General features: G+C 52.3%; 83 protein-coding genes, 1 tRNA gene and 1 pseudogene (2 of these 85 running past the window's edge). 58 read left to right on the top strand and 27 right to left on the bottom strand.

Going from position 1 to position 115343, the window contains the following annotated elements:
- The 5 genes from ACYVHB_RS05360 to ACYVHB_RS05340 all read right to left on the bottom strand — a co-directional run.
- On the bottom strand, positions 1-1216 hold the start of the coding sequence (locus tag ACYVHB_RS05360) for a VCBS repeat-containing protein (protein ID WP_461051019.1). The gene continues 2171 nt to the left of window position 1, outside the view; the window shows 1216 of its 3387 coding nt (coding positions 1-1216); its start codon is at positions 1214-1216; its stop codon lies beyond the left edge, outside the window.
- Positions 1216-4575, bottom strand: coding sequence for a VCBS repeat-containing protein (locus ACYVHB_RS05355; RefSeq protein ID WP_461051017.1), 3360 nt, complete (start codon positions 4573-4575; stop codon positions 1216-1218). The genes ACYVHB_RS05360 and ACYVHB_RS05355 overlap by 1 nt, the downstream gene beginning before the upstream one ends.
- A 45-nt stretch (positions 4576-4620) precedes the next feature.
- On the bottom strand, positions 4621-7842 hold the full coding sequence (locus ACYVHB_RS05350) for a VCBS repeat-containing protein (RefSeq protein ID WP_461050341.1): 3222 nt from the start codon (positions 7840-7842) through the stop codon (positions 4621-4623).
- Between the two features lie 185 nt (positions 7843-8027).
- Positions 8028-9581 (bottom strand): RagB/SusD family nutrient uptake outer membrane protein, encoded by a 1554-nt coding sequence (locus tag ACYVHB_RS05345; RefSeq protein ID WP_461050339.1) that lies wholly within the window; start codon positions 9579-9581, stop codon positions 8028-8030.
- A 111-nt stretch (positions 9582-9692) separates the two neighbouring features.
- A complete protein-coding gene (locus tag ACYVHB_RS05340) occupies positions 9693-12791 on the bottom strand; it encodes a SusC/RagA family TonB-linked outer membrane protein (protein WP_461050337.1) in 3099 nt (1032 codons plus the stop codon).
- A gap of 485 nt (positions 12792-13276) precedes the next feature.
- On the opposite strand from ACYVHB_RS05340, the gene ACYVHB_RS05335 reads away from it, so the two are divergent.
- Positions 13277-16246 carry an FAD-binding and (Fe-S)-binding domain-containing protein gene (locus tag ACYVHB_RS05335; protein WP_461050335.1) on the top strand — a complete coding sequence of 990 codons (2970 nt, stop codon included), beginning with the start codon at positions 13277-13279 and terminating at the stop codon, positions 16244-16246.
- Between the two features lie 320 nt (positions 16247-16566).
- Here the strand turns inward: ACYVHB_RS05335 and ACYVHB_RS05330 are convergent, their stop codons facing one another.
- From ACYVHB_RS05330 to ACYVHB_RS05315, 4 genes are all read right to left on the bottom strand, one after another.
- Positions 16567-17304, bottom strand: coding sequence for an SDR family oxidoreductase (locus ACYVHB_RS05330; RefSeq protein ID WP_461050333.1), 738 nt, complete (start codon positions 17302-17304; stop codon positions 16567-16569).
- A gap of 64 nt (positions 17305-17368) precedes the next feature.
- Entirely contained in the window at positions 17369-18340 is a 972-nt protein-coding gene (locus ACYVHB_RS05325; protein WP_461050331.1) for an alpha/beta hydrolase family protein, read from the bottom strand.
- 190 nt (positions 18341-18530) lie between these two features.
- A complete protein-coding gene (locus ACYVHB_RS05320) occupies positions 18531-19412 on the bottom strand; it encodes a helix-turn-helix domain-containing protein (RefSeq protein WP_461050330.1) in 882 nt (293 codons plus the stop codon).
- Between the two features lie 165 nt (positions 19413-19577).
- A complete protein-coding gene (locus tag ACYVHB_RS05315; RefSeq protein ID WP_461050328.1) occupies positions 19578-20696 on the bottom strand; it encodes an NADH:flavin oxidoreductase in 1119 nt (372 codons plus the stop codon).
- 102 nt (positions 20697-20798) lie between these two features.
- Here ACYVHB_RS05315 and ACYVHB_RS05310 point away from each other — a divergent pair, with 102 nt between their 5' ends.
- From ACYVHB_RS05310 to ACYVHB_RS05295, 4 genes are all read left to right on the top strand, one after another.
- On the top strand, positions 20799-21143 hold the full coding sequence (locus ACYVHB_RS05310) for a winged helix-turn-helix transcriptional regulator (protein WP_461050326.1): 345 nt from the start codon (positions 20799-20801) through the stop codon (positions 21141-21143).
- A gap of 29 nt (positions 21144-21172) precedes the next feature.
- On the top strand, positions 21173-21739 hold the full coding sequence (locus ACYVHB_RS05305) for a Crp/Fnr family transcriptional regulator (protein WP_461050324.1): 567 nt from the start codon (positions 21173-21175) through the stop codon (positions 21737-21739).
- 125 nt (positions 21740-21864) lie between these two features.
- The gene (locus ACYVHB_RS05300; RefSeq protein ID WP_461050322.1) at positions 21865-22254 is read left to right on the top strand and encodes a RidA family protein; all 390 of its coding nucleotides are present in this window, start codon (positions 21865-21867) and stop codon (positions 22252-22254) included.
- 163 nt (positions 22255-22417) lie between these two features.
- Complete coding sequence (locus tag ACYVHB_RS05295; protein WP_461050320.1) at positions 22418-22735, top strand: transposase family protein; 318 nt, start codon at positions 22418-22420, stop codon at positions 22733-22735.
- Between the two features lie 450 nt (positions 22736-23185).
- Here the strand turns inward: ACYVHB_RS05295 and ACYVHB_RS05290 are convergent, their stop codons facing one another.
- The 3 genes from ACYVHB_RS05290 to ACYVHB_RS05280 form a co-directional block, all read right to left on the bottom strand.
- Positions 23186-24358 (bottom strand): efflux RND transporter periplasmic adaptor subunit, encoded by a 1173-nt coding sequence (locus ACYVHB_RS05290; protein WP_461050318.1) that lies wholly within the window; start codon positions 24356-24358, stop codon positions 23186-23188.
- Between the two features lie 46 nt (positions 24359-24404).
- Positions 24405-28796: a CusA/CzcA family heavy metal efflux RND transporter gene (locus ACYVHB_RS05285; RefSeq protein ID WP_461050316.1), complete on the bottom strand. Its 4392-nt coding sequence runs from the start codon at positions 28794-28796 to the stop codon at positions 24405-24407.
- Positions 28797-28950: 154 nt separating this feature from the next.
- Positions 28951-29313 carry a hypothetical protein gene (locus ACYVHB_RS05280; RefSeq protein WP_461050314.1) on the bottom strand — a complete coding sequence of 121 codons (363 nt, stop codon included), beginning with the start codon at positions 29311-29313 and terminating at the stop codon, positions 28951-28953.
- Positions 29314-29521: 208 nt separating this feature from the next.
- On the opposite strand from ACYVHB_RS05280, the gene ACYVHB_RS05275 reads away from it, so the two are divergent.
- Positions 29522-32086: a GEVED domain-containing protein gene (locus ACYVHB_RS05275; RefSeq protein ID WP_461050313.1), complete on the top strand. Its 2565-nt coding sequence runs from the start codon at positions 29522-29524 to the stop codon at positions 32084-32086.
- 9 nt (positions 32087-32095) lie between these two features.
- Here ACYVHB_RS05275 and ACYVHB_RS05270 read toward each other — a convergent pair whose 3' ends face one another.
- Positions 32096-33457 (bottom strand): APC family permease, encoded by a 1362-nt coding sequence (locus ACYVHB_RS05270; protein ID WP_461050311.1) that lies wholly within the window; start codon positions 33455-33457, stop codon positions 32096-32098.
- 266 nt (positions 33458-33723) lie between these two features.
- Here ACYVHB_RS05270 and ACYVHB_RS05265 point away from each other — a divergent pair, with 266 nt between their 5' ends.
- On the top strand, positions 33724-34347 hold the full coding sequence (locus ACYVHB_RS05265) for a hypothetical protein (protein WP_461050309.1): 624 nt from the start codon (positions 33724-33726) through the stop codon (positions 34345-34347).
- An 82-nt stretch (positions 34348-34429) separates the two neighbouring features.
- Here ACYVHB_RS05265 and ACYVHB_RS05260 read toward each other — a convergent pair whose 3' ends face one another.
- Complete coding sequence (locus tag ACYVHB_RS05260; RefSeq protein WP_461050307.1) at positions 34430-37447, bottom strand: TonB-dependent receptor; 3018 nt, start codon at positions 37445-37447, stop codon at positions 34430-34432.
- Positions 37448-37826: 379 nt separating this feature from the next.
- Between ACYVHB_RS05260 and ACYVHB_RS05255 the strand changes: the two genes are divergently transcribed.
- The gene (locus ACYVHB_RS05255; protein ID WP_461050305.1) at positions 37827-39182 is read left to right on the top strand and encodes a Gfo/Idh/MocA family protein; all 1356 of its coding nucleotides are present in this window, start codon (positions 37827-37829) and stop codon (positions 39180-39182) included.
- Between the two features lie 73 nt (positions 39183-39255).
- Here ACYVHB_RS05255 and ACYVHB_RS05250 read toward each other — a convergent pair whose 3' ends face one another.
- Positions 39256-40215 carry an FAD:protein FMN transferase gene (locus ACYVHB_RS05250; protein ID WP_461050303.1) on the bottom strand — a complete coding sequence of 320 codons (960 nt, stop codon included), beginning with the start codon at positions 40213-40215 and terminating at the stop codon, positions 39256-39258.
- A gap of 52 nt (positions 40216-40267) precedes the next feature.
- Here ACYVHB_RS05250 and ACYVHB_RS05245 point away from each other — a divergent pair, with 52 nt between their 5' ends.
- Positions 40268-40477, top strand: coding sequence for a hypothetical protein (locus ACYVHB_RS05245; protein ID WP_461050301.1), 210 nt, complete (start codon positions 40268-40270; stop codon positions 40475-40477).
- Positions 40478-40502: 25 nt separating this feature from the next.
- Here the strand turns inward: ACYVHB_RS05245 and ACYVHB_RS05240 are convergent, their stop codons facing one another.
- From ACYVHB_RS05240 to ACYVHB_RS05230, 3 genes are all read right to left on the bottom strand, one after another.
- The gene (locus ACYVHB_RS05240; RefSeq protein WP_461050299.1) at positions 40503-40883 is read right to left on the bottom strand and encodes a DUF6713 family protein; all 381 of its coding nucleotides are present in this window, start codon (positions 40881-40883) and stop codon (positions 40503-40505) included.
- 29 nt (positions 40884-40912) lie between these two features.
- The gene (gene aroC / locus ACYVHB_RS05235) at positions 40913-41992 is read right to left on the bottom strand and encodes a chorismate synthase (protein WP_461050297.1); all 1080 of its coding nucleotides are present in this window, start codon (positions 41990-41992) and stop codon (positions 40913-40915) included.
- Positions 41993-42063: 71 nt separating this feature from the next.
- Entirely contained in the window at positions 42064-43449 is a 1386-nt protein-coding gene (locus ACYVHB_RS05230; RefSeq protein WP_461050295.1) for a BatD family protein, read from the bottom strand.
- Between the two features lie 188 nt (positions 43450-43637).
- Here ACYVHB_RS05230 and ACYVHB_RS05225 point away from each other — a divergent pair, with 188 nt between their 5' ends.
- Complete coding sequence (locus ACYVHB_RS05225) at positions 43638-43841, top strand: hypothetical protein (protein WP_461050293.1); 204 nt, start codon at positions 43638-43640, stop codon at positions 43839-43841.
- A 71-nt stretch (positions 43842-43912) separates the two neighbouring features.
- Here the strand turns inward: ACYVHB_RS05225 and ACYVHB_RS05220 are convergent, their stop codons facing one another.
- Positions 43913-45307, bottom strand: coding sequence for an MBL fold metallo-hydrolase RNA specificity domain-containing protein (locus tag ACYVHB_RS05220; RefSeq protein WP_461050291.1), 1395 nt, complete (start codon positions 45305-45307; stop codon positions 43913-43915).
- A 102-nt stretch (positions 45308-45409) separates the two neighbouring features.
- On the opposite strand from ACYVHB_RS05220, the gene pbpC reads away from it, so the two are divergent.
- From pbpC to ACYVHB_RS05185, 7 genes are all read left to right on the top strand, one after another.
- Positions 45410-47785 (top strand): penicillin-binding protein 1C, encoded by a 2376-nt coding sequence (gene pbpC / locus ACYVHB_RS05215; protein ID WP_461050290.1) that lies wholly within the window; start codon positions 45410-45412, stop codon positions 47783-47785.
- Positions 47786-47861: 76 nt separating this feature from the next.
- The gene (locus ACYVHB_RS05210) at positions 47862-48305 is read left to right on the top strand and encodes a nuclear transport factor 2 family protein (protein ID WP_461050288.1); all 444 of its coding nucleotides are present in this window, start codon (positions 47862-47864) and stop codon (positions 48303-48305) included.
- Positions 48306-48418: 113 nt separating this feature from the next.
- Positions 48419-53971 (top strand): alpha-2-macroglobulin family protein, encoded by a 5553-nt coding sequence (locus tag ACYVHB_RS05205; RefSeq protein ID WP_461050286.1) that lies wholly within the window; start codon positions 48419-48421, stop codon positions 53969-53971.
- 142 nt (positions 53972-54113) lie between these two features.
- A complete protein-coding gene (locus ACYVHB_RS05200; protein ID WP_461050284.1) occupies positions 54114-55421 on the top strand; it encodes a hypothetical protein in 1308 nt (435 codons plus the stop codon).
- Between the two features lie 92 nt (positions 55422-55513).
- Positions 55514-56026 (top strand): gamma carbonic anhydrase family protein, encoded by a 513-nt coding sequence (locus tag ACYVHB_RS05195; RefSeq protein ID WP_461050282.1) that lies wholly within the window; start codon positions 55514-55516, stop codon positions 56024-56026.
- Positions 56023-56616 carry a HupE/UreJ family protein gene (locus tag ACYVHB_RS05190; RefSeq protein WP_461050280.1) on the top strand — a complete coding sequence of 198 codons (594 nt, stop codon included), beginning with the start codon at positions 56023-56025 and terminating at the stop codon, positions 56614-56616. The genes ACYVHB_RS05195 and ACYVHB_RS05190 overlap by 4 nt, the downstream gene beginning before the upstream one ends.
- Positions 56617-56881: 265 nt before the next feature.
- Positions 56882-59677: a TonB-dependent receptor gene (locus tag ACYVHB_RS05185; protein ID WP_461050278.1), complete on the top strand. Its 2796-nt coding sequence runs from the start codon at positions 56882-56884 to the stop codon at positions 59675-59677.
- Positions 59678-59727: 50 nt separating this feature from the next.
- Here ACYVHB_RS05185 and ACYVHB_RS05180 read toward each other — a convergent pair whose 3' ends face one another.
- Entirely contained in the window at positions 59728-60468 is a 741-nt protein-coding gene (locus ACYVHB_RS05180; RefSeq protein ID WP_461050276.1) for a class I SAM-dependent DNA methyltransferase, read from the bottom strand.
- A gap of 159 nt (positions 60469-60627) precedes the next feature.
- Between ACYVHB_RS05180 and ACYVHB_RS05175 the strand changes: the two genes are divergently transcribed.
- From ACYVHB_RS05175 to ACYVHB_RS05165, 3 genes are all read left to right on the top strand, one after another.
- The gene (locus ACYVHB_RS05175; protein ID WP_461050274.1) at positions 60628-63015 is read left to right on the top strand and encodes a M1 family metallopeptidase; all 2388 of its coding nucleotides are present in this window, start codon (positions 60628-60630) and stop codon (positions 63013-63015) included.
- Between the two features lie 26 nt (positions 63016-63041).
- A complete protein-coding gene (locus tag ACYVHB_RS05170) occupies positions 63042-65447 on the top strand; it encodes a M1 family metallopeptidase (RefSeq protein WP_461050272.1) in 2406 nt (801 codons plus the stop codon).
- 132 nt (positions 65448-65579) lie between these two features.
- Positions 65580-65653, top strand: a tRNA-Pro gene (locus ACYVHB_RS05165).
- Positions 65654-65741: 88 nt separating this feature from the next.
- Here the strand turns inward: ACYVHB_RS05165 and ACYVHB_RS05160 are convergent.
- Positions 65742-68939: a TonB-dependent receptor gene (locus ACYVHB_RS05160; RefSeq protein ID WP_461050270.1), complete on the bottom strand. Its 3198-nt coding sequence runs from the start codon at positions 68937-68939 to the stop codon at positions 65742-65744.
- Between the two features lie 644 nt (positions 68940-69583).
- On the opposite strand from ACYVHB_RS05160, the gene ACYVHB_RS05155 reads away from it, so the two are divergent.
- The 26 genes from ACYVHB_RS05155 (at position 69584) to ACYVHB_RS05030 (ending at position 96096) form a co-directional block, all read left to right on the top strand.
- The gene (locus tag ACYVHB_RS05155; protein ID WP_461050268.1) at positions 69584-70420 is read left to right on the top strand and encodes a MotA/TolQ/ExbB proton channel family protein; all 837 of its coding nucleotides are present in this window, start codon (positions 69584-69586) and stop codon (positions 70418-70420) included.
- Between the two features lie 81 nt (positions 70421-70501).
- Positions 70502-71128, top strand: coding sequence for an ExbD/TolR family protein (locus ACYVHB_RS05150; protein ID WP_461050266.1), 627 nt, complete (start codon positions 70502-70504; stop codon positions 71126-71128).
- 72 nt (positions 71129-71200) lie between these two features.
- Positions 71201-71734: an ExbD/TolR family protein gene (locus ACYVHB_RS05145; RefSeq protein WP_461050264.1), complete on the top strand. Its 534-nt coding sequence runs from the start codon at positions 71201-71203 to the stop codon at positions 71732-71734.
- A 4-nt stretch (positions 71735-71738) separates the two neighbouring features.
- Positions 71739-72563 (top strand): energy transducer TonB, encoded by an 825-nt coding sequence (locus tag ACYVHB_RS05140; RefSeq protein WP_461050262.1) that lies wholly within the window; start codon positions 71739-71741, stop codon positions 72561-72563.
- Between the two features lie 6 nt (positions 72564-72569).
- Entirely contained in the window at positions 72570-72791 is a 222-nt protein-coding gene (locus ACYVHB_RS05135; RefSeq protein WP_461050261.1) for a hypothetical protein, read from the top strand.
- Positions 72784-73728: a PstS family phosphate ABC transporter substrate-binding protein gene (locus ACYVHB_RS05130; protein WP_461050259.1), complete on the top strand. Its 945-nt coding sequence runs from the start codon at positions 72784-72786 to the stop codon at positions 73726-73728. The genes ACYVHB_RS05135 and ACYVHB_RS05130 overlap by 8 nt, the downstream gene beginning before the upstream one ends.
- A gap of 89 nt (positions 73729-73817) precedes the next feature.
- Positions 73818-75587 (top strand): tetratricopeptide repeat protein, encoded by a 1770-nt coding sequence (locus tag ACYVHB_RS05125; RefSeq protein ID WP_461050257.1) that lies wholly within the window; start codon positions 73818-73820, stop codon positions 75585-75587.
- Between the two features lie 191 nt (positions 75588-75778).
- Positions 75779-76420, top strand: a complete 642-nt coding sequence (locus ACYVHB_RS05120; protein WP_461050255.1) for an adenylate kinase — start codon at positions 75779-75781, stop codon at positions 76418-76420.
- A gap of 54 nt (positions 76421-76474) precedes the next feature.
- Positions 76475-77482, top strand: a complete 1008-nt coding sequence (obgE, locus tag ACYVHB_RS05115; RefSeq protein ID WP_461050253.1) for a GTPase ObgE — start codon at positions 76475-76477, stop codon at positions 77480-77482.
- 71 nt (positions 77483-77553) lie between these two features.
- Complete coding sequence (locus ACYVHB_RS05110; protein ID WP_461050251.1) at positions 77554-80529, top strand: T9SS type A sorting domain-containing protein; 2976 nt, start codon at positions 77554-77556, stop codon at positions 80527-80529.
- A gap of 181 nt (positions 80530-80710) precedes the next feature.
- Positions 80711-82849, top strand: a complete 2139-nt coding sequence (locus ACYVHB_RS05105; protein WP_461050249.1) for a T9SS type A sorting domain-containing protein — start codon at positions 80711-80713, stop codon at positions 82847-82849.
- Between the two features lie 220 nt (positions 82850-83069).
- Positions 83070-83441: an NADH-quinone oxidoreductase subunit A gene (locus ACYVHB_RS05100; protein ID WP_461050247.1), complete on the top strand. Its 372-nt coding sequence runs from the start codon at positions 83070-83072 to the stop codon at positions 83439-83441.
- A gap of 64 nt (positions 83442-83505) precedes the next feature.
- The gene (locus tag ACYVHB_RS05095; protein ID WP_461050245.1) at positions 83506-84051 is read left to right on the top strand and encodes an NADH-quinone oxidoreductase subunit B; all 546 of its coding nucleotides are present in this window, start codon (positions 83506-83508) and stop codon (positions 84049-84051) included.
- Between the two features lie 15 nt (positions 84052-84066).
- Positions 84067-84489 (top strand): DUF29 family protein, encoded by a 423-nt coding sequence (locus tag ACYVHB_RS05090; protein WP_461050243.1) that lies wholly within the window; start codon positions 84067-84069, stop codon positions 84487-84489.
- Positions 84490-84498: 9 nt separating this feature from the next.
- Entirely contained in the window at positions 84499-84999 is a 501-nt protein-coding gene (locus ACYVHB_RS05085; RefSeq protein ID WP_461050241.1) for an NADH-quinone oxidoreductase subunit C, read from the top strand.
- 99 nt (positions 85000-85098) lie between these two features.
- Positions 85099-86337 (top strand): NADH dehydrogenase (quinone) subunit D, encoded by a 1239-nt coding sequence (nuoD, locus tag ACYVHB_RS05080; RefSeq protein ID WP_461050239.1) that lies wholly within the window; start codon positions 85099-85101, stop codon positions 86335-86337.
- Between the two features lie 21 nt (positions 86338-86358).
- Entirely contained in the window at positions 86359-86802 is a 444-nt protein-coding gene (locus tag ACYVHB_RS05075; protein ID WP_461050237.1) for a DUF29 domain-containing protein, read from the top strand.
- Between the two features lie 3 nt (positions 86803-86805).
- Positions 86806-87306: an NADH-quinone oxidoreductase subunit NuoE gene (gene nuoE, locus ACYVHB_RS05070; RefSeq protein ID WP_461050235.1), complete on the top strand. Its 501-nt coding sequence runs from the start codon at positions 86806-86808 to the stop codon at positions 87304-87306.
- Positions 87307-87313: 7 nt separating this feature from the next.
- Positions 87314-88654 (top strand): NADH-quinone oxidoreductase subunit NuoF, encoded by a 1341-nt coding sequence (gene nuoF / locus ACYVHB_RS05065; protein WP_461050233.1) that lies wholly within the window; start codon positions 87314-87316, stop codon positions 88652-88654.
- 23 nt (positions 88655-88677) lie between these two features.
- Entirely contained in the window at positions 88678-89109 is a 432-nt protein-coding gene (locus tag ACYVHB_RS05060; protein ID WP_461050231.1) for a DUF29 family protein, read from the top strand.
- Between the two features lie 13 nt (positions 89110-89122).
- On the top strand, positions 89123-90208 hold the full coding sequence (locus ACYVHB_RS05055) for an NADH-quinone oxidoreductase subunit G (RefSeq protein ID WP_461050229.1): 1086 nt from the start codon (positions 89123-89125) through the stop codon (positions 90206-90208).
- 20 nt (positions 90209-90228) lie between these two features.
- Complete coding sequence (gene nuoH / locus ACYVHB_RS05050; RefSeq protein ID WP_461050227.1) at positions 90229-91413, top strand: NADH-quinone oxidoreductase subunit NuoH; 1185 nt, start codon at positions 90229-90231, stop codon at positions 91411-91413.
- An 83-nt stretch (positions 91414-91496) separates the two neighbouring features.
- On the top strand, positions 91497-92063 hold the full coding sequence (locus tag ACYVHB_RS05045; protein ID WP_461051015.1) for a NuoI/complex I 23 kDa subunit family protein: 567 nt from the start codon (positions 91497-91499) through the stop codon (positions 92061-92063).
- 43 nt (positions 92064-92106) lie between these two features.
- Positions 92107-92661: an NADH-quinone oxidoreductase subunit J family protein gene (locus ACYVHB_RS05040; protein ID WP_461051013.1), complete on the top strand. Its 555-nt coding sequence runs from the start codon at positions 92107-92109 to the stop codon at positions 92659-92661.
- 194 nt (positions 92662-92855) lie between these two features.
- Positions 92856-94034, top strand: a complete 1179-nt coding sequence (locus ACYVHB_RS05035; RefSeq protein WP_461050226.1) for an acetyl-CoA C-acyltransferase — start codon at positions 92856-92858, stop codon at positions 94032-94034.
- A gap of 370 nt (positions 94035-94404) precedes the next feature.
- Positions 94405-96096 (top strand): TlpA family protein disulfide reductase, encoded by a 1692-nt coding sequence (locus tag ACYVHB_RS05030; RefSeq protein ID WP_461050224.1) that lies wholly within the window; start codon positions 94405-94407, stop codon positions 96094-96096.
- A 179-nt stretch (positions 96097-96275) separates the two neighbouring features.
- On the opposite strand, the gene ACYVHB_RS05025 is transcribed toward ACYVHB_RS05030, so the two are convergent.
- Positions 96276-98213: a LysM peptidoglycan-binding domain-containing protein gene (locus tag ACYVHB_RS05025; protein WP_461050222.1), complete on the bottom strand. Its 1938-nt coding sequence runs from the start codon at positions 98211-98213 to the stop codon at positions 96276-96278.
- Between the two features lie 281 nt (positions 98214-98494).
- Between ACYVHB_RS05025 and ACYVHB_RS05020 the strand changes: the two genes are divergently transcribed.
- Positions 98495-100306 carry an acyl-CoA dehydrogenase family protein gene (locus ACYVHB_RS05020; RefSeq protein ID WP_461050220.1) on the top strand — a complete coding sequence of 604 codons (1812 nt, stop codon included), beginning with the start codon at positions 98495-98497 and terminating at the stop codon, positions 100304-100306.
- A gap of 57 nt (positions 100307-100363) precedes the next feature.
- Here ACYVHB_RS05020 and ACYVHB_RS05015 read toward each other — a convergent pair whose 3' ends face one another.
- Positions 100364-100636, bottom strand: coding sequence for an acylphosphatase (locus tag ACYVHB_RS05015; protein ID WP_461050218.1), 273 nt, complete (start codon positions 100634-100636; stop codon positions 100364-100366).
- 123 nt (positions 100637-100759) lie between these two features.
- Between ACYVHB_RS05015 and ACYVHB_RS05010 the strand changes: the two genes are divergently transcribed.
- Complete coding sequence (locus ACYVHB_RS05010; RefSeq protein WP_461050216.1) at positions 100760-101242, top strand: GyrI-like domain-containing protein; 483 nt, start codon at positions 100760-100762, stop codon at positions 101240-101242.
- Positions 101243-101356: 114 nt separating this feature from the next.
- Positions 101357-102484 (top strand): Gfo/Idh/MocA family protein, encoded by a 1128-nt coding sequence (locus ACYVHB_RS05005; RefSeq protein ID WP_461050214.1) that lies wholly within the window; start codon positions 101357-101359, stop codon positions 102482-102484.
- A gap of 57 nt (positions 102485-102541) precedes the next feature.
- On the opposite strand, the gene ACYVHB_RS05000 is transcribed toward ACYVHB_RS05005, so the two are convergent.
- Together ACYVHB_RS05000 and ACYVHB_RS04995 are read right to left on the bottom strand one after the other, a co-directional pair.
- On the bottom strand, positions 102542-103261 hold the full coding sequence (locus ACYVHB_RS05000; RefSeq protein ID WP_461050212.1) for an ABC transporter ATP-binding protein: 720 nt from the start codon (positions 103259-103261) through the stop codon (positions 102542-102544).
- A gap of 38 nt (positions 103262-103299) precedes the next feature.
- The gene (locus ACYVHB_RS04995; protein WP_461050210.1) at positions 103300-106320 is read right to left on the bottom strand and encodes a tetratricopeptide repeat protein; all 3021 of its coding nucleotides are present in this window, start codon (positions 106318-106320) and stop codon (positions 103300-103302) included.
- A 302-nt stretch (positions 106321-106622) separates the two neighbouring features.
- On the opposite strand from ACYVHB_RS04995, the gene atpD reads away from it, so the two are divergent.
- The 4 genes from atpD (at position 106623) to udk (ending at position 109967) form a co-directional block, all read left to right on the top strand.
- Positions 106623-108149 carry a F0F1 ATP synthase subunit beta gene (atpD, locus tag ACYVHB_RS04990; protein ID WP_461050208.1) on the top strand — a complete coding sequence of 509 codons (1527 nt, stop codon included), beginning with the start codon at positions 106623-106625 and terminating at the stop codon, positions 108147-108149.
- Between the two features lie 53 nt (positions 108150-108202).
- The gene (locus ACYVHB_RS04985; protein ID WP_461050206.1) at positions 108203-108937 is read left to right on the top strand and encodes a hypothetical protein; all 735 of its coding nucleotides are present in this window, start codon (positions 108203-108205) and stop codon (positions 108935-108937) included.
- 80 nt (positions 108938-109017) lie between these two features.
- Positions 109018-109263, top strand: a complete 246-nt coding sequence (gene atpC / locus ACYVHB_RS04980; protein ID WP_461050204.1) for an ATP synthase F1 subunit epsilon — start codon at positions 109018-109020, stop codon at positions 109261-109263.
- 86 nt (positions 109264-109349) lie between these two features.
- Complete coding sequence (gene udk / locus ACYVHB_RS04975; protein ID WP_461050202.1) at positions 109350-109967, top strand: uridine kinase; 618 nt, start codon at positions 109350-109352, stop codon at positions 109965-109967.
- 17 nt (positions 109968-109984) lie between these two features.
- Here the strand turns inward: udk and ACYVHB_RS04970 are convergent.
- Positions 109985-110344, bottom strand: a pseudogene (locus ACYVHB_RS04970) (class I SAM-dependent methyltransferase); the annotation flags it as partial.
- A 55-nt stretch (positions 110345-110399) separates the two neighbouring features.
- Between ACYVHB_RS04970 and ACYVHB_RS04965 the strand changes: the two are divergent.
- The 5 genes from ACYVHB_RS04965 to nadB all read left to right on the top strand — a co-directional run bounded on the left by ACYVHB_RS04965 (position 110400) and on the right by nadB (position 114046).
- On the top strand, positions 110400-110705 hold the full coding sequence (locus ACYVHB_RS04965) for a hypothetical protein (RefSeq protein ID WP_461050201.1): 306 nt from the start codon (positions 110400-110402) through the stop codon (positions 110703-110705).
- 122 nt (positions 110706-110827) lie between these two features.
- Positions 110828-111817, top strand: coding sequence for a quinolinate synthase NadA (gene nadA, locus ACYVHB_RS04960; protein WP_461050199.1), 990 nt, complete (start codon positions 110828-110830; stop codon positions 111815-111817).
- A gap of 12 nt (positions 111818-111829) precedes the next feature.
- On the top strand, positions 111830-112060 hold the full coding sequence (locus tag ACYVHB_RS04955) for a DUF433 domain-containing protein (protein WP_461050197.1): 231 nt from the start codon (positions 111830-111832) through the stop codon (positions 112058-112060).
- Positions 112044-112415 (top strand): DUF5615 family PIN-like protein, encoded by a 372-nt coding sequence (locus ACYVHB_RS04950; protein ID WP_461050195.1) that lies wholly within the window; start codon positions 112044-112046, stop codon positions 112413-112415. Before ACYVHB_RS04955 ends, ACYVHB_RS04950 begins: the two co-directional genes overlap by 17 nt.
- Positions 112416-112423: 8 nt before the next feature.
- Positions 112424-114046: an L-aspartate oxidase gene (gene nadB / locus ACYVHB_RS04945; protein ID WP_461050194.1), complete on the top strand. Its 1623-nt coding sequence runs from the start codon at positions 112424-112426 to the stop codon at positions 114044-114046.
- Between the two features lie 12 nt (positions 114047-114058).
- Here the strand turns inward: nadB and ACYVHB_RS04940 are convergent, their stop codons facing one another.
- Positions 114059-115343, bottom strand: partial view of an alpha-galactosidase gene (locus ACYVHB_RS04940; RefSeq protein ID WP_461050192.1) — the 3' portion only. Its footprint extends 911 nt past the window's final position; only the last 1285 of its 2196 coding nucleotides appear in the window; its start codon lies beyond the right edge, outside the window; its stop codon occupies positions 114059-114061.

The raw sequence follows: 115343 nt of genomic DNA, 5'->3' as shown, positions 1-115343 counted from the left end.
GGCGCACAATTCCGTTCGCAATAAACAGGTCTTTGATTCCGTCGTTATCGTAGTCGGCCAGCAATGGCGACCAGCTCCAGTCGGTGGCCGCTACGCCCGCCAGCAAACCAACATCCATGAATTTCTTTCCCGACTGGCTGATCTGCAAACAGTTACGGCTGTACTGATCCATGTAGCCATACGTGAGCTTATAGCGGTAAATATCGAGCGGATCTTCGCCCTGCGACGACTTTTCGACAGCTTCGTCGGCCGGGTACATATCGAGCGTCATCACGTCGGGATAACCGTCGTTGTTCACATCGGCTACGTCGTTGCCCATCGAAAAGCGACTCGTATGACCGAACGCCTGCCGGATGCTTTCCGTAAAACCACCTTTGTGGTTATTGACGTAGTAATAATCGTCCTCGTGGAAATCGTTCGACACGTAGAGGTCCTCCCAGCCATCGTTGTTCAGGTCAGCAACCGACAGCCCCAAGCCGTAGCCCATCGCAGCCCCGTAGATACCGGCCCCTTCAGAAACGTCGACGTAACGGCCCTTATCATTGCGAAACAGGTAATCGCCCGACTCCCGGTTGCGGTTGGTACGGGTCGATACCTTATCGAAACTGCGGGACGTATGCACAGCGTGGTTGAGCAGGAAACAGTCCAGATCGCCGTCGTGGTCATAGTCGAAGAACGCGGCCTGGGTTGAGAATCCCGAAAATGCCAGCCCGTACTCGGCCGCCCGCTCGGTAAACGTCGGTACCTTGTCCGGGCCGGGGCCATTGTTAACGTATAGTTCGTTCCGGCCCCGCAAGCCCTTGAACTTGCCCACCGCACAGACGTAGATATCCAGCAGCCCGTCGCCGTTAACATCGGCCATTGTCACCCCCGTTTGCCAGTCGGCACGGCCTGCAACGCCCGCTTTTGCGGTTGCATCGGTAAAGGTGAAGTTGCCCCGGTTAATGTACAGTTTATTGGGTCCCTGATTCGAGACGAAATACAGATCAGTCAGGCCGTCGTTGTTGAGATCCCCGGCCGCTACGCCCCCACCGTTATAAAAATAGAGGTATGATAGAATGGACAGACTATCGGTATTTTTTAGCCGATTGCGAAAGCCCACGCCCGTCTGCGCCGAATCCAACCGCTGGAACAGCGGCTTCTCCGCCGGGACCGAATCACCCGAACAGCCGGTGAACAGCCCAGCGCTAATCACCAGAAACGCGAGCCATTTCATCATGGCTTCGTTCGGTTGCCGACTGAGAAGACCTGCGCCCGGTCGTTGTTTTTGGCCAGCACAATGAACTGACCACCATTGGCTCCCCGTACCGGCTGCATCCGGCGCACCTGACCACGCACGAAAAAGCCCGTTTGCTCCGGTTTCGTCGCTGTAAAATTCAGTTTGTCATCGCCCAGCAGCAGTAAGCCGTAGTTAGCGTCGTAACGGCCAACCTCCGTCAGTACGTCGAAGAAGTTACCCGTCAGCAAAATGTCCGTTTTGCCATCGCCGTTGTAATCACCCGTCAGAATACCGTGAATCGGCGAGGTTTGCGCCTGAAGCGGTAAGGCTTTTACCGAAAATGTACCGTTGCCCTCGTTGACAAGAATCGACGTTTCAGCGGTCTGTACGGTCCTGACAGTCATGCCTTCGCGCTGCTGCGCCGAGAAGATATCCTCGAAACTGGCGGTTGCGTAGTCGGTGTGTTTGATGTATTTAGTCCTGATGGACGGGATGCGCTTCTGCAAATCGGGTTTCAGCGCCATCACGCACTCGCGCCGTTCGCCATCCGTGCCCACGGGCCGAAAACAGGTGATGATTTGTTCATAGGACCCATTCCGGTCGAAGTCGTTGCCATACAGGTGCGCCGGTTCGTTTACCGACGCTACCATCCGGCTGTTCAGGCCGAGATTACCAACGACAAAGTCCGTATCGCCGTCGTTGTCGAGGTCGGCCGCCCGAACCGAGTTCCACCAGCCACCCGTTTTGTCAAGCGTTTCGCTTTCCATCCGCTCGAAACCTTTGCCCGCTTTATTCTTCAGAATCGTGATCGGCATCCAGTCGCCCACCAGCACTAAGTCGGGATAATTGTCTTTGTCCACATCGGCCCAAACGGCGTCTTTCACCATCCCAATTTCTTTCGAGAACGGCATCAGTTCGGCAGTGGCTTTGCGGAACGTTCCTTTGTCGTTGACCAACAGTAACTGGTCTGGGTTTTCGCCGTAGCGGCCCGATACCATGCGTCCGCCAACGAACAAATCCTGATCGCCATCGCGGTCAAAGTCAGCGGCCACTACACAGGAATTGTTTTCGCCACTGCGGGGTAAGGCCTTATCCCAGACAAAGTTACCCCGACCGTCATTGCGGTAAAGACGGTCAGCGAGGTACGAAGGGTCGTTGAATTCGTTGCCCCCCGTTGCCACATACAGGTCGAGGTCTTTGTCGCCGTCGGCATCGAAGAATGTGGCTGCCACATCTTCCGAGTACAGCGCGTCGAGCAGAAACGGCTGTTTCTGAGCGGCAAACGTTCCATTGGTCTCCTGCATGTACAGCGACCGGGGCATATTGGCAGCCCCGCCCAGAAATACGTCGTCCAAGCCGTCGCTGTTCACATCGCCCACCGCCAGCGCCGGACCTTCGCGCGAGACCATCTGTTTCATCAGGCCATCGCGGTTGTAGTCGACGAAGTCATTTTCTTTATGCACGTAATCCAATTTAACCGGCCCCGTCACATCGGTAAACAATCGGGTGGCGGGCGTAACAATGGGCGCGAACGTCGCCCTCTGGTTCGCGTTTTTCTCCAACAGCGTCAGCGTCGTGTTGGCTTTCGGTGCTCGGATGACCTGCTTTTTGTCGGTGGGCCAGATTACCGTCAGCGAGTCGATGGCGGGGTCATTGCCTAACCCAAACACCATCGTCAGATCGACCGACGACTCGAAGCCCCGGTTAGGCATCTGCTGTAGGTACTGGGTTTGTGGCTGGCCGTTGGCTCCTTTCTGATGCACGTACACCTTGGCCCCGATGGCATTTATGTTTCGACCCGAGCCGCTCAAACGTACCCGCAGAAAATTGGTTTTATACCTCTCAACCGAGGTGTTCTTAAAGACTGAAACCGGCGCATTGTTGTTGTTAACCACTAAATCCAGGTCCCCATCGTTGTCCAGATCGCCGTAAGCCGAGCCATTCGAGAAATTAGGTTCACCCAATCCCCACTCGGTTGCTTTGTTTTCATACTGCATTCCATTGCCCGTGTTCCGAAACGCGTAATTGGGGAGCGGGCTGGACCCCATTTTATTAACATACTCCTTATAATCGAACTTCTTGGTGCCCTCAATCATCGACTGTAGATCGGGATTATCGGCCAGAAACGCCACGTAATCCTGATCGGTCAGATCCTTCAGAATACCGTTGGCTACGAACACGTCTTTCCGGCCGTCCATGTCCATGTCGAATAGCAGCGCCCCCCAACTCCAGTCGGTAGCGCTGGTGCCCGCCATGCGGCCAATCTCCGAGAACGTGCCGTTGCCGTTGTTCAGGTGCAGCATATTCCGTGAGTCCTGATAAAAGAAATCCCGCGACTCCCTCAACTGATTGGTCTCGTAGCTCTCGAACGATGTCGTGGTTTTGAGCCGGTAGTCGTCGTCGGGAAGCATGTCGGTCACGAAAATATCGAGGTTGCCATCGTTGTTCACATCGGCAATATCGGCTCCCATCGACGCCAGACTGACGTGGCCCATCTGGTTCTCGATATCTTCTTTAAATGTGCCGTTCTTTTGATTAATGTACAGGTAGTCGCGCTCGTAGAAATCGTTGGAGATGTAAATGTCCGGCCAATTGTCGTTGTTCACGTCGCCGATGGTAATGCCCAGGCCAAAGCCAATCAAGCTACCGTAAACACCCGCTTTGGCGCTGACATCGGCGAAAGGTTTCCCAGGTCCCTCGTTTCTGAACAGCTTATCGCCCCCCAGTTTATCGCGGGTTTCGCGCAGATTGGCGTAGCCCAGCCGGTCCATTGGCGTGAAGCTATTGTTGAGCAAGTACACATCCAGATCACCGTCGCGGTCGTAGTCGAAGAAAGCCGCGTGAGTCGAAAAACCGCCATCAACCAGCCCGTATTCAGTCGCCTTCTCCGTAAAAATCGGCAAACCAGCTTTAACACCCTGATTGATGTACAATTGATTGCCCCGTTCGTCGCGGCTCCCGGAGTTACAGACGTAAATGTCGAGCAGGCCGTCGCCGTTAACATCGGCCATTGTCACGCCCGTCGACCAGAATTTTTTGCCGAGGATGCCCGCTTTCGCCGTTATATCCTCAAATTTCATATTGCCCCGATTTAAATACAGCTTGTTGGCCTCAAAATTAGAGGTCAGAAACAGATCGGGCAGACCGTCGTTGTTCACGTCGCCGATGGCCACACCCCCGCCGTTATAGAAGTTGCGGTAGTTGAAAATATTGAAGTTTTTCTTGTCGAGACTCCGGTTTACAAAGTCGATACCCGTCTCGGTCGCGGGCAGCGTCTCGAATAATTTATCGGCATCGCTGTTGCATGACCACGTGCTCCACAAGCTGATGATCAACAGGCTCCATTTCTTTACCATTTCTTTTAATTGCTCAATCACAGTCCGCTACGGTATTCATCTGAATTATTTCGTCTTTCTAAGCGTCAGCACCTTCTGGCCGTTTACCCCGACAAGTAGTTGTTGACCCACTTTCTTAACATCGCACACATCGCCCCGGATAAACAGGCCTGTCCTGGACGACGGTATCTCATCGAACTGCCAGTTGCCCCGATTGCTCAGCACGACGCCGTGGTTAGCATCAACTTTGCCAATGCGCAGCCGCATCCGGGAGTTATTACCCATTAGCAGCAGGTCAATTGTGCCGTTGCGGTCAATATCGTCTGTCAGAATCGCGTAGACGGGCGCGTACTGAGCCGACAGCGGCAAAGCATGGGGCACAAACGTACCGGCCTTGTTTTCTAAAACGAGCGTTCGCAGTTCGGTAATGTGTCTGGTTTTGGCCTGGCGTAGTTGCTGCTCATCGAAACAAGCTTCGAGCGACGCATCGGCGTAGGCTTTGTAGGTCGTAAACCGCTTCCGTAACGACGGCAACTGCTCGCAGATTTCGTCGCGTGAATAGGCGGGGTACATTTTCCCCTGAACGGCGTAACTCATAAAAAAGTCGAGCGTACCGTTCTGATCGAAATCGTCGTAGGTAAGCGTAGCGGGCTGTTCCTCACTGGCTTTAACGGGCGTGTTCTGCCCCATGTTTCCCAGCACCAGATCCGTGTCACCGTCACCGTCTAAATCGGCTTTTTCAATGCGGTTCCACCAGCCCGACAGGTTTTGGTACGCCGTTTGGTGATCGACTAAGAGCCGCCCTTTCTGGTTGAGCAGCACCGTCACGGGCATCCACTCACCCACAATTACCACGTCTGACCAACCGTCTTTATCCACGTCAAGCACGGACGCATCCGACACTAATCCCAACCGGCCCAGCGACTGTTTAGTAAAATTGGCCCGCCCGTCGTTAACCAACAGAAAACTTTCGTCGGCAGCCGGAAACCGGTACGGCTTCACAAATCCACCAACGAAGAGATCCAGATCCCCGTCGCGGTCGACATCGAGCGTTTTCACACAACTGCCGTTTTCCGACTCCAGCGGCAGGGATTTAGTGGAAAACCCCTTCTCGGCACTCAGCCAAAGCTGATCCTGTCGTTTGGCCGCGTCATTCACCGCGTAACCGCCATTGACCACGTACAAATCGGGCCGTTTATCGCCGTCGAAATCGGCCAGTACTGCATCCGTATTAGCCGCACCAACAAAGCCAGGCAACGTCTGCGGACTGAACAGACCACTCGTTTGCCCGAGAAAAAGCCTACCGGTTTGCTGAGCACTGCCGCAGATAAACACATCCTCCTGCCCGTCGCCGTTAACGTCGCCCACGGCCATGCGCGGCCCAATGGCTGCGTATTGCATCGGTAACAACACCTGCCGATCAAAACTATTCGTTGAATCAATCCGATGCACGAAGTCGACACCGGCAACCGGTTGAAACATAGCGTTTTCTGTACTCAGTTTTGCCGAAGCGCCGGGAACGGACTGACGGTAGTCGAGCACCAGCATCTGATTAGGCGCAACCCGATTGAGGGTCTGCGTACGGCCATCGGGCCAGTCGATCAGGACACGTACGGCCGGTGACTCACTGCCCAGTCCGAAAATTAAATTACTGTGGCTGCACGATTCAAATCCCCGTGTGGGGTAAAATTCCTGCGTCTGTCGCTGCCCGTTTGTTTCTACCGTCACCGTTGCTCCAATGCCAAATGGATTAGTAGCTGACCCTTTCAACCGAACACTCAGGTACGATGCATCCGTTGTTTCGCGGCTGGTGTTTCGGTAAACACGGGCGGTCTCGTTCAGGTTGTTTGTGATAATATCCAGATCACCATCATTGTCCAGGTCAGCGTAAGCACATCCGTTGGAAACAGTTGGCTCGTCGAAACCCCACGCGTCCTGCTCATTGGTGAACGTTAGGTCTTTGTTGTTGCGAAAGGCGTAGTTTTTGGTTGGCGTCGAGGGCATTTGCCGAATTTGTTCCAGCACCGGCACGCCCGTTTGTCCGGCATCATCGGAAAACCTGATAAAATCGGCGTTGGTGAAATCGCGCAGAATGCCGTTACTGACGAACATATCCTTATAACCATCCAGGTCAAAATCGGCCAACAGAACGCCCCAACTCCAATCCGTACCCGACACACCCGCCAATTGCCCCACTTCGGCGAACTGGCCATTTGGCTGCTGAATCTGAAGCATGTTGCGCATGTTCTGGTGCCAGAATCCGTTTTGGAGTTGCGCCTGATACACGTTCCAGTTGTCGGGCCAAGGCAGGGTTTTCTGCCGGGCGTTGCTTTCCGGCAGCATGTCGAGCGTCATGATATCAGGCCGGGCATCGTTGTTCAGATCGGCTACGTCCGCGCCCATTGCCGAGTAGGACGTATGCTCGACGCGCTCGCGTAGCTCGTCCCGGAATACGCCGTTCCGCTGATTGATGTAGCAGTAATCGTCCTCCACGTAATCGTTGGTGACGTAAATGTCGGGCCAGCCGTCGCGGTTTATGTCCGAAATGGCGCAGCTCAAACCGAAACCCAGCGCGTTCCCTTTGATACCGGCCTGCTCCGACACATCAGTGAAGTATCGGCCTTCGTTTTGAAACAGTTTGTCGCCCGCGTTTGGGTCACGCTCAGCCCGCATCACGGCCGCTTCTTTACGCTGGTAATTTTTGAGGTTGTGATTGATAAGGAAGCAGTCCAGATCTCCGTCGCGGTCATAATCGAAGAAGGTTGCCTGCACGGAGTAGCCCACGTCAGCAAGCCCAAATTCCGTTGCCCGGTCAGTAAATGTTAAGTCTTTGTTGTTGATAAAGAGCTGATTCCGGCGCAACGAGTCGGGGCGTAAGCCCGAGTAGCATACGTACACGTCAAGCCAGCCATCAGCATTAACGTCGGCCAGCGTAACACCCGTTTTCCAGGCACCCGTACGGCCGCTAATACCCGCTTTCGCCGAAACGTCGCTAAATCGTAGCGACGAACTGGTTACGTTCCCCTTATTGATATATAGTTTATTAGTCGACTGGTTGCCAGTAAAAAACAGGTCGACAAGACCGTCATTATTCAGATCACCAGCCGCTACACCCCCACCGTTGTAGAAATACTCGAATGCCAGTACATTCTCCTGTTCGGTTTCCTGAAGCTGATTAATAAACGTAACGCCAGTCGCCTGCGGATTTGTACGCTCAAAGAGAGGAGTTTTCTTCTGGCAGGCAGTGCTGATTACAAGCAGAGAGAGCGAAATAAACCACGTTTTCATTACCATTAGAAACGAATAAAAACGTGTATAAGTGCCGACGCTTTCTGTTCCCCAACGCTAAAGCGGTGAGCTAATACCGGTATCGGATAAACAGTATTAGCTCACCGCTTTAGCGTTGGGGAACAGAAATACAAACGGCAGCCCGTTGGGGCTGCCGTTTGCAATTACAACTCGACGGAACCAGCTTAGTAACCGGGGTTTTGCTTCAGGTTCGGATTGGAGTCGATAGCCCGTTGGGGAATTGGGTACACGGCCCGTGTTTCGGGCGATGCCTGTGCCCGCTGATCAACTGGTGCGTTGAACGTACCAAAACGAATCTGATCCGTCCGACGGTGTCCTTCCCAATACAGTTCAAAACCACGCTCCGCCAAAATAGCCTTATCATCGATTGGCGTTTTAGCAGCCACACCGCGAGCAGCCCGCAGATTATTCACAATTGTAGCAGCCGTAGCACCCATTGGGTCTGTACCACCACGCAGGATGGCCTCAGCTTTCATCAGCAATGCATCGGCATACCGGAAGAAAACGTAGTCCGTACCGATATTATCAAAGTTACCCGGCTGTGGCAAGTACTTGATCACGCGAATACCCTTCGCTTCAGTCGCGTAGTTAATGTTGATCTCCGGCGTGAAAACAAGCGGAGCACCACCACGCTCTTTCAGCGCTGCACCAGTTGCATCGGTCTGCTGACCAACCAGAAATCCAGCTCTTACACCAATTTTGTCGGTCAAGCCTGGAATCGCACCACCCAACCGCTCATCAGCTTTGTCGAAGCTGTTATAAAAATCAGCCAGAGTAGTGAAGCCATTCCAGCCACTCGGTGGCTGACTGTAGTGCAGGGTCATGTAATACCGGTTGCGAACGCTCCCAACGTCATTACCCTGTGGCTTATTGATGGTGAAGATCAACTCTTTCGAGCGTGTCCGGTTCTCCCAGTGGAAGTTATCAAAATAGGTACCCTTCGCCTGCAAGCTATAACGCCCCGCAGCCTGAATAGCGTTAATGTACTGAATCGCCTTGTCCATATCGGCCTTAGCAAACGTAAATGGTCCGGCTGGTTTGGTAGGGTCATTCGTGTAAACTGCCTTGTTCAGGTACATTTTCGCCAGCAAGAACTGAGCGGCTCCTTTCGTAGCAACCGTAGCAGCGCCGTAGGGTAGAACAGCTTCGGCCGCTTCCAGATCTTTGATGATGAAGTCGGTCGCTTCCGTACGGGTGAGTACTCTTGGATTGGCCTCTAAACCGTCTGTAGTCTCCCGGAATGGCACTTGACCATACAAATCAACCACATAGTGCATGAAGAACGCCCGCAGAAACTGAGCTTCCGCCTTGATCTGGGGCGTAGCATTGGCTGCTGATGCCACCTGATTCGCCCGGAAAACGGCTGAGTTCATCTGATCCCAGGCGTTAGATACTTGATCGTGCGAAGGGTCCCAAGTGTGCTGGTGTAATTTCCGCCATGTACCAAAGTCGTCCCAGTCAGTACCGCGCGTTGGTCCCATCATCTCGTCTGATGAGTGCTCTTCCATCGCGTAAACGCCCCCTTGATCCGCTAAGACGTTCAGCGATGTATAAACACCGCGCAGAGCAGCCGTCGGGTCAATCGCCACATCAGATGCCGCACCGGATTCCGACGAAATACCATCGAGCACCTTGTCTTCAAGATCGGTGCAACTTGCGGTTGCCAGCAATATTACAGCAAGTGGCAAACCAAGTGACCTAAACTTTATAGTTGTCATTTTTAAACGTGTTAAGTAAGTTGTCAAACTGTTACATCATTTGGTGACTTTCCTCAAACTGAATAGTATACGATCTGTAGCACCATTCAGTTTGAAGAATTTCAAGAAACTTTAGAAACCAACGTTTAAACCCAGCGTGAAGGTTCGGGGCGTTGGAAACGCCGTGTAGTCAAGGCCACGCGAAGGAACCTCATCGAGCGTTTTGTTCGTATTCACTTCTGGGTCCAGACCCGTGTAGCCCGTGAAGAGCAACAGATTTTGACCCGTCAACGAGACGCGCAGGCTTTTGGCAAAACCGCCCTGCGGCAAATCGAACGTGTAGCCGATGTTTGCATTCGACAGACGTACAAAGTCAATTTTCTCTAAGAAACGCGTCGAAGGCGAACCAACGTTCAGCGCATTTTCTGAGCTGGCAGCTACGTCTTTCGTTACGTTCCGGCCGTTTCTGAGGATACCTTTCAGGAACAGCGCGTTGGCCGTATTGTTGTAGATGTATGCCCCGAATTGACCATTGAAGAAAATGCTGGCTGATAGTTTGCCAAACGTGAAGTTGTTGGTCAAACCGAGGTTATACTTCGGAATTGGATTACCCACGATTGACGCAACACCGTTGTTCGCGTACTGAGCTACGTTTTCGATACCGTCTGATGTAGTACCGAAGCCCGTGAACGTAGGCAGGTTGAACGAGAAAATCGAGTACCCATCGCGAAAGGTCTGCGCGTATGCTCCTGACAGTCCCTGACCACTAACGGTGCCGGTGTTGATGTTCGTACTACCGAAGTTCCTGATAGTGTTCGTCAGATACGTAGCATTGGCCAGAACCTCCCAGCCGAATTTTTCTTTCTGCACGGCCTGGAACACTAATCCCAACTCAACACCACTGTTTATCACGTTACCCGGCAGGTTGATGAACCGGAACTGAACGGCGGCAGGTTGCGCGTACCGAATGCGGAACAGCAGATCAGTGGTCGATTTGTTGAAGTAGTCAACAGTACCCGATAAACGACCCTTCAGGATTGTGAAGTCAAGACCAGCGCCGTATTGTGTCGTCTGCTCCCATTTCAAGTCCGGGTTTGGGTTGTTATTCTGCGTCAGCGAACCATCGGTGTTAGCGGTGAAGAGCACCCTCGATGCACCTCCGTTGAAATCCTGACTACCCGTGATGCCAAAGTTGAGCCGCAGTTTCAGATCATCAAATACATTCTTTGGAATAAAATTCTCGTTCGACAAACGCCAGGCGGCACCTACCGACGGAAAATAGCCATACTTGTTATTTGCACCAAACCGGGACGAACCATCGACCCGCAACGTACCTGTCAGAATGTACTTTTCGCCAATGTTGTAGTTGACCCGGCCGAAGTACGACTGTAGCTCATTTTGGCTGCGGTCTGAACCACCCAAAAACGCTTTGTTGTCACTGTTGTTAACGCCATCGATGTTGTCAACGAGCGGAATTAGGCTGGTGGTGAAGAATTCAGCCCGAACAAAATCGCCCCGGTTTTCAAACTTCTGGTAGGAGAATCCGACTACAGCGTCCAAGACACCTGCTCCAATCGTCTTACCGTAGTTCAACGTGTATTCGATCAACTGAGAGCCCCGGTGACGATTCTGAATGTAAGCCCGGCCCCGGTTAAACGTATCATTGAAACCACCCAGGTTTGGATCAATGGCCGTCCGGCGAACGGCATTTGACGCGTCCAGACCGAAGTTGATCTTTGCAGACAAGCCATCAATGATGCGCCACGTGGCCGACACGCTGGCCAGCGTCCGGTTTGTATTGCCCGTGTCGTCAATCTGATCCAAAATAGCAGCTGGATTTCGATAATCACCACTGTTGCGGGGGTACGTAACGTTGCCAGCACTGTCCGTAACCGCAGGAGCGTAGAAGAACGATCCATCGGGATTCCGAACGGGGTTGCTGGGGTTCGCCTGAATCATGGCCCCAATTAGATTGCCCTGCGCACCGGCGTTGTCCGTGTTCAGCACGTAGGTGTCTTTGATGCCCGAGGTTGTCAGCGAAAGGTCTAGCACAACTTTATCGTTGAACAACTCATGACTGGCATTAACCCGACCTACCAAGCGTTGCAAGGCTGCTTTCTTGATAATACCCTGTTGATCTGAATAGCCAACCGAGAACAGGTAGCGCGTATCCTGATTACCACCGCCAAAGCTCACATTGTAGTTCTGCGAAATACTCGTGCGGAAGACCTCTTTCTGCCAGTCAGTGTTAGCACCCCGGTCAACGGCAGCCCGGTCTCCACCAGCAGCTACTACACCCGTCACGAAACTGGGGCCATCGAGCAGGTCGTACGTACGCAGGGGCGAAGACACGCTCGTGGAAGCCGACAGGTTCACCTGCTGCGAACCGGCCCGGCCGCGCTTGGTCGTAATCAGCACAACGCCATTGGCACCCCGTGAGCCATAAATAGCGGCCGACGAAGCATCTTTTAACACCGAAATGTTCTCGATGTCATTCGGGTTAAGAAAGTTGAGCGGGTTACGTGCCGACGTTGTACCACCCCCAAAATCCTGACCGCCAGCACTCACATCACCACCATCGAGCGGAACGCCGTCAATAACGTACAACGGATTACTGTTGCTACGCACCGACGTTGAGCCGCGAATCTGAATGTTAATACCCGCACCTGGCTCACCGCTTGATGGTGTAATCTGCACCCCAGCGGCCCGGCCCTGTAGCAGTTGCTCCGGCGAAGCGATAACTCCCTTGTTAAAGTCTTTCGGCCCAAGAGCAACAATACCACCCGTGATATCCTTCTGCTTCTGTGTACCGTAACCAACAACAACTACTTCCTGTAATGCCTTCGTGTCGTCGGCTAATTGGATGTCTACCGTCGACCGATTACCTACGGCCACTTCCTGCGTGGTGTAACCAATGAAACTGAACACAAGCGTTGCGTCGTTGGTCACATCAGCTAAAGAGTACGTTCCTTCTCCGGTCGTGTTGGTACCACGGGTAGTTCCTTTAACCTGAATACTTACCCCCGGCAAAACAGATCCCGTAGCATCCGTTACCTTACCCGTTACGGTGCGCCCCTGCGCCCATGTATCCTGGTTGCTCAGCAACAGTATCATTGCCAGCGCTGTCAGGAAGCGAACGAGCGCTTTGTGTACGGCTGGCTGGGACTGGAATTGTCCAGTCTGACCTACGAAACCACCGAAGCGGTTAATTATGTAGGATTTGTCCATCATAGGTTTAAAATAAAAAGTTAAAAATAGGTACGCTGTTTCGGTTAGAAATTACATCCCTCCCACTTCTTCATTTAATGAGGGTCTTCTAACTAGGCGAACTACTACCACACACCGCAAAAATAAGTGTATCTACCTGAATCGTAGTAACCTGAAGAGAAAATATAGAATATAATCCCGAACCAGATAGCAAATTACACCATGTAGCCTTGAAAATACAAATGTCAATTAGTTAAAAATAGGTTAGTCACGGTTAAAATCGTATCATAATTATTGTTAAATAGTTGATTGATATTTATATTATTCTACTAAGATAAAATCTCAATACGCTATCAAGCAGATGGTTATTCATATAGATTTTATAATTATAAGAAGAAATATGCTGTCGACAATTTTTGAACGGCTACACCAAAAATTTTGTAGTATTTGTAGATAATACCTCTCAAAACGGAGTAAGGTGGTTTACCAACCGTTATTCTTCCGCCTTTATGAACGCAGAAAACCTTCATGCGTTAGCCAACCGGCTATCTGGTGACCTTTTTACTGACTCTACCCAGCGGACCCTGTATGCCACAGATGCCTCGTCTTACCGGGAAATGCCTGCCGCCGTTGCCATCCCTAAAACGGTCGATGATTTAAAGAAATTAATCGCTTTTGCCAGTCAACACGGTGTCCCACTTATCCCACGCACGGCCGGTACGTCGCTGGCCGGTCAGGTGGTTGGAAGTGGTATTGTAGTTGACGTGTCGAAGCATTTTACGAAGATTTTAGAAATCAACCCTAACGGATGCTGGGTGCGGGTGCAGCCGGGCGTTATTCGTGATGAACTGAATCAGGCACTGAAGCCATACGGGTTGTATTTCGGGCCGGAAACGTCAACGGCTAACCGGGCAATGATTGGCGGTATGGTTGGCAATAACTCCTGTGGTTCCAACTCAGTTGTGTATCGTGCTACCCGCGAGCATACACTGTCGGTGAAGGTACTGCTGGCCGATGGCTCCGAAGCTGAATTTAGCACGATGAGCGGCTGGGAGTTCACCAAAGCCGTTGGTGAGGCCAGCCGCCGGAACGGAACGGCTACCCTGGCCGATAAAATTTTGCTTCAAACCAATGCTATTCTGACGGATTCCGCCAATCAGGAAGAAATCCGGCGCAACTTCCCCAAGAAAAGTATTGAACGGCGCAACACTGGCTATGCCCTGGATGCTCTGCTCGACATGGAACCGTTCACGGCGGGTGGTGAACCATTCAATTTGGCTAAATTCATCGCCGGATCAGAGGGAACGCTGTGTTTCATGACCGAAATCAAACTCAACCTGGTGCCGCTGCCACCGAAAGAAGGCGGTTTGGTTTGTGTCCACTGCCATTCCATCGACGAAGCGCTACGGGCTACGATTGTCGCGCTTAATTACCAGCCCTACGCCGTTGAACTGATCGACGATATTATTCTGGAGCGGGCTGATACGAACCCTGAACAGCGTAAAAACAGCTTTTTTGTTCAGAAAACACCCTCGGATCATTTCCCTATCATCCTGGTTGTCGATCTCTCGCGGGACACCCGGGCGGAGATTGAGCAGGTTGCCGCCCGGATGGAGGCCGACCTGCGCGAAGCCGGTTTGGGCTACCATTACCCGCTGCTTTTCGGCGACGACACCAAAAAAATCTGGACGCTTCGCAAAGCCGGGCTGGGTCTGCTCGGGAATCTGCCCGGCGACGCAAAAGCAGTTGCGGTAATTGAAGACACGGCCGTTGATGTGCGCGACCTGCCCGATTACATTCGGGAGTTTAACGACATTCTGACGAAACATAAGATGCACTCCGTTCACTACGCCCACGCGGGGTCGGGCGAGCTGCACCTCCGGCCGATTATCAACCTCAAAACCGAAGAAGGCCACCGGCAGTACCGGATGATTGCCGAGGAGATTGCCACGCTGGTTAAAAAATACGATGGGTCGCTATCGGGTGAGCACGGCGACGGGCGGCTCCGGGGTGAGTTTATTCCGCAGATGGTGGGTGCCCACAATTACGAGTTGATGCGGCAGGTTAAACATACTTGGGACCCACAAGGCATTTTTAATCCCGGCAAAATTGTGGAAACGCCCCCGATGGATACGTTTCTGCGTTATGAAGCCGGTCAGCAGACACCGGAATTTCAGACCTATTTTCGCTACAAAGACCAGAACGTACTCCAGCACGCCGAGCAGTGCAACGGCTCCGGCGACTGCCGCAAAACCGAAGCATCGGGCGGCACGATGTGTCCGAGTTACATGGCCACCCGTAACGAGAAAGACTCGACGCGGGCGCGGGCCAATATTTTACGCGAAATGCTGACGCGTTCGCCGAAGGAAAACCGCTTCGATCATGAAGAGATAAAGGAAGTTTACGATCTGTGTCTGTCGTGTAAGGGCTGCAAAAACGAGTGTCCGTCGAACGTGGACGTGTCGAAGTTAAAAGCCGAGTTTTTACAGCACTATTACGATGCCCACGGCGTACCGATCCGGTCGCGGCTGATTGCTAATTTCGCCCGGCTATCGGGTCTGGCGTCACTCGTGCCTTGGGCCTGGAACGGCGTGTTAGGTACGCCTACCCTTCGGCGCATCGCTAACCGCATCGTCGGCTTTCACCCCGACCGGACGATGCCGATGATGGGGAGAACGACAGTGAGAAACTGGTTTTCCACGCGCCCTCACCCCCTGGGAGAGGGGCCGGGGCGGTCCGGCGTTCCAGTGAGGGCGCTTTATCTCTTCTGTGACGAGTTCACCAATTATAACGATGTCGAAGTTGGTCAGAAGGCGATTCAGTTGTTCGAGCGGTTGGGGTATGAAGTTATCATTCCTGAACATGGCGAAAGCGGGCGGGCAGCTCTGTCGAAAGGGATGCTCAAATACGCTAAAACGCTGGCCGAGCGCAACGTCCGGGCGTTGAAAGAAGTCATTACCGCCGAAACACCATTGGTTGGACTGGAGCCATCGGCCATTCTGACCTTCCGCGACGAGTATCCCGATTTGGTTGGTGAATCGCTCGTGGCCGATGCCAAACGCATTGCGGAGAACGCGCTCACCTTCGAAGAATTTTTCGCCCGTGAGGTGGAAGCGGGGCGCATCCGACCAGAGCAGTTTACGGACGAAACCCGGCTGATTAAATTGCACGGTCACTGTCAGCAAAAAGCCGTATCGTCACTTGTGCCAAGTAAAAAAGCGTTGTCGTTACCCAAAAACTACACCGTTCAACTGATTCCGTCGGGTTGCTGCGGCATGGCGGGATCGTTTGGCTACGAAGCCGAGCACTACGACATCTCCATGCAGATTGGCGAATTAGTCCTGTTCCCAACCGTTCGGCAGCAACCCGACGACGTAATTATTGCCGCGCCGGGCACATCCTGCCGCCATCAAATTAAGGACGGGACAAGCCGCAGGGCCAAACACCCGGCTGAGATTTTGTTCGAGGCACTGAAGTAATCTGCACCGCTCGGTCGGTGCGGGGCGTTTGTTAGCGCTATCTATTGCCGGGCATGGGGGGACCTTTGCCACAATAAGGTTATTCGGGGCTGGCGACCATTCTGAAGGGAAAGGAACTGGCCCATAGAAAAGGATCGTCAGTGACGCTCCGATAGGCAGCGATAAGGCCCGTCGGTTCCGAAGGAGCGACAGCATTCTTGAGTTTTTCTACACGTGTGGTTTTGCCCGGCAAGTTTTGATGGCTAACAGCTAAAGCCGTGATAGCCCTGCCGTAGACGTAAGGCGCAGGTAAGACTATCACGGCAACCAGGAGATGGAGACTACCAGGGAATTTCGCCTGTCTCCGGGTTGTTTTCCTCGCTGATAAATTTTCCGGTCGGTCCGTCGGCGTCAAGGATGGCGTATTTGACCAACCGCGCACCAGCCTCGTCAACCGTACCGGTGCCCCGGTGATTGTTGAAATCCGTGTCCGTAAAACCGGGGTCCACTGCGTTCACTTTGAACGAAGTATTCCGCAGCTCGTAGGCCAGCACAATGGTGTACATGTTGAGGGCGGCTTTTGAGGTATGGTAAACCGCGCCTTTATTGGGATAATACTTCCAGGTGGGGTCGTTGTGCAGGGTGAGCGAACCCATGCCCGAGGTGACGTTTACGATGCGCGGCTGTTTCGACTTTTGCAACAGATCGAAGAAGGTCTGGGTAACCAGCACGACGCCAAATACATTGGTATCGTACACCTGCTTAAAAATCCTAATGTCTGTACCGGTGGCCGATTGCGGCATCCCCCCGTTTACACCGGCGTTGTTAATCAGCACATCCAGTACGTCGGTTTTCTGGCCGAGCGTTGCCCGGGCGGCTTTGACTGATTCCGGCTGGCTAACATCCAGTTGGATGGCTTCTACGTCGTGGAGGCCTTCGGCTTTTAGTTGCTCGACGGCTTCCTGGCCATTAGCTACACTGCGGCTACCCAGGTACACGTAATAGCCTTTTTGGAGCAGTTGGCGAGCGGTCTCGTAACCAATGCTTTTGTTGGCTCCGGTGATTAATGCGGTTTTCATGATTTCTATGTTTACTAATTTAATGGCAGACCTGTCTTCGTGACTGGCTTTATTGAGCCGACGCTTATTTGGTTTCTACCCGGCCCAGCGGATGGGGGCTGTCCATCAGGTCGTCACAGGCTGCGTGCCAGGCGGGGTCTTCGGGGTAAAGCGCGGTGCGGAGGTAGGCCCAGGTAAGCTGCTGAACCACCGCCACCCGCTCGGGGTTTTCGTCCGTCGTCTCAGCCGCGTCGTACCCGGAGATACCGCCCAGGATGTGCTCTCCATCGAATATGGTCAGCAGAGACTTAGGGCCGGAACTCCGATAATACGCATCCGAACGCCAGTCCAGACGCTCCGAGAAATTGACGTTGACATCTTTGTCGCCGACAATCACCAGTGTCGGCAGTGTCATCTGGGCGAAATTATTGTTTCGCAGGACCGGATAATGCTCGGACGCGAACGTTGAAAGATCGGCCCCATTACCGGGCGCACCGATCAGTACAAACGCTTTGATCCGGGGTTCAGCGAGGTCCACTTCCTTTCCATCGTTGGGATCAATGAGCCGCATACCCGCGAGCATGCCGACCGTATGCCCACCCAGCGAATGCCCAACGGCGACAATCCGGCTTTTGTCCAAGCGTCCGCTGAGTTCCGGAACAGCGGCCTCAATGCCGTCAAGCTGGTCGATGATGCGCTTCATGTCCTCCACGCGCGACCGCCAGAACAACGGGGCATCAGGACCGCCCAGGCTTAACGTTTTTGAACTTAGATGGGTGGGCTGGATCACCACGAAGCCGTGAGCCGCCCAGAAATTGGCGAGCGGGCCGTACCCGTTTAGGGAAGACAGATGATTTGATCGTCCGTGGCCGTGCGACAGGAGGATGATGGGTAGGTCACGTCCGGTTACGGGCGCGGAAACGCGCATTTGTAGATCTACAGCGCGGTCCGGCGCGGCCAGCATGACCGGACTTACCGAGAAGACGGGCGTGGGTGCGTTCATCGCCACATCGCCCGGCGCGTAGGCCCTCGGCGAAATTGATTGGGTACTTTCCATTGCGTTGCGTGTTTAACGGTTTTGTGTTGACCTGTCCGGTTTGGGAACCAATCCGTTTAGCATGATTGGGGTAGTTCATACCCTGGCATGTCAGCGAATCGGGATGCTTGTCCCGTCCAGTTTTAACACGACAAAGTTCCGGTTAAACGCAGCGCATTAGTAAAGAGAATCAAACCAAAAAGTATGACTTTCAAACCTTGGCCGTTCGGAAGGCCTTGGGAATATTACCGGTGACGCGTTTGAAAAAGTTGTTGAAGTAGGTGGGGTAATCAAACCCCAGGCCGTAGGCGATGTCGGCCACGGGCCAATTGGTATGCTGCAATAGTGCTTTGGCTTCGGCGGCAATCCGTTCCGCAATGTGAACAGACGTTGGTTTGCCAGTCACTTCCTTGACCGCCCGGTTGAGGTAGTTAACGTGTACCGAAAGACTTTGGGCAAAGTCCTGGGCCGTTCTTGCCCGAAGGGGTTTATCGGTGCTTTCAATGGGAAATTGCCCTTCCAGTAATTCGGTAAACAACCGGGTGATCCTGATCGCGGCATTCTGCTGGGTTAGCGCCCGTTGTATGGGCTGGAGCCTGAGGGCTTCGTGCAGGAGAATTTCGATGCAGTTCCTGAGCAATTCATCTTTGTGCTCATAATCAGTTCGGTGAACCGATAGCATCTGCTGAAAAAGGCCGGTCATAAATACCGTCTGTTCACCCGTAAGGGGAAGTACGGGTGCAGCGTCAACGCGAAACAAGGGGGAGTTGTGCAGGAGTTCGGTGCGTTCCCGGCCCGCAATGAAGGCTTCGGTAAACACACAGGCATAGCGTTTTTCGCCTGTCGAACGGTCCACAACCGAATGGGGTACGTGGGGATTCGCGAAAAACAGGAAGGGACCATCCATATCAATCGTTTGCCCACCTGAGTGAATGGTCATGTCGCCCGTCACCAGCACGATCTTGTAGAAATCCCGTCGACCATGGACAGGTGGAGGAGGCACGGTCCCGGCGATTTCGTGGACGTTGAAACCTCTGGGTTTTAAATCGACACTTGTGAAGGCCACGCTTTGGGGTACAGATGTACTGTTCATGCCCCAAAGTTAATAGAATCAAATCTTAACTCAGCACTTAGGCAAAGGTATATCAAAGCAGGCAACGATGCGCATTCCCCATACGACAAGTGGCTGCGCATCGTTACCCTATCCCTGTTGCCGTCGGTACTCGGCTATAGGGGGGTGTGTCGGTGGTTGGGTTAATTAATGATAGATGCCTAAGTTGGCGGCCTCAAAATGGGTCAACTCGTCAAACCGGTTTTGTTTCACCTTTTGCACCCACTCCGGGTCCTGTAACAGTGCCCGGCCTACCGCCACTAAATCGAAATCACCCCGGTCGTACCGGCGCATCAATTCAGTCAGGTCCTGTGTCTGCGCCCCTTCCCCTTTGGTGAAAGCCCCCAGGAAGTCGTTCGACAGCCCTACCGAACCTACCGTAATGGTGGGCTGCCCGGTGATTTTCTTGGCCCAGCCCGCAAAATTCAGGTCTGAGCCGTCGAACTCGGGTTGCCAGAACCGGCGGTTTGAGCAGTGAAAAATATCGGCTCCCGCTTCGGCCAGCGGCTGCAACCAGGCCTCCATTTCCTGAGAAGTGTGTGCCATACGGGCGGAGTAATCCTGCCCTTTCCACTGCGACAGCCGAATTAAAATGGCCAACTCCGGACCCACTGCGTTGCGAATCGCCTTGATGACTTCGGTGGCAAAACGGGTCCGTTCGCCCAGCGTTTGCCCGCCAAATTCGTCGGTACGGTGGTTGGTTTGTTCCCAGAAGAACTGGTCGATCAGGTAGCCATGCGCTCCGTGGAGTTCGATGCAGTCAAACCCCAACCGTTTTGCCGCCAGCGCTGCCCGCGCGAACGCATCGATGGTTGCGTACACATCGGCCGACGACATGGTATCCGGTCCTTCGTAAGGAACGGGGGGCCAATCGGCAGCAGTTGGCTGAATACCCACGTGCCAGAGTTGCGGCCCCATCTGCCCACCCTGCGCGTGTACGGCGTCGATGACCCGTTGCCAGCCCGCCAGCGAAGCCTCGCCGTAAAAATTGGGAATGTCTTTGAGGTTTTTGGAAGATGGGCGTTCCACGACCGTGCCTTCCGACAGAATCAGCCCGACCTCGGCTGCGGCCCAGCGACTGTAGTAGTCGGTTACAGCCTGCGTTGGTACGCCGTCGGTCGCCTGAGCGCGGGTCATTGGCGCCATCACGAACCGGTTGCGCGTGTGTAAAGTCTTGTAGCTGAAGGGTTGGAAAAGTGGAGTGAGGTCCGGGGTAACGGCGTCGAGAGCCACCTGGGGCGCATTCGTCGATTGTTGCGTAAGCATTCGGTTAACTATGTATTGGTTTCACTATTGAACTGACGATAGTTTAAAATAGTTACTATTGACAGGAGATAGTGGTTACCTCTACTTTACCAGAAAAATAGCATGAACAAGGAATCATTCGTGTGCAGCGATTGCGCCGTCACCCGGTCCATGGCTTCTTTAGGTACGCGCTGGAAGCCCCCCATTATTTACGCCCTGCGGGAACGTACAATGCGGTTTGGGCAGTTGGCCGCTCACATCAGCATCATCTCGCGGAAGGCCCTGACTGACTCGTTGCGGGAGTTGGAACAGGATAGTATTGTGGTCCGACAGGAGTTTAAAGAATTACCGCCCCGGGTGGAATACAGCCTGACGGACAAGGGCCGCGAACTGGTACCGATTCTGGTCATGCTTTCCGACTGGAACCAACGGCACCAACCATCCGAAGAGACCAGCCCTGCTGTATAGTGGGGAACCGCACCGCTACATCTCCATACATGATGCAGGAAAAACTAAGGGAACACATCGAAAAACGAGTACTGCTAACCGATGATGAGTTTGCGTTTGTGCTCGATCACGTTACGGTCAAAAAAATTAAGAAACACCAGTTCCTGATTCAGGAAGGCGAACCGGTCAAGTACGCTTACTTCGTGGTGTCGGGACTGTTAAAGCTGGTTTATACCGACGAATCAGGCAAGCAGCACATCGTTTCGTTTGCCATGGAAGATTGGTGGGAAAGCGATTTTGGGGCTTATTTCACCCAGACTAAAGCGACCCTATCAGTAAAGTGCTTAGAAGACACGGTGGTGTTTTGCTTATCGCTGGAAAGCTACCATACCTTATGCACCAGTCTTCCAACATTTGAACGCTTCTTCCGGCAATTAGCCATTGCTGGTTCGATTGCCGCCCAGCAACGCATCCTGTCGTTGCTGACCACCCAGGCCAAAGAGCGGTATGAGCAACTACTGAAACAGCATCCTGCCTTAATTCAACGGGTACCTAAAACCTTGCTTGCTTCTTACTTGGGGGTCTCGCGCGAGACCCTGAGCCGACTAAGGGCTTAGCCTTACTGCCAGTCGTTGAAATTGTGAGGTTTGTCACGCAAAAACAGGGTGGGTTGTTCTGAGCTTTGCAGTGTTCATTTTTTATCAACTACTGTGCCTACAGTGGCACGAACAAAGCAAAGCAAATGGAAAAGCGAATCATTAACCCCTGGCAATGGCAGGATCAGCGCAGTTATGCGCAAGGTATTGAGGTGAAACAGGCCCAAAGCACCCTCTATTGTGCCGGGCAGGCAGCCATCGATGCGGATGGACAGTCGAGTACCGGCGACATGAGAACTCAACTGATGCTGGCCATTCAAAATGTAGAACAAGTCATCAGCGAGGCTGGGTATGAATGCTGGGACATTGTACGGCTGAATATCTACACCACGTCGTCAGCCGAGTTTATGACGTGCTTTGATCTACTTCAGGATTGGGTCGCCAGGCATGGCATCCGGCAAGCGACTACGTTGCTTGAAGTGAAAAGCCTGTTTGAAACCTTAACCGTTGAATTAGAAGCTACAGCGGTGAAATAGCACAAAAGCCTGAGGGTGGCGACGGTGCTGTGTACCCATCCTTGGAGGGCAGTGATGATCCGTCACTTATGCAAAGTCAAAACGCCAACTATAAGCGACCCAACCCCGGAAGCAGAAACCCACGTAAAATAAGCTAACCGCTGAAAAGCCCGCGTCGTATAGCATGACTTCATCCTCTTCGGGTGACAAAAGAGGGAGCCGCTCACTGATCGCAGTACTGTTGGAGAAAGTCTATGGTGATCAGGCTTACAATGGGGTATTCGCCCAGGCGTTAGGCGAGTGGAGCATTGATTTCGAGAAGGCTTCGCGTCCCGAATCGGTCCGGGTTTTTATACCGGTGGCCAAGCGATGGGTCGTCGAGCGAAGCATTGCCTGGAGTAATTTCTTCCGGCGAATCGTCAAGGATTACGAGTACACGGTATCTTCTTCGGTGAGCTGGCTTTACCTGGCCAACATTCAGATCATGTTACAGCGAATATAGGCCTGACACCGAATATAATTCCCCAACACGTTCTAAATCAAAAGGCATTCCAGCTAAATCTGTCTTTCAAGGAGTGATGACCTTTGCCGTGTCATTAAATAGAAACTTAGTTGTTATAAAAGCAGTACGAATTCACCAGTTCGGCGGGCCGGTGGTCATGAACGTCGAAGGGCTGTGTGATACCGAAATTGCTGCTTAGCCGTAGCCGCGCTGTCGTAGGCCGTCTGCCAGTTCTAAGCTTGTCCAAAACCCGCCATCAGCCACAAACAACCAATAAGTAGACAGGTAGAAGAGAGGTTCACATCAAGTTCAGTTAACTAAACTTACAAATTTTATTGGACTTCGTAAATCGCTGACCATCAAATTACATATATAAATTTAGTTAACGAAACACTCCAATCAGTCTAGCACGTCTTTATTAAGCGGTAGTAACGAAGAATGGCTTCCAGCTTACTCCTCTTCCTCCTCTCCCTTTGTCAGTTGCGCTTCGAGCAGATACGCACCGTTGACGACGACTTTTGTCAGATTCGTGGGCATCTGAGGGATTACTTCAATCCGCCCCTGAGATGCCTGACCCAGCCGGACCGCAATGCGTCGGTACGTCCGGGCCTGGCCGGTTGGCACATACACGAATCCAGTTTCACCTTTGCGCACCACGGCCTCCTCCGGCAGCGTTGTAGCGGTGCGGGAGCCGGTCAGGACGCGGGCGTTCAAAAACATGCCGGGAATGAGCCGTGCTTCCTGACGTTCGTCGTCGATGTGTCCGTGAATGGTAATCGTTCGGGCATCACCCGCGAACGCTTTTCCAATCAGATACACGCGACCCCGTACCGTTTCGGACCCAAGTTTGGGATCGTTGAGCAAAATCGTTTGCCCATTTTTAATTTTGAACGCATCATTTTCAAAAACGCTGAGTTCAAGGTGTTTGTGATCCTGATTCATGACTTCAAACAGCACATCCGCCGTAGCCACCTGCTGACCAAGGTGAATGTTGGACGCCGTCACGAACCCCGCAACGGGCGACGTAATCCGCATCACGGGCAGCAGTTTTCCCTTGTTGAGCGTCTCGACCGACAGGCCAAGTGTTTGCAGTTTGAGCGCCAGCGAACTCACCAGTGCCCGGTTGCTGCCATAGTCCGCTTCGGCCTGCTGGAGCCGCTTTTTGGCCCCCACTTCTTCGGCGTTCAGCGTTTTCTGCCGTTGTAACTCAGCCTGCTGGTACGTTAACTGGCTGATGGCTTGCAGGTAATCCTGCTGCATCTGGATATAGTCGAGACTCTGAAGCGTTGCCAGCGTTGCGCCCTTGCCCACCCGCTGCCCCGGCAGAACATTGACGCTCTTGATAACGCCATTGATGAGCGGACTTATCGAGGCCATGTACTGCGGAGGCACGTCGACAGTGCCGGTCGTTTTTACCTCGTCGCTGACGGTCGTTTGCATGGCCGAACCAAGTTGAATGTTCATGGCGGTTAGCTGCTCCGCCGTTATCGTGATCTGGTCAGATACGGGTTTTGTGGTCTCAATGGCAGGTAGCCGCTCCGTGTCTTCAGTGGCGGATTTGCCAGTGCAGCCCGCAATGAAGGTAATCAGGCAGATACTACAGATAGTTATGAATCGGTTCATACGGGATTGAACTTGGGGTAGACTGGAATTAATGATGCGTCCTACGCTATAATCCCAATGCGTGTTCGGTTTGAATAATGACGTTTGAGTAACTGAGTACCGCATTGAGGTAGTCTTCTTCAATAACGAAGGCCTGCTGAATAGCCTGAAAAAACTCGACGTAGTCAATCTCCCCGGCGCGGTAGCTTCGGAGAGCGGTTGATTGAATCAGCCGTGCCTGCGGAAGTGCCCCCTGCTCAAAGTAAGTCAGCGAGGCCCGTAGCGTTTCGGCATTGCGTTGCAGGATAGTTAATTGACCGGCTAATTGCGTTTGGGCGTACGTAAAGGCATTATCCGTAATCTGCTCGTTGACACGGGCAGCCGTGATCCGTGCCCTCTCGGCCTGGGTAAACAACGGTAGCGACACGCCCACCTGCACAACATTATACCCCACTTCGCGCAGAATCGACTGGTTGTAGTACCCAAGCAGCAGGTCAGGTTTGAGTCGCTGCCGTTCGAGGTACGTCTGGTTTCGGCTGACGGTCCGGTCCTGCTGCAAAACGGCCAGCGCCGGATTGCTATTTATCCGGGACGAATCGACCACAAACAGATTAATCCCGGTCAAATCGCGACGGAGGATTAGTGATGTGTCGGCGGTGATCGGGTCGGTGGTGTTAACGAGCAATTGCAGTGCCTGCGTGTTGGCGTCGATGTCGGCACGCAGGGTCAGTTGCCGAAGCCGGACACTTTGCAGGCGTGTTTCAGCCGATACCTGCTCCAGGCGGTTGGTTTCGCCGGTTTTGTACCGCACGGCAGCCGCACGAGCCGCGTTTTGGTACAGGCTATCCTGTCGTTTCAGCAAATTCGATAACTGAGCATCGTACAGAAGCCGGTAATAAACCTGCTTGATTTCGGTGTACAACGCCACTCGCCGGAGCGCAAGCCGACGCTCGGCCGATGCAGCCGCACCTTGGTAAAGCTGCTTCTGTGCCCGGTAGAACGATGGCAGCGCAACCAATTGCGTAACGCCCACTATATAATCCGTAGGGCGGGCCTGCGTTTGGCCTACCTGAAGTTCCAGATTCGTTTTGGCCGGGTCGAAGGCCGATCCAATCAGCGCCCGCTGACTTTCAACCTCCAGCGCACTGCCGCGCAGCAGCAGACTTTGCCGATTGGCAAGGTCGAGGGTTTGGGCGAGCGTGAGGACTGTAGACTTCTCCGGTGAGGGCTGCGCAGCTACCAACCCACTTACCATCAGCAAAACCAACGCAGTTGGCACCACCGGAACAGGCTGGACCGTTCCCCGTTTGGTTTTACCCGACACCAAACTGTACAGCACGGGCAACACAATTAGGGTCAGCAACGTGGCGGTTAGCAAACCACCAATAACGACCGTGGCCAGCGGTTTCTGCACCTCCGCCCCGGCTGACGTCGACAGGGCCATTGGCAGGAAACCAAGCGAGGCCACGGCGGCCGTCATAATCACCGGCCGGAACCGCACCCGGAGACCATGCAGGATGCGGTCGTTTAGGCTCCATTGACCCGGTCGGCCCTCCAATTCTTTTTCGAGTTCGTTGAAGTAGCCAATTAGCACGATACCGTTCAGCACAGCCACGCCGAAAAGAGCAATAAAGCCAACGCCCGCCGAGATACTGAAAGGCATATTCCGAATCCATAACGCCAGCACTCCGCCAATGGCCGCCAGGGGAATGGAACTAAAAATCAGCACGGCGTACTTTAGTGATCCGAACGTGGCGAACAGCAGCAAAAAAATCAGGAACAGCGCCACCGGAACCGCAATACTCAACCGGTCTTTGGCGCGTTGCAAATTTTCAAATGCGCCCCCATACGTAAAATAGTACCCAGCGGGTAGTTTAATCCGGGATTCGATCCGTTGCTGAATGTCGTCAACTACGCTCTCCACGTCGCGGCCCCGGATGCTGACGCCAATGGTGATGCGCCGTTTGGTACCGTCGTGCGAGATCTGCGCCGGAGCCTGAACATACTGAATTGCCGACACTTCGCTCAGCGGAATACTACCTCCGGTCGGCAACGATACGTACAAACCACGCAGGTCCGTGATGGCCTGCCGGTTCGCACTGTCTAAGCGCACAACCATGTCGTAGCGCCGTTCGCCTTCGTAAACGGGACCGGTAATTTCGCCCGCAAAGCCCGCCTTAATGAGTCGGTTCACCTCGGCAACCGACACGCCGTACTGGGCCAGTTTAGCCCGATCATATTGAACATTGATTTGTGGTAATCCCACCGTTTGCTCCACGCGCACCCCCGCAACCCCCGGCACGGTTGCGATTAGCCGACCGCTGGTGGTGGCCTGATCGAAAAGCGTCTGTAAATCGTCGCCGAAGATTTTGACGACAATGTCGGACTTCACGCCCGTCATCATTTCGTTAAAGCGCATCTGAATCGGCTGGGTAAACTCCGCTGATGAACCGGGTACTTCCTGCTCCAGCACCTCCGCCATTTTCGCGGCCATATCCTCGCGGTCCGTGGCGTTGGTCCACTCGGAGCGGTCTTTCATGTTCATCATCAGATCGCACTGTTCAACGTTCATTGGATCGGTTGGAATTTCGGACGCGCCAACGCGGGCCACCACCTGCCGAATCTCGTGGAAGTGCGTTTGCAGTGCCCGTTCTGCTTTTAGCGTGGCGTCGATAGTGGCCGACAGCGACGTGCCCGACGGCATACGGAAGTCGATGGCCATGTCGCCCTCGTCCAATTGCGGGATAAATTCACCCCCCAGCCGACTGAACAGCAGGATTACGCCCGCCAGCAGCCCAACGGCGATGAGAACGGTCGTTTTACGCCAGCGCAACGCCCATTTGGCCAGCGGTTCGTAGTGCCGGTAAAGCCAGTCCATCAGGCGATCAGACAGGGTGCGCTTGTTAGTCACGGTTCTGGGCAACAGCAAAGCCGCCATCATCGGTACATACGTCAGCGACAGAACGAGCGCGGCCAGAATAGCAAACGACACAGTTTCAGCCATCGGCTGGAACATCTTGCCCTCGATACCGGTCAACGATAGAATTGGCAGGTATACAATCAGGATGATAATTTCCCCGAAAGCCGCCGACCGCCGAATTGCCGAGGCCGATTCAAAAACGGCTTCGTCCATTTCGTTGGCACTAAGCGTTCGGCCGATGAAGCGTTTATCCTGACCAAAATGATGCAGTACCGCTTCGACGATAATGATAGACCCGTCGACGATCAGCCCAAAGTCGATGGCTCCCAGGCTCATCAGATTAGCCGACAGACCCAGCGTTTTCATCATACCCAGCGTAAAGAGCATCGCCAGCGGAATCACCGACGCCACAATCAGCCCCGCCCGCCAGTTGCCCATCAGTAACAGCAGCACGAACACCACAATCAGTCCGCCTTCGAGCAGGTTGCGCTCGACGGTGCTGATGGTTTTGTCGATCAGTTTGGTCCGGTCAATGAACGGCACGACCCGGATGCCTTCGGGCAGCGACGACTGAATTCGCCTGATTCGTTCTTTTACGCCATTAATGGTCGTTTCTGAGTCGGCTCCTTTCAGCATGAGCACGATACCACCCACGGCTTCCCCCTGCCCGTTACGGGTTAAGGCCCCAAACCGCACGGCGTGACCAAACCGGACCGTGGCTACGTTACCAATCCGAATGGGTATCCTGCCCCCCGCCCCGTCGGACCGATCCTCCCTAGTGCTGACGATTGTGTTTTCAATGTCACTCAAACTGCCAACAGCGCCCTCACCCCGGATAAAATAAGCCTGACTGTTACGCTCGATGTAGCTGCCACCGGTGTTAGCATTGTTGCGAATCATGGCGTCGGCAAGTTCGGTGAGCGTCACGCCTGACGCACGCAGCCGGTTGGGGTCAACCGCTACCTCATACTGCTTCAGATAACCACCGAAACTACTAATCTCGATCACGCCCGGAATACCCGCCAACTGCCGCTTCACAATCCAGTCCTGAATGCTGCGTAGCTCCGTAAGCGAGTACTTACCCTCGTAGCCAGGCTGTGGCACGAGGGTATACTGGTAGATTTCGCCCAAACCGGTGGTAATCGGGGCCAGGAACGGTCGACCGTAATCGGCCGGGATCGCCTGAATAGCGGTCTGTAACTGCTCCGACACCAACTGCCTGGCCCGGAGCATCTCCGTATCTTCAGTGAAGACAACCGTCAGCACAGAGATACCTAATTTAGAGACCGACCGAATTTCTTCGACGTTCTGAAGGTTGGCCATTGCCAGTTCGAGGGGCGTGGTAATGAACCGTTCGGTCTCCTGAGCGGCCAATGCGGGCGTCTGCGTAATAACGACGACCTGGTTATTGGTAATGTCGGGGACGGCATCGACCGGGAGGTTGTAAGCCGAGTAGCCACCCCAGCCGATAAGAGCGAGCACGAACGCACCAACGACTAATTTATTCCGAATACTAAGCCGGATAATGGCATCAAACATGAACAGACAGGAAAGAGCGAGCCACTGAAGCGGTTCGGTCGTTGAATGACACTGGAATTGAGTGAGTGATGGGTTATCATGCGCACGATTGTAGCAGCGAGCTACAGCGGCTCAGGGGAACCGACTGATTTATGAGCAATCAAACGACGCAAATTTAACCACGCGGGGGCTGAAGCAGCGGAGCAAAGGCTTGCCGGGCGTTCATGGCACGCAGCCGAAAAACGGCGAGTGATCGCAGTTCCACTACGAAAGGCACGTAGATAAGGCGGAAGGCTGGTGTAAAATCGTAGGTTGGCGAACCGCCATCGAAAACAGGCAGGCGGTTGTGGCTATGCGTAGGCGTTTTATGATGATCCGAATCCAACACGTAGTGTTCGAGCAGAAATGCCCAGAAACTCAGGTCGCAGCCTTCTTCTCGTTGGTGTTGCTCATAATGCGTCAGCAATTCGGGCAGGCGGGTCACCTGTTCCAGGCTCATCCGGGGAATCAAACTTCCCAGAAAAAGCATCGTCGCCATTAAAATTGCCAATGCCTGTTTCAATAGCTGAACTGCTTATGGACCTTTTCAACGGCCAATTTACCGATTTTTCCGGCCGGGACAGTATGTACCTGTGCGTTTCTCCTACTGAAGTAACTCACAAGCCGTTGTGATGGCAGTTCTGACCTATTTTCGGCATGTTTGTTGTAACCCAGAAATTTCGGGTACTCGCTATTTACCTCATTCAATGAAGAACATTATACACCTGTTATTTTCAGGAATTTCACTGCTTTTATTGATTCCCAGGGTGGCACTGGCTCAACAAACGCCCCGAGACAACTTACCCATTTGTATCACCCCCGACCTTTCCGATGCCCGGCGTAAAGACCTCAGCAGTCAGGCACTTTTAGCACTACGCTCGAAAATGGCGACCAGTGCGAATCCGACAGTGATAACCTACGTGCCCATTCGGCCGCATATTTTTCGGCGCAGCAACGGTACGGGCGGTATGACGCTGGCAAAGCTGAATAACATCATGGCCATTACCAACGGCTATTACCTCACCAACGGCACGGGAATCCAGTTTTATTTCTGTGGCACTACACCCGACTACATCGACAACGATGAGCTGTACAACGGTTTTATGGCCTTTGATGAGTCGAGTGTGGATGGTCGCGACGCATCGAACGCCATGAATCAATATTACGTGAACGAGTTCAGCCAACCCGGACTGGGTGGATACGCTTACTTTCCGGATGAGAATACGCTCGGGTCAACGCGCTCATTCATCCTGAACCAATCGAACGAAACGGATCTGGCCAATCGACTGCTTCCCCACGAATTAGGCCACAACTTTGGGTTGCTTCATACGTTCGGCACCAGTAGTTCGGGCACAACCGAACTGGTAACGAGGGGGGCGGGAGCTAACTGTGCCGTTACGGGCGACGAACTCTGCGACACGCCCGCCGACCCGTACTATTTACCGGGTGCATCGACAACGGTGGTTAACGGCTGTCCGGTTTATAACGGTACGGCAACCGACGCCCAGGGCAACGCGTTTGCGCCGTCCATCTCCAACGTTATGTCGTACTACTTTCCCTGCACGCACGATTTTACACCCGGTCAGTATAACCGGATGCAGGCCGGTTTGGCCCTCCGCGAAAGCCACACGGCTTATTCGCTCGACTGCCCGGCTACGGCGGTGGCGGCACCCAGTAATCTGGCGGCTGCCATCCTCAACGAGAATGTTGTGCTGACGTGGCAGGATAACGCGGCCAACGAAATGGGCTACTTCATCGAGCGGTCGACCTCAGCCACGTCCGGCTTTGTTCCGGTGGGTGGAGCAGCGGCCAACGCAACGACGTTTGCGGATCTGAAAACGCAGGGCCTGACAACCTATTTTTACCGACTACGGCCCTCTAACGCCACTACTGGCGGATTGAGCACAGTTGCCAGTGTCACAACGCCCGTTTGCCACCCGCAATACACCAATGGCTGCGCATTGGGCGATGGGCTGGACGGGTTTGTGCTCAATGGCGCAATGCTCAGCCAGAACTCCGGTTGCTCGGCGGGCAGTTATAACTCGTTCACGGCTACTTCCTCTGCGCTGACGGCGGGTGTATCTTACAGTTTCATCGGAACGCTAATTCCATCGAGCTACCGGCAGGGTGTAAGCGTATGGGTCGACCTAAACCGCAACAGTCTTTACGAAACCAGCTTAGGCGAATTAATATACCAAACGCCGGACCCGCTAACAGGCCAGTTTTCGGGTGTACTGGCACTACCCGCCAGCCTGACGACCGGTTCGCTGTCCATACGCGTTGTTGTTCGGTACAATGCAACTCCGCTCGATCCGTGCGGGTCGTATGCTTACGGAGAAACGGAAGATTACCTGCTCCAGGTGACGGACCCGTCTGCTCCACAAGCCGACCTGAGCCTGTCTATGCAGGTCACCGACCGCTCACCGGCGCTCAACCAGCCCGTTGGCTATCGGCTGACCATCGTTAATAATGGCCCGGCTGCTGCTACCGGCATTAGCTGGGAGAATCGGCTGCCAGCGGGTCTGACGTTTGTGAACGGGGATGCGGGCGTAGTTAATTCGGGTACCGCCGTAACCGGCACCGGCCTGTCGCTGGCCACCGGAGCGTTGGTAACGATTGGTTATCAGCTACGACCAACGCAGCCCGGCACCTATGTCAATGCCGCTCAAATCCTGGGCAGCGGCCAGTCCGATTCCGATTCCCAACCCGGTTCGGGAACCGGCGACGGGCAGGATGATGCTGCCTGGGCCGACATACGCACCACGGCGGCTAACGGTTCCGTTTTTTTATCGCCGAACCCGAATCAGACGCCCCTGCCGCCCGTCGCACCAAATCAGCCTGCGCCCGACCCCGCCAAAGCCGACCTGTCGCTAACAATGACTGTTGACCGACGGACGCCCGCTGTAGGGCAATCGGTCGTGTTTACCGTCACGGTCAGGAACGCGGGTGGATTAACAGCTACGAATGTGGTTGTCCGCGACACGTTGCGGGGCTTTACCGTCTCGACGTTGCCGCCGGGCATGAGCGTGGTGGGCACCGGTGCTGGCTATACGATTGTTCAGGGAACGATTGCGTCGGTGGCGGTGAACGGAATGGCGACGTTGGCGTTCACCGCAACGACCACCGCCAGCGGGTATGTCAGAAACGCGGCTCAAGTATGGTCGGCGGGCCAGCCAGACCCCGATTCGACACCAGGATCGGCAACGCCGACCGCTAACAACCTTAACGGAGAAGATGATACGGCCTGGGTCGACCTGCGCGTAGGGTTGTGACGAGCGTCATTAGCTTGCTCGACCGAAGGGCCAGCGTTTTTTTAGCCCGGCCGAGAGCAGAAACGCGCCAACGCCTACCCCAATTACCGTTAGGCCGGACAGCATGAACGTCAGGCCCGTCGAAAAGAAAACGAATAACCAGATGCCGATTGCCAGTAGAACGGGCAACGGAAAGAGCGGCATCCGAAACGGAAAATCGGTGATGGCCCGCCGACGATGGAGCAATAGCAAACCAATGGCCTGTCCCACAAACTGAATGACAATGCGCATGGCTAAAATAGCCGTGATAACGTCGCCCAACCGGAACAGCAGGCTGAAGACAAATCCCAGGCCACCAAGGAACAGCAGCGACACGTAGGGGAACTGCCGCGTTGGATGCAGCCGGGCGAAGATTTTAAAGAATTGCCCATCGACAGCAGCGGCATACGGCACCCGCGAATAACCCAGCAAGACGGCGAAGAGCGACGAGAAGGCCACCAGCAGCACCAGCAGCGTTGCCAGTTTAGCCGCGCCGGGACCGTAGAGCGTCTCGACAAAGGTGCTAACGATGAACTCGCTGTTCTGCGCCTGTTGCCACGGCACCACGCTTACCACACTCAGGTTCATGAGCAGATACAGCGCGGCAATACCCCCAATGGAAATAAACATGCTGGCCGGAATGTTGCGCGTGGGCCGCTGAATTTCGCTGCCGAGGTGGCAAACATTGTAGTAGCCGAGGTAGCAGTAAATCGTCTTGACCGATGCCTGCCCCAACCCCGCAGCCAGCAGACTACCACTGACTGAGCCAACCGTGGGAATCATGCCGGAAAGCGTTTCTGATAGGGGAATCCGGGCGTTGGTCAGCCCGCCAATAATAATCCAGCCAAGCGTTAGCAGCACCGCCCCCCACATCACAACGCCTATTGTTCCGATTGAGTCAATCTTTCGGTACAGCAGCGCAATAATTAACAGCACGACCCCACCCGAAACGGCCCGATGCTGCCAGTCATCGAGCGGCATGAGGTAGGACGCATACTGCGCAAAGCCAATGGCCCCGGACGCCATCACCAACGGTGCCTGAATGAGCGTTTGCCAAACGTACAAAAATGACAGCAGCCGTCCCCAGCGCTGCTCACCATACGAGATTTTAAGGAAATTGTAGCTACCGCCCGCCTGCGGGAAAGCCGCGCCTAACTCGGCCCAAACGAAGGCGTCGATCAGCGAAATGAACGCCCCCAGCACCCAGGCCCACATGAAGAGTGGCCCGCCAATGGTTTTTATGACCAATGGCAGCACAACAAACGGCCCGATACCTACCATGTCGATCATGTTCAGGGCCGTTCCCTGCAACAAATTCAGCCGCCGGGGTAATGCACCGGATTCGGTAGCCATTGACGACGTCGGCTCACTATTATCAGTCGGCTCAGGAGACGTAAAATCAGTCAATAGCGTAATGGTAATGAATGTAGGCAACCATCGGCAGTATTATTCGGCCAACGGTCGCCAGTACCCTAAAAGTTCGTTTTCGACCGAGTTGGCAACGTCCATATGGCGGTGAACCAGTCAAAACCGGGCAACGGCATTTCTGCGAACAATTCCTATAGACAAAGGTTGATGAATAACAAGTAATCAGCGAGTAGCACTTACAACAAAACGTTATGAAAAAGATAATCACACTAGCACTAACCCTGGCGGCTGGTCTGCTGAGTAACGCGTATGCACAAACGCAGGGCGGCAAGATGAGCAACAGCGGTGTCGCTTCCCAACAGGGCGGCACGGCAAAGTCGAACAAGAGTTCGATAGAGGGTATGAACCGCAAAGGCAACGGGAAGATGGCTTCCGGCGTAACTCGCAACGGAAACAGCAACCTTTCGCCTACGTCACCAACCAATACGCAGGGCAGCACCTCCCAGGGTTCGGCTATTGTGGCATCGCCAGGTGGTGCAAAAGGGACCCGCACCGAAGTTACCAGACCGCCCACTGGCCCTAAAAGCACCAAAAATGGTACAGCTTCAGATGGTGGCTTAACCAGCAGTGGGACACCAACCTACGGAGCCAAAGTTGACACCAAGTCAACGTCAGGTTCGACGGGTGGCTCGAAGCGGCCAACGTCAACGGCAGGTGTGCAGAAAGAAGCCCGCACCAGCGACAAAAATGTAAGCACGGGATATCCCCAACCAACCGGCCCTGGAAAACCCGGTACACCCTCGGGCAGCGCGGCCGGAAAGAAAACTGGTGGAAACAGCTATCCGCAGACGGGCAATAAAACCACAAACCGGTAGTCGGACCAATTGATGCAACATATACAAAAAAGGGTCTCCTCATTGCGAGGAGACCCTTTTTTGTGAACAATAGGCGTTATTGTCAATTCAGCAACTCGTCGAACGTCAGGCTGATATAGTACATCGAACCAACAAGCGGGTTGCCCCAGGATTGCTGGTAAAGTTTGCCCGTCAGGTTTGTGCCGCCCACTTTAATAATCGACTTAAGACTCGAAATCTTCTTGCTGATCTGGGCGTCGAGTGTGCTGTAAGCGGGTATAATTGTCTGCCTACGAGCGACGGCCTCTGTATTGGCAAAACTTGATTCCCACAAGAATGACTCCTGAGCACGGTAAACCACATTAAAGCCAAAACCCGTCCGAGCCACATTCCGATTACCGACTGACAGATTATAACGGTACTTTGGTGTGTTAAAATACGTAATAAAGCCCGTCGGAATCTGATCTTCATCGAGCAGATAGTTGGAGGATACGTTCGCACCAACCAAGAAATTACCGGGTAACTGATAGTCTGCTCCAATGGCCCAGCCCGCGTTTTTCAACTGCGTGGGTGAGTTCACCGGATACGAATAAACGTTACGCGTAGTACTACTGATCAATTGCAGTGCCGTAACGGGATTAGTAAGGGAGACAGGATTTCTACCCTGAACAACGACCTGGCCTCCCAGGAAATTCAGGAATCGGTTGTTGTAATAATAAGCGTCGATAAACAGCTTATTACCCAGTAAACCCTTATAGCCCACTTCATACGTCTCCACTCGCTCAGGATCATAACCGGCATTTGGCGCGGGTTTGAGTAATGCGAGTGCCTGTGGCAAAGCCGCCTGACCACCCTGTTGCAACGTCGCGCCAAATGCCTGCACCGATTGGAGGGTATAAACCGGGCTGGTGTTAAAATTGTACTTCTCCTTCAAAAATGGTAAACCACCAATCAGGCGGGCAGAAGGTGTGTTCAGGTCAATATACTGATCCTGAGTCGTTGGAATACGGAAGCCCCGCTGGAACGACGCCCGGAAGTTGTGCACTTTGGCCAGCGTCAATACCGCCGAAAAACGAGGACTTATCTGCGCTTTGAAGTTCTGATTCTTGTCGTATCGCACCGAAGCTGTCAGTTTCAGCACCTCAGCCAACGTTTTCGATGCCTGCGCGTAAGCACCGTATTCGTCGATGGTAAATTCCTTACCACTCTCATCACGGGCAAACAACGTTCCTTCCGAGTTCAGCGCGTACCGACGAACGTTACCACCTACAATTAACTCAACCGTTTCGGGGTCAACCAGTTTACTAAAGTTATACATGGCTTCGCCATGATACAAGTTGGTTTTATCCAGAAACCGCGCCCCTACCCCGGTTGCATCCCCCGGAATGGGCTTTCCCGAGACGGCATCAAACGCCTGCTGAAAACCGGGTGTGCCGGGTAATAATCGGTCCTTATCAGCGGCACTACGAGCCGTATTCAACCAAGTGGTCTGCTGACCGTTGACAAAGGTTTGCGCGCCCGCCAACGCAGCTGCGGGTGCCTGACCACCCGCGAGACCTGTCAGGTAGGCACCCGCATATCCCTGAAATGCCGTTTGTGCGTACGTTCCAAAATACGTTGGAAACCATTTAGCCGCGCTGCCGCTCCAGGCTTCATTGATACCCTGACCCAGCGTTGACGTTGCGTAGGCATCGCCCGAGCGTTCCTGCGTGGTGTAGGCCCGCACAAAGAAGTTGGTTCCCCGGAGTTCGAGCTTGTACTGCCCCAGTCTGAAGCCTTTGATGTAATAGCGGTCAGCGCCGGTATACACCGTTGTTCCGGTGCCCCAGTTGGCTTGCGCAATTGCTTCTACATTCTCGCTCAGGCGGTAGTGCAGCGCACCGTTCAGTTTTAGGTTTGTGGCGTCGTAATTGACGAGATCGGTCTCCTGATAGCCCGTCCGCGAAATATTCAGATTTGGGATGATATTATTAAAAATCTGCTGGGGAGTAAGTCCCGTCAGTTGCGGCAAAGTCCGGTTGCCCGCCTGCGGAATCTGAGTAGTGGCAATGGCACCCAAAATCGCCGATGTACCGTTTGCTCCCGTTCCGGGCTGGCCATTGCCAAACAGATTGGAATAAAGGTTTGCACTGGCGTCGCCGTAGATATTGACACCATCGTAGCCGGGATTATTGGCACGGTTACCCGTCTCAAGGGTGTTCCCATTGGAAAATCCCTGATCGCGGTAATCAGTTGCCTGCCAGTCATTTGCTTTCAGGTAGGATACCCCAACCTTAATCGCCAGCTTGTTGTTAAACGATTTAGCATACCGAAAGGCGGCATCGTAGAAAGGCGTCGTCGCCGTTGTTCGATTGCTGGCACTCATTACGCCGACTTTGGCATATGCACTAAGCCCCTGATATTGAAATGGACTTTTCGACGTCATTAACAACAGTCCATTAATGGCGTTGGGACCATACAGGGCGGAAGCCGCGCCGGGCAACAATTCAACGCTCTCTAAATCCAACTCCGACACACCGGCGAGGTTGCCCACCGAGAAGTTAAGTCCCGGTGCCTGATTGTCCATACCATCGAGCAATTGCACAACGCGTGTGTTCCCGTTAGAACCAAAGCCCCGCACGTTGACCGATTTAAACGTCAGGCTTTGCGTACTCATGTCCACGCCTTTGATATTCTGCAACGCATCATAGAAGGTAGCGCTTGGCGTAGATTGAAACGAGCGGATATCCAGTCGCTCAACCGAAACAGGCGACTTCAGCACACTTTCCTCCACCCGTGAGGCCGACACAACCACTTCCTGCCCAATCAGCACCTGCTCTTTTAACGTGATGTTCAGGTTCGACTCGTCGTTGTTGATGGTGAATTCCTGCGTTTGAAAGCCAACACCTGTTACTGCAATCGTAAACGGCCGTGCCGTGTTAGTAGTCAGGGAAAAGTTCCCTCTCGTATCGGTGATGGTGCCAATCACTTTTCCTTTAACGGCAATGCTAATTCCGGCGAGTGATTCCTTTTTCACATCATCCGTTACTTTACCGGAAATCCTGGTCTGGGCCACTGCACTGATGCTCATCAGGCAGAGAAACCAGAGAAGCAGGGCGCTTGAAGTATTCGTTTTTCGCATAGGGAATGACAATTTGTCGTAAGCTTTGTTTTGATTTACGTTTTAAACGTTAAACTTACGTATAAGCATAAGTTTTGTGCAAAAAAATCTTTCTATTAAAAAATTTTATTTTTACGAACAAAACACAACTAATTGACCGTTAGCTGTTTACTACAGTATACGCGGGGTTACATAGATTACTGGCTGATTTGCTCATCGGAGTGAAAAAGTGGGCCATACGTGGTCGTAACGAATTCGATAAGGTACGCTTAAAAACCACAGTAACAGAGCGTACTGAAGCAAAAAAACATAGTCTCTAAATCTTGTTGTGTGGATAGTAAATTGGCTGCATCTCCGCCTTATTGACGTCAAACATCTCTTAGTCAATAACTTCACAGACATGAAAAGCGAATCAAATCGGGACCGGCGGGAGTTTCTGAAAGCATCGGGTCTGCTCACCGGTGGTGCTTTGTTGAGCAGTGTACCAAGCCTGGCGCTGCCGTTTGGAGCGGGTGGTTACCACTTTTCGGCCAACGACACGATCAAAGTGGCCCTTATTGGCTGTGGTGGACGGGGTACGGGCGCGGCACAGCAGGCACTCAACACAAAGCAGAACGTTAAAATCGTGGCTATGGCCGACGCCTACCGCGACCGTTTGGACAATGCCTACAAAGCCCTGACCGAGCGCGGTGCCAAAGCCGCCGATGGAACTCCGAAAGTTGACGTACCCGAAGACCATAAATTTGTGGGATTTGACGGGTACAAACAGGCTATAGCCTTAGCTGATGTCGTGATTTTGGCCTCGCCACCGGGTTTTCGACCGAGTCACTTTGAGGAAGCCGTTCGCCAGAATAAGCAGGTCTTCATGGAGAAGCCGGTAGCGACCGATGCGCCGGGTATTCGTCGGGTGCTGGCCGCTGCCGAAGAAGCTAAAAAGAAAAAACTGAACGTAGTGGTGGGCTTACAACGGCGCTACCAGACCAGCTACCGTGAGATGATTAAGCGCATTCACGATGGGGCGCTGGGCGACATTGTGGGCGGACAAGTATACTGGGTCAGCGGGGGCGTGTGGCAGAAGCCGCGCAAACCCGATCAGACCGAAATGGATTACCAGATGCGCAACTGGTATTACTTCAACTGGCTTTGTGGCGATCACATTACTGAGCAGCACGTTCACAACATCGACGTGGCCAACTGGGTGAAGCAAAGCTACCCGGTCTCCTGCCAGGGAACCGGCGGTCGGCAGGTGCGGGCGGGGAAAGACTACGGCGAAATTTTCGACCACCACATCGTCGATTACGTCTACGCCGATGGGACGACCATCAACAGCCAATGCCGCCACTACGAAGGCACCTATAGCCGGGTGGACGAAATGTTTCTTGGCACGAAAGGTAAGGTTGAAGGTATGGAAAAGAGAAGCAGCGCCCTGGTCGGGTATAACGGTCAGCCTATTTACAGCCACAACGCCAAAAGCGATGGCAATCCGTACCAGATTGAGCACGACGAACTGTTCGATGCAATTGCGAAGGGCGAATACAAATTTGCCGATGCCGAACGGGTGGCGAAAAGCACGATGACGGCGATCATGGGCCGCATGGCAACCTACTCGGGTAAAGTAGTGAAGTGGGACGAAGCCATGAACTCGCAAATCGACCTCTTCCCCGACAAACTCGCCTGGGACGCGATGCCTAAAAGCCGACCGGACAAAGAGGGTATGTATCCAGTTGCCGTACCCGGGAAAACGGTTACGGTGTAAAGTAGAGACCGCACCGGCCGGTACGCCGGAGCGGGACCGCCGACACTTTGCCGCACCGGCGTACCGGTCTTTATTAAAAACCAGCCGACTGCCACTGGCGCAGTCGGCCGTGTTTGTTTTCTAAAATCAGCAATTCCGCACCGGGAAACCGACGTAGCAACCGGCGGCTTCTTTTGTACCCTGCTACACTAAATACTTTCGTGAGTGCGTCGGCCCGCCAGCCGTCAGGAGCCAGAACCGTCGTCCGGACGAAGTGGCGCAGACCCAAACCCGATTGTGGGCTCATAACGTGCGAGTAACGTCGGCCCCGGTGATCGAGGTGGCGGTAAGTATCGCCGGAGGTTGTGATGGCCGCGTTGCGAAGTTGAATCGTTGTCGAATCGAGGGCAACGCGCCAGTTACCCTCGCCCGCCAGCACGTCGCCCCCGAGGTCGAGCAGAAACGACCGCAGGCCCAGGTTACGGAGCACTTCAGCGGCTTCGTCAATGGCAAACCCCTGCCCAATGCCACCCACATCTAAGCGCATACCGCTCCGCAGGAGTTTAACCGACCGGATTGCACTATCTAACTGCATGAGCCGGTAACCCACCGCCCGACGTGCCCGGCGTCGCTGTTGTGCCGTTGGAAACTCACCCCGGCGAACGGCCCTCCGCCACAGCAACGACAGTGGCCCGATGGTGGGATCGAAGCGACCCTTCGACAGCCGGGCAATGGTATGGGCTTTCTGTAATACAGTAAATAGATCGGCTGAAACGCGCGTCCACCGATTTTGTCCGCTGGTTTCGGACAGACGGTTGATTTCCGAACCGTCTAGGTAATCACTCATGACCTGATTGAGCGAGTCCATCCGGGCGTTCACGGCTGCATTGGCTCGTTGGGCAGTCAGGCTGTCGGGAGCGTGAAGGGTCAACGTAAAGTGGGTGCCCATCAGGCCCCGGCGAAACGAAAAGCGAGCCGTATCGGATTGCGCAATGACCAGTCCCGGCAATACGAGTGCCAGTAAGCCAACGCTACATATCGCGTAAAAAGACAAACGGGCGCTCAAGGGGTTTTAGCGAAGTCAGTAGTATTAAATCGACGTACCGATGATTACCATCAAAAACAAATTTATTCTGTTGGCGGCCATTTTCTGGCTGTCGGGTCTGGCCCTGACAGGACTGGGTGCTTACGGGAAAAGTCATCAGTGGGACGCAACGGGTACGTTGCTCACAGTTGGCATTTCGGCACAGGCCATCGGTTTCGGTTTTCTGGGTTTCGCCATTATGCAGGCCATTTTTTCAAAGAAAAGAGAATAAGCCGTTAACTTCTGCCTCCTCAAACTTATGGCCTTGCTACGTAATAAAGAACAGCATCAACTGCCCCAGCCAAACCCGCCCCCGCAATAATCAGCCACGAAAAAACGGTTTTAAACTCGTTGCGCGGAAGATTTCGCAAGAGCACATGCAGCCCTACGTGAATGACCATAAACCAGTCTAGTACAAGCATCAAGCTACCCTTCTCACCAGCGGCAATTTCCGACGAAAGACCCACGAGTAACAAAACGTAGATTGGTATGTGCACCAGCGTGAATACGGCAAATCCGCGCTGGTCATTTAAGCGTGACAGCAACGGCAAAATTCGCCATTCACTCAGCCGCACCGCATCCATTTCGTGGACCAGCAAGGTTGAGAAACCTATCCAGAAAAAGAGATTTTCGCTCATCCACCCGATTCATTTTACCCCGATTCTTGTCACAGCCGCGCCAGCTTATCCCGTAAATACATATCTACCAACACCAAGGCAGCCATTGCTTCCACAATGGGTACGGCACGGGGCACCACGCAGGGATCGTGTCGACCCTTACCCGACACCGTCACGGGCTGACCGCTCACGTCGACGCTGTCCTGATCCTGCATGATGGTTGCCACCGGCTTGAAGGCCGTGCGGAAGTAGATGTCTTCGCCGTTGCTGATGCCGCCCTGAATACCGCCCGACTGATTAGTTTTGGTCCGCACCCGACCCGCTTCGTCTTGGTAAAATTCGTCGTTGTGCTGAGAGCCAAGCTGTTCAACTCCGGCGAAGCCGCTGCCGTACTCGAACCCCTTTACGGCGTTGATACTCAGCATAGCTTTGCCCAGTTCAGCGTGTAGTTTGTCGAATACGGGTTCGCCCCAGCCAACCGGAACACCTACTATGACACAATCAACAACGCCCCCAACAGAATCGCCCCGCTTGCGAACGTCGTCGATGTACTGAAACATGCGTTCAGCCGTTTCGGGATCGGGGCAGCGAACGGCATTTTCTTCAGCCAGCGCGAGGTTCATTTCTGCGTATGGCTTGCCCAATTTCAGCGTGCCAACCTGCGACACATAAGCCTGAATCTGAACGCCCTGCTGCGCCAGCAACAACTTGGCAATGGCCCCAGCCGCCACCCGTGCCGCCGTTTCGCGGGCCGACGACCGCCCACCACCCCGGTAATCGCGGGAACCGTATTTGGTTTGGTAGGTATAATCGGCGTGGGAGGGACGGAACTGTTCGGCAATGTGGCCGTAGTCCTTGCTGCGCTGGTCGGTGTTGCGAATCAGCAGCGCAATGGGCGTCCCCTGCGTTTGTCCCTCAAACACACCCGACAGCACCTCGAACTCATCGGCTTCGCGCCGTTGGGTCGTAATGCGCGACTGACCAGGTTTGCGTCGGTCCAACTCGTGTTGAATAAAGTCCGTGTCGAAGGCTAATCCGGCCGGGCAACCGTCAATGACGACGCCGATGCCCGGCCCGTGCGATTCGCCGAAAGTAGAAAGTTTAAATACGGTTCCGTACGTACTGCTCATACTGCTAACTATAACTATGAAGTAGACAGTGAGTAATGGACGCGGTTTTTAGCGTCCATTACTCACTGTCTTCACCGTTTAAACAACACAAATATCATTCCCAGCAGCATTAGTACAATCAGTACATTCGCCACGGCCCGAATCAGAACGGCAATACGGATGGGCTGATGGGTGCTGTCGAGCGCGTCGATACCGGCGTAGAGCGACCGGCCCGGAACCAGCTCAGTAGCCACCGCACCCGATACGCCGGAAGTTCCTGTTGGTGTTCCCGTCTTCGCAGTAGTAGCTGCGTTAGTCCCTCCCACCTGCACCCGCAACTGAGACCGGAGCGTATCATACCGCGCCCGTTGCGGATCGAAGTAAATCCATTGAAAATAATCAACTAACCAGATCGTGCCATTTTGACGGGGTACGATAAAGTAGGTGAACGTTTTTTGGCCGGTTATCCGGCTACCACCATGATTGATTGAATGCTTTTCTTCGGGCGGAAACACGTCGATGGCGGCTGTTTTGACCGATGTTGCCGGGGCGGGCAGCGTTGCTACATTACCTTCACCCTCTATACTGAACCCGTAGCGAACGCTTTGCCCGGTGCTAACCCGCTGCTGATCCAACCGCTCATTTAACCGAAAGGAGCCAACCGCTACCCGCCCCCGCAACGGGTGCGGGGGCAACGCACGGACGGCGACAGTAAGCGGTTTACTGCTAAACTCGACCGTTTCTACCTCCGACGACGGCGGTCCAATTTTTGGTTGGGGCCGCGCTAATCGCAGGGTCACAGCGGGCAGGGTTAGGGGCCGGGTTGCAAGGGGGTAAAAAATAGATTGATATAACTGAATCTCCCGAAACTTTTTTCCACCAATCAGCACCGGCAGGGGCTTCAGTTCGGTGATGAGCCGGTTCTCTTCCCACGCATTTGCGGGACGGATTTTTTTGATAATGGCCTGCAACTGCCGGTCGAGGGCCGTAAAACTGAGTTCGTAGGGATAGTTGTCAGCCACAAAAAACGACAACGTCAAGGCCACGCCTTCGCCTGCATAAACAACGGACTTGGAGGACCGCAACGTTAAAAAAGCTACGCCGTTGGCCAATGTTGCGGTCCCGGCCAGGGTCGTGTTGAGGGGGACGGTTGCCGTTACCGACGGCCGCACAATCAACACCGCCCCCGTCGACGTCAACACTTCACCACTGACGGTAATTGTGAAGGGAGCCAGTACGAAGCGGCCAGCCGTCCGGGCCTGGTAGTTTTGGGTAATGACCTGACCAGTACCGTTTTTCTCGTTTCTATCGGCCGTTGTTACGTTAGTCAGAATGCCTTTTTTAGTAAACCCCGGAATGTCAGGAAATGTAATGACCGGGCGCGTTTCACTATTCCGTACAGTAACTGATATAGTGAAGGGCCTTTCAATCGAAAAAGAAGTTAATCCCAACTGAATATCAGCATCAGTATCAGCCACTTGCCCCAGACAGGTAGCGAGGCAACAAATAAATAATACAAGAAAATTGCGGAATACTGCAAGTATCATTGTTATTTTGTGGCAACAATCAGCAACGTGAGCCGTTACGTTTCTAAGTGGGTATTCGTAACGGATTTATAGCCTTCAATCGTATTTGTCTGCTTCTCTAACCAATCAACAAATCCCTCATGCTTTCGATGCTTGAATACATCAAAACGATCCTCCAGAAGGTGAGTTTCGATAAAGCCCTCTTCGAGAAAGAGCTGGCCAAAGCGATCAAAATGCTCGTTCCCGACGAGGTAAAGCAGCTCAAGCGGTGGTGTTATGCTCAGTTCGGTACGATATATCGTGCGGTGCTGAACCGTTGCTTCGCACGGGTACGCTTCACCTGACGACCGTATCCTTCCCTTCCTGACATTACCCCGACCCGGCCTACCAGCCGGGTTTTTTAACGGCCTTCGGTTTACAAATCCACCCGCTCCTGCATCTCCGGTATCTCGACGTGGCCAAAACCAGCCGCCTGTAACGTCTCTTTCCAGACTATTTGTTTTTCGTACTCGCCATGAACCAGAAATACGGTTTTGACCTGCCGAGGATTCTGACAACTTAAAAACTGTAGCATCTCCCGGTAATCACCATGGGCTGAAAATGAGTCCATGATTTCAATTCGGGCGTTTACGGAGTAACGTTCTCCAAAAATAGTTACTTCCTCATCGCCCCGTTTCAACGCCCCACCGAGACTATTGGGCGATGCATAGCCAACCAGCAGAATGGTGGTTGTGGGGTCTTCGATATTGTTTTTGATGTGATGCTTGATGCGCCCGGCCTCGGCCATACCCGATGGGGCAATGATGATGCACGGTTCCTCGCTTTGGTTAATCGCTTTAGACCCTTCCACGTCTGGTACGTAGTGCAGGTTTTTGAAATCAAATGCGTCGCCGTCCTTTTTAATGTATGCCAATATCTCCGGGTTGAAATCTTCCTCATGATCCCGCATAACATCGGTTGCCTTAACCGACATCGGACTGTCGATGTAAACGGGCAATCGAGGCAATTTTCCGTCGGTTTCCAGTTGATCGAGTGCGTAAATCAACTCCTGCGTCCGGTCCACGGCAAAGGCAGGAATGAGCAGCTTACCCCGCCCTTCTACGCATGTTTGCTGCACAATTCGGAGCAGGTGAGCCTTCACATCAGGTTCGGGTTCGTGAAGCCGGTCGCCGTAGGTCGATTCGCAGATGATGTAGTCGGCCTGTGGAAACGGGTCGGGCTTACGCAGAATCTTGTCGTCGGGTCGGCCAATGTCGCCACTGAACATGAGCTGCGTTGTTTTGCCGTTCTCGCGAATCGTCAGGCTGATGGCTGCGCTGCCGAGCAGGTGACCCGCATCGGTCAGCAGGCCCGTCACGGAATCACAGACGCTAAACGGCTGATTGTAGTTAACGGCCACCATCTGACCCAACGCCTGCCGTACGTCGTCCTCATCATACAGCGCGTCGAGCTTGGGATCACCCCGGCGACCGCGCCGACTGTTGACCCGTTCGAGGTCGCGCTCCTGAATGCGGGCACTGTCCATCAGCATTACCTCGCACAAATCGACGGTGGCCGACGTGGTATAGATCGGCCCCCGAAATCCTTGCCGAACAAGGCGGGGAATCAAGCCGGTGTGGTCAATGTGTGCGTGCGACAGAACCATATAATTTACAGCGGCCGGGTCGAACCCAAACTGCTGATTGAGTTCGTCGGTGTTGATACCCTGAAACAGCCCACAGTCGAGCAGAATTTGAACACCGTCGGCGGTTGTAATCAGGTGTTTGCTGCCGGTAACGGTGCGGGCCGCGCCAAAAAATTGAATGGTCATCGTTCAGGAACGTGTCGTTAATTGCTGTTTTATCCGCGTCGGTACTGGCAGAATGGGAATTACAAAGAAACACAGATATTTACGGACTTATCAAATTGACCGGTGGAAAGTGCGGGAAAGTGGTTGAACCGAATCGGGAGACAGGGATCCGTAAAAGCCGGTGTGGCGGTGGTGTTGCTATTTTTTGGGATAGACCGCTTCGTTCCGGTTAACACAATCGTTCCTTATTCGACGCTGATCACCGCCCGCGACGGCTCTATCCTGCACGCGTTTTTGAGCCGCGACGATAAATGGCGCATGTATGCCGAACTGTCCGAGATTACGCCCGTCCTTCGCGACGCGATTTTATATAAAGAAGATAAATACTTCTATTATCACCCTGGTTTCAACCCGATAGCCATGATGCGGGCGGCCGGGCGTAATCTGCTAACGGGTCGGCGAACATCGGGGGCATCGACCATTACGATGCAAACCGTTCGGCTACTCGAACCCCGCCCGCGAACGTACCGTAACAAACTTATCGAACTGTTCCGGGCGATACAGTTGGAAGTACATTTCTCGAAAGATGAAATTCTGCAACTGTACCTGAATTTGATTCCATACGGCGGCAATATCGAAGGACTAAAATCGGCGTCGCTGCTGTATTTTGGGAAGCCCCCCGTGTTGCTGAGTTTAGCTGAACTAACCACCCTGACGATTATTCCAAACCGACCGTCGAGCCTACGCCTGGGCATTGACAACGCGCGGGTGGTTCAGGAACGAGATCGCTGGCTCAACCGATTTCGGGTCGCCCACGTGTACGATGAGACAGTTATTACCGATGCACTCGCCGAGCCGCTCAGCGCCTACCGGCGCAAAGCGCCCCAATTAGCTCCACATCTTTCCCATCGACTTCGCGTTGAGTTGCCGGGTCAGCCCATCATTCGGTCGTCGTTGAACCCAGCAACGCAGGCTACGGCCGAGCGGCTTGTTCAAAACTACGCCAACCGCATCCGGAGCAACAATATCCACAACGCGGCCGTGCTGATTGTGGATAATCAAACGCGGGAGGTGGTAGGGTACGTTGGCTCAGCTAATTTTGGCGATACGTTCGACGGTGGTCAGGTCGATGGCGTTCGGGCGGTACGGTCGCCGGGGAGTGCGTTGAAACCGCTGCTCTACGGGTTGGCGTTCGATGCAGGACTCATTACGCCCAAAACTAAATTAGCCGACGTACCCACTAATTTCAGCGGGTACGAACCCGACAATTATGACCGTCGATTCAACGGCTCCGTCACGGCCGAGTTTGCGCTGGCCAATTCGCTCAACATTCCAGCCGTGGCACTACTGAAAGAGATTGGCACGCCCGCGCTGGTATCCACGTTGCAGAAAGCCGGTTTCTCAACGGTAAAAAAGCAATCAAAAGACTTGGGACTATCCATGATTCTGGGTGGTTGTGGCGTAACGCTGGAGGAGATGACACGGTTATACGTGGGGCTGGCGAATGGGGGTGTGGTGGGACCGTTGGGGTTGCTTTACCCCACCCCGGCCCTCCCATTGAAGAAAGGGGAGGGGGATGTGTCCCCGGCCCGGCGTTCCGGTGGGGTGCGTTTACTCTCTCCCGAAGCCGCCTACCTCGTCACGAACACACTTACGCAGATCACCCGACCCGACCTGCCCAACAATTTCGACAACAGTTACCACCTGCCGCGCATTGCTTGGAAAACGGGTACATCGTACGGTCGGCGCGACGCGTGGAGTATTGGTTACAACCGGCGCTACACGATTGGCGTGTGGATCGGAAACTTTTCGGGGGTGGGCGTGGCCGAACTGAGCGGAGCGAACACCGCGACGCCACTGCTGTTTCAGTTATTTAATGCCCTCGACTACAATTCGTCTAAGGGCTGGTTTCAGATGCCAACAAGCACAACCAGCGCTCTGGCAATGCGGCTGATTTGCCCCGAAACGGGTGATATTCCCGGCGATTCCTGCCAGAATCCAGTTACGGATTACCACATCATGGGCGTGTCGCGGCATCGGTCTTGCCAGCACCGAAAAATCGCTTTTACGAACTTCGCCAGGACCTTAACCTACTGCCCGCAGTGCCGACCCGATTCCGGTTGGGTGCGCCGGTCGTACCCCAACCTGTCTCCGGAGTTAGTCGCCTTTTACCGGAGTCGGCACATTCCATTCGATCCGGTGCCGCCCCACAACCCCGCCTGCGAACGAGTATTCGGTACGGCTGGACCACTGATTACCAGCTTAAACGACGGTAGTGAGTACTTCATCAACCCCGCTCAACCTGCCGAACTGGAGTTAGGCTGCCAGGCCGCCAACGACGTTCAAACCGTTTATTGGTACGTGAACGATAAGCTATATCGCAAAGCCCGCCCCACCGAAGCCGTGTTTTTTAAGCCCCGGCCAGGTGTTTTGAAAGTCTCCTGCGCCGACGACAGAGGACGATACAGCGATTTGCGGGTGCTGATAAAGGCGGAGTAACAAATTCACAATTTGGCTTTCCCACTATTTTTTAAGATTTTTCCACCTCGAAAATCAATCCTTGTTCTCTTTCATTATGAAATTAATAGTCTCGTTTGTTGCGGCTCTGCTGCTTACTACCTCTGCCTTCGCTCAACAAGCTGCTACTGCCGATCCTACTCAGGACCCAACGGCCATTGGCAACGCTTTTTTTAAAGCCATGCTCGATGAAGACGGCACTTCGATGGGCAAACTAATCGCCCCTGATTTTACCATTATTAGTTTCGATGGACAATCCGTTGATGGCGACCTGCTCGTACAGGGAGTCAGTGGAGGCTATGTCACTATTGAAACGGGTGTTGTTTCCGACGCCCGGACGCGTCAGTACAACACCGATTCGGCCGTGATGACCGGCACCTGGAAAGTGAAAGGTGCCATTCAGGGGCAACCCCTCGACGCTACTTCGGCGTTTTGTGTTAGTAGCGTGAAGCAGGGCAGTAACTGGAAAATTGTGAATGTCCAGTTTACGCCAATGAAGTAGCAAGAGACCCAATCATTTTTGAGTTCGGTTATGCTTTTTCGTAGCGCAAAAAACCCATTCCTTAGCGAAGTGGGTTTTTTTTGTTAGTATTCGACTTCGTACCATTCTCCATTATGAACGCTACCCACTCCCGCCGTACCCTGCTTTGCTGCGTCAGTATTCTATTAGTTCTGCTGGGTTGCTCCCGGCTGTCGTTCAATGAGGTAGCCGTTGTGGGCCGTAACTTCGAAGATGAAGTGCAACAGACTCAAAATCTGACGTTTACATTCAATAAAAATGTTGGCCCAGACAGTCGTTTCGATGAGTGGGACTCAACGCAGTATGTGCGGTTCAAGCCTGCCGTTCGGGGCAAATTCAAGTGGACGTCTCCCAGCGAACTGCTGTTTTCGCCCACCGTAGCGTTTGACCCGGCAACCGATTACCGGGCGGAACTAACCCCCAATTTGTTAAAACGAACTGACCAGAAAGACCTGCGCCTGTCGGGTGAGGAAATCAGCTTTCATACCCCCTACCTCCAATTGACGGGCACCGAAAGCTGGTGGTCGAAGTCGGCAGAATCGGGTCAGCCGGTGGCAAAAGTTCGGCTCAACTTCAACTACCCGGTCAGTTCGGCGGAGGTATCGGGGAAGTTGACTGCCAAAAGCGAAGACCGGGCGTTGACGACGCAGGTTATGGGCAGTAGTGCGCAGAACAGCGTAGCACTGATGCTGACTAACCTCCCGGCTGGGCCAGCGAATCAGGCCAAGAATGAGCAGCCGTTGACGCTCAGCGTGGCCAAAGGACTGAAAGTATCCAATACCGCCTATATCAGTAAAGAAAATATTGAACAAACAACGTCGCTACCTTCTCCGATGAGTGTTGACGTGGCCGACGTGCAAACAAGTTTTGAAAATAATCGTGGCATCGTACGGGTCATCACCACGCAGGAGCTTCAGCCGGGCGCTATAAACCAATATTACGCCGTCCAGCCCCAGGTCGAAACAACTGCCGAGTTGACTGAGAATGGGTTCATCATCCGGGGTAATTTTACCGAAGCCGATACGTACGTGCTAACCCTGACCGACCAGATTCGGGGCGTGCTGGGAACGAAATTAGCCGAGCCGGTAACGCGGGATTTGTTCTTCGGCAAAATGCCCGCCAGCATTGCATTTGTCAACACGAAGGCGCTGTATTTAGGCGCAAAGGGCGCACGGAACATCGGTCTCAATATTATCAACGTCCCGAAAGTGCAGGTCAAGATTGCCAAACTGTACGAAAATAATCTGCTGAACTACCTGCGCTCGAACCGGTACGAGCAATACGCCGAAGGGGGCGACGGCTCGTGGGGTCCAACTGGTGGTTTCACCTACAGCGACGACGAGCAGGCCGACCTTAGCGACGTACTGGTGAACAAAACCGTGACCGTCACCGACCTGCCAACCGTGCGGGGCGTTTCGGCGCTAAACGTGGCACTACCCGACCAGCGAACCATTCAGGGGCAACCTTTGCGCGGTATTTATATCGTGTCGGTGGCGTCGAAGGAGGAAGCGTATCTGCAAGCGAGTCAGTTGGTGTCGGTATCGGATATTGGCTTAGTGGCCCGGCAAACCAAAGACGAAGTGCTGGTTTGGGCCAACTCTATCCGCACAGCCGAACCGATGCAGGGAGTCGAGATTACGCTCATCAGCAGCAACAACCAGTCCGTTTATTCCCTCAAAACCGATGGCAGCGGCTTTGTCAAATTTGATGAGGTAAGCGAGAAGGCCCCCGGCTTTAAGATTGCGCTGCTGACCGCTCGTTCTGGCGATGGGACCAGCGCTGACGATTTTAACTTTCTGTTCCTGCCCGATACGCAGGTCGAAACGTCCCGCTTCGAGGTGGAAGGGAAACGCGACAACGCATCAGGGTTCGACGCTTTCGTTTACGGCGACCGCGACATTTACCGCCCCGGCGAAACCATCCATTTTAACACCGTAGTTCGGTCGCAATCGTGGCAACCCGTGGGCGACATGCCCGTGCTGATCCGGGTGTTGACACCAAACGGTCGCGAACTGCGGGTCTTGCGCAAAACGACCAATGCGCAGGGAGCCGTAACCACCGATGTACTACTCGACCCGGCCGCCGTAACGGGTAGCTATACCATCGAAGTGATGAACGCCAATAATGTGCTGCTGACTTCGCAGCCAGTGAGCGTGGAAGAGTTTGTGCCCGACCGCATTAAAGTAGATGTGCTGACTGACCGAACAAATTATAAATCGGGTCAGACAATCACGCTTTCCGCCACGGCCCTGAACCTGTTCGGCCCGCCCGCATCCGACCGGGCCTACGAAATGGAGCTGCAACTGAAGCGGAAAACGTTTGCGCCGAAAGGCTTCGATGAATACAATTTTTCGATCCCCAACGAAAGCTCCTTCCCAAAAGAACTTCGACAGGGACGCACCAATACGAATGGGCAGGCGACGGAGCGGTTCGTTATTCCCGCGCTCTATCAGGACATTGGAATGTTGGAAGGCAAACTATTCGTGACAGTTTTCGATGAGAACGGGCGACCCGTTAACCGGCTTCGGCGCTTCGACGTGCAGACGCAGGAAACGCTTTTCGGGGTGCGGCTCCCGGACCGCTACGTCACAACGGGTGTGCCACTTGCCACCGAACTCGTTGCCGTCGATCCGGCTGGTGCGCTGCGCTCGTCGGCGTCGGCTCTGATCGAGATCGTGCGTTTTGACTACCAGACGGTGATTGAAAAGAAGGGGGATGGCAATCAGTCGCAGATCAAGTACACCACCAAACGGCGCGAGAAATCTGTTTACAGTAACACGTTAACGTTTAAAGGAGGGAGAGCGGCCATTCGCTACGTGCCGATGGTATCGGGTGAGTATGAAATCCGGGTGCGCAGGCTGGGCGCGGCAAATTACGCAGCTACTGGTTTTTATGCGTACGGGTACGGCAGCACGTCGGCCTCTTCGTTTGAAGTTAGTCAGGAAGGTCAGGTGTTGATGACGCTCGACAAACCAGCGTACCAAACCGGCGACCGGGCCAAAGTCCTGTTCAAAGCCCCGTTCGATGGGAAGTTATTAGTAACCGTCGAGCGGAACCGGGTCCTTGAACAACATTGGCTAACAACAAAGGACAAATCGGCCGAGTGGACGTTGTCGGTCGGCAATGAACATCTGCCCAACGTGTACCTGACGGCGACCCTCATCCGGGCCATCAATGCCGATAATGGGGCCGAAGCCAATCTGCCAATCACAGTTGCGCACGGGTTTGCATCAGTCCAGGTCGAGGATGCCGATACCAAATTACCCGTCACAATCACGGCTACCACGCAGTCGCGCTCGAAAATGAAGCAAACGATTCGGATCAAAACCGCCCGCAATGCGCAGGTAACGGTGGCGGTGGTGGACGAAGGAATTTTGCAGCTTAAAAACTTTAAAACGCCCGATCCGCACGAATTTTTCTACCAGAAACGTGCGCTCGAAGTGGGGAGCCACGATCTGTACGCGCTGCTATACCCCGAGTTGTCGCTGCGGTCGTCCCGGTCGAGCACGGGGGGTGATGGCTACGACCTCGAACGGCGCGTGAACCCACTCAGCAACGGCCGGGTGCGCTTGGTGGCTCTGTGGAGCGGTATTCTGGAAACCGGCCTGGACGGCGAAGCCGAGTTTTCGGTCGACGTACCCCAATTTTCGGGCGATTTGCGGGTGATGGCGGTGGCGTACAAAGACAATGCGTTTGGGTCAGCCAACAGCAGTATGAAGGTAGCCGATCCCATTGTCATCAGCACGGGCGTACCCCGTTTTCTGACCCCCGGCGACGAGGTTGAACTACCCGTTAACCTAAGCAACACGACGAAAAAACCCGCTGTCGTTACGGCCCGGCTCAGCCTGACGGGTCCGTTGACGGTTGACAGTGTAAGCACCCGAAAGCTGACCATTCAGCCCGGCCGCGAAACCCAAACCACATTTCGGGTAAAGGCCAGCCAGTCCATTGGTCCGGGCGCGGTGGTGGTGACGGTTAGTGGACTAAACGAGACATTTACCGAAAAAACAGAGGTGACCGTTCGGCCAGCGGCATCGTTGCAAAAAACGACTATCTCGGGCGTGGTGGCTGGTGGAAAAGCAGAGACGTTTCGGCTGGCGGGGCAGTTTTTGCCCGGCACCGCGCGGGCCAGCATGACGCTGAGCCGGTCGCCGGTGGCGCAGTACGGGCGGGAGTTGTCGTATCTGCTGGGCTACCCGCACGGGTGCATCGAACAAACGATTTCCAAAGCGTTTCCGCAACTTTATTTCGCCGATCTGGCCAAACAACTTAACAGCAACACGTACTTTGTCCGGTCGGGCGAGAGTGACATGAACCCGGCTACCAACGTACGGCAGGCCGTGCAGACGGTCGAAAGTCTGCAGCTACAAAACGGTGGTTTTGCGATGTGGCCGGGTGAGCGGTTCGGGGCGGGCGTCGATTTGTGGGCAACGGCTTACGCCCTGCATTTTTTGTCCGAAGCCCAGGAAGCGGGTTATGAGGTTCGAGCGTCGGTGTTAAGTTCGGCGATTGACTTTCTGACTACGTTCACCAACAATCCAGCTTTCGAAAATGCCATCACCTACGATGAATCTGGTGGTCGGGCTATGCGGAAGATAACCAGCCGAACGAGTATTTATGGGCTTTATACGCTGGCCGTGGCGGGAAAACCCAACCGGGCGGCCATGAATTATTATAAGCAGAATGTAGCTTCGCTAAGCTCCGACAGCCGCTATTTACTGGCATCGGCTTTCTTCCGAATCGGCGACACCCGCAGTTATACGGCACTGCTGCCTAAGCAACTCCGCGACAATTCAACGGGTCGGCAAACGGGTGGCAGCTACGCGTCGCCCCTGCGCAATCTCGCCCTGGTGCTCGACGCTCTCGTGGATACTGATCGTAACAGTCTCCAGATTCCAACGCTGGCCCGTCAACTATCAACGGCTTTGCGCCAAAACACGTATCTCAACACGCAGGAAGCCGCTTTTGCGTTTTTGGCGCTTGGTAAACTGGCCCGTCAGAATACCAATAGCACCGCGACAGCGACGCTTTCGGCAGGCGGCAAAACAGTGGGGAACATGACTACTGCGTTCCTTAATGTGAATCGAGTCCCGACAAATGTACCGCTTAAACTAAGCGCCAGCGGGTCGGGAAACGTTTATTATTTCGCGCAAAGCGAAGGCGTTCCAGTTAGTGGAACAATCGGTGAAGAGGATAATGGATTACGGGTACGTCGGCAATACCTCACCCGCGATGGGCAACCGATTACGGGAGCCATCCGGCAAAACGATCTGGTGGTTGTGCGGGTCACACTCTCCAGCTTGAATGGACTGAACGTCGAGAACGTCGTTGTCACCGATCTACTTCCCGCCGGACTGGAAGTAGAAAATCCCCGCCTGACTGAAGCCCGTGATATGCCGTGGCTCAAAAGCGCATCGCTAAACCCCGGAATCGCACCGGCGGACCGGCCGGCCCGGCCCGAGCATTTTGACCTGCGCGACGACCGGATCAATTTTTACACCGACGCTACGGGCACCGAACGGACGTTTTATTATTTAGCTCGTGCGATTTCAAAAGGGCGGTTTGTGCTCGGTCCCGTCTCGGCCGATGCCATGTACAACGGTGAGTATCGAAGCTACAATGGAGCAGGCGTTTTAATTGTGAATTGATGCTAATCGGGCGTTTACTCCACACATTTTGTAGAAGACCTGCCCAACAACGAGGGGCCATAGTGCGTTTACGAGTCTTAACGGCATTGGTACATTTTTTGAGCCCTATTCAACGTCATTAACAACACTTACCAGCAACGCTATGAAAAGGAAAACATGGGTGGTCGCTGCTATGCTGGCAGCTACTGTAGGATTATCCTCCTGCGCTACCACCGAGCGGATTTTATATGGCGGTTCGGGACCCGAACGCGACGATGTATCGCAACGCAGTAGTAACAGCCGGGATTCGCGTAACCGCACTACCGATAATGATCGTCAGGATCGTGATGAGGAGAGGTCGGGAAACCGAAATGACCGGAATCGGGACAGCGAACGCGATGAACGCTCAAGCCGTAGCAGCTTGCGGGACAGCGATTCGTACCGTAACCCGTACGGTTCTGACAGCCGGTCGTATTCAGACCGTAATGGTCGCCGGGATGAGAACAGCCCCAACCGCTTGTCGGGTAGTGATTCGTATAATAACCGGTATGCCGACAGTGATCGGGATAACGAACGCGACTCCTACAGCGAGCGTGATTCGTATAACAGCCGCTCCGGCCGTTCGGATGACAACAGCAACAGCTATCGCGACTCCTACAGTCGTAACAGTGACGACCAGCGGTATGACGACCGGCGTTCGTCGGATAGTCGCTCCAACAGCCGGGATGATGATCGACGGGATGACGACCGGATGCAGTCGGACCGTTACTCCAGCGACAGTCGCCGGAGTGATGATCGATATAACCGTCGGGACGACGAGCGATCTGATGACCGGCGCGACCGGGACATGAGCCGAAACAGCAATGACGACCGCGACAGTCGGGATCGTGATGATCGTGACTCTCGCAGTAGTAGCAGCCAGAATGATGACCGCGACGACCGTCGGGATAGCGCTCGTGACAGTCAGGATAATGCTCGCGACGACCGGCAGAACCAACGTGACAGCCGGAGCGCCAGCCGGGATGATGATCGGGATCGCGATAATCGGAATGCCAGTCGGGGTGACGACCGCAACCGGGACGACCGGAGCGAAAGCCGGGCTGACGACCGCGATCGGAATAGCCGCGACGACCGCGACAACGATCGTTCCAGCAACAGTGATCTTGACCGTGAACGGCGTGATTTAGGTGACCGGATCTCGGAACAAACGGATAAGATTGACGAGCAGATTGACGAGGCAAAAGCCGAAGTAAAGAATGAAAGCCGTAAGGATCGGCAAAAGCGTGAAGAGCGCGTTAAAGACCTCGAAGACAAACGCCGTCAATTGACTGATTCGTACTATAAAGTGCAGCGGGCAAACGAAGACGATCTGAGGAAAGTAAGACGTGAAACGAACCGCATTGTCGACGACATCGAAGAGGCACTGGAAAAAGCTGTCGACAAAGTTGAAAAGAAAGTTGATAAGAAGTAATTGATTTCTTTGAGTCGTATGGGAAGGGGCCGGTTCAACAGAATCGGCCCCTTTCTGTTGAGTCACCAGTGAACCGTGTTTACATTTGCGGCATGGCATTACTAAAAGCCGTTCGCGGCATTCACCCCCAATTCGGTGACAATTGCTGGTTCGCTGACAACGCCACCATAGTTGGCGAGGTCATACTGGGCCACGACTGCACGGTCTGGTTCAACGCCGTTGTCCGGGGCGATGTCAACAGCATTACCATTGGCGACCGCACCAATGTTCAGGACGGCGCCGTCATTCACTGCACCTATCAACGCTACAAAACCACCATCGGCAGTTCCGTATCCATCGCCCATAACGCTGTCGTTCACGGCTGTACGGTTGAAGACGATGTGCTGATTGGTATGGGAGCTATCGTTATGGACGGGGCCGTCATTGGCACGGGAAGCATCATTGCCGCCGGAGCCATTGTGACTCAACACACCGTGGTGCCCCCCGGCTCGATTTACGCGGGTAATCCAGCCCGATTGTTAAAAGCCGTTTCGCCCGAACAGGCTGAGATTTTCGCTCGCACGGCTACTAACTACGTCATGTACGCGGACTGGTATAAAGCATGAGCGACTTTCTGATCTACCTCCGCTTAGGTTTCGACCACATCACCGACCCCCGTGGGTATGACCACATTTTGTTTGTAATAGCGCTGTGTGCCGTTTACACAATCCGACAATGGCGACAGGTGCTTATTTTGGTGACCGCTTTTACCATTGGGCATTCTATTACACTGGCCCTGGCAACACTCCGGTTGGTTGACTACAGCACGGCACTGGTCGAGTTACTGATTCCGGTAACAATCCTGATTACAGCAATCGCTAATTTTTTTTACAAAGAGCCCAAAAAACGCCTTCTGCGGACGAGCAGACAACTAAACGTAACCTGGCGGTATGGCTTGGCTTTAGCGTTTGGCCTGATTCACGGCATGGGCTTCTCTAATTATCTTCGTAGTCTGTTGGGCCGCGAGTCCAACATTACACAGCCGCTGCTGGCGTTCAATGTCGGACTCGAGCTGGGCCAATTGCTCATTGTGGGTATGGTTCTAACACTGGCTTACATCGTGGTGGACGTGTTGCGGAGTAGTCGTTTACGTTGGACGCTGATTGTGTCGGGCATCGCAGCAGGTATGGCCATCTCACTGATTATCAATCGCTGATTCGCAAATAATATTCTGCGGCATCCTCACTTTGCGATAAAAGTGCAGGTATGTTTTAGTGCCTGTTCACGCTTGTAATCTCTTTCCCAAACGAATTATTGCAAATAATTAAACGAATAAGTATCCTTTCCAAATAGTATTTGGCTACACCGTGTTTGGCAAAATAGTCTACCAGTCTATCAATATATCATTATACAAAATTTTGATTATATCTTTAACGCCAAAATAATTAACCTCAGTTTTATCAGTTTGTAAAGTAACTCGTATGAAAAATTACTATTCCTCACGAAGCTGCCTGCTGACAGCGGCTTTGCTTCTTTGTCTTTCAACGGGCGTGGCGTGGGCGCAGTCCGTGGTTAAAGGAACCGTCCGTGATGGGCAAAACAATGCGCTGGCGGGTGTTACGGTAATCCTGGCCGGAACTAACACGGGTACCTCCACCGATGCTGCTGGCACGTATTCGCTCCGCCTGGCCGAAGGTGCGAATCAGGTCCGGTTTTCGTTCATTGGGTTCACTACGTTCGACAAAACGGTGACCAACACAGGCAGCGACGTAACGCTCGACGTAACGCTCGATCCCTCCTCGTCCATTCTGAATGAGGTAGTCGTGGTGGGTAGCCGGGCCTCGCAACGTTCGTTAATCGACTCGCCGGTTCCGGTGGATATTCTACCAGCCAGTGAGTTGAAATCGACCGGACAACCTACCTTCGATAAGGCCTTGCAGTATCGGGTTCCTTCATTCAACACCGTTAACACGCCCGTTAACGATGCCACAACGTTGATCGACCCCTGGGAAATTCGCAACATGGGTCCCAGCCGGTCGCTTATTCTCATTAATGGCAAACGTAAAAATCTGAGTTCGCTGCTGTACGTGCAGTTCTCACCGGGTCGGGGGGAAGTAGGCGTCGACATATCGGCTATTCCTCAGCAAGCCATCAAGCGGGTCGAAATTCTGCGCGATGGCGCTTCGGCCCAGTACGGTTCCGATGCCATTGCCGGGGTTATCAACATCATTCTCAAAGACCGATTTGACTACACCAGTCTGGATGTAAATGCCGGTGTTACGTCGAAAGGCGATGGAGGTCAGTATAACGTGTCGTTCAATAGCGGGACCAATCTTGGCACCAAAGGATTTGTTAACTACACGGTCAATTTGCAGCAGCAGGGCAGCGCCGTTCGGTCGGGCATTGTGGATGTGCCTACGGAAATTGCTACGTTTGGTGGCAATCCGGCGCAGGACGCATTAATTAGAACATACTTGAACGATTATCCGACCGCCAACAATATCAACGGAACGGGTGAAACAATTGCGGGCCGGTTCCTGATTAACGCTGGTATTTCGCTCAACGAAAGAAACCAGATCTATGCCAATGCGGCTATGATCGTGAAGCGGGTTTCGAGTTTCGCCAACTATCGCACACCGTACTGGCGTCAGGACCGGGGATTGTTGCACAGCCCAACCGACAACGGCGGAAAAAACTACCTCACGCAGGCAACGCTGGCCTATCCTACTGAAGACACTCCTGATTTATACAGAGGCTATATCGGATACGTGCCTACGTTTGAAGGTGATTTACTGGATTATAACGCGACAGTGGGTGTGAAGGGCGAAACCAACGGCTGGCGCCATGACATCAGCCTGACTACGGGCTATAATGGTCAAACCTACACCGTCGATAACACGGTTAATGCCAGTTTGGGCAAGTCCAGTCCAACGCGTTTCAAGCCCGGTGGGTATGAGTTTCAGCATCTGGTGGGCAACATTGACATAGCCAAACAGGTGACAGACAAATTCAGTATTGGGTTTGGCACCGAGGCCCGGTCAGAAAAATACACGATCATTGCCGGTGATGATAACTCGTTCAGTGGCGAAGGCACTAACTCGTTTCCGGGCATCAACCGGGCCAACGCGGGATCGAACCAACGCTTCAACATTGGGGCTTACCTCGATCTGAACTATGATTTGACCAAAAATTTCCTGCTGAACGGCACCTTCCGGACGGAGAAATACAGTGACTTCGGGGCAGCAAACGTTTATAAATTTTCGTCCCGCTATAAATTAGCGGACGACCGGATCATCGTTCGTGCATCGGCTTCAACGGGATTCCGCGCTCCGGCACTGCACCAGATCTATGCTCAGTCGACGCAGGCGGCTTTTGTTGGCGGGACCATTCAGTTGTCTGGTTTGTTCAACAACCGCAGTTCACAGGCCCGCCTGTTGGGTATTCCACCCCTGAAGCCCGAACGGTCAACCAACTACACGGTGGGTCTGGCCCTAACCCCGGTTAAAGATTTCAGCATCACGCTGGATTACTTCAGAATCAACGTTAAAGACCGCATCGTGTATAGTTCGTCGATCAGATCGGCAGATCCAACCAGTGCGCTGGGTGCTATTCTGAGTCAGGCGGGAGTACGAACGATTCAGTTCTTCATCAACGGTATCGAAACGACAACATCTGGTCTGGATTACGTGGTTTCGTACCGCAACGTAGGCGTAGGCAGAGGGAAGGTGGGTATCAATCTGGCGGGTAATGTCATACTGGAAAACAAAATTGTAGGTTTGCCCGCCGATCCACCTGCAATCAGAGCCGCTGGGTCAAGTATTCTGAACACGCAGATTAAGTCGCTGCTCACCGAAAGCCGCCCAAAATACAAGACGATTCTGGGTCTGGACTATGGCGTCGGCAAGTTGACTGTGAACCTGAACAACACGCTGTTTGGACCAACGTCTTTCCAGGATTTAGACAATGGCGGATCAGCAATGGAGAACATCAAGGCTACGTTTAAACCCGCTGTTGTCACTGACTTGAGCATCGGCTATTTGTTCGGCAAGAATGTATCGGCTACGGTCAATGTCAACAACCTGTTCAACATTCTGCCTAAGTGGGATTTAGTGGCCATAAACGCCACGGGGGAGCAAGCTCTCGCCAATGCAGAAGCGAAGTCGTTGCTACGCGGTTTTCTGACCTTCAGCGGTCGCTACGATATCCTGGGCTATAACGGTTCACAATTCAGCCAGTTGGGAACGATATTCAACGGTAATCTAAACATTCGGTTCTAAATCAAAAAAGCTGCGTTGCCGAAAAGAGACTCTCAACGGGGTCTCTTTTTTTATGACCTGATCGCCACAACCATCACCGTACTGAATGCGTAGGTTTGAACGACGTGCTCCTCAATAAGTCTGAAACCAGCCAATTGCAGCAACAACCGGATCTCGTCGGGCAGAAATGCCCGTAACGTAGCCAAGTCAGTCCCAATGGGCTGGTGCTGCCCATCGGGGGTTTCCACAAAAAAAGCCGAGTGCCAGTCCCAAGTCAGTCCAGTGGCTAAATTGGGTACGTAACGGCTTTGTCGAAGATACGATTGCTGCTCGTGAATTGCCCAGTGTTCAATGAGCGCAGATTCGTCCATGTCAGGAAGAAATGTAGCCGCGTCTATAAAGTCGAAAATCAGCTTTCCATTTTCGGGTAAGCACTGACCAATGTGGCGGAGCGTGCTCAGGACCTCCTGATTATGAATAATGTAGCTGATACTACGGGCCGTAATCAGCACGGCGTCGAACAAGCGCTCAGAAGTGATTGTGCGCATGTCGGCCTGCTCGAATTGGGTTTGCGGGCAACGACGACGGGCAATGTCCAGCATTTGCGGACTGATGTCGACTCCCCGATAATCGTAGTGTTGGTTAGTAAATCGCTTCGCTAAATGGCCGCTTCCACAACCTATTTCAAGCACTGATTTGGCCTGATGCTGACGTAATAAATCAGCGTATAACCCAAACTCCTTGTCATAGTCGATAAACGTTTGATACATAGCGTCGTAGAGGTACGCCAGATCAGAATAGAGTTTTGTCATGCATTGAGGAAACTGCTAAAACGTACGTACGTCAATAGTTTGCCATCCGTCCGCAGTTCATATGGCTTAAAAGTAGGCACTCCATTCCTGTAGTGTACACTACAGAAACACTTTTGTCGTATTTTTACCTTCTCTTCTCAACACGTACCAAATCAACTTATGCAAAAGAAGATTTTGTTTGCAATGGGTTTGGCCGTAGTAACGCTATCGGTCAATGCTCAGGCACCAACTCCTCCCACCCAGCGGGCCAACACACGTTTCGAGCAACTTGGCCCCGTGTTACCCACGCCTAATACCTTTCGCACGGCGTCGGGAGCGCCCGGTAAAGATTATTTTCAGAATCGTGCCGACTACGACATCAAAGCTTCTCTTGACGATACGAAGCAAAAAATAACCGGCTCAGAGACAATTACCTACCGCAATAATTCGGGCGATGCCTTACCTTACCTGTGGTTGCAGTTGGATCAGAATTTATTCCGGCCCGATGCCGATGGCAACACCGCCACCACCAACAGCATCAACGCCGAACGCGGAGCCACCGCTAATCAGTTAAATCCCAGTGGGGCTTTAGCCGGTAAAGATTACGGACACAAAATTACGTCCGTGCGCGATCAGGCCGGAAAAGCGCTCAGGTACACCATCAACCAAACCATGATGCGGGTTGATCTGCCACAGGCCGTTGCGCCCGGTAAATCCGTCACGTTTTCGGTCGACTGGAATTTCAAGATTGTCGACGCCAACGCAACGCACGCCCGTTCGGGTTACGAGTTCTTCCCAAAAGACGGCAACTATGTTTATGAAATTGCGCAGTGGTTCCCACGTCTGTGCGCCTACAACGACGTGACCGGCTGGCAAAATAAGCAGTTTCTTGGACAGGGTGAGTTTACGCTCATTTTTGGCAATTACAAGGTCGCGCTAACCGTACCCAACGATCATGTTGTTGGTGCCACCGGCGAACTGCAAAATCCGTCTCAGGTACTGACGGCCACGCAGCAGAAGCGCTGGAATCAGGCGAAAGGCCGGGGCAACAAACCCGGTGAAAATCCGGTACTGCTTGTCAATCAGGCCGAGGCTGAAGCGGCTGAGAAAGGCAAGCCCACGGGTACAAAAACCTGGGTTTACAAAGCGGATAATGTGCGCGACTTCGCATTTGCCAGCAGCCGAAAGTTTATTTGGGACGCCCTGCAGCCAACCGTCGAAGGAAAACCCGTTTGGGCCATGTCGCTTTACCCAAAAGAAGCTAACCCACTCTGGGGTCAGTATTCGACCCGGCTTGTGGCGCACACGCTCCGCTCCTATTCGCGCCGGACGATTGCTTATCCCTATCCCGTGGCCTACTCCGTGCATGGCCCTGTTGGGGGTATGGAATACCCGATGATGAGTTTTAACGGTGCACGGCCGGAGTCGGACGGTACCTATTCGGAGGGCACCAAGAATTTCTTGATTCTGGTTGTCATTCACGAAGTAGGCCATAATTTTTTCCCCATGATCGTTAACTCCGACGAACGGCAGTGGTCCTGGATGGATGAAGGTCTGAACAGCTTTCTGGAAGGGTTAACGTGTTTAGAGTGGGACCCCAACTTCCCGGCGCGGGGCATTGAACCGCAGTCAATTGTGCCATACATGCAGCTTGACTCTACTCAGCAGGTGCCCATCATGAGCAGTTCGGACAATATTTTGCCGAATACGTTTGGTCCCAATGCCTACAGTAAACCAGCTACGGCACTCAACATTTTACGGGAGACGGTGATGGGCCGTGAGCTGTTCGATTATGCGTTTAAAGAGTACGCTCGGCGGTGGGCGTTTAAATCACCCGAACCCGCTGATTTTTTTCGTACCCTCGAAGACGCGTCGGGCGTTGACTTAGACTGGTTCTGGAAAGGCTGGTTCTACGGTGTGCAGCCCGTTGACCAGTCATTAGTAAAGGTGGACTGGTTTCAGCCGAACACCCAAAACCCGGACGTGACCAAAGCCGAAGCCCGCGCAGCCGCCCAGCGCAAGGCGAACACCATCAGCAAACAGCGTGACGCGTCGGGGAAGGAGCAGACCGTAGTGGCCCAGGACAGCACCATGCGCGATTTTTACAATCGCTACGACCCGTATGCCGTTACTGACGAAGACCGCAGGCAGTATCAAAATTATTTAGCCACTCTGACACCCGACGAACGCCAGTTGGCCGAAGCGGGTACGAATTTTTATACGCTGTCGCTGAAAAATAAAGGCGGCATTCCCATGCCGGTTATCGTGCGGATGGAGTTTGAAGATGGGACGGATTCGGTGGCCCGCTTCCCCGCTGAGATCTGGCGTTTCAACGACGCATCAATCAGGAAGGTGGTTACTACCACCAAGAAAGTGAAGCAGTGGATCCTCGATCCGTTTTACGAGATTGCGGATATTAACACCGAAGACAACACATTTCCGCCCGTGGCCCAGCCCACCCGTTTTCAGTTATTTAAACAACAACAGGGGCGAGAGGCAGCAGGGCCAAATCCGATGCAGCAGCAACGCCAGCAGGCTCCAGCCCGGCAGGGAACCGGCAAAAATTAATGACTCTTATCAACCTACGACAACCTATGAAAAAAGTACTATTGATGGCTGGCCTGACTATTTGGTCGGGCGCTTTGTTGGCGCAGGCCCCAACCGTGCCAACCCAAAACGCTAATACGCGTTTCGAGCAACTCGGCCCCATGCTGCCCACGCCCAATACCTTCCGCACGGCGGCTGGTGCGCCGGGTAAAGATTATTTTCAAAACCGGGCTGATTATGACATTAAAGTCGAGCTTGACGATGCCAATCAAAAGATAATCGGCTCGGAAACGGTCACGTACCACAACAACTCAACCGATCAATTGCCGTTTATCTGGCTCCAACTCGACCAGAATTTATTTGCCAAAGGCTCCACTGGCAGCGTAACCCGCACGGGCGGAGTGAATGAAAGTGGGATGAGTTTTTCGCAGTTGCAAAATCTGACTTCCGTTCGTGAACGCAGCAGTCAGCAGGCGTCCGATAAATACGGCTACCATATTACGGCCGTCAAGGACACTAAGTCGGGTACGGCGCTGAAATACACCATCAACCAGACGATGATGCGGATTGACTTGCCGACGGCGTTGAAACCCGGCGGCAGTTATTCGTTCAACATCGACTGGAATTACTTCATCACAGAGTATTATGGCCGAAGTGGCATGGAGTTTTTCGCAAAAGACGGCAACTACAATTACTTCATTGCCCACTGGTTTCCAAGGCTTTGCGCCTATAGCGATGTCAACGGCTGGCAGAACAAGCAGTTTCTGGGGCAGGGCGAGTTCACGCTTATTTTCGGAAACTACAAAGTCGCCATCACCGCCCCCGCCGATCACATTGTCGGTTCAACGGGCGAATGTCAAAACTACAAGCAAGTACTAACCGCCACGCAACAAAAGCGGCTCGCCCAAGCCTCCACATCGAAAACACCGGTTGTAATTGTGACGCAGGACGAAGCCGTTGCCGCTGAAAAAGTGAAGCCGGGTGGCACAACGGCGAAGAAAACCTGGGTATACAAAGCAGACAACGTGCGTGACTTTGCCTTCACCAGCAGCCGCAAATTCATTTGGGATGCCATGCAAACTGATGTGTATGGTGATGGTCGCAAAATCTGGAGCATGTCGTTTTACTCGAAAGAAGGCAATCCACTCTGGGGTCAGTATTCGACCCGCGTGGTAGAGCACACGCTGAAATCGTACGGCAACCGTACCATTAAGTATCCGTACCCGGTGGCTATTTCATGCCACGCCACGGCCGGTGGGGGCATGGAATACCCGATGATCTCGTTCAACGGCGGTCGCCCCGACCCGGATGGCACGTATTCTGAGCAGGTGAAATACGGTATGATCGGCGTCATCATCCACGAAGTAGGCCATAATTTTTTCCCCATGATCGTTAACTCCGACGAACGGCAGTGGACTTGGATGGACGAAGGCCTGAACACGTTTTGCCAGTATCTGGCCGAGAAAGAGTGGGACTATAATTACCCTACCCGGCGCGGTGAACCCCAATTGATTGTGGACTACATGAAGTCGGATAAGGCAGTGCTGTCGCCGATCATGACCTCGTCGGACAACGTCATTGGTCTTGGGCCGAATGCTTACGCCAAACCGGCCACCGCGCTCAATATCCTGCGCGAAACGGTGATGGGCCGTGAGCTGTTCGATTACGCGTTTAAAGAGTACGCTCGGCGGTGGGCGTTTAAATCACCCGAACCCGCTGATTTTTTTCGTACCCTCGAAGACGCGTCGGGCGTTGACTTAGACTGGTTCTGGAAAGGCTGGTTCTACGGCGTTGAGCCGGTCGACCAGGATTTAGTCGAGGTAGACTGGTATCAGGTGGATTCGGGCGATCCTGTAGCAACGAAGGCAGCCGCTCAGGCTGAAGCCAAACGCCGGGCGGGAACCGTCAGTAAACAGCGTGATGCTGCGACCCAGGCGGAGAGCGTTGTTGCGAAGGATTCGACCATGAACGATTTCTACAATACCTATGATCCTTACGCCGTGACGGATGCTGACAAGAAAAGATATCAGGATTACTTAGCAACGCTGAGCGACGACGAACGCAAGTCACTCGAAACGAACGCTGGTACGAATTTTTATACGCTCTCCCTGAAAAACAAAGGAGGTATTCCGATGCCCGTTATTGTCAGGATGCAGTTTGAGGATGGAACCGATTCGGTGGCTCGTTTCCCAGCCGAAATCTGGCGCTTCAATGATGTGTCGATAAAAAAAGTTGTTGCCACCAGCAAAAAAGTGACTCAGTGGACGCTTGATCCTTATCTGGAAATTGCGGACATCGACACCGAGAATAATTCGTTCCCACGGACTGCTCAGCCAACGCGTTTCCAATTATTTAGGCAGCAACAGCGTGGTGGAAATCAGGCACCTAACCCAATGCAGCAGCAACGGCGTGCTCCGCTACCACCCGCCACACAGGGCAGCGGAAAGAATTAATGAACAATGTGCAATGGGTAATGAATAATGCACCACATGGGCGGTTGCGAATGGAAAACGGGTCTTTGCAATCGAAGGTAGGATAAGTTTAATTGTGCATTATTCATTATTCATTACTTTTGTCTCTCCATTCGGGATGTAGCGCAGTCCGGTAGCGTGCTTGCATGGGGTGCAAGAGGTCGTGGGTTCGAATCCCGCCTTCCCGACAAACTAAAAAAGCTGACGATCATCGTCAGCTTTTTTAGTTTGTTCAGTACCCCAGTAGCACGTTCTGCTTAAGGATATCTATTCTTATCAATAGAAGCTGTAGCGAATGCCGACCTGGCACTGGAAAGGGTCGCCTGACGGGTTCACAACACCCGCTGTATTCACGCGGTAGTTAAACCGTTGATTCGTTCGGTCAAAATTGGGAACGGCGGGTGTTCCACCCGATGCTGGAATCCCCAACGCATATAAAGCCTGGCTGGTCAGCGACTCATTGACGCCCCAAGTTCTCTTCAGGAGGTTGGCAAAGTTGAATACATCGGCCGATACCTCAATGCTGTGCGTTTTTAAGAACCGGAACCGCTTACTGGCCCGAATATCGAAAATGCTGTAAAAGCCGTTAATACCGCCATTGCGCTCGGCTATCTGGCCCGAATACGTCGTGATATAGTCCTTTATACTCTGGCTTGCGTTCGGATTGTCCAGAATTGCCTGTAGGCCCGCCCGTACATTCTGGGGTACACTCTCGCCGTTTCGGTCAAAAATATAAGCCAGGTCGTTCGTTCCCGCCACAAAGTCAGCGTTGCTGTTAGCACCTGAGAGCAGCGTATATCGGGTGCCGCCAATGCCTGAATAGCGAACGCCCACCGTAACACCAAAGAAAGTAGGCAGCGTACCGTACACGACGACCTTATTCCGGAAATGGTTATCAGAATACGTTAGCTGACTCAGGTTGCGCGGATCGTCCTTCACGGGCAGTACCAATGTGGCCGTGTTTGCTACGTTACCATTGTAGGAGGTGTTGTCGCGGGTATCGTTCCAGGTATAGCTGGCCGAAATTTCACCATCTCTGAAATATTGAAAGGTAGCGTCGGCAACAATCGCAAACTGATTTACTTTTCCTTCACTGTTCAGTTCCAGCACCCGCCCTAATTTCTGGCTGATGCGCCCCAGTTGCCAGTCGCCAGCGCCGTTGGCAGGCATCCTGTCAAGGGGTACGTATACGCCCCGATTGGCTTCGTTGGCTAACCGGAAGAACGGGTCAGCCACCATGTTCCGGTCCACGTACACGTAGTTGTTGCGGCCGAGCGTGGCAAAACCGGCAAGGCCTACCCGCAACTTACTGGTCAGGAAGCGACTGTATGACGCGTTCGCTTTGTAGATAACCGGTACTTGCGCGTCAGGCCCCGTTAGGTTAATGGTTGGGAGTTGAAAAGCGGCTAAGGTTGGAATGCTGGCATAATTGTTCCGGTAAGCGGCAAAATCCGGCGTTGGCACATTGGGTGCCCGAACGTCTACCGTAGCTAAGTGCTTACCGTCAAACGTGAGGTTATTGATGACGGCGTAGTTGTTAATGTCGGACGCAAAAACGCCCCCACCCAAACGGACAAAATCCGTATGCCGGTCATTGACATCCCAGGTCAACTGTAACCGGGGCTGAGCAATAAAGGACTTGAACTTATTGTCGGTGCGTAGATTGAGTTCGTCAAGAACCAATTGATTCAGCGGGGCCGACGGGTAACGAGCATAATCGAACCGCATACCAGCGGTTAATTCCATACCCGGTGCCAGCCGGGTTGTCAGTTGGCCGTATATACCAGCATTCAGCGTATTGCCGATCACCGTCAGGTCATTGACCAAGGGCACCTCCCGAAAATAACGGTAAGGTTGCAACCGGTCGAACTTATCCAGGGCGGTAACGCCCCCCTCTGCGGTGTAATGGAAACGGCCATTCACCTCACTGCCATACACCGAGTTAGCCCGCGTATACATCAGGTCGAGACCAAACGTGTACTGAATCTTGTCGGTAGTGTAGTATAGGTTATTGACCAATTGAAGTACGTTGTTCTTGAACCCCTCCTGGGCAAAACGATGCCCGCCCATTTGGATGTTCGTGGATCGGGTGCCGCCCGCAACAGTTGAGGCAATGTTTTCGACCAGATTCCGGGGAATGTTGGCAGCCGGTAACTGATCGCCAGGACTGCTTTTTTGGTACGTGTAGAGGTGCTGTAATTTTAATTCGTTCGTGATTCGGGGATTTAATGACGTACGTAAGGTAGCCAGGAAGCTGTTGTCCCAGTTGAAATCGTTACCCGTCGACTCGTAGATATTGATGGACGTGTTATCGGTTAAGCCGAGCTTATTCAGGTCTCGGGTGTAATTGTTACGTACGGTAAGCAGGTTTTTACTGTTAATCTGCCAGTCGATCCGGGCAAAGGCGGCATCGGAACTGCGGGGCTTATCGAACGAGCCGTATTGAGGAGTGTTGGCAACGCCATATTTGCTCCGGGCGATATCAACGTATCGGTCGAGCGTGGTTCTGGTCACGTTGAAGCGATTTTCGTCAGCGGGTGTTTGCACGTCGGCAATAATCAGCGGACGGGTATCCTGCTGATGATCCCAGACGACGAAAAAGTGCAATTTGTCCTTGATAATCGGACCACCCAGCGAAAAACCGTACTGATTCGTCGAGAAACTGATATTGCGTTGATTCCCCCGAATGTCATATTGACTGGACAGCCAGTTAGCCCGCGTGTAATTAAAGATACTGCCGCTCAATTTGTTGGTACCAGCCTTAGTGACCGCGCTCACGATACCCCCGCCACTACGTCCGTAAACAACGTCGTACTGGTTAGTAATCACCTTAAATTCTCGAACAGCTTCGATAGAAATAGAATAAGGCGCCCCGCTTCGGCTGGTAGTTGACCCCGCTGAGGTTGGGTTTTTAGCCGTCATACCGTCAATGGTAAAGTTGGTCGACGAACCAAGCTGCCCCGAGATACTGCCTCCTCTGCTCAGGGGCGAGAGGTCCAGCAAGGTTGTAAAGTTGCGACCATTAACCGGCAGCGACGCAATTGACCGGGCCGTGACGGCCGTTGCCGCTCCTATATTTTCAATCTTGTTTTTCAGACCCGACGCTACCACCTGTACTACTTCCAGCGCCTGGCCGTCTTCCTGCATGGTTATATTTATCCGAATAGCGTCCCCTTGGTTCAGCGTATAACCCGTCCGTTTCTGTTCACCAAAGCCGATGAATGTAACGCGGATGGTGTACGGACCGCCCAAGGGCAGTTCTTTAAAGAGGTAGTCGCCCTGAGCCGTAGTAATTGTTCCGGTAGTAAACCCAGTCGACTCGTTACGGACCTGAACGGTGGCACCAGGGAGTGGCGATTTCTGATTGTCTGAGATGATTCCCGCAATGGAGGCCTGAGTGGTTTGCGCTACTACTTTACTGATAAAACAAGTAGAAAGTAGCGCTAAAACGATAAAAAATAGCTGTTTTTTCATACACAGGTTAGTTAGATTTCCCGCTACAAAGAGAGCGCAGTTGTGTTAAGTTGCTATTACCTGATTATTACCAAATCGTAACCTTTGTAGTCTATTAACAACTAATGGATTGGTTTACACCACTCCATTCAGGTTGTTTGCCTGACGAATGAAAAGTATATTAACACCTGCTGGTCAGTTCTCTTCAACCGCTACTCATACAATTCTTTTTTGATTTCTTTTATGGAATCGCACCGCGTCGTGCATCCACTTCTAAAAGGGTGTTTGTAGCCCCGCTTGAGACATATCTTTAACCTTAATAATTATTTTATGAGCAACGCCCCTCCATGAATCCCTCAACATTGCCAAAGCTCACTGGTAGAAATGATTGGGACACTTGACAAACAAGGATTTATCTGAAGTTCTAATTGGAAAGAGGTTGCCCCTCAAAGTCAGATATGTCCAAGTAATTGTTGCTTGATTGCCATAAAAGTGAAACATTTGACAAACATGATTGTGTGGTTTTAGTTAGAAAAGCCATAGTTTTGTAGAGGTTTGAAGGCCTTTCCATCAAATTTTTAGCTGGACAAACCGAAAGAGTCTAAATTTTTCACTTTTTTTACCGGGCAAACCAACTTTCAATTTAACCCTACAGTCCAGTTCCAATGAAAACACAAACTCCCTCTCCAGCACCAGCCAAGGCATCGGCACCCAAAAAGACGTCGTCGGGCGGCCTGAATCCCGCGTTCGTTATCCCGGTCCTGTTGCTGATCGGTATCCTGACGTACATCTTCGTTTTTGGCGACGGGAGCCATTTCCAGGAAGGCGACAACACGAAAGAGCCCCTACCCGGTGATTACTTCGGCACCGTTTACAAAGGTGGATTCATCGTACCCATCCTGTTTACCTGCTTCCTGACGGTACTGGTATTCTCCATTGAGCGATTCATCACGATTGGCCGGGCAAATGGCTCCGGTTCAATTGACGATTTCGTTCGGAAGGTGAAAAGCCAGCTCGACCGGAACGACGTTAGTGGTGCCATTCAGGAGTGCGACCGGCAGAAAGGTTCAATTGGTAACGTTGTTAAAACCGCTCTGGTGAAGTATCAGCAACTGTCGACCGACACTGAGTTGACGAAAGAGCAGAAATTAGCCGCCCTTCAGAAGGAAGTAGAAGAAGCGACGACGCTGGAACTGCCCATGCTGGAAAAGAACCTGACGATCATTGCAACGCTGGCTTCGGTATCAACGCTGATTGCCCTGCTTGGTACGGTACTTGGTATGATCCGGGCCTTCGCAGCTATGGGTGCTACAGGTCAGCCCGACACGGGTGCGCTGTCAACGGGTATCTCTGAAGCCCTCGTAAACACGGCTCTGGGTATCGGTACGGCGGCTATTGCAACCATTATGTACAGCTATTTCACGAGTCGAATCGACACGTTGACTTACAACATCGACGAAATCGGTTTGAGCATTCAGCAGAACTTCGCGGCTCACAACTAAGGTTGCGTCGCCGACGGATCACAGTTGTGTAATTAACCAACCTACCCGGCTAAGCCGGGTAGGCAGAAACAAGACTCTATTATGCCCGCAGTTAAAATAAAACGCGCCAGTTCTTCGGTAGATATGACGGCGATGACCGATGTAGCGTTCCTGTTGCTGACTTTCTTCATTCTGACGGCCCAGTTCCGGTCGCAGGATGCCGCCAGCATTGAAACGCCTTCGTCCATCTCTGGCATTAAAGTACCGGATAGCGACATTATGACCATTGGTCTGGGCAGGGATGGCAAGGTATATTTTGGTATTGACAACGCGCAAAACCGCATTGCCATGCTTGATAACATTGCTGCCGCGAAGGGAATCACGTTCTCCAACAATGAAAAGAAGGAGTTTTCGCTGATGTCGAACTTTGGAATACCCATCAACCAGTTGAAATCGTATCTGAACCTCGAAAAGGAGCAGAAGGCTAAGGTTAAGCAAGCGGGCATTCCGACCGACTCGACCGGTACAGCTCCAGCGAATGAGTTGAAGGAATGGGTTTATAACGCCCGGAAGGCTAACAACAAACTGCGGATTGCGGTGAAGGGAGATAACCTTGCCAAGTTTCCAGAGTTCAAGAATGTGTTGGCTACACTTCAGGCGCAGAACATCAATAAATTCAACCTGATCACCGGTACGGAAGCTCCCCCGGCAGGCTGGAAAGCAAACTAACTTAGGTCGTAGTTTATGGTTCATGAGTGGTACTTGTGAATCATAAACTACAACTTACAAACGAACCAAATCATGGCAGAAATTAACACTGGCGGTGGTGGTGGCAAGCATGACGGTAAGGTAAGGTCCAAGAAACAATCAACTCGTGTCGACATGACGCCGATGGTTGACCTGGGATTCCTCCTGATTACCTTCTTCATTCTGGCTACCACACTCAGTAAGCCGTCTTCGATGACGCTTAACGTGCCGGACAAAACCAAAAAAGAAGAAACGGAGCCGATCAAAGCCTCTAACGTAATGACCGTTTTCCTCGGCAAAGACAACAAGGCGCATTATATCTTTGGTAAAGCAGCTAACGAAGACCCCGAAGTAAAGACCATTGGTTATGGTTATGAATTTCGTCAGGCTCTTCAGGAGAACGCCCGGAAAGTGGGTGGCGATAAATTTGTAGTCGTTATCAAGCCGACTAAACAGTCAACTTATAAGAACATGGTTGACGTGCTGGACGAAATGGCAATTACGAAAACAAAGCGGTACGCTTTGGTGGATCAATTGACCCCGGATGAGAAAAAGATTCTCAAGGACAAAGCTAAAATAGACGCATAACGCCATGGCAGAAAACACCCAAAACGTAACACTCGATGATATCGTGTTTGCGAATCGGAATCAGGCGTACGGTGCTTATTCCTTGCGGAAAGGGTATCCTAAAACTGTAACGCGTGCCCTCATCATTGGCGGCATCCTGTTTACACTTGGTGTACTTGCCCCAACGATCATCACGGCGCTGACGCCGGAGGTTGAGGAGCAGGCGATGGTTGAGGTGGACTTGATGAAGTTGCCACCGCCACCCATCGACCCAAACGAACCGCCACCACCACCACCACCACCGGTTGAGTTGCCCAAGGTGAACACGGTAAAATTCCTTCCGCCCGAAGTAAAGCCGGACGAGGAAGTGCCTGAAGAAACACCGCCACCCGCCGTGGAAGAGTTAAAGGAAGCGGTTGCGGCTGAGGTAACGCAGGAAGGCGACCCGAATGCAGAAGAAGTTATTGCGGCTCCTGAAGCTACGGCAGCACCAACAAAAGTTGAAGTGGCCGTTGAGGCAGCTCCTAAAGAAGAACAAATCTTTACGGTAGTGGAGCAACAGCCAGAATTCACTGGTGGTATGGCGGCCTTAGGTCAGTACCTGCAAAAGAACCTCCGGTATCCGGCAGCGGCTCAGCGGGCAAACGTGGCAGGTCGTGTGTTTGTGAGCTTCGTGGTAAACACGGATGGTAGCATCCAGGACGTGCAAGTGCTGAAAGGATTAGGATTTGGCACCGACGAAGAAGCGCAGCGCGTAGTAAAAAGTATGCCGAAATGGCGACCGGGTAAGCAATCGGGTCGGCCGGTTCGGGTAAAATACAACTTACCCATCAACTTTACGCTGGAATAAGTGCCCATGCGCAGACGGAATGAAGGACCGGCGCGGCTGACGCTGTATGTTGCAGTGCTGGCTTCGCTGGCGTACCTGGGAGGAGGCATCGCACTGATTGCCTCCTCTCAGTCTTTTGGCGTGTTTCCAGAGCCAGGCTTACTTCGGTATGGAATGGGAGCGTTGCTATTAATTTATGGAAGTTTCCGGATCTATCGAGCGTATCAACGTTTTCAGGAAGATGATTAACTATGTTATTAGCAGACTTATTCTGCCGGTTGGTTTGCTGATAATCCTAATCGGCTGTGGCAGTGATAAACCACCGTTGGACAACCCATCCCGAGGAACGATCACGATAGCCGCCGATGAGTCATTCGTGCCGTTGGTTACTCAATTGACATCGGCCTATGCGGGTATCTACCCCAACGTACATTTCAACATCGTTTACAGGCCTGAACAGGAAGCCATCAACATGATGCTTCGGGACAGCGCCCGTTTGGTATTTGCAACCCGCCAGCTAACCAAGAATGAACGATTAGGGCTTGATCAACAGAAGGTGAAGGGAGCAGCTGAAAAAATAGCCACCGATGGCGTAGCGCTCATTATTAATCGGGCTAACACGGATAGCTTAATCACAATGAATGAGTTACGAGCTATTTTCAGTGGCCGAACGAAACAATGGTCGCAACTGAAAGATGGTAACCAGACGGGGCCGATTACCTTAGTCTTTGATAATAACAATTCCAGTAATCTGGGCTTTATACTGGACACGCTCAAAATAACCGACGTGAAAGGGCTGCGTATTTTCACGACTAAGTCTAACCGGGAAGTTATCGAGTTCGTCCGCAAAAATCCGTCGGCATTAGGATTTATAGGCGTCAACTGGATCAGCGACAGTGACGAGCTGTTGTCGGTTGAGCTGGCCAGTGACTTGCGCGTTGTGGGTGTTTCCAACAAAGTGAATCCTACGGGGCGAAACGATTATTTTCAACCCTTTCAGGAAGATCTGGGCATGCAGCGATACCCATTACGTCGGCCTGTTTATATCCTCAGTCGAGAAACTCATCCTGGCTTGGGGGGTGGGCTAATTAATTACATAGCTCGTGACGCTGGCTCTCTCATCGTTCATAAATTAGGTTTATGGCCCGCCGTACGATATAATAGAGAGGTTAATCTGACAAAGTGATTAAGTTTTTTCGTTTAGCCGCAATTTTTTAGATTTGCCAACTGTTTATAAGACACAACTAACTTTTACCCATTCCCAACGTGAAATACATGATGAACAACCAGAAAAAGTCGCTGTTAACCACACTGCTTGTAGGAGCGTCGTTAACGATTCCGGCACTGGCTCAGGACGTGCAAACGGCCCTGAAAGACATCGACGCTGAACGGTTCACCAAAGCAGGGCAGACATTAACCCAGTTGGCTTCCAGTTCGCCGTCCGCCGATAATCATTTTTATCTTGGTTATTACTACCTCAAAAGTGGTCAGGTCGATCAGGCTAAGGCTGCGTTTGAGAAGGGAGCCGCTGCCGACGGCAAAAACCAGTTGAACAACATCGGTTTAGCCGGTGTAGCTTTAGCAAAGAAAGACCGCGCTACGGCTAAAACGTTGATCGACAACGCCGTTGGTCAAACAAAAAGCAAGAATCAGGACGTTTTGATTCGGGCTGCTGAAATGTACACGTTGTCGGAACAGACAAACGACCCGGCCGAAGCCCTGCGTTTGCTCACGATTGCCGATGAAAAGGACAAGAAAAACGAGCGGGCCGACATCGAGATGACGATGGGTGATGCCTATTTTCTCAAAAACGACGGTGGCAACGCCATCACCAAGTATGAGAACGGGTTAGCAATCAGTCCAAACCTCGCCGAAGCTAATTTCAAGATCGGTCAGTTATACCTGCGGGGCAAAAACTACGTGAAAGCGCAGGAGTTCTTTAAATTAGCCATTCAGAACGATCCTGAGTTCGCACCAACGTACCGCGCTTACGCCGACGCTTTGGCCAACTCACGTGCGTACAAGAGTGCAGCTCAGAACTACGAACTGTACATTCAGAAGAGCGGCACGACCGACCCTGAGCTATTGCTCGACGTAGCTCGTTACAAGTTCTTGGCAGAAGATTATCAAGGGGCTATCACCTTTCTGGATCAGTTGAAAGGGAAGATCAACAACCCAATCATTGACCGGATGTACGGTTGGGCTAACACAGCTTTGGGTAAAAACGCCGAAGCGGTTGAGTCACTGAATAAATTCATTTCGACGGCTCCTCAAAAGGTAATCTACGACGATTACAAGTATCTGGGACGAGCGTATAGCAAAGTTGGCACGCCTGAGGCAGACTCGTTGAGCATCGTTAACCTGGAGAAAGCGGCTCCTCTGGACACAACGGAAAATCTATATCGTGAGATCGCTCAGAAGTACTATGAGACGAAGCGATATGATAAAGCGGCTAATTATTACTCCCAAACGATCCAGAAGGATAAGAAACCGCTGAACAACGATTACCTGTTTAACGCATTGGCTAATTATCAATATGCATTCCGGGTAGGTCGTGATTCAACAATGGCACCTATGGATACGGCTCAGATTCGGCAAGCTAAGCAGATGTACTTCCTGCGGGCTGACTCATCATTTGCTCAGATGGCGCAGCAAGTTGAAAAAACAGCCGGTGAGACATACCCCTTAGCATATTATTATCGGGGTCAGTCGACATACTATGCATATCCCTCTGCCGTGTCACTCTCGACGGGTGCTGCTGTTCCCTATTACGAAAAGTTCATTGAGTTGGCAACAGCCGAGACTGACTCAACGAAGAAGCAGTCGTATCAGAAGAACCTGATTACGTCGTACAAATTCCTGGCATCGTATAATCTGGCTAAGAAGGATGAAGCGAAGGCTAAAGAGTACTTCAATAAGGTGCTGGAACTGGACCCGAACGATGCTGATGTGCAAAAGGCGCTGAATCCAGTTAAGGCAACCCCAAAACCGACTGCGAAACCGGGCACGAAGGCTCCTGTGAAAAAGCCTGCGGCCACTAAATAGACGGTAAGCAAAATTTACAACAAAAAAGCGTGGGCAGTCCGTCCGCGCTTTTTTGTTGTTGGTCACCGAACAAATACCATTGACAGTCAGTAAGAGCAGCTATTATTTTTCAGAGTGAATCGTAACTTTGCGGGCGCAATTTTTTGCCTGAACGACACCACCGCTTTGACGGTTCGACCCTACTAATCCGTATGCTTAACCTTGTACTGTTTGGCCCACCAGGTGCCGGAAAAGGAACCCAGAGTGAGAAGTTGATCAAAAAGTATAATCTGATTCATCTGTCTACCGGCGATTTGTTGAGGTCGCAAATTACGGCAGGCTCCGAATTAGGCTTAACGGCCAAAAAACTGATGGATCAGGGATTGCTGGTGCCGGATGAGGTAGTGATTGGTATGATCGACTATAAACTGCGCGAAACTCAGTCCATTGCAACATCAACTGCTGATACCGTTGGGGCAACCGCATCGGCGGACCGTTCCATTGGGGGATTCATTTTTGACGGTTTCCCACGCACTGTACCGCAGGCTGAAGCACTTGACCAATTGTTGGCTCAGTATCATACACGAATTTCAACAATGGTAGCGTTAGTGGTCGACGACGAGGAACTCACCCGACGATTATTGAACCGGGGTGCGACGTCGGGGCGGCCCGACGATCAGAATGAAGAACTAATCCGTCGGCGCGTTGGAGAATATAACAATAAGACAAAACCCGTTGCCGACTATTACAGTCAGCAGGGAAAATACGTAGCGATTGATGGTATCGGTGATATCGAGTCCATCTTCGAAGCTATTTGCAGAGAGATTGAAAAAGAAGACGTAAGCGCCGACTGACGCGTGTGACCGTCGAACCAACTGGTTTGACAGGGTGCGGAGTAAACAACAATTATGGCTTCATCAAATTTTATTGATTACGTAAAAATAAATTGCCGCTCGGGCGCGGGTGGCGCTGGATCAGTGCATTTCCGGCGTGAGAAACACACCCCAAAAGGAGGCCCTGATGGGGGCGATGGCGGGCGCGGAGGACACATAATCCTACGGGGCGACGCGCAGATGTGGACCTTGCTACACCTCAAATACCGCAAACACGTTAAAGCCGAAAACGGCGTAGCGGGCGAAGGCGGCCGACGCTCTGGAGCGCAAGGGTCTGACGTTATTCTAGAAGTGCCCCTTGGCACCATTGCACGCAACCCGGAAACGGGGGAGGTGCTGGCAGAAATAACTGAAAACGGTCAGGATATTATTCTGTTCCCCGGCGGCCGGGGCGGCTTAGGCAACGACCATTTCAAGACGCCAACCCAGCAGGCACCCGACTATGCTCAACCAGGCGAAGCAGGCCAGGAAGAGTGGGTCGTGCTGGAGTTGAAACTATTGGCCGATGTCGGTTTAGTTGGCTTCCCAAACGCGGGCAAATCTACTTTGCTATCGGTTGTTTCGGCGGCCCGGCCCGAAATTGCTGACTACGCCTTTACAACCCTCGTGCCTAATTTAGGGGTCGTAGCGTATAGGGATTACAAATCATTTGTAATGGCTGACATTCCAGGAATTATTGAGGGAGCTTCGCAGGGTAAGGGATTGGGACTGCGTTTTCTGCGGCACATTGAGCGTAACTCAGTATTACTGTTTCTGATACCGGCTAATTCCGAAGATATACGGCATGAGTACAACACGCTACTAAATGAATTACGGGAGTATAACCCTGAGTTGATGGATAAAGTACGGTTGCTGGCAATTTCTAAAATTGATCTTGTCGATCAGGATGCATTGGACCGTTTAAAAGAGAATCTACCTAAAAATGTACCTGTTGCCTTCATCTCGTCCGTTAATCAGCAGGGTTTAGACGAACTAAAAGACACCATTTGGCAGAGCCTGACAGTAGCCAATGAACCGGCTTGAACATCTACGTTTTATATCCATTCGTACATAAGCGGCTGACGCTGCCGTAACTGCCGCATTTTTTGACTTTTATGAAACACGTTTCCGTAATTTTCTGTGCAACTGTTTTCCTGTTATTACCTGTCCTGACCGTCGCGCAAGTTCAGGTTTCATTCCCAACCAGCCGGGCCGTATTCCAACGTAATGGGGCCAATCAGGCCACTATTCGCGTCACTGGTATTTACACAACCGCCGTTACCCGCATTGAAGCCCGGCTGATTGCTCGTGACGGTCAGGGGACATCGACCGACTGGCAACTAATTCAGGCTAATCCAACGGGTGGTACATACAGTGGCGACGTTACGGGACAAGGCGGCTGGTATAACCTTGACGTGCGGGGCATGAACGGTGACCAACAAGTGGGCAACACAGCCCCCGTTGAGCGCGTGGGAATTGGTGAAGTATTCGTTATTGCGGGTCAGTCCAACGCACAGGGTGTTCATCAGTCCGCTCCTAATCCACAGAATGACCGCGTGAACTGCGTGAACTACCGGTATCCGGATGAAGGGTTTCCGAACGAACCCCCCATTCCAACATTCAGCCAGTTAGAAAACAGCCCCGGCTTTACCATTGCGCCCAGGGGCGTTGGTAGCTGGTGTTGGGGACAACTGGGCGATCTGTTGGTGAAGCGGCTGAATGTACCCGTACTGTTTTTTAATGCAGCTTTTTCGGGTACAGCAGTCAGAAACTGGCGGGAAAGCGCCCCCGATGGCGGTATTGCGTACGGTATCATCAACGGACTCCCCTACGCTGGCCGTCAACCATACATCAACCTGAAGATAGCGCTTCAGTTTTATGCAAATATGCTGGGTGTCCGGGCCGTGTTGTGGCATCAGGGAGAGACCGATAACCTCGTCAACACGGAAACGAACCGGTATGTGGATGAGTTAAAGTTTGTAATCAATCAAAGCCGACAGGACTTTGGCAGACCGGTACCCTGGGTAGTAGCCAGAGCAACGTATGGTGATTTCATTGGTGGCCCAGACCCCGCTATTATTGCCGCTCAGAACCAGGTGATTTCCTCCACACCCAGTGTATTTGCAGGACCCGAAACCGACAATATTCAAATTCCACGCAACCGCCCACCCCTTGAGAATGAGGGGCTGCACTTCGACCTGAACGGTCTCATAGACTTGGCAAACGCGTGGAATGGCAGCCTGAGTGATGCCTTTTTTCAGGGATCAACGCCAGCGAGCGCATCGCCACCACCTACCATATCGGCAGCCTGCGCCGGAAGTAATAATGTAACCTACACGGTCAACGGTAACTACGCGACCATCCAGTGGGAATCGGGTGAGTCAGGACCATCCATCACCAAAGGACCTGGTGTGCAAGTACGGGCACGCGTGAAAGACAGTCAGGGTAATACGCATTTCACCAGCCTGTTACGGGTGTCGGACGCCCCCATCGCGGCCGTGGTGGGCAACGGACCGCCAGCGGTGTGTGTTGGCAATAGTCTGGGGCTGACAACAAATTACGACAACGTATCGTGGATTAGTCAGCAGACGAACACAACCGTAACCACGGGCCGCGCCTTCAACGCAACAGCAGCGGGTGCTTATTTTGTCAGGTATCGGGATGTTAGTGGCTGCGACTTCACATCAAATGTCCTGACCCTCACCCTCAACCCATTACCAGCTACGCCAACTATTGCCAGCGAAAAACCAAATACCTTCTGCCAGGGCGATAATACCGTTCTTCGCGCCAGTAGCGACAACGTCCGGTATAACTGGAGCGACGGGCAACAAGCCAAGGCGGTCACGGTAGGCACGTCAGGCTCCTATTTCGCCACGGTAACCGACCAGAACAACTGTACGTCAGAACGATCAAATACAATTGTCGTAACGGCCAATCCTGTACCGGCAAAGCCAGTTATTGCAGTAAACGGACCTACTACGTTCTGCGCCGACCGCAACGTGACACTGACGGCACCGGATGGGCTGACGTACCAATGGACGGGTGGTCTCACTACCCGCGCCATAACCATCAATCAGGGAGGTGACTATTCGGTACGGACTCAAAATCAGTTCGGCTGTAACTCCATACAGTCCGACGTTGTCAAAATTAGTGTAAACCCATTGCCACCGGCGCCTGGGATTTCTGCCGCAGGTGCTACCACCTTTTGTGATGGCAATCGGGTCACGCTGAACGCCAGTACTAATCTAAACGTGCTTTGGTCGGATGGACGGACGGACAAGGCAATCTCCGTTACAGCGACTGGCAACTTTGCCGTTCAATCCCGCGATCAGAACGGTTGCCTGTCACTCTATTCGCCAGTGATTGCTGTGAAAGTGAATCCGTTGCCAGCCGCCCCAACCATCTTGTCGAACAAGGAGCCAACCATTTGCGAGGGGGACCGCATCACGTTTCGGGTAGAAGGGCCTTTTACCGTTTTCTGGAGTACGGGTGACTCAACCCAAACGATCAGCACAACTCTGGCGGGCAATTATTCGGCTAAAGTGCGGGACGTAAATGGATGCGTATCGGCGCAGTCCCGCAATACAACGGTCGAACTCCGCCCCCTGCCGCCCGCGCCGAGCATCAACATGATTGGCACGTACACCCTCGAAGCGATCAGTTCGACGAATGGCACCCAATTTCGCTGGCGTCGGGACAGTGATTCGTTAGCCGTTCAAACAGGTGTAATTAAGGCCAATCAATCAGGTAACTATACCGCTCGTGCGTCAATCATCTACTCGCCAACGCTTACCTGCTTCTCGAACCCATCAGCCATCTACGCATTCACGGTTGATCCAAACAACCAGGGGCTGAGCATTTATCCCAATCCCAACCCCGACAAAATCGTGCGGGTTGAAACGCAGGAAAATCTCACTAATGCTACCCTTACCATTTACACCCTCACCGGTCAGGTTGTTCAGACGGTTGCCATTCCTGTTTTTGATGAGCGAAAGCAGTTGGTGTTAACGAGCCTGCCAGCGGGCCAATACCTGTTGCGTGTTCAGGCAACTGGCTTTGACGTTTCAAAACGAATTCTCCTCGGTTTGTAATATTAATACGAAACAGACCGTTCAATCATGGACAGAAGCATTAAATTTGTATTTTACCGGGAAACCGGCAGTACAGAGCGACACGCTGATTGAACAAGGTCTGATTTTTGCACGAGTTACTGATAAGCTTTTTCAAGGCGACGTTGTGACCCGGCAGAAAACAGCTATTAATAAACAACGGATGAACAACCACTATTTCTTACGACAACTATTTATCCTTGGCCTGCTAATTTCTGTTTTTCCCGCATTAGCTCAATCGACCGAACAGGCCATTAAAATTACTTACCCTGAGAGCCGGGCGGTCTTCCAGCGCGAGAACGATAATACAAGCACCATCTATTTGTCGGGGAGTTGCTACCAGCCCATCGACAGTGTGCAGGCACGTGTGCAGGCCGAAGCAGCCGGTCAGGGACTCAATACGGACTGGGTAACTATCCAGCGAAACCCGCAGGGGGGAGTGTTTCAGGGGCCATTGCGGGCAAAAGGTGGCTGGTACCGGCTCGAAGTGCAGGCATTTGCTGGCGGAGCCATTGTGGGTAGTGACGTGGTTCGCAAAGTGGGCATTGGTGAAGTCTTTATCATTACGGGCCAATCGAACGCACAGGGGTTTCAGAATTTTGGCGCGGCAGGTGCGGCCGACGACCGGGTCAACTGTGTAACGTATGACAATACTACGGCAAACTCTCCGGCCGATCCGCCGAAACCTTCTTTTCAGCAACTGGGTGCCAATTCCCTGATCGGCCCGCGTGGACAGAGCGCCTGGTGCTGGGGCATACTGGGAGATCTGATTGCCGCTCGGTATCAGGTTCCGGTTTTGTTCATCAATACCGGTTGGGAAGCCACCATCATTCGCAACTGGAAAGAAAGCGCGGATGGGCTTCCTACCCTGAAGTGGTTTAATAGCCAGCCGTATCCACCAGGCATGCCTTATGCGAATCTAGTGATTGCACTGCGTTACTATTGCTCCCTGCAAGGGCTTAGGGCTGTATTGTGGCAGCAGGGGGAGAATGACAACTACCCGCTGAACTCAAGTCGGCAGTCGTACAGCAACGATATGCAGTACATTGTCAACAAAACCAGAGCCGACACAGACCGGTATCCCGCCTGGGTGTTGGCTCGTTCCTCGTACAATACCGGGCGGGTAAGCCAAGACATTATTCAGGCTCAGAACGACGTCATTAACACGTACAACAACAACGTTTTTGCCGGTCCTTTCACCGATAATATTCAGATACCCCGTTTCGAGGGCGAAGTTCATTTCGGTGGCGAAGGCCTGAAGCAACTTGGTCAGGCCTGGTTTGAAAGCCTGAATGCCACCTTCTTTTCCAGCTCGCGACCACTGCCTCCACTGCCCCCGCCAACGGTTGCAGTTGCCTGTGCGTCATCGAACAATACACTTACGCTTAGGCTACCCAATGCCTACAAATCCTACGCGTGGAGTTCAGGACAGACTACCCAATCAATTACCGTTGATCGGCCAGGTGTTTACCGGGCCGTTCTGAAAGATGCAAACGGGAATACCTATCTGTCGCCAACTATAGATGTACAGGGGCCTATCCAGCCAGTCAATCCAACCGTTTCACTGGCGAGTGATCCCAGTCGGGTGGCCAATGGGCAGCAACAGATTTGTGCGGATTCTTCGCTGGCTCTTGTGACTAACACAGCCGCAAATAGTTCAGCCATTTGGAGCAATGGCAGCGTTGGCAGGACCATAACAGTAGCTCAATCGGGTAATTACACAACCCAGGCCGTTAATATCTATGGTTGTAAATCGGCGCAGTCGTCGGCGATCAGTTTAACGGTACGTCCTAAAATTTCGACACCAACCGTTGAACAGATTGGCACATATACCTTGCAGGCACTATTACCGACTCCGTCGGGTGGGCAGACGGATCTGTATGACTGGCGACGGGCGGGCGAAGTTCTGCCCCAGACGAGCGCCGTTGTGAAGGTTGTTGTGACGGCCAACTACGTGGCCCGCGCCAAATCGACGTACGCGGTTAATGGGGGCAACAGTCTGACGTGTTACTCAGAGTATAGTACGCCAAAGGCATTTACCTTCGATCAGTCGACGGGTGGTTTAAGCGTATACCCAAACCCATCCAGCGATGGGGTCGTTGTTCTTGAGACCATCGAAAACCTCAAAGATGCCAGCATTGGGGTTTTCACCCTTACTGGCCAGCAGTTATTTGCACAACAGGTCCCACTGCTCGACGAACGCAAAAGTGTTAATTTGTCGGGTCTGGCTCAGGGGGTGTACATTATCCGGGTGCGTTCGTCGGGATTCAACGTATCCCGGCGTGTTATCATCAACCGGTAACTCATTCTTCATTAGTTTGTATAGCTCAGAGCCTTTCTATCAGAGAGGCTTTGAGCATTATAACGCACAAAACACACTCGTGCTTCGAGGGTGGCCAACAGTAGTCCGAGATGCCGTTTTAGCTGTTCTGAGCGACTGTTTATCGAGTTCGCCGGTCGACCAAAGCTCATGTCCCAATTGGTTTTATCGCTACCTTTGTATCATATTTTCAATCCCGTTTATGAACGCAACCTACGTTCCCGCCGATTACTTACCCGTCCTGATTCAGTTGGGCCTCGCCTTGGGTTTCATTGTAACAACCATGCTGGTTACGCATAACATTGGACCCAAACGCAACAGCCTGAAAAAAGACGATCCGTTCGAGTGCGGTATTCCCGTTCAGGGCGATGCCCGCACTCCAATCTCGATTAAATACTTTCTGATTGCCATTCTGTTCGTTCTTTTCGATGTAGAAGTGATTTTTCTGTACCCGTGGGCCGTCAATTTCAAAGGCCTGGGCATGACGGGTTTCATCGAAATGGTTTTGTTCATGGGCTTGTTGCTGGCCGGTTTTTATTATATCATTCGTAAGGGCGTTTTGAAGTGGGAATAGCCTCAATTAATGAATTTTAACCACTTTCAATTCGTTGTATTAGCAGGCAACTACAACGTCATATATGGCAACTGACATCAAAATAGTCGACGGTCCTCCGGCTTACGAAGGGCCCGGTTTTCAAGCCACTTCATTCGATAAGCTGATTGGTCTGGCCCGGGCAAATTCGCTTTGGCCCCTGCCCTTCGCTACGTCTTGCTGCGGCATTGAGTTCATGTCTACCATGGCTTCGCATTATGACCTGGCACGGTTTGGGTCTGAGCGGCCAAGCTTCTCCCCGCGTCAGGCCGACATGCTGCTTGTTGCGGGTACCATTGCCAAGAAGATGGGGCCTGTTTTGAAACAGGTTTACCTACAAATGGCAGAACCCCGCTGGGTAATTGCCATTGGTGCGTGTGCATCGAGCGGTGGCATATTTGATACCTACAGCGTGCTACAGGGTATCGACCGGATCATCCCGGTGGATGTGTACGTACCCGGTTGCCCGCCCCGCCCCGAGCAGATTCTCGAAGGTGTTATGCAGGTGCAGGAATTAGCCAAGAATGAATCATTGCGTCGGCGTAATACCGATGAGTATACGAAATTATTGAATTCTTACAGTATTCAATAGTAATGATTCCCTGACATGGATGAACTGATGGAACTTCGCCGGGCCATTACCGACGGTTTCTATTCGGATGCGCTACAGATCGTTGATGAATTGGACGAAATGGCCAAAGAAGATAAGACCGACAAGGTATTCAGCTACATGCAGATTTTGCTTATCCATTTAATTAAGCAGAAAACCGAGCAGCGGACGACCCGGTTGTGGGATGCTTCGATCCAGCATTCGATCCATCAAATTAGTCGGGTTAATAAACGCCGGAAGGCTGGTGGACGTTACATGTCGAATGAGGAGTTGCTGGAGACGCTTCACGAATCATTCACGCTGGCACTGCCACAAGCTGCGCTGGAAGCATTCGGTGGTGTTTATTCAGATCAGGAGTTATTAGCTAAAATCGATAAAAACAGTCTTATTGCCGGAGCCATGCGGCTTATTGAACATTAATCTCCCACTATGCTGACCAACGAGGAAGTTGCGCAGACCCTTATCAATCAATTTGGCGAGATCGTTGGCGACTTCGATGATCCGTATGACCTGCTGACTTTTTCAACCAGCCGCGAGTCCATCTACCCGGTTATCCAGTATCTGAAGAATCATCCAGTGTATCAGATTGGCTTTCTGACCGACATTACGGCGGTGCATTACCCCGACTCCGAAGGCAAGGAATTTTGTGTGGTGTATCATCTGCACAGCCTGACTAAGAACTTCCGGCTACGCATCAAGGTGTATCTTGCGGGCGACGATATTCATATTCCGACGGTGATTCCGCTGTTTGCCGGGGCCAACTGGATGGAACGTGAAACGTTTGACCTGTTCGGCATTCTATTCGACGGGCATCCTGACCTGCGCCGGATTCTGAACATGGAAGAGATGGATTACCATCCAATGCTGAAGCAGTACCCGCTTGAAGATGATACCCGGAAAGACAAAATTGACGCCTTGTTTGGACGATGACTAATTAGTGAATGAGCAAATGAGTGGATTAGCTAATACTGCATCGGCGGTTCAGCAAGTGTTCACTCATCCGCTCATTCACTCATTCATTAATTAATTATGGTTTCTGAAGAACTCGATATAGCGCAAAAAAATGTTCCCGCCCGGAACGACAATGGCCCTGTTCAGTACGTTAACGAACTGACAACACTCAACCTCGGACCAACTCACCCCGCCACGCACGGTATCTTTCAGAACGTTCTGCAAATGGACGGCGAGAAGATCGTATCGAGCGAGCAAACCATCGGTTACATCCACCGGGCGTTCGAAAAAATTGCCGAGCGTCGGCCCTTTTACCAGATTACCACCCTGACTGACCGCATGAACTACTGTTCGTCGCCGATCAATAATATGGGCTGGCACATGACGGTGGAGAAGTTGCTTGGTGTGGAGGTGCCCAAGCGGGCGCAATACATTCGCGTTATCCTGATGGAGCTGGCTCGCTTGTCGGACCACCTTATCTGCAATGGCATTTTAGGCGTCGATACGGGTGCGTTTACGGGCTTTCTATACATTTATCAGGAGCGGGAGCATATCTACGACATTTACGAAGAGGTGTGTGGAGCGCGGCTGACCACCAACATGGGCCGGATTGGCGGCATGGAACGTGACCTTTCGCCCACGGCCATTCGCAAAATAAAGGAATTACTGGTGCGCTTTCCAAAAGTGCTGACTGAGTTTGAAAACCTCTTTAATCGCAACCGGATTTTCATGGACCGCGTCGTGAACGTGGGCGGCATTTCGGCCGAGCGGGCATTGAGCTACGGTTTCACAGGCCCCAACCTGCGGGCTGCGGGCGTCGATTATGACGTTCGAGTAATGAACCCCTACTCGTCGTATCAGGATTTTGAGTTCGATATTCCCGTTGGGCAAAGTGGCGACACCTACGACCGGTTCATGGTCCGCAACGGCGAAATGTGGCAGAGCCTGCGTATTATTGAGCAGGCCATCAATAACCTGCCCGAAGGTCCCCATTATGCAGATGCGCCCCAGTATTACCTGCCGCCAAAGCAGGAAGTGTATAAAAACATGGAAGCGCTGATTTATCACTTCAAAATTGTGATGGGTGAGATTGACGCACCCGTTGGCGAAGTGTATCATGCGGTGGAGGGTGGCAACGGCGAGTTGGGTTTCTACCTCATCAGCGATGGCGGTCGGACCCCATACCGGCTTCACTTCCGTCGGCCCTGCTTCATTTATTACCAGGCCTACCCTGAAATGTGTACCGGCCTGACGCTTTCCGACGCCATTGTGATCATGAGCAGCATGAACGTAATTGCGGGCGAGTTAGACGCTTGACCACTCAAAACAAACTGTCGTATGAAGACGATAGACTGGCAGGAAATGGTGGCTACGTCTCATTTAGACACGGTGGTCGCCGTACGCAGGCTGCTTGAGCAAAAAGAGTATGATGAAGCTCAGGAAGCGTTGGATGAACTGGAAAACGCAATGGCTAATGCAGAACGCAGAGCACTGAATAGTCAATTGACCCGGTTGATGATGCACATCTTAAAGTGGCGCTATCAGGCGGATAAACGATCTACCAGTTGGGTACGGACGATAATTAGTGTTCGTCGGGAAATTCGGAATTTACGGAAGTATATGCCCTCTTTCACGCGAGAATACATAGACAGTATTTGGACTGAAACATTTGAGGATGCTATTGCTGAAGCAAAGGCCGAAATGAATTTGTCCCGCAAAGATAATTTTGAGCCTGTCGCATTAACATGGGAAGAAGTTTTTGACGATGAATATCTGGTGTAACTAATGACAACCGAAACCAAACCCACCATACAGTTTACACCGGAGCGGCTGGCGAAGGTGCAGGAAATCATTGCTCACTACCCCGAAGGCAAGCAGAAATCGGCGCTACTACCTCTTCTACATCTGTTGCAGGAGCAGGAAGGCTGGACCAGTCCCGAAGGGATGGAATACGTAGGTCAGCTATTAGGCATCGAACCGATTGAGGTGTTTGAAGTAGCCACGTTCTACACAATGTACCACATCAAACCGGTCGGCAAGCACGTAATTGAGTACTGCCGCACGGGACCATGCTGCCTGATGGGGGGCGAAGAGGTATACGCCTACCTGAAGCAACGGTTAGGTATTGACACTGGCCAAACGACCGTCGACGGTCGGTTTACGCTGAAAGAAGTGGAATGCTTAGCAGCCTGTGGCATGGGACCTGTGTTTCAGGTCCGTGAGAAATATTATATGAACCTGACGAATGATCGCGTAGACGAGATCATCGACGAACTGTCAAACTAACCCGCACGTGGCAACGAAAATATTAACTGAGCACGTCAACGTTCCTGGCATTGAGACGTTTGACGTGTACCGAAAACAGGGTGGTTACACAGCGGTCGAGAAGGCTGTGAAGACAATGACGCCCGAAAGCATTGTTGAGGAAGTAAAAAAGGCGGGCGTCCGGGGACGGGGCGGGGCTGGCTTCCCAATGGGTATGAAGTGGAGCTTTCTGGCAAAGCCGGAGGGTGTTCCCCGCTACTTAGTTTGTAACGCCGACGAGTCGGAACCGGGTACGTTCAAAGATCATTACCTGATGAAGAACATTCCTCACCTGCTTATTGAGGGAATGATTATTTCGTCGTTTGCGCTGGGGGCGAATACTTCCTACATCTACGTGCGTGGTGAGTTAATGTACGTGATAAATATCCTTGAAAAAGCCATTGCCGAAGCGAAAGCAAAGGGATTTCTCGGTAAAAATATTCTCGGTAGCGGCTATGACCTCGAATTAGTCGTTCAGCCGGGCGGGGGCGCTTACATCTGCGGTGAAGAAACGGCCCTGCTCGAATCGCTCGAGGGCAAGCGCGGCAACCCCCGAAATAAACCGCCATTCCCCGCTGTGAAGGGATTATATCAGTGCCCAACGGTCGTTAACAATGTGGAGTCCATCGCCACAACGCCGTGGATCATTACGAATGGGGGCGATGCCTACGCAGGTGTTGGTATCGGCCGCAGCACGGGAACAAAATTAATTTCGGCGTCGGGGCATATTAACAAACCGGGCGTGTATGAGATTGAACTGGGCGTTCCGGTTGAGGATTTCATTTACGCCGATGAGTGGTGTGGTGGCATCCGGCCGGGTCACAAACTAAAGGCGCTTGTGGCCGGTGGTTCGTCGGTTCCCATTTTACCGGCTAACCTGGCGCTGACGTTAGCCAACGGTGAGAAGCGGCTGATGAGCTATGAGTCGCTGTCGGATGGCGGGTTCCAGACCGGCACCATGCTCGGTTCGGGCGGGTTCATTGTTTTCGACGAAACAGCCTGCATTGTCCGGAACACGTGGAATTTCGCCCGGTTTTACCACCACGAGTCCTGCGGACAATGCAGTCCCTGCCGTGAAGGAACGGGTTGGATGGAGAAAGTCCTGCACCGCATCGAACACGGGCATGGGCATCAGCAGGACATCGACCTATTGGTTGACGTAGCCAAAAAAATTGAAGGCAACACCATTTGCCCCTTGGGCGATGCGGCTGCCTGGCCCGTAGCGAGCGCAATTCGTCACTTCCGCGACGAGTTTCAGTGGCACATCGACCACCCCACCGAAGCCACGCAGTCGGGCGCAGTTTATCGGGGTGAGATGGCCTTGGTGTAGGCGACGCAACTATAAGCACGACTATGGAAGAGTTGGAGACCTTACGGCGGCTGATTGAGGAGCAGGACTACACAAATGCCCTGACTCTGATTGATGAAATGGATGAAATGGCCAAGGACGACAAAATAGCAAAGATTGAAAGTTTCCTGACCATTTTATTAATTCATCTGATCAAACAAAAAGCTGAAAATCGCCTGACAAATTCATGGCAGCGTTCGGTTAATCATGCCTTATTCGGTATTTTCAAAGCGAATAAACGTCGTAATGCCGGAGGGTTTTATCTTAAACCAGACGAGTTGCAGCAAGCTATTGACGAATCGTTTTCTTTCTCGTTACGGGAAGCAGCCGAAGAAGCTTTTGGTGGCGTGTATAGTGCAGAGCAATTAGCGACAATGATTGATGCTGGTCAGATTAAGCAGGACGCTTTTGACCGCATTGTAAATTATAATCCCTGAGTAGTTACGATACATGGAAGATATAAAGCCGCAATTGATAAAGGTCACCATCGACGGTATTCAGGTTGAGGTGGAGCCGGGAACGACTATTTTGCAGGCTGCCCGCAAAATTGGCCCGGAGGTGGCCCCTCCGGCCATGTGCTATTACCAGCCCCTTAAGGGCAGCGGTGGCAAATGCCGGGCCTGCTTAGTGCGGGTAGCTGCCGGGTCGGAAAAAGACCCGCGACCGATGCCGAAGTTAGTAGCCTCCTGCCTGACCGCCGTGCAGGATGGTATGGTTGTTGAAAACAAAACCAACCCAGCCGTGATCGACGCCCGCAACGGCGTGGTTGAGTTTTTGCTCCTCAATCACCCCCTCGACTGCCCCGTTTGCGATCAGGCGGGCGAGTGCGACCTGCAAAACTTTGCCTTCGACCACGGTAAAGCGACAACGCGCTACGAAGAGGACCGGCGGACGTTTGAAAAGCATGACATTGGTCCCTATGTGCAGTTGCACATGACGCGCTGTATTCTGTGCTATCGTTGCGTACAGACGGCGGATCAGATCACCAATAAGCGCGTTCATGGTGTGTTGGGCCGGGGCGATGCCTCCGAAATTGGAACGTACATCGAGAAAGCCATTGACAACGATTTTTCGGGTAACGTAATTGATGTCTGCCCCGTAGGTGCCTTGACCGACAAAACGTACCGGTTCAAAAATCGGGTGTGGTTTACCAAGCCCGTCGATGCCCACCGTGACTGTCCAACCTGCACGGGCAAGGTGACGCTCTGGTACCGGGGGGAGGAAGTGATCCGGGTAACGTCGCGGCAAAACGAATGGGGCGAAGCCATTGAGTTCATCTGCAACACCTGCCGCTTCGAGACGAAAAACACCAGCGACTGGACGATAGAAGGGCCAACCAAAGTATCACGGGCATCGGTCATATCGGCCAATAAGTACCGATCAGATACGGCTAAGCCAAGTTTTGGGAAGCGATTGGCGGCTGCTGATTACAAGCCTATTCACGACGAACGCGATACCTCGCAGTTAGCCATTCAGCAACTTCCTCCCGAACGGTTTGCCAGAACGTTGCCGTCGGCGATGGAACCGGAATTATAAACAACAACTATTGATCAACAATGGCACTACCCATATTAACAGTCAAAGGGCTTATTATCCTCGCCATATTCGGGATAACGCTCCTGATTGCAACGTACTCTACCTACGCCGAACGTAAGGTAGCTGCGTTTCTACAGGATCGGCTGGGTCCAAACCGGGCCGGACCGTGGGGCCTGTTACAGCCCATTGCCGACGCCGGTAAAATGTTTTTTAAGGAAGATTTCATTCCCTCACAGGCCAGTAAATGGCTGTTTATTCTCGGCCCCTGTTTGGCCATGCTCACGGCTTTGATGTCGAGTGCGGTAATTCCTTTTGGCGATAGTATTCGATTTGTTTGGGATAAGGTCAGCTACGACGTAGCGGTGCAGGGCATCGAAATCAACATTGGCGTGCTGTACATTTTTGGGGTTGTTTCGCTCGGTGTGTACGGCGTTATGGTGGGTGGCTGGGCTTCGAACAACAAATTTTCGTTGCTGGGAGCCATCCGTGCGGCCTCGCAGAATATTAGTTATGAAATTGCATTAGGCCTGTCACTGATCACCATTCTGATGATGACGGGATCGTTATCGTTGCGCTCGATCATTGATGAGCAGGCTACGTTCTTCGAGTGGAACGTGTTCACGCAGCCGCTGGGCTTTATCATTTTTCTGACGTGTTCGTTTGCCGAGTGCAACCGTACTCCCTTCGACCTGCCGGAGTGCGAAACTGAACTTGTTGGTGGTTACCATACGGAGTACAGTTCGATGAAACTTGGGTTCTATCTGTTCTCAGAGTACATTAACATGTTCGTTTCATCGGCGTTCATTTCGTGTTTATACTTCGGCGGCTTCCACTATCCATTTTTCAACGAAGTTAATCGGGCGCTGGAAAGCTCGCTGGGTGCCGTCGCCGGACATAATGTTGCCACGCTCATTGGTGTTGTGGTGATGTTTAGCAAAATCTTCTTTTTCATTTTCTTCTTTATGTGGGTTCGGTGGACGGTTCCCCGGTTCCGCTACGATCAGTTGATGAATCTGGGCTGGAAAACATTCATACCCCTTTCTATTCTGAATGTGGTGCTCACGGGGGCTGGCTTGCTCTACAACTTCAAATACGCAACCTGGCTGATTGCCATCGTCATGATCGTCATGGCTGTCCTGTCGACGGTCCGCGCTCCGAAACCACGTGTCGCCCAGCAGCCACAAATTGTTCCACAACGGACATAGTTTAGTATCAGTGCGTGGTTTATGGTCATGAAGGTTTCAATCAACATGGCAGACTATGAACCACACGCTCTAAATTGAAAGATATGCAACTGACCAATCGATCTGTTCAAGTCAGCAATAAGGAAATGACGATGGCGGAGAAAATGTATCTGCCCGCTGTTTTGAGCGGTTTGGGTATTACAATTCGCCACTTCTTTCGTAAAAAGCCGACAATCCAGTACCCGGAGGTAAAAAAGTACCTCGGACCAATTTATCGAGGGCATCACATACTGAAGCGCGACGAGCAGGGCCGTGAACGGTGTACGGCCTGTGGCTTATGTGCAGTGGCCTGCCCGGCCGAAGCTATTTCTATGGTGGCAGCCGAACGTCAAAAGGGCGAGGAGAAATTATACCGGGAAGAGAAGTACGCAGCCGTTTATGAAATAAATATGTTGCGCTGCATTTTTTGCGGCTTGTGCGAGGAGGCTTGCCCCAAGCAGGCTGTTTACCTGCGTCACGACCGAATGGTGCCGGTATTTATGGAGCGTGACGAGGTGATTTACGGCAAAGACCGTCTGGTTGAAAAAATGGACGACCGCTACATCCGGATCGCCAACTCCGAAGTGAAAACGACACCAACCGAGCCAAGTCTCACGCGGGCCGCTACGTAACGAACAACGGCTATTTCTTTACCCATCCTTTTCCGACCTGATGATGACTGAGTTTATAGATTTTTTCAAATCGCTGACGCCAACTGGGTATCTGTTCCTGATTCTGACCGTTGCGACGTTGTTCAGCGCCATCGGCGTGGTTACGGCCCGGAACCCAATCTACAGTGTCCTGGCGCTTATTGCCACGTTTTTCTGCCTGTCGGGCCACTATATACTCCTTAACGCGCAATTTCTGGCGGCCGTAAATATCATCGTCTATGCGGGAGCCATCATGGTTTTATTCCTCTTTACGATTATGTTTCTTAATCTGCGCCAGGATGATGAGGAGTCCAAAACGAACCTGACCAAAATGGCGTCGGTGATAGTGGGTGGTACGCTAATGGTGATGCTCATTACCATCTTCCGGGCCAAGAGCGCTCAAGTGCCCACCTTCAGCCCAACGGCTTTTGACCCCAAAACAGGTCTGGTTGAGAATCTAGGCAATCTACTTTACAACGACTATATTCTGCCGTTTGAATTGGCTTCGGTACTTTTCCTGGTCGCTATGGTTGGGGCAGTTATGCTGGGCAAACGCGAAGTTGGCGACCGGCATTTTTAACAGCACATGTCAACTATAGTTTACGGTGTTAGCCGCCCTTATTGACAAGGGCGGCTTTTTCATGACTGAACTCTCTCTAATCTACACCGCAAAAACAGTATGCACGCATACCAATTTTATGTATGTTTGTAATTATAACCGCATCAAATCTGTTTAATTACCAAGGTTCCTGCCTAACCAGAAATCATAAAATTATGGACGCATACATTGTAGCCGGATACCGCACCGCCGTTGGCAAAGCCCCACGGGGTGGTCTCCGTTTCACCCGCCCCGACGACATGGCGGCCGACGTTATTAAACATTTATTGAGCCAGGTCCCCGACCTTGATCCTGCCCGCGTCGAAGACCTTATCGTTGGTAACGCCGTGCCCGAAGCCGAGCAAGGTATGCAGATTGCCCGCTATATCGCGCTGCTGTCATTGCCTAATAGTGTACCGGGTTTTACTATCAACCGGTATTGTGGTTCTGGTTTGGAAGCTATTGCCATTGCTTCGGCAAAAATTCACGCCGGAATGGCCGACTGCATCATAGCGGGCGGCACCGAGTCGATGTCGTTGGTGCCTGTAATGGGCTGGAAGACGGCACTGAACTACGAAATCGCCAAAACTCATCCCGACTACTACATTGGCATGGGTCTAACAGCCGAGCAGGTCGCGCAGCAGTTTAACATTAGCCGCGACGCACAGGACGAATTTGCCTATGAGTCTCACCAGAAAGCCTTAGCGGCTCAGGCGGCTGGTAAATTCACGGATGAGATTGTACCCATTAAGGTCAGCGAGACGTATTTCGATGCGGAGAGTGGCAAGAAGAAAACCCGCGACTGGACCGTAGCTCAGGATGAGGGACCGCGCAAAGACACCAGCGCCGAAGGATTGGCTAAACTGAAGCCAGTTTTCACGGCGGGTGGCTCGGTAACGGCGGGCAATTCGTCACAAACCTCGGACGGTGCTGCGTTCGTAATTGTAATGTCGGAGCAGTTGGTCAACGAATTGAACCTGCAACCCGTGGCCCGGATGATGTCGTATGCCTCGGCTGGGGTTGAGCCGAAGATTATGGGTATTGGTCCAGTAGCGGCTATTCCCATTGCCCTCAAAAAGGCGGGCATGAAGCAGGATGATATTGAACTGATCGAACTCAATGAGGCTTTTGCCGCCCAGTCGCTGGCCGTAATTCAGGAGTTGGGACTTGACCGGAGCAAGATCAACCCCAACGGTGGAGCCATTGCCCTGGGACACGCATTAGGCTCCACAGGAGCACGTCTGTCGGTTCAATTGCTGAATGAAATGCGCCGTCAGAATCAGAAATACGGTATGGTATCGGCCTGCGTCGGTGGCGGACAGGGTGTCGCCGGAATTTTTGAGCGACTGAACTAACTGATTTATCCTCTAAACTAAGACAGGCCGTTAGGCTTCCTGCGCAGGAAGCCTAACGGCCTGTCTTAGTTTAGAGGATGCCTTACTTGGGGTAGTTCTGCCGAAACGGGATAATTCGTCATTTGGGAGAAAAATTAGTCTGCTCCGGCAGCCCGGTCACAAACTCAGGTGAACCGCTAAAAATTAGGCTTTCATTCGTGAGATAATAATTTGAGATAGAGCGCAGCTATAATTTGACGCAATCTGTATAAGTTCGGCGACCCTCGTTCTAAAAGGGCGTTTCGTGAGATGGATTGTGTACTTAGGGTTGCACTAATTTTTCCTATATTTAATAATCCTAATCTCATTCATTGAACGCCATAAACGAACTATGAAAGCCTCTATCACAATTTGGGTTTTACTCACCACCGTTGTTAATAGCCTTGCACAACCGGCTGGCGTTGTCGCTATCGAAGACCCCCAATTCGATGCCCAGTTTGCCCAACGCACAATACCCCAAGTCACCGGTAAACTCCTTCACGTAAGTCCACAGGAAATGAAGGAAACGACCATCACTTATACGCTCGTTACTTTGGCGGGACAGAAAACAAAAACCGCTCACTTAGCAGCGGACGGAAGCTTCCAATTGGAATTAGACTATCCGCTGCCCTACCAGCAGATTTGGGTACATTTCGGCGAGCTGTTTTATACCGGTCTCTACGCCAATAAACAGCTCTATGTCGAGTTAGACGTACCCAAACTAAAAGTAGCCGGAAAGGAGGTTGCTTTCAAAACAGACGGCGTTCGGTACTTAGGCGAAGATGGGCCACTAAACGAGTATATGAATGAGTATATGCTCTTCAAACGGGCGGACCAACTGGCCCTTTCTGCTCGCATGCAGCAGATTCGCCGGTCTCAACACCCAGTGGCTAACGAGGTGTTAGCCTCCTTCAACCCTATTTTCGACTCTTTGAAAACAATTCAGGCTGAGTTTGTAGCTACTCATCCATCTCCCTATGCCTGGCTATTAGAGAATGATCGCCTGTCGGAGTTTTATAGTCAGATTTGCCTTCATTACTGGGGGCATCCGATGGAACCTGCTCTTTTCGATCAAATTAAGGCGCATAAGACCTATCTGTTAGCCAATAGCAGCATGGTCTTTCACCTATACCTGTCCGGTTATTTTCGCCAACTTCTATCCAATCTAGTGACGGTCAATTGGCAGGACGTGGCCCGCTTGTCTGATCTGACCGAGCCGGAAAAGGCCGCCATTGATTCCTTACGGAGTACGGCCACGCTTTCGCCCGCTCCTGCCCATCGGGACCAGTGGAACGAACAGTTGGGGCCAAGAATGCGAAAATTGCGACAGGATCGGATGATTGCCCAAGGTATTCGTTGGCTGGATAGTCTCTACTCACCCGCAAGGGCCGACATCATGAAGTTGAATCTGAATACCAGTAAGGATATTGCCGAACAGAAAGCAGCCTTAGAACAGATCCTGCCCAGTATGACCACGAGCTGGTGTAAGGTGATAGCCAAAAAAGAATACGCTCGTACTATTGATCAAATAGCCTCGGTTAATAAAGCATTAGCCGGTTCCGGAAATTCGCCAACCGCAGCCGATTTTGGCAGACCCTTACAGCAAACTGATTTTGGGGCAACGTTATATAAGCTCTCCGATATGAGCGGAGCAGATTTCCTGAACAAGCTTAAGCAGAGTTTCGTAGGTAAAGCCATCGTACTTGACAGATGGGCTACTTGGTGTGCGCCCTGCTTACAAGAAATGCCGCACAGTAAAAAATTGCAGCAGGAGGCCAAAGACCTGTCGGTGGTATTTGTCTATGTCTGCACAGCCCAAGGTTCCGACGAGGGCAAGTGGAAACGAAAAATAGCTGAGTTAGAGCTGCCTGGTATTCACTTTTTCATTGATGAAGCGTTGGATGCGAAACTGGGACAGTTGTTCTCGTTCAGTGGTTACCCAGGCTATGCCTTCATCGATCAAAAGGGGGTCTATAAGCCAGGGGCTATCACGCGGCTGTCAGCGATAAAAGGCAAGGATGACTTGGCGGCACTGCTTAAGTAAAGGGTGATGCGTATGAAGTCTGTCATGGTCTAACCTCTACTCCTGCTCAAAGTGAGGTTGTAAGTGCAGATTAACTCGTTCTCGCATAACTCTCTTTTCTTGCGACCGCTGTTCACACTGCTTGAGGCAAACGACCGCAACGGCGGACCGTGAATTATCTCCGTTTCGGCAAAACTACCTTACTTCGGCCTGCGGATCAGCAACTTTTGACCAACCTCAATTGTGTAGTTCGTCAGGTTGTTCCAGCGCATCAGGTCTGGCACACTCACTTTGTTGATAAGGGCTACGCGATACACCGTTTGCCCGGCCTGCACGACGTAGTACGTGAGGTTAAACTGCTCGGCGGGTCTACTAACGGATGTAGTAACCAGCGCGGCCGGTTTGGCCGGTGCTTTAACTGTGGCGATACCCGTTGGTTCTGGCAATACAGGCAAACGCTTTTTTGTCACATTTACAACCAACTCGTGCCCAACTTTCAACGGGATCCGCTCCGACAGGTTGTTCCAGGCGTATAGTTGTTTGAGGGAAACGCCGTACAGTTGCGAAACACTGTAGTACGTCTGTCCAGGCCGAACGACGTGCAGTTTCAGTTCTTCTTTCCACCTCTCCGTTGGCTCAACGGGTTGCACGGGCTTCTCAGATACATCCTTTGGTATAATGATCTTGTTCGGCGGAGAAAGCTCGGCTGGTGCTTCTTTATCGGTCGTTACGTGAGCAGGGAGGGAGGTAATTTGAAGGAGTAACGAATCTACCGGGTTCGGTGGCACAACAATGGGCGCTTCTTCGATAACCGGTACCGGTTTTGACTTATCAACTGGTTGTTGTCTGTACTCTATCGGCTGTTGTCGGGGCCGTCTGTTGCGGAGCCATACAATTCGTCCAGTTTGTATCCGCTGGTTGGGTTGAAACCGATTGAAATGCAGGAGCGATTTTAACCGCACACCGTACACATCGGCGATTTCATGCAGCGTCTGATTTTTCTCAACCACATGAAAAGGAACTTTAGCCCGTTTAGCTTTCCGTTCAAGGTAGTAGATATGGCCTGGTTGTACTACGTCCTTTTCAGACAACTCGTTATAAGACAAAAGCGTTTTAATGGTGATTTTGCCATAGTAAGCCAGCGTAATAACATTATCACAGGGTTGCGCCTGAACGCCTAATCGATCATTTATGGAGTAGAACACGGCCGACTCATACGTAACCACGGTTGACTTAGGTAACCGGGCAAGTGTGGGAAAACCTAAATCCGTATGCTTGGGTACGGTCGACTTTAAGTGGACTTCTTCCCGACTCTTCATTACCGGAAACTCGTCGGCGGTTACCCGAATCAGAACCGGATAGTCTCTTTTGTCAGGGATTGTACCCGCTTTTATCCAGCTATTAAACGGTTTTAAACGCTCCTCATCGAGTTGCAACTGCTGACTGATCGTTTGCAGCGAGTAACCAACGCTTGTGCGATGCTCGTACAGCAGATACGTCTTCGTGGCGTGAAGAATCGGCTCTTCACGCTCAAACACGATTTTACGAGCCAAAATTTTCCAGATGAGCGACGGACTCTGTGCATTGAGAACTAAGTAAGTCGAATTTACCTGATCGATAGACCGATTGGCGAACGTGTCATTCTGCAGATACCGCAGTAGAGTCAACACGTAGTTATCCGACATCACGTGCAGCCTACCCAAGTGAGCAACTACGGTTTGCGTTGCTATAATTGGGTGGTACCGCTCGTCCACGGCATCGCTCACCACCATGTTCAGCGACTGAGCGCGGCTTGAAGTAAGGCCCCAATAACCAGTTGTTGGTTCATCGTTGGCAACCGGCAAAACGGCGTAGCGATAGTCCATTGGAAGCCGACCCGCCTTAAAGATCGGCTCCAGCAACGGTGTCAGTTGACGCAGTGATTCTACGTCGCGTTTAAGTCCGGCCCGGTCAGCATATAATTGTTCAATTTCGCGCTGGAGTTTCACCTTACCCTGCTCATTCAAATGCACGGTTACCCCAGCAAAGTCAACGTCGAATGGCGTCTCAGGTATAGACTGAGCCAGGAGTTGATAAGTCAATAAAAAAACATTGATGCCAATGACGAATGCCCAACTTAATGTTTTCAAAGTATTCATGAGCTTTCTTGTTGCCTCCCAGTCAAATCATGAGCAGAATACCGCTTAGATGTGCACATACTCGTCAAAAATACGGTTTACGCTCATTGGGCCTATGCGTATCTATGGCAATTTATTTAGGGTAATCTGTAGTCCCACAAAATTCAGGCCACTAAATTTTCATTGACTGGTGATTAGATTATTTGGGGAAAATTTTTGTTATTAGTATGCTTGCATACCATTTATGTACCGCTTTACTTTGCACCATAAATAGTATGCGTGCATAACAAACTCCTGACGACATGATTGCTACACAACACAAAGCTTCTATTAAAGGGGGCGAATTTCTAATTAAAGAAACCGAGGCTGCACAAGTATTTATACCCGAAGAATTCACCGAAGAGCAGCAGATGATTGCGGCCACCTGCCGTGAGTTTCTGGAACGCGAGATATGGCCCCGGTTGGACGAAATCGACGCGGCTAAGTCACCTGACCTAATGTCGTCGCTGATGGACAAAGCGGGCGAGCTGGGTTTGCTGGGCACCTCCGTTCCGGAAGAGTACGGCGGGTTCGGCACCAACTTCAACACGTCTATGCTGGTAGCGGAGGCAACCGGGGGCGGACATTCCTTCTCGGTGGCGCTGTCGGCTCACACGGGTATCGGCACCTTACCCATCGTCTACTACGGCAACAGTGACCAAAAAGCAAAATACCTGCCCAAATTAGCCTCTGGCGAGTGGAAAGCCGCCTATTGCCTGACCGAGCCGGATTCGGGTTCGGACGCTAATTCGGGCAAGACCAAAGCCGTTCTGACGGAAGATGGAAAGCATTACGTTCTGAACGGTCAGAAAATGTGGATCACGAACGGCGGCTTTGCTGACCTGTACATCGTGTTCGCCAAAGTAGATGAAAATGGGCAGACGGACAAAAACCTGTCGGCGTTCATTGTCGAGCGTTCGTACGAAGGTATCACGATGAACGAGCCGGAGCACAAAATGGGTATCAAAGGCTCCGATACGCGTCAAGTTTTCTTTAACGATACCAAAGTACCCGTTGAGAATATGCTGTCTGACCGGGGCAACGGCTTTAAAATTGCCGTTAACATCCTTAACATTGGCCGCATTAAGTTAGGGGCAGCTACCATTGGTGGATCGAAAGAAGTGATTAACCAAGCCATTCGGTACGCTAATGAGCGGAAGCAGTTCAAAACGCCCATCGCGCAGTTTGGGGCCATTAAACACAAATTAGCCGAGATGGCGCTGAAGGTATACGCATCGGAAACGGCTTCATATCGTGCGGGTCAGAACATCGACGACCTGATTGAGGACCTTAAAGAGCAGGGCATGGGTGACGCCGAAGCTAAACTCAAAGCGCTGGAGCAGTTTGCCATCGAGTGCGCTATTATGAAGGTTCACGGCTCGGAAGTACTTGATTATGTGGTCGATGAAGGCGTTCAGGTGTACGGTGGTATGGGCTACTCGGCCGATGCGCCAATGGATCGCTCCTACCGCGACGCCCGGATTAACCGGCTGTTCGAAGGCACGAATGAGATCAACCGGATGCTGGTCGTTGACATGTTGCTGAAGCGGGCCATGAAAGGCGAACTGGACCTAATGGGTCCAGCAATGGCGGTTGCCAAAGAAATCATGTCGATCCCGGACTTCAACACCGACGAAGAGGAAGGCCTGTTTGTCGCCGAGAAGAAAGTACTTCGTAACCTGAAAAAGACCGCGCTGATGGTGGCGGGTGCTGCCGTTCAGAAGTTCACGATGAATTTGTCGAGTGAGCAGGAAATCCTGATGAACATTGCCGACATGGCCATCGAAATCTACGTAGCCGAGTCAGTTCTGTTACGGGTTGAAAAACTAATCGGCATTAAAGGCGAAGCCGCCGTAGCGTTGCAACAGCAGATGGCCCTGGTCTATCTGCACGAAGCCGTTGAGAAAGTGAACAATGCGGGCCGGGCTGCCATCACCTCATTTGCCGAAGGCGACGAACTGCGAGGAATGCTGATGGGTCTGAAACGGTTCACCAAAATTGAGCCAATTAACCTTAAAAACGCCCGCCGGGAAATCGCCGACGCGATGATTGCGGAGAACAAGTATATTTTTTGATTCGAATCAACTTCATCAGCAAAAAGCCAGTCTCGCTTCGGGGCTGGCTTTTCTTTTTTAGCGCATTTCGGTGAACCGGTCGAAGCCCTGTAATTCACCGTCAGTAACGTGAACGCTTTGCACTTCAGTGCCCTCAGGACCAATTTTACACCAGGCGATGAAGTCGTCGAGGGCACCAGGTTCGCCTTCTGCCTCGACGTGAAGATCCCCATCCGGGTCTATTTTTGCATGGCCCATTAAGCCAAGTTTCTCTCCTTTTTGACGGGCTTCCTGCCGGAATAGCGTCCCACCCAACTGGCCACTTATGCGAATAATCTGGTTCTTTTTCATCGGCAACTGATTTTGTAGAGTAACCTGTCGAATCCGGAAGAGTTTTGTAAACCATACTGACATAGGGCTGTCACTGTCGTCAACGACCTTTGTTAAGGCCACTCACCAAAACCCCGACAGGCTATGACAACGCAACAAACAATCCAAGAAAACGCCCTGCTCGTGAAAGAGACTGAGCCTTTCAACGCGCTCGTCTTTTCTACCCAAACCACGCTTCAGACGATTAATGAACACAGCTATGTGCCTGAAAACTTATACCTGGAAGCTAACCGGCTCAGCCTGACGCCCACCGGCCCAGTTCAGTACGTGTATACCGGCGTCAATGGTGATGAAACAAACACATTTCAACTGGCGATTGCCTTACCCATTCAACAGCCGGGCGAACAGCCCGACGGACTCAGTTATCAACTGTTTCCCGCCTTTCACTGCGCATCGTACATACATACCAGCTCCTGGGACAGCTTTCCTGAGTTATACGACGCGTTATTTGCTCAATTCTATGGGTATGGTTATCAGAATAACGGCCGCATTCGTGAGGCTTACCTGGTTATTGATAGCGAAAATCCAGCGAACTGCGTAACTGAAATCCAAATTGGTATTGATTAAATTGCCCGCTGACGACAAACAGCATCTATAAAAAGCGTCGGGCGCACGGGTAAAGCCGCTGCGCCCGACGCTTTTTATCCTGAACGAATTACCAAAGACCTGAACGATATTTTTATGACCGACTCGTACACGCAATCGCGTCGCCGATTTTTAACCGGACTCGGCGCATCAGCCCTTGCCCTGCCGGTTTTGACCAATGCTTTTGGTGAACCCATTCCGGTTCGGTCAGAGCAGCCAGCTCGTAAATTAGGCATTGCGCTCGTTGGCTTAGGCAGCTACAGCAAGAATCAACTCGCTCCGGCCCTGCAACAAACGCAAAACTGCCGCTTAGCGGGCATTGTGACGGGTACCCCCGCCAAAGCGGAGGAGTGGATGAAAAAATACGACATCCCGAAGGCCAACGTCTATGATTATAAAACCTTCGACCGCATTGCCGATAACAAAGACATCGATGTAATCTACGTCGTGCTACCGAACTCCATGCACGAGGAGTTTGTGGTGCGGGCAGCACAAGCGGGCAAGCACGTCATTTGCGAAAAGCCGATGGCGATTACCCCCAAAGCCTGTCAGAATATGATCGACGCCTGCCAAAAGGCGGGCAAGCAACTCGCGATCGGTTACCGTCTTCATTATGAGCCGTTCACGCAGGAGGTAATGCGGTTGGGTCAGCAAAAGGTGTTTGGCCCCATTAAGTTTATGGAAAGCAGCGACGCTTTCCGCATCGGTGATCCCAACCAGTGGCGCATGAAAAAAGACATGGCCGGGGGCGGGGCGCTCATGGACGTAGGCATCTATGCTGTGCAGGGTGCCCGTTATGTAACGGGCGAAGAACCAATATCGGTGACAGCCCAGTTTTCGCCTAAAACCGAGCCACAGAAATTCAAAGATGTGGAGGAAACACTGTTCTGGCAGTTCCTGTTTCCAAGTGGGGCCGTTTGTAATTCCACCACCAGCTACACGGCGGGCGTTGAGCGGCTCTACGCATCGTGTCAGAACGGCTGGTTCGAATTATCACCCGCCTTCGGTTATGGGCCACTGAAGGGCCGCACCAGCAAAGGGCCTATCGAACAGCCGATTGTGAACCATCAGGCCGCCCACATGGATGGCGTTTGTAAGGACTTGCTCGACGGCAAAAAGCTCCCGGATCATGTCACCGGTGCCGAAGGTCTCCGCGACGTCCGGCTGTTGCAGGCCATTTATCGGGCTGCCGAAACCGGCCGGAAGATTGACCTGAAAGCGTAGGTATCACGGGCTTCAGGCCGTAAGAGTTTATGCAGTACGGGCTGAAGCCCGTGATACCTACACCGCCTGCATCAGCGCTTTTGCTTTGCGGATGTTGGCATTAGCCCGGTCGCTTTCGACCAGTCCATCGCGGAGCCGGACAATGCGGTGGGCGTATTCGGCAATGTCCTCCTCGTGGGTCACCATAATTACGGTATTGCCTTTACTGTGAATCTGGTCGAACAGGTCCATGATTTCGTAGGACGTTTTGCTGTCGAGGTTACCGGTTGGTTCATCGGCAAGTAGAATACTGGGATCGTTGACCAGCGCACGGGCAATGGCTACGCGCTGCCGCTGACCACCAGACAGTTCGTTGGGCTTGTGCCCGGCCCGATTTTCCAGCCCAACGTTTCGGAGGGAAAGCATGGCCTTTTCGGTACGGTCAGCTTTGCTGAAGCCTGCATAGATAAGCGGCAGGGCCACGTTTTCCAGCGACGACTGACGCGGCAGTAGGTTGAATGTCTGGAAAACAAACCCAATTTCTTTGTTCCGTACTTCGGCCAGCTCGTTCTCACCCATACCGCTCACATCCTGATTGTTCAGGATGTACTGGCCCGAGGTAGGCGTATCCAAACAGCCGACGATGTTCATCAACGTCGACTTACCCGATCCCGACGGTCCCATAAACGCCACGTATTCACCCTTTTGAATGGTGATCGTTACTGACTTCAGCGCTTCAATGACTTCGCTGCCCATCACGTAGCGTTTGGCAATTTCACGGGTTTCAATGATGTTCATAATCGGTTGGTTGCGCAGTAGGATGCATCAAAACTAAGCTAATCTATAAACTTTTGCCGGTCCTTTTCGATTGATGCCAATTTTTCCTGATAAGCCCCCACAAACGCCTGATAATCGGCGGGTGGAGTAACGGTTTGTAACCGCGCTAATCCCTCATCGGCGTAATCGCGCAAGTGCAAGTCCAGACAAAGCGTTACGTAAGTCTTGAGCAACTCAGCATTGTCTTCGTTGAACGGCAACGCCGTCAGCACCAGATCATACGCTCGGTTAGGTTGCTTTTGCTGTCGCAATAGTTCAGCCGCCGGGGCTACGATCCAAGCCGTTAGGGGCGACCGTTGTAACGCCTGCCGATACAGTTGCTGAGCCTTGGCTGGCTGCCGATTCTGGGCATATACCTGTCCCAACAAGAATAGTCGGTTGGCTTCGTGCTGCGGCAGGAAGAACGCCCGGCTCATTGAATCGGCAGCCGCTAATTTGTTCTTAGAAACAACAACGCGCAACGTACTCAGGTTTTCGGTCGAGCGGGCGAATGCGTTCAATTGCTTCGGATCTCCCATCTGACTCACAATCATCTGGGCATAAAATGGTTGCCGCGTCGCAAGGTATTCGTCGACAAGGCTGGCTCCGGCAACGGTTTTCAAGTTCACATCCCGAATCGTTTCCCAGTAACGTCCCCGGTTTGGGTCGTCCGGGCGATAGCTTACATAAAATGCTTTCTCCAAATCAGTTTCCGGCTTTCGCTCATCATACAACACTTGTTTCAGCGCAGCCACGGCCGGGTCTTTCTTGGCGGCCGTTTCCCACAGCGACTGTGCCAACACCGGATCATTCGCTTTGGTGAGGACAACGGCGCGGTAATAGATCGAGGTGGTATCATCATTCTGGGCGAACGTTTCGGCCGCTTTCCTGTATAGACCCTGCTCCAATAGCCACAGCCCCGTAATGGAACGGTAAGCGGAACCACTGCGCTGATCGCCTTCGGCTAACTGACTCATCAAACTAAACGCGGCCGCATGGTTGTGCCGATTGTATTCGGCTACAGCGCGAGCCAGTAGCAAGTCGTCGGTAAAATCCTGATTGACCGGATCTACTGACCGGCGTTGAAGCGTGGCATTCAAAATCGTATCTGGACGTTGATTGGCTAACGTGTAATTATATAAGCTCGCAAATCGACCAACGCTCAGTCCTTTGTTGGCTTCTCCACTCGTTAACCAGTCGGGTTGGGCAGGCGATGTGGTATCGGTTCGCGATACCAACCGAAGCGCCAGCGCATTGGCCTGGTATGATTCATAAGTCGACTCGGTCAAGTTTGTGGCGAGACTCGAATCAGCTAATAGAATCTTCGGGTTGCGGGCGTAAAAGGCCAGTAGGTTCGCCATCGGTACGTCGTCGCGCTTGGCATTGCCCGTTGCCGATTTCAGGTAATAGTAAGCCGAGTCGGCCACGCTTGTACGAGCATAGAGAAAGCCCAGGTTGTTTTGTAGTTCACCACTCGTGGGAAACGCCCGAATGCCCCGCTGTAGCGTTTTAACGGCTTCAAAAAACAGATCTGTTTGTAAATAGGTCTGGCTCAGTCCGGCGTAATCCTGCGGGCTGGGCTGTTTAAGCAAAGCTTGCTGGAAAAAGAAAGCAGCCGCCGTTTGGTTGTTCTGCGCCAGAGCCAGCGACGCCAGCGAATAGTTGGACTTATGGTTCTGGAACTCCTGCTCCAGCGCGAGCTGGTAAAATGCATTGGCGGAGTTCGGTTCGTTACTGACCACGTACAGATCACCCAAACCATTATAGTAACCGGCCGTACTCTGGCGCAATGTAATCAGCCCACCCGATGCCAGCAACACCAGCACACCAAATACACCCGCTACCCGAAACAAGCTTAACTCCAACCGTTTTGGCTTATACAGAACCCGGTAAACGGGCAGGTTTTGTTTGTAAATAGCCCGGAAATTGATTAACACGTAACCGACAAAAAATACGCCCATCGCTAAATGCGTATAGACAATGATGTCCTCGAATGCTTCGACTAAAGGATCATTCGCCGTAGCAAACGCGTAGGCCATCGTGAGCGTCGTAAGCAGGGCAAAGCCCGCGTACAGGTAAGCCCCGCCATCCCGAAACGAGACGACTGCCTGCTGTTCAGTCAGTCGCCGAAAACCCCATACACCAATCGTTACCGAAATCAGGTAGATCAGAAAAGGACTAATTGCCAGTACGTCCCAATCAATCGACCTCGTATTTTTAAGCCAGATCAGCGTCAGATTGACTAAGTACAAAAGACTGATGAACATAAAGTTAGTCAATCCCAATGTTCGGCGCGGGCTGACCTGCGGGCTGTTTCCGTCCGGCCGACCCGCTGATGTGAGCCAGACCAATCCAGCAACTATTTCGGTGGCAATGAAGAATACAAACCCGGCGCTGAACGCCAACAGTACCGGCATTCCATAGCCAACAATCGCCAAAGCTGGATACGCAACCGGCGACAGGCGGCCAAGCAGGAGCGCAATGAGTATCGTCAAACTGCCAAACGCGCCGAGCCGCACCGGTATGGAATAATCGGAGCGGAACGCATGGAAGTAATAACTCAGCGAGCCGAACAGGAATGCGAGAAGCAAAAATAGGTAGTTGCCGCTCAGGCCCGGTACTTCGAGCATTTCCCACCGAAAAAAGGCCAGTCCGAGTATGATAACGGCCATGCTGACTAAATACCGGATTCGGTCGAACCGCGTAACGGCGCTCAGTAGTAACACGAACGCCACACCAATACCAGTTAAAAAGGCCGTAGCCACGCCCGGCTGCACCTGCATAGCCGAGACCACGAACTGCTCCGAAACGGCGTACGCTTTTCCGCTCACGGCGTAATCGAGCAGGCCGTCGGTGAAGGCATGAAGCGTGATAGGGAGTTCATTTAGTTCGCTCAGTACGTCCCACCGGACCACGTTGCCGAGACCCCGCATCCAGACAATACTGAATAAAAATAAACTGACAATGAACGAGACAAAACTGACTATGTATGTAAGCCGCTCGGTGCGGCTCCACTGGTTCCAGAAAAACAAAGATGACATAAACGGAAAACGTAACAGACGACGGGTTAGTGCCTGTTTTCAAAACCTTGAAGTCTGCTATGAACTGTCCGGTTTTTGCTACCCGGCGCCCACCACAGCGTACAAGCTTCTGCCTTGTTTTAGTACAAATTCGTTACGACCTGATTTCATCGATTATACTACCTAAAAACCTCTCTGCCAAACCAATCAGGGATCGGGTACCCCAAAAATGAGTAACCCGCTTCTTGCCCTTACGCAGTTTTTGGCCTACTTTTGCAGTCCCAAACAATGGGCAATAGTTTAATAAGATACTTCACATACAAATGATTACGGCAACGGCAGTCAATACGGGTAAGATTACGCAGATAATCGGGCCGGTGGTGGACGTGAGTTTCGAGGGCGAAGGCACCCGGATTCCCGCCATCCTGGACGCCCTCAAAGTAACCAAAGCCAACGGGCAGCAGGTGATATTAGAAGTGCAGCAACACCTCGGCGAAGACCGCGTTCGGACCATTGCTATGGACTCGACCGACGGCCTGTACCGGGGCATTGATGTGGTTGACCTCGGCCACCAAATCACGATGCCAACGGGCGAAAGCATCAAAGGACGGCTGTTTAATGTCATCGGCGAAGCGATTGACGGTATTCCCCAGCCCAAAACCACGGGGGTCGGCTTGCCCATTCACCGTAGTTCCCCCCGTTTTGAGGACCTGGCTACCTCCACCGAGGTTCTTTATACCGGCATTAAAGTAATCGACCTGCTGGCTCCTTACATTAAAGGCGGTAAAATAGGCTTGTTTGGTGGTGCCGGTGTGGGCAAAACCGTACTGATTCAGGAGCTAATCAACAATATTGCCAAAGCATACGCCGGTCTGTCGGTATTTGCCGGGGTAGGTGAGCGTACCCGTGAGGGCAATGACCTGCTTCGCGAGATGATCGAAGCCGGTATTATCCGCTACGGCGATGCCTTCAAGCACTCGATGGAAGAAGGTGGCTGGGATCTGACCAAAGTCGACATGGCCGAGCTGACCGAAAGTCAGGCTACGTTCGTGTTCGGTCAGATGAACGAGCCGCCCGGTGCCCGCGCCCGCGTTGCGCTGTCGGGTCTGACCATCGCCGAGCACTTCCGCGACGGCGACGGCGAAGGAGCCGGTCGCGACATTCTATTCTTTATCGACAATATTTTCCGCTTTACGCAGGCGGGTTCCGAGGTGTCGGCTTTGCTGGGCCGGATGCCATCGGCCGTGGGTTACCAGCCGACGCTGGCTACCGAAATGGGTATTATGCAGGAGCGGATCACGTCGACCAAACGAGGGTCGATTACGTCGATTCAGGCCGTTTATGTACCTGCCGATGACTTGACCGACCCGGCCCCGGCTACGACGTTTGCTCACTTGGACGCTACCACCAACTTAAGCCGGAAGATTGCCGAGTTAGGTATCTACCCGGCCGTTGACCCGCTCGACTCAACCTCACGAATCCTGAGTGCTGAAGTCCTCGGCGATGAGCATTATAACACCGCCCAGCGCGTAAAAGAAATTCTACAGCGCTACAAAGAATTGCAGGACATTATCGCCATTCTGGGGTTGGAGGAACTCTCGGAGGACGACAAACTTGTTGTTAGCCGTGCCCGCCGGGTGCAGCGGTTCCTGTCGCAGCCGTTCTTCGTGGCCGAGCAGTTCACGGGTCTGAAAGGTGTACTGGTACCGATTGAGGATGCCATCAAAGGGTTCAACGAAATCATTGATGGCAAGTACGACCACCTGCCCGAAGCTGCTTTCAACCTCGTTGGTACCATTGAAGATGCCGTTGTGAAAGGTGAGCGGCTGCTGAAAGAAGCCGGTCAATAATTGAATGTACCAGTCGGACCATTCGTGTCTTGCCAACAAAACGTCTTGTTTTTATGAAAGCGATTCGATTGACGCAGGGAATGGTCCTGATTCCATTCGGTCTTTTAATCACGACACTATCGCTGGCGCAAGTACCAACGGTGCCTACAATTCCCGGTGGTGGTACGCCCCCAACAATGAGTTCGCCAAGTTCTGGGGCGATTAAAGACCCAGTTCAAACTCCGCCGGGAATGATGCGAGATTCGGTGTTCACGGCCGGGTCAACCGCTTCAACTGACAGTTTGCCGGACGCGCAGTTGGACAGGGCGGTTGAAGCGCTCAACAAGGGCGACAAAGCTGCGTCGGCGCAGGCGTTACAAGCGGGCATTGCCGGATTAGAAGCTGAAGTGCAGCAAAAGCCGACATCGTTCAAGAACAAACTATTGTCGCAGGTTGGCAAACTTAAGACACTCCTACCGCTAATCACAGGAGGTGGTTTGAGTGGCAATGTTCTACAGAAAGCCGTTGGTCTCACCAAATTGGCATCGGGTGCTAACCGGCTGGAAGGTCTGTTATCGGCCGGGTCGCTGATTGGCAACGCCGGTAAATTAACCAGTGGTCTGTCGGGCATTGGCAGCGCGATGTCGGTGTTGGGCGGTGGTACTCAATCGACGGGGAAGTCGCTCATTTCCACAGCGATGGCGGGCGTAGGCAGACTATCGGGCGGTGGGGCAGTGGCGAAAGCAGCCGAGCCAGCCGTAAAAAGCCAAATCGGCAGCGTACTTAATTTTGTAAAAGGAGCCTTATAAAAGATGTATGGTATAGGATATATGATGTAGCTTTTCAACTTGTCATATATCTTATATCATACATTATACATCTTTTTCGTATGACGTTAGACATTATTACTCCCGACCGTAAGGTCTATTCCGGCGAGGCCACCGCCGTTACGTTTCCGGGCAGCGAAGGGCAGTTTCAGGTGCTGAACGATCACGCGCCTTTGGTGAGCACATTGGCTCAGGGACCAATCGTTGTTCAGACGGCGGCTGGTCAGCAGACGTTTACCGTTGACGGGGGTGTGGTCGAAGTGCTTCAAAATAAGGTATTGGTTTTGGCTGAAGCAGTGATCGTGTAACGAAATTAGTTCTCATGCAGTGAGTAAAGCGGGCCGCTCAATCTGGGTGGCCCGCTTTGTTGATCGTCCGTATTCTCGCGACCATTATGACCACTAAACCGTTCATCGTTGGCATTACCGGCGGCAGTGCTTCGGGCAAAACATCATTTTTAAAAGGTGTTCTGAATGCTTTTCCCGACGACCATATTTGTTTGATCTCGCAGGATAATTATTACCGCAGCCTCGACGAGATTGCCGTGGATAATCAGGGCATCCATAACTTCGATCTGCCCGAAACAATCGACCACCATTTGTACGCCCAGCACATCGGTCAACTCCGCGTTGGTCAGGTCGTTTACCAGAAAGAATACGTTTTCAACAACCCGGACGCCGTGCCCCAGTTACTCACGTTCCGGCCCGCGCCAATCATTGTAGTCGAGGGTATTTTCGTGTTCCACTTCCGCGAACTGGCCGATCAGATGGACCTAAAAATCTTCATCGACGCCAAAAACAGTATCAAACTTGAACGACGCGTGAAGCGTGATGCCGAAGAACGCGGCTACGACCTCGACGACGTAATGTATCGCTGGAAATATCACGTTAAACCGACCTACAAGCAGTTTATCAAACCGTATCGGGCCGAAGCTGACATTGTCATTCCTAACAATGTGCATTATCAGAAAGGGCTGGACGTTGTGATTTCGTTCTTAAAAACGAAGGTTTAACAACCCGAAGAGCCGTTTTACACCCGTTCGCCCAGTATTAGTGCGCTTGATAGAGGCAGCCTTGCACCGTTGATTTGCTGTAGGGGTTCATCCAGTACAGCCGTGTTCATTACACGAAAGCGGTTTGCTTCGAGCATACGAGCCACGTCGGCTGGTTCGAAGAGATGAAAACCGTGTTGCACGAACGGGAGGTTTTCCATGATTGATTTGGGCCGAATAACGAGCAGTAACATTCCCGACGGAGCCAGTACCCGATGTAACTGGGCAAGTTCGGCGGCTGGATCTTCCCAGAAATAAATGACGTTGACGGCAAACGCTTTCGTAAACGTCCCATCCGCAAACGGCATCGTTGGGCCGTTGCGCAACACGAACCGGACCTGACTCCACCAACGCCGGGTTGTATTGTTTAGCCTCGCTCACCATCAGTTCTGAATGATCGTAGCCAGTGTAGCTGACAGACAGATGTTTACCAACGATTTCGGGCACGAAACGACCATTACCGGGACCAACTTCCAGAATCCGGTCATCCAGCTGCACGGCGAGTTGTTCAATAGCCCAGCGATTCATCAGCCCATTATTCACATTCATGCGCTCAGCCACGCCAATGCCACTCTCTCCATGTGGAGAACGCAACTGCGCGGCTATTTGCTTAAGTTCTTCATCAGTCATGATTCGGATAGGTTCATAAACCGTAAAGGTAGGGTTATGAAGAGCAGGTCGGTTATGGCGGCACAATGAGTCAGTTACCGCCTATTGTTTGAAAGCCCGAATTGAATCGAGATATTCGCCCGACAGGAGTGAGACTTGTGACATTTCGGTATTCGCCGTTGTTATCCAACAAACCGCCAGCTAAATTAACTATGAACGCATTATTGGACGAAGTGCAGCGCGTGGGTTACGTCAACCAGCCCGTTGCTGACGATATAGATTTGGTAGCCGAAATTAAGCGGCTGAAAAAAGAAAAAAACGCGGTCATCCTCGCACATTACTACGTCGATGGTGCCATTCAGGACTTAGCCGACTACATCGGCGACAGCCTGGGTTTGAGTCAGCAGGCTGCCAGTACCGAGGCCGACATGATTGTGTTTTGTGGTGTTCACTTCATGGGTGAAACGGCCAAAGTACTTTCCCCACATAAGAAAGTCGTCATTCCCGACCTGAACGCCGGCTGCTCCCTTGCTGACTCGGCCCCGGCCGACAAGTTTGCCGAATTCAAGTCGCGGTATCCCGACCACATTGTGCTATCGTACATCAACTGCTCGGCCGAAATCAAAGCCCTGTCCGACATCATCGTAACGTCGTCCAACGCGCTGAAAATCGTGGAAAGTTTGCCGAAAGATCAGAAGATTATTTTCGCGCCGGATGCTAACCTCGGTCGGTTTGTGTCGAAGAAAACCGGCCGCGACATGGTGCTTTGGGACGGGGCCTGCATTGTTCACATCGACATTTCGCTCGAAAAACTAACGGCCCTGCGCCAGCAGTATCCAGCAGCAAAATTCATTGCTCACCCGGAGTGTCAGGAGCATATTCTGATTCACGCTGACTTCGTGGGATCAACAACGGCGCTGCTCAAGTACGTAGTCGACAGCCCGGAGCAAACGTTTATTGTGGGCACGGAAGCGGGTATTTTGCACAAGATGAAGCAGGCCGCACCGCATAAGAAAATCATTCCGGCCCCGGCTACGGCCAACAACACGTGTGCCTGTTCGGAGTGTCCGTACATGAAGATGAATACGCTCGAAAAGTTGTACAATTGTATGTTGTATGAGCAGCCGGAGATCATCGTGCCGGAAGCTGTGCGGGTGAAAGCTGAAGCTTCAGTATTACGGATGTTGGAATTGTCAAAATAGAATAGAAGACATATGAACTGGCGAGATTATATTGCTTCAGACCCAACCATCATGTTCGGGAAACCCGTCATTAAGGGCACACGAATTCCGGTTGACCTGATCTTAGAGAAAATGGGCAACGGCGAAACGATACCACAATTATTAGAATCATATCCAAGAACCACGGAAGCAGCACTCCATGCCTGTTTGTTATTTGCTTCCGAAACGGTGAAAAACGAAGTGGTTTATGCCCAAGTCGGATAATCCCTCCTTCGTAGCTGATGAAAATTTTGACTTCACTGTCGTTAAGCAGTTACGAGAGAACGGTTTTTCCGTTCTTGCTATAGCTGAATCTTTTTTCAGCATAGCCGATCCACAAGTATTGCAAATTGCAGTGGACCGAAATGCCGTTTTGCTTACTGAAGACAAAGATTTTGGTGAACTCGTCCACCGACTACGTATGCCTCATTGTGGCATACTATTGATTAGACTACTAAAAATAAGTAGCCAGGAAAAATCAAAACGGGTTTGTGAAGTCATTGAAAAGCAGGGAATCGAATTGATCAATAGTTTCTCGGTACTAAGCAACGAGCAGTTGCGGATCAGACCCACCAAATAAAGACACCAATGCCCCACCAATTTGACTTTCTCGTTATCGGCTCCGGTATTGCGGGCCTGAGTTACGCCACCAAATTAGCTATGCACTTCGAGCGCCTGAACCAGCCGGTCCGGGTGGGCGTGATTACGAAAGTGCGAGCCGACGAAACAAACACCAAATACGCGCAGGGTGGCATTGCAGCCGTGTGGTCGGAAGACGATTCGTTCGCCAAACACATCGACGATACCATGATCGCGGGTGATTTCCTGAGCGACCGCCACATTGTCGAAATCGTGGTCAATGAAGGTCCCGGCCGGATTCAGGAACTCATCGACTACGGCACCCGATTCGATAAAGAACACGACAGCCCCGATTACGACCTTGCCAAAGAAGGGGGACACTCCGACTACCGGATTCTGCACTTCAAAGACATTACGGGAGCCGAAATCGAACGGGCTTTGCTCGAAAAAGCCCAGTCGCTCAAGTCCATCGAGATATTCACGCACTATTACGCCGTTGAACTCATCACGCGCCACCAACTCGGTGAAACCGTTCATCGCTACGATACCGATAACAAATGCTTCGGAGCCTACGTGCTGAACACGCAGACGGGGAAAGTCGAACGGTTCTTAGCGAAAACGACCTTGCTGGCCACAGGTGGCATTGGCAACATCTACCAGAACACAACGAATCCCAGCATCGCGACCGGCGACGGTATTGCGATGGCCTACCGTGCAAAGGGCATTGGCAAGGACATGGAGTTTATCCAGTTTCACCCAACGGCTCTCTATGAGCCAGGCAAGAAACCCAACTTCCTGATTTCGGAAGCGGTGCGCGGTTTTGGGGGTATCCTGCGGACGCGGAAAGGCGAAACGTTCATGGAGCACTACGACCCGCGCCTGTCACTGGCTCCGCGCGATATTGTAGCCCGCGCCATCGACTCCGAAATGAAAAAAGCCGGTGACCCGCACGTTTATTTAGACGTGACCCACTGCGATTATGAGAAATTTATTGAGCATTTTCCCAACATCACCGCCTACTGCCGCGACAACCTGGGACTGGATTTGCGAAAAGACTACATTCCGGTTGTTCCAGCGCAGCACTACCTGTGCGGGGGCATACGGGTCAATGAATGGGGGCAGACCAACATTCAGTTTTTGTATGCCGTTGGCGAATGCGCCTGCACGGGCCTGCACGGCGCTAATCGGTTAGCCAGCAATTCGTTGCTCGAAGCGGTCGTATTCGGTCACCGGGCTTACCAAAAAACCGTTGAACTGCTCAGCCAGGCTGTATTGCCCGGAAATATCCCCCCCTGGAACGATACCGGGACAACCCACCCTGAAGAGTTGGTTTTAGTAACCGAGATGAAAAAGGAGCTGGAGTCAATCATGTCCAACTACGTCGGCATTGTGCGCTCGAACCGCCGACTCAAGCGGGCAATGGACCGGCTCGAACTGATCTATCTGGAACACGAAGAACTCTACCGGCAGTCGAAAGTGTCGGTTCCTGTCTGCGAACTTCGTAACATGATTGAGGTGGCGTATTTAGTCATCAAAATGGCAATGGCCCGTCGGGAGAACACGGGATTGCATTTTAGTCTGGATAACATAAAGCAATCGGATTCAACACCCCTAACAGCAACACCCCATTAAACGGAAACTGATTTATTTTACTTCTGACAACTCAAGCACGACGCTGGTCCGGCGGGCATCAACGCCTGGGTTAAATCCAATAGCCATCAGGTAATTACCTGAGTACACGGCCGTATCATTGTTGACGGCTGATCGCGCACCGGGGTAAACATTCAACTCCCGAACGGCGTAGTTTTTGGCCGGGTCAAGCCCCTGCAACCGGATGGATGCTGCGCTGCCCGCCTTGTGCCGATTGCTGGTCAGATACGTGAACCAGACGGCCCGGTCCCCTGCTTCACTTACGTACATTAACGACGCTACGTCGCCTGTGTAGGGCGAAGATAGTCGGTACTGATTTCCCTGCCAGACGACGTTTTTGATTCGCTCGTAAGTTTTCAGAGCTTCCTGGCTGAATTGCAACTCTTTCTCATCCAATTTACTGACCACGATATCGTATCCTAACTTACCCATCATGGCTACGTCCGTGCGGAACTTGATGGGTTGTTTGCCCCAGTCCGTCACGTGGTCGCAGGTGGCAATTGACGGGAAGAAGTACGAATAATTCCATTGAATGAAAATCCGCTCCAATCCATCCGTATTATCGCTGGGCCAGAACTCCGTAAAATACCGCAACGCCCCATAATCAACGCGGCCCCCACCGCCCGAACAGAGCATCATGGGCAGGGTTGGGTACTTGGTACGCAGCCGCTCCACCACTTTGTATAATCCCTGCACGTACTCGACATACAAGTGTGATGGGTTCGGGTTAGTAGCCGAAAAAGCGTTGTAGATCACCGCGTTGCAGTCCCATTTGATGTAGCCCAGCGTTGGATTTTTCGTCATGACGTCATCCACGACACCGTACACAAATTCCTGCACCTTCGGGTTGGTCAAATCGAGAACCAATTGATTGCGATAGTAGTACTCCTGACGGTTCGGTAATTTCAACACCCAATCGGGATGCTTTTCGTACAGTTCACTCTTGGGGTTAACCATCTCCGGCTCCAGCCAGATACCAAATTTTATACCGGCACTCTCGGCGTCCTTCACCAAATGCCCCAGTCCGTGAGGTAACTTTTTGACGTTCTCCTGCCAGTCGCCCAGTCCGGCGCGGTCGCTGTTGCGCGGGTATTTGTTGCCGAACCAGCCGTCGTCGAGCAGGAATAAATCAACGCCTAATTTTTTGCCGTCTTTGAAAAGTGCACTGAGTTTTTCTTCGTCAAAGTCAAAATACGTTGCTTCCCAGTTGTTCAACAGCGTCAGACGGTTCCCCTCGCCCTGCGGAATACGGTACTTACGCGCCCAGCGGTGCAGACTG

Source organism: Spirosoma arcticum, from assembly GCF_054779955.1.
The sequence above is the reverse complement of the archived record's forward strand: the minus strand, read 5'-3'. Positions and strand labels throughout refer to the sequence as shown.

Bases quoted from the DNA above. Each gene is read 5' to 3' on its own strand.
- ACYVHB_RS05260 (WP_461050307.1), bottom strand. From the start codon at position 37,447: ATGCGAAAAACGAATACTTCAAGCGCCCTGCTTCTCTGGTTTCTCTGC.
- ACYVHB_RS05295 (WP_461050320.1), top strand. From the start codon at position 22,418: ATGACTTCATCCTCTTCGGGTGACAAAAGAGGGAGCCGCTCACTGATC.
- ACYVHB_RS05320 (WP_461050330.1), bottom strand. From the start codon at position 19,412: ATGAACAGTACATCTGTACCCCAAAGCGTGGCCTTCACAAGTGTCGAT.
- ACYVHB_RS05190 (WP_461050280.1), top strand. From the start codon at position 56,023: ATGAGCGACTTTCTGATCTACCTCCGCTTAGGTTTCGACCACATCACC.
- ACYVHB_RS05095 (WP_461050245.1), top strand. From the start codon at position 83,506: ATGGCAACTGACATCAAAATAGTCGACGGTCCTCCGGCTTACGAAGGG.
- ACYVHB_RS05265 (WP_461050309.1), top strand. From the start codon at position 33,724: ATGAAAAAGATAATCACACTAGCACTAACCCTGGCGGCTGGTCTGCTG.
- ACYVHB_RS04995 (WP_461050210.1), bottom strand. From the start codon at position 106,320: ATGTCATCTTTGTTTTTCTGGAACCAGTGGAGCCGCACCGAGCGGCTT.
- ACYVHB_RS05040 (WP_461051013.1), top strand. From the start codon at position 92,107: ATGACTGAGTTTATAGATTTTTTCAAATCGCTGACGCCAACTGGGTAT.
- ACYVHB_RS05355 (WP_461051017.1), bottom strand. From the start codon at position 4,575: ATGGTAAAGAAATGGAGCCTGTTGATCATCAGCTTGTGGAGCACGTGG.
- ACYVHB_RS05345 (WP_461050339.1), bottom strand. From the start codon at position 9,581: ATGACAACTATAAAGTTTAGGTCACTTGGTTTGCCACTTGCTGTAATA.
- aroC (WP_461050297.1), bottom strand. From the start codon at position 41,992: ATGAGCAGTACGTACGGAACCGTATTTAAACTTTCTACTTTCGGCGAA.
- ACYVHB_RS05130 (WP_461050259.1), top strand. From the start codon at position 72,784: ATGATTAACTATGTTATTAGCAGACTTATTCTGCCGGTTGGTTTGCTG.
- nuoD (WP_461050239.1), top strand. From the start codon at position 85,099: ATGGTTTCTGAAGAACTCGATATAGCGCAAAAAAATGTTCCCGCCCGG.
- atpC (WP_461050204.1), top strand. From the start codon at position 109,018: ATGACGTTAGACATTATTACTCCCGACCGTAAGGTCTATTCCGGCGAG.
- ACYVHB_RS05140 (WP_461050262.1), top strand. From the start codon at position 71,739: ATGGCAGAAAACACCCAAAACGTAACACTCGATGATATCGTGTTTGCG.
- ACYVHB_RS05285 (WP_461050316.1), bottom strand. From the start codon at position 28,796: ATGTTTGATGCCATTATCCGGCTTAGTATTCGGAATAAATTAGTCGTT.
- ACYVHB_RS05290 (WP_461050318.1), bottom strand. From the start codon at position 24,358: ATGAACCGATTCATAACTATCTGTAGTATCTGCCTGATTACCTTCATT.
- ACYVHB_RS05005 (WP_461050214.1), top strand. From the start codon at position 101,357: ATGACCGACTCGTACACGCAATCGCGTCGCCGATTTTTAACCGGACTC.
- ACYVHB_RS05160 (WP_461050270.1), bottom strand. From the start codon at position 68,939: ATGAAAAAACAGCTATTTTTTATCGTTTTAGCGCTACTTTCTACTTGT.
- ACYVHB_RS05310 (WP_461050326.1), top strand. From the start codon at position 20,799: ATGAACAAGGAATCATTCGTGTGCAGCGATTGCGCCGTCACCCGGTCC.
- ACYVHB_RS05145 (WP_461050264.1), top strand. From the start codon at position 71,201: ATGGCAGAAATTAACACTGGCGGTGGTGGTGGCAAGCATGACGGTAAG.
- ACYVHB_RS05025 (WP_461050222.1), bottom strand. From the start codon at position 98,213: ATGAATACTTTGAAAACATTAAGTTGGGCATTCGTCATTGGCATCAAT.
- ACYVHB_RS05195 (WP_461050282.1), top strand. From the start codon at position 55,514: ATGGCATTACTAAAAGCCGTTCGCGGCATTCACCCCCAATTCGGTGAC.
- ACYVHB_RS05240 (WP_461050299.1), bottom strand. From the start codon at position 40,883: ATGAGCGAAAATCTCTTTTTCTGGATAGGTTTCTCAACCTTGCTGGTC.
- ACYVHB_RS05325 (WP_461050331.1), bottom strand. From the start codon at position 18,340: ATGGAAAGTACCCAATCAATTTCGCCGAGGGCCTACGCGCCGGGCGAT.
- ACYVHB_RS05000 (WP_461050212.1), bottom strand. From the start codon at position 103,261: ATGAACATCATTGAAACCCGTGAAATTGCCAAACGCTACGTGATGGGC.
- ACYVHB_RS05270 (WP_461050311.1), bottom strand. From the start codon at position 33,457: ATGGCTACCGAATCCGGTGCATTACCCCGGCGGCTGAATTTGTTGCAG.
- nadA (WP_461050199.1), top strand. From the start codon at position 110,828: ATGAACGCATTATTGGACGAAGTGCAGCGCGTGGGTTACGTCAACCAG.
- ACYVHB_RS05350 (WP_461050341.1), bottom strand. From the start codon at position 7,842: ATGAAAACGTGGTTTATTTCGCTCTCTCTGCTTGTAATCAGCACTGCC.
- nuoH (WP_461050227.1), top strand. From the start codon at position 90,229: ATGGCACTACCCATATTAACAGTCAAAGGGCTTATTATCCTCGCCATA.
- ACYVHB_RS05220 (WP_461050291.1), bottom strand. From the start codon at position 45,307: ATGACCATTCAATTTTTTGGCGCGGCCCGCACCGTTACCGGCAGCAAA.
- ACYVHB_RS05335 (WP_461050335.1), top strand. From the start codon at position 13,277: ATGAACGCAGAAAACCTTCATGCGTTAGCCAACCGGCTATCTGGTGAC.
- ACYVHB_RS05200 (WP_461050284.1), top strand. From the start codon at position 54,114: ATGAAAAGGAAAACATGGGTGGTCGCTGCTATGCTGGCAGCTACTGTA.
- ACYVHB_RS05055 (WP_461050229.1), top strand. From the start codon at position 89,123: ATGGAAGATATAAAGCCGCAATTGATAAAGGTCACCATCGACGGTATT.
- ACYVHB_RS05075 (WP_461050237.1), top strand. From the start codon at position 86,359: ATGAAGACGATAGACTGGCAGGAAATGGTGGCTACGTCTCATTTAGAC.
- obgE (WP_461050253.1), top strand. From the start codon at position 76,475: ATGGCTTCATCAAATTTTATTGATTACGTAAAAATAAATTGCCGCTCG.
- ACYVHB_RS05100 (WP_461050247.1), top strand. From the start codon at position 83,070: ATGAACGCAACCTACGTTCCCGCCGATTACTTACCCGTCCTGATTCAG.
- ACYVHB_RS05030 (WP_461050224.1), top strand. From the start codon at position 94,405: ATGAAAGCCTCTATCACAATTTGGGTTTTACTCACCACCGTTGTTAAT.
- ACYVHB_RS05330 (WP_461050333.1), bottom strand. From the start codon at position 17,304: ATGAAAACCGCATTAATCACCGGAGCCAACAAAAGCATTGGTTACGAG.
- ACYVHB_RS05135 (WP_461050261.1), top strand. From the start codon at position 72,570: ATGCGCAGACGGAATGAAGGACCGGCGCGGCTGACGCTGTATGTTGCA.
- ACYVHB_RS05090 (WP_461050243.1), top strand. From the start codon at position 84,067: ATGGATGAACTGATGGAACTTCGCCGGGCCATTACCGACGGTTTCTAT.
- ACYVHB_RS05060 (WP_461050231.1), top strand. From the start codon at position 88,678: ATGGAAGAGTTGGAGACCTTACGGCGGCTGATTGAGGAGCAGGACTAC.
- ACYVHB_RS05150 (WP_461050266.1), top strand. From the start codon at position 70,502: ATGCCCGCAGTTAAAATAAAACGCGCCAGTTCTTCGGTAGATATGACG.
- udk (WP_461050202.1), top strand. From the start codon at position 109,350: ATGACCACTAAACCGTTCATCGTTGGCATTACCGGCGGCAGTGCTTCG.
- nuoE (WP_461050235.1), top strand. From the start codon at position 86,806: ATGACAACCGAAACCAAACCCACCATACAGTTTACACCGGAGCGGCTG.
- ACYVHB_RS05015 (WP_461050218.1), bottom strand. From the start codon at position 100,636: ATGAAAAAGAACCAGATTATTCGCATAAGTGGCCAGTTGGGTGGGACG.
- ACYVHB_RS05300 (WP_461050322.1), top strand. From the start codon at position 21,865: ATGGAAAAGCGAATCATTAACCCCTGGCAATGGCAGGATCAGCGCAGT.
- ACYVHB_RS05340 (WP_461050337.1), bottom strand. From the start codon at position 12,791: ATGATGGACAAATCCTACATAATTAACCGCTTCGGTGGTTTCGTAGGT.
- ACYVHB_RS04955 (WP_461050197.1), top strand. From the start codon at position 111,830: ATGAACTGGCGAGATTATATTGCTTCAGACCCAACCATCATGTTCGGG.
- nadB (WP_461050194.1), top strand. From the start codon at position 112,424: ATGCCCCACCAATTTGACTTTCTCGTTATCGGCTCCGGTATTGCGGGC.
- ACYVHB_RS05245 (WP_461050301.1), top strand. From the start codon at position 40,268: ATGATTACCATCAAAAACAAATTTATTCTGTTGGCGGCCATTTTCTGG.
- ACYVHB_RS05035 (WP_461050226.1), top strand. From the start codon at position 92,856: ATGGACGCATACATTGTAGCCGGATACCGCACCGCCGTTGGCAAAGCC.
- ACYVHB_RS05120 (WP_461050255.1), top strand. From the start codon at position 75,779: ATGCTTAACCTTGTACTGTTTGGCCCACCAGGTGCCGGAAAAGGAACC.
- ACYVHB_RS05020 (WP_461050220.1), top strand. From the start codon at position 98,495: ATGATTGCTACACAACACAAAGCTTCTATTAAAGGGGGCGAATTTCTA.
- ACYVHB_RS05205 (WP_461050286.1), top strand. From the start codon at position 48,419: ATGAACGCTACCCACTCCCGCCGTACCCTGCTTTGCTGCGTCAGTATT.
- ACYVHB_RS05255 (WP_461050305.1), top strand. From the start codon at position 37,827: ATGAAAAGCGAATCAAATCGGGACCGGCGGGAGTTTCTGAAAGCATCG.
- ACYVHB_RS05110 (WP_461050251.1), top strand. From the start codon at position 77,554: ATGAAACACGTTTCCGTAATTTTCTGTGCAACTGTTTTCCTGTTATTA.
- ACYVHB_RS05010 (WP_461050216.1), top strand. From the start codon at position 100,760: ATGACAACGCAACAAACAATCCAAGAAAACGCCCTGCTCGTGAAAGAG.
- ACYVHB_RS05175 (WP_461050274.1), top strand. From the start codon at position 60,628: ATGCAAAAGAAGATTTTGTTTGCAATGGGTTTGGCCGTAGTAACGCTA.
- ACYVHB_RS04965 (WP_461050201.1), top strand. From the start codon at position 110,400: ATGATCGTAGCCAGTGTAGCTGACAGACAGATGTTTACCAACGATTTC.
- ACYVHB_RS05280 (WP_461050314.1), bottom strand. From the start codon at position 29,313: ATGGCGACGATGCTTTTTCTGGGAAGTTTGATTCCCCGGATGAGCCTG.
- ACYVHB_RS05180 (WP_461050276.1), bottom strand. From the start codon at position 60,468: ATGACAAAACTCTATTCTGATCTGGCGTACCTCTACGACGCTATGTAT.
- ACYVHB_RS05125 (WP_461050257.1), top strand. From the start codon at position 73,818: ATGATGAACAACCAGAAAAAGTCGCTGTTAACCACACTGCTTGTAGGA.
- ACYVHB_RS05085 (WP_461050241.1), top strand. From the start codon at position 84,499: ATGCTGACCAACGAGGAAGTTGCGCAGACCCTTATCAATCAATTTGGC.
- ACYVHB_RS05155 (WP_461050268.1), top strand. From the start codon at position 69,584: ATGAAAACACAAACTCCCTCTCCAGCACCAGCCAAGGCATCGGCACCC.
- ACYVHB_RS05225 (WP_461050293.1), top strand. From the start codon at position 43,638: ATGCTTTCGATGCTTGAATACATCAAAACGATCCTCCAGAAGGTGAGT.
- ACYVHB_RS04950 (WP_461050195.1), top strand. From the start codon at position 112,044: ATGCCCAAGTCGGATAATCCCTCCTTCGTAGCTGATGAAAATTTTGAC.
- atpD (WP_461050208.1), top strand. From the start codon at position 106,623: ATGATTACGGCAACGGCAGTCAATACGGGTAAGATTACGCAGATAATC.
- ACYVHB_RS05105 (WP_461050249.1), top strand. From the start codon at position 80,711: ATGAACAACCACTATTTCTTACGACAACTATTTATCCTTGGCCTGCTA.
- ACYVHB_RS04985 (WP_461050206.1), top strand. From the start codon at position 108,203: ATGAAAGCGATTCGATTGACGCAGGGAATGGTCCTGATTCCATTCGGT.
- ACYVHB_RS05185 (WP_461050278.1), top strand. From the start codon at position 56,882: ATGAAAAATTACTATTCCTCACGAAGCTGCCTGCTGACAGCGGCTTTG.
- ACYVHB_RS05170 (WP_461050272.1), top strand. From the start codon at position 63,042: ATGAAAAAAGTACTATTGATGGCTGGCCTGACTATTTGGTCGGGCGCT.
- ACYVHB_RS05210 (WP_461050288.1), top strand. From the start codon at position 47,862: ATGAAATTAATAGTCTCGTTTGTTGCGGCTCTGCTGCTTACTACCTCT.
- ACYVHB_RS05275 (WP_461050313.1), top strand. From the start codon at position 29,522: ATGAAGAACATTATACACCTGTTATTTTCAGGAATTTCACTGCTTTTA.
- ACYVHB_RS05045 (WP_461051015.1), top strand. From the start codon at position 91,497: ATGCAACTGACCAATCGATCTGTTCAAGTCAGCAATAAGGAAATGACG.
- ACYVHB_RS05305 (WP_461050324.1), top strand. From the start codon at position 21,173: ATGATGCAGGAAAAACTAAGGGAACACATCGAAAAACGAGTACTGCTA.
- ACYVHB_RS05315 (WP_461050328.1), bottom strand. From the start codon at position 20,696: ATGCTTACGCAACAATCGACGAATGCGCCCCAGGTGGCTCTCGACGCC.